We start from the raw sequence: 115,343 nt of genomic DNA, 5'->3' as shown, positions 1-115,343 counted from the left end.
TCAGTCGGGACCGCAGGCCGTCGTGATGGTCGAGCACGGCCTGCAGCGCCGCCGTCACGGCACCCACGTCGGCCCCGGTCGGGGTGTGCAGCAGCATGGCCTGGTTGAACCTGTCGGTGCCGCCGGACCACTCGGAGAGACGGTGCACCACGGGCAGCGGCACGACCTCGCCGACACCGTCGACCACGGGTGCGGCGTGATTCGCGGATTCGACCCCGTCCGAGTCGGTTTCACCGACGAGGCGAGCAATCGCCGCCGGTGTACGCAGCTCGAAGATCTGTCGCGGGGTCAGCGTGATGCCGTCCCGGCGCGCCAGGTTCACCAGCCGGATCGCCAGGATGCTGTCGCCACCGAGGGTGAAGAAGTCGTCGTCGATGCCGACCCGATCGAGTCCGAGGACCTCCGCGAACTGCGTCGCCAGCCGACCCTCGGCGCCCGTGCCCGCCGCCCGGTCCGACACCGCGGCCGCGAAGTCGGGTGCGGGCAGTGCCTTGCGGTCCAGCTTTCCGCTCGGGGTCAGCGGGAGGGCGTCGAGTTCGACGAACGCGCTCGGAACCATGTGCGCCGGCAGCGAGGCACGCAGTGCCTGTGAGTACTTCTGGTCCGCATGAGGCCCAGAAGTACTCACAGGCCCGGAGGGCACCAAGTAGGCGACGAGCTGCTGGCGGCCGGGGAGGTCCTCACGCACCACGACGGCGGCGCGCGCGACGGTCGGGTCGGCGAGCAGCGCGGTCTCGACCTCCCCGAGCTCGATCCGGAACCCGTGCAGCTTCACCTGGTCGTCGGCGCGGCCGACGTACTCCAGTTCGCTGTCCACGCAGCGGACCAGGTCGCCGGTGCGGTACATCCGTTCCCCCGCGACGAACGGGTCGGCGACGAAACGGTCCGCCGTCAGCGCGGCGCGGCCGAGGTAGCCGCGGGCCAACTGCGGCCCCGACAGGTACAGCTCGCCCTCCGACCCCGGCGGCACCAGGTTCAGGTACTGGTCGAGCACGTAGAGCCGGGTGGCCGCGACCGGCGACCCGATCGGCACGGTCGTCGCCTCCGGCAGCAACGCCTGGGCACCGAAGAAGTAGCTGACCTCGACTGCGGCCTCGGTCGGCCCGTACAGGTTGTCCAGCCGCACCCCGGGGAGCACCTCGGCGAACCGGCGGGCGGAGGTCACCGGAAGCGCCTCACCCGAGCAGGCGACCAGTTCGAGCGAACCGCACTGCGCGGCCGCAGGTTCGGCGAGGAACAGTTCGAGCATCGACGGCACGAAGTGCGCCCGGCTGATGCCGCGATCGGCGATCAACCGCGCGAGGTAGGCCGGATCGCGATGCCCACCCGGCTCGGCCAGCACCACCGTGGCGCCCGCGATCAGCGGACCGAAGAACTCCGGAACCGAGACGTCGAAGCTCGACGGCGTCTTCTGCAGCACCCGGTCGCCCTCCACGAGCGGGTTCTCCGACTGCATCCACAGCAGCCGGTTGACCACGCCGCGGTGCGGTACCAGCACGCCCTTCGGCCTGCCGGTGGAGCCGGAGGTGTAGATGAGATACACGGAGTTGGCCGCCACCGCGGCGACGCACGCCGACTGTGACCCCGAATCAGCCTGCGGCTCGGACAGATCCACCGTCAACTGCGGAACGGCGGTGTCGATGAGCGTCCCGTCCGTGAGCACACACACGGGTGCGGCGTCGGCGAGCATGTACGACAACCGCTCGGCCGGGTAGTCCAGGTCCAGCGGCAGGTAGGCCCCGCCCGCCTTGCCGACCGCCAGCAGCGCGACCATCAGCTCGAGCGACCGCCCGAGCGCGATGGCGACCACCGACTCGGGTCCGACGCCCCGCTCGACGAGGCTGCGCGCCAACCGGTTCGCCCGCGCGTGCATCTGCCGATAGGTCAGCGACCGGTCACCGAATTCCACCGCGACGGCGTCCGGCGTACGGACCGCCTGCTCGTCGAGCAGGTCGGTGAGCGTGCGCGATTCGACCGGACCCGCGGACGCCGCCCAGCCGGCCTCCAACTGCTCGCGCTCCAGGTCGGAGACCAGTGCCAGGCCGGAGATCGGCTTGTCGCCGCCCGCCAACAGCTCGCCGAGGAAGGCGGCCATGCCGGTCGCGAGGGAGGTCGCGGTCGCCGAATCGACCACGGACGTCTGGCACTTCACCTCGAGGCGCAGCTCGTCGCCCGGCGCGACGATCAGCGTGACGGGGTACGGGGGGTTCTCCTCGAAGGTGATTCCGGTGATCTCGAGCCGGCCGCTGGGATCCGCGACCGCACCCTCACCGATCGGATAGTTCTCGAACACGACGAGGGTGTCGAACAGTTCCTGCAGCCCGGTCAGGCGGCGCAACTCGCTCAGCCCGAGGTACTGGTGGTCCAGCAGCATCGACTGCTCGTCCTGCCAGCGCGCCAGCGCGGAGACCGCCGACTCCTCCGGCCGGAACCGCAGCCGCGCCGGGACCGTGTTGATGAACAGCCCGACCATCGACTCGATGCCCCGCAGGTCGCCGCCGCGACCGGACACGGTCGAACCGAAGAGCACGTCGCTGCGGCGGGTGAGGCGCCCCAGCAGCAGACCCCAGGTGCCGTGCACGATCGTGCTCAGAGTCAGGCCGTGCGATCGGCCGAACGCGGCCAGGGCCGCGGTCCGGTCGGCAGAGAGTGTGACGGTCACGTCGGCGACGGCGGCGGGGCCGACGGGCTCGCCGCTGCTCACCCCGGTCGGCTCGGCAACGTCGGCGAGTGCCGCCCGCCACACCTCGAGCGAGGCCTCGCGGTCGCGGGAACCCAACCAGCCCAGGTAGTTCCGGTACGGCTCCGGCGCCGGCAGCACGGGCGCGACCGCGGCGGGGGCGTACAACGCCATCAGCTCGCGCAGCATCACCGGCACCGACCATCCGTCGGCGACGATGTGGTGGATCGACTGGAGCAGCCGGTGCTCAGGAGGCACATCCCCCGTCGCTCCGCTCAGCGTGACCAGGACGTACCGCACCAGTGGCGCACGCTCCAGGTCGAATCCGCGGGCTCGCTCCTCGTCGAGGATTCGTCGGATACGGCCCTGAGCCTCGTCCGGGTCGAGTCCGCTCAGGTCGACGTGCCCCATCGGCACGGGCACCGAGTGGGCGACGGCCTGCACCACCCGACCGTCGGAGAGCGCGTGCAGTCCGGTGCGCAGCGCCGCGTGTCGATCGACCAGCGTCTGCAGCGCGCTCGCCAGCGCGGCCGGCTCGACCGGCCCGGTCAGCTCGATGATCTGCTGCACCACATACGGATCGGGCCGCTGGTCCTCGAACGCGCTGTGGAAGTAGATGCCCTCCTGCAGCGGCGTCATCGCGAGCACGTCCTCGAGGCCCGGCACCGCGACCTCGAGTTGGTCCACGTCGGCCTGTGACAGTCGCGCGGACGGGAAGTCGGACGGGGTGGCCCCGCCGAGGTGGGCGGTGGCGGCGAGTGCGGTCAGCGCCGCCGTCCACTCCCGCGAGAGCGCCTCGACGCGGTCGAGGTGCAGGACCCCGGGCGCCCAGCTGATGGTGGTGCGCAGTGTCGGTCCGTCCGGACCCTCCTCGGCGACGGCGTCGATCTCGATCGCATGCCGCATCGGGGCGTCGGGGTCCGCGGCACCGGCCATCGCCTCGGGCAGCCAGTCGGCGCCGCCCGCCGTGACGCGGCCCAGGTAGTTGAACAGGACCTGCGGATCGGCAGCCAGGGTCAGGTCTGCCCCGGAGTCGGTGAGGTATCGCAGGGCGCCGTAGCCGATCCCGTTGCCCGGCACGCCGCGCAGCTGTTCCTTGACGGCCTTGAGCGCGGCCGCGAGGGCTGCGGGATCCCGGTGGTCGGGGCGCCCGGCCTCGAGACGGACGGGGTAGAGGCTGGTGAACCAGCCGACGGTCCGACCGAGGTCCACCGGCCGTCCGGCCGAGTCTTCCTCGCGGCCGTGCCCCTCGAGATCGACGACCACCGCATCGAGGCCGTCCCACGCCGCCAGTGCGGCTGCGAGCGCGGTCAGCAGTACGTCGTTGACGTGGCCACCGAAGGCGGCGGGCACCGACGACAGCAGTGGCCCGGTCAGCTTCGGCGGGAGATCTACTGTCATCGACTCCGCCGCGCCGCACACGTCGAGCGCGGGATCGAGTGCGCGCGTGCCCAACTGCGCGACGTCTGGAAGCGCGACCGACCTCCAGTGGTCGAGCTCGTGGTCGAAGGCGCCCGCCCGGGCGCGCTCGACGAGCAGCTGCGACCACCGTCGCAGCGAGGTGCCCGTGGGTGCCAGGTCGACAGGAGTCCCTGCCATCGCGGCCGATCCCGCCCGCGCCAGGTCCTCGAGCAGGACCCGCCAGGACACCCCGTCGACGACGAGGTGGTTGACCACCAGCAGCAGCCGACCGGACCCGCGGTCACCGCCGTCGAACCAGACCGCCTGGAGCATCACACCGGCGTCCGGATCGAGCCGCGCTGCGGCGGACGATGTTTCGCGTGAAACCACCTCGTCGATCTCGCCGGCACCCGGAAGCGCGGTGGTACGCAACAGTTCCCCGGCGTCGGGCACGCCGGACTCGGTCACCTCGAGCAACCAGCGCTCACGTCGGTCCAACCGGGCGCGCAGCGCCGGGTGCCGATCGAGCAGGGCCGCCAACGCATCCCGGACCGCCGACTCGGTGAGCCCTGCCGGGGTGCGCACCAGCACCGACTGGTGGAACCGGGCGACCGCCTCGCCGGTCTCCTCGGCACGCGCGACGATCGGCGTCGCCGGGATCTCACCGAGCGGCTCGTCCGCGGCGTCCGGCAGGGCCGCCAGTTCGTCAGAGCCCCGGCTCTCCAGCTCGCGGGCGAGTGCGGCCACCGTGCGCAACGTGAACATGTCACGGGCACTGAGGCGCAGGCCGGCGGCCCGCGCGTGGTTGACCACCTGGATGGCCACGATGCTGTCGCCGCCGAGGGCGAAGAAGTCGTCGGTGACGCCGACCTCGCCGCAGCCGAGCACACCCGCCACGACGGTCGCCAGCGTGCGCTCCAGTTCGGTACGCGGCGCCAGCCCCGTGAGCCCGGCGCGCAGATCGGGTTCCGGCAGCGCGCGCCGGTCCAGCTTGCCGTTCGCGGTGAGTGGGAACTCGTCGAGAACCACCACCGCGGTCGGCACCATGTAGTCGGGCAGCTTGGTCGCGACCCAGTCGCGGACCGCTCCCCCGTCCAGTTCCTCGCCGTCGGACCGCACGTACGCGGCGAGGTACTTGGCGGCACCGTTCTCACGCACCAGCACCGCGCACTGCCGGACACCGGGATGCGTGGAGACCGCGGCCTCGACGTCCTCGAGCTCGAGCCGCATGCCCCGAATTTTCACCTGGTTGTCGGCACGGCCGACGAAGTCGAGGGTGCCGTCCTCCGACCAGCGTGCCAGGTCCCCGGTGCGGTAGAGGCGGGAACCATTGCTGCAGAACGGATTCGCAACGAAGCGGGAGGCGGTCAGCGCCGACGCGCCCACGTAGCCGCGGCCGAGCAGGTAGCCGCCGGCGTACAGTTCCCCGGCGATCCCGGGCGGCACCGGCCGCAGCAGCGAATCGAGTACGTACAGCTGGGTGTTCGGGTTCGGCCGGCCGATGGAGGTGGCGATCCGCTCCGCGTGCTCGCGGTAGATGACATGGGAGACACCGATGGTCGCCTCGGCGGGCCCGTAGCCGTGGTAGAGCGTGGTGCCGAGCCGGCTCCGGAACCTGTCGAACAGTTCCGGGGTGAGCACCTCGCCGCCGCACCAGACGTGCCGCAGCCCGGCCAGCGCGGCGGTGTCCTCGGCCAGGTCGAGCAGGACCGCGAGCATCGACGAGACCAGGTACACGAAGGTGACACGCTCGCGTTCGATCAGCTCGAGCAGGTAGTGCGGGTCGCGTTCACCACCGGCGTCCGCGACCACCAGTCGTCCGCCCGAAACCAGTGGCAGCAGAATCTCGTTCACGGAGATGTCGAACGACAGCGGCGCCTTGAACAGCGACGCGTCGTCCGCCCCGAAGCGCAGGACCTCCTCCACCTGCCAGAGCAGTCGCGCGCAGATCGCCTCGTGCCGGATCATCGCGCCCTTGGGCCTGCCGGTCGAACCGGAGGTGAAGATGACGTAGGCGAGTGACCTCCCGTCCAGCCGCGGGTCGACCGGGTCGCCGGACAGTGCGCCGTGCGCCCAGTCGCGGAGGTCGACGGACACCGCCGACTCCGGCCCGACCGGGACACCGCCCGGGCCGGTGAGCACCAGCCGGGCACCGGCGTCGGCGAGCACCTGCTCGCGGCGGTCGGTCGGCCAGGCCGGGTCCAGCGGCACGAAGGCCCCGCCCGCGGACATGATCGCCAACAGACCGACGACCATCTCCGCCGAGCGCGGCAACCCCACCGCGACAACCTCTTCCGGCTGCAGCCCGCATGCCGACAGGTGCCGGGCGAGCTGGTTGACCCGCAGGCCCAGTTCCCGGTACGTCAGCCGCGTGTCGCCGGCGACCAGCGCCTCCGCGTCCGGGGTGGCGGCGACCTGGGCGGCGAACAGTTCCGGCACGGTCCGTGAGGGCTGCGGGCCTGCGGTGTCGTTCCAGTCCACCAGCACCCGACGACGCTGCTCGGTGGACATCACGTCGAAACGCGAGAACGGCGCGTCCGGCTCGGCGGCGAGCTGTCCGAGGAACTCGGTGAGCTGCACTCGGTGCCGTTCGAGGTCGTCCTCGAGCCCCGCACCCACCCGCAGGTCGATCCGGATCGACTCGCCCTCCTGACCGCGCTGGACGGTGAAGTCGAGCTCGCCGATCGCGCCGGTGACCATGTCGCGAGCGAACGCAGGGCTGCCACCGAAGGTCATCGAGTGGTCGAACAGCACGATGTTGACGCCCGGGCCGAACACCCGCCTGGTCGGGTCCAACGCGCGCATCTCCCTGGCGAGATCCTCGCCCCGGTAGCGGCCGCGGCGGAGCAGGCCGATCAGTCCGCGGTCGATGTCCGCCGTCAGCGCGGCCAGCGTGCTGTCGCCGTCGACCTGCAGCCGCATCGGCAGGATCGTCGAGGCCATCGACGGCAGGTGCCGCAGCGCCCTGCCGGTGCGGCCGGTCAGCGGAACCGACAGCATGAGGTCGGACTGACCACTGACTCGGTGCAGGTAGCCGGCGATCATCGCGAACGGGATGCGGGTGCGCCGGATGCCCACGGCGTCGGCGAACCGGTACAGCCCGGCGACGGTCTCGGCGTCGAGTTCGACGCTCGCCTTGATCGGCGGCGCGACCGGATCCGGGGACGGCGACACCAGCACCGGAGGTTCGGGGGCGTCGGCCAGCCATTCCAACCAGTGGGCGCGATCGGCCTCGTAACGGCTCGAGGAGCGGTACGCGACGTCCGCGTCGATGGCGGTCTGCAGCGACCAGTCCCGCTCGTCGAACAGCAGGTCCGGATGTTCCTGCCTGCCGACGACCTCCTCGACCAGCAGCACGATCCCGTACCCGTCGATGACGCTGTGGTGGTATCGCTGGTGCCACCAGGTCAGTTCGTCGTCGATCCGCAGGATTGCCTGCGTGAACAGCGGCTCGTCGCTGTCGAGCTCGGCGACGGTCTGCATGTCCCGCTCGATCCAGGCCCGGGCCTCGGCCGCGGGATCGGGCCGGTCCCGCAGGTCGAGGACGTGCAGCGTCCATGCCTCGGGATCGAGCCGTTGCTGCCGGAGCACCTCGTCGGGCCCGACCGCGAACCGCACGTGCAACGCCTCGGCGCGGCGGATGGTCAAGTAGACGGACTCGACAGACCGGGCGATGTCGAGCGGGCCGTTCACCTCGACGGTCAGCGCGATGTTGTACGCGGGACTGTGCGGCGCCAACTGCTGGCCGACCCACACCTCGGACTGCGCGGCCGTGACGGGCAGCCAGCCGGCGAGGTCGCGCGAGGGTGCGGTCGAGTCGTGGAGGGATGCCATGCACGTCCGATCATCGTGCGCGGGGTGAGCCGCGCGCCGTCAGATTTCGGACCTTAGGATAGGCTATCCCCCGTTAGGGTAGGCAAACTAGCCCGCTGGTTCACTCCCCCTTGAGGAACGCCAGCACCGCCGAGTTCACCGCATCCGGGCGCTCGAGGTACCCGTAGTGACCGCAGTCGGGCAACTCGACGTACTGGGCACCCGGAATCGCCTTGGCCACCTCGGCCGCGAGATGCGCGGGCACCAGCCGGTCGTCGGCGAAGCCGACCGCCAGACACGGCACGGTGATCCTGCCGTACGCCGAGAGCCGGTCCCCGAAGTCGTCCAGGTTCTGCTGCGCCCGGATACCGGGCGAGGTCTCGGACTTCGAGAACGCGAAGATGTCGAGCCAGTCCTGCGCGGCCATCTGGTCGACCATCGAGGTGGGCGACAGGTTCAGCACCGCCGTGATCGCCGCGCGGTAGCTGCTCGGCAACGTGATGCCCTTGCGGTCGAGTTCACGCTCGCCCTCCGAGAGCGCCTTCTGCAATGCGTCACGCCTGCCGTGCGCCGCGAGGAATACCGCCTTGCGGACGAGTTCCGGTCGGGTCAGTGCCAATTCCTGCGCGATCCGGGCACCGAGCGAGGTGCCGACCACGTAGGCCGGACCGCCGCCGAGGTGCTCGATGAGCGCCGCGGTGTCTGCGACCATGTCTTCGATCACGATGCCGCCCGCGCACTCGTCGGTGGGGGCGATGCCGCGATTGTCGAAGGTGCAGACCCGGTAGCCGGCGTCGAGCAGTGCGGGCACCTGGTGCAGGTCCCAGACCCGCCCGGGGCTACCCGTCCCCATGATCAGCACAACCAGGTCACCTGAGCCCTTGACCTGGTAATTCAGCTGAATCCCATTGATCGTGGCGAGCGGCATCGACGAACCTTTCTGGCGAGGAACCGGGTACGGCCCACTACCCGAAAGATATGGTTAGCCTAAGCTAGCCCGCGTCGATCCCATCGACGGCACACAGACGCGCTCGTCCCAGGAGGAAACCCTTGAGAGTCGCCACGCTCGGATACCAGACCTGGGGTCACCGTACCCTGCAGTCCCTTCTCGGCTCCAAGCACGAGGTGGTGCTCGCCGTGACGCATCCCAAGAGCGACCACGCCTACGAGCGGATGTGGGCCGACTCGGTTGCCGATCTCGCCGCCGAACACGCCGTCCCCGTGCACATCGCGAACAAGCCCGACGAGGCGTTCAAAGCCGCGCTCGCCGAGGCCGATCCGGACATCATCGTGGCCAACAACTGGCGGACCTGGCTGCCCAAGGACGTCTTCGACCGTCCGCGCTACGGCACCCTCAACATCCACGACTCGCTGCTGCCGAAGTACACCGGCTTCTCGCCGCTGATCTGGGCGCTGATCAACGGCGAGACCGAAGTCGGCCTCACCGCGCACCTGATGGACGAAGAGCTCGACGCGGGCGCGATCGTGCTGCAGCGGTCGACGCCGGTGGGCCCGAAGGACACCGTCACCGACCTGTTCCACCGCACCGTCGACATGATCGGCCCGATCGCCGTCGACGCCCTCGACCTCATCGAGTCCGGGCGCACCGACTGGACCCCACAGGACCGCTCGCAGGCCACCTTCTTCCACAAGCGCGCCCCCGAGGACAGCCGCATCGACTGGACCTGGCCGGCCGAGGTCATCGAGCGTCTGGTGCGTGCCCAGTCCGACCCGTACCCCAACGCGTTCACCACCTTCAAGGGGCAGCGCCTCCGCGTCCTCGAGTCGTCGGTGTCGCAGGGTTGCTACGGCGGCACCCCCGGCCGGGTGTTCATCCACGAGGGTGACGGCATGGTCATCGTCGCGGGGCCCGACGCCTGGAGCGGTCGCAACCGGGGCCTCTCCATCGAGCGGATCCGACTCGACGACGGCACGGAGATGACCGGCAAGGAGTTCTTCCCGCACGGCGGCGGCTACCTCGGCACCTGATGCCGTCACGGGCCTTTCTGGTCGCGCGTCCAGAAAGGCCCCACGGTCGACCGGGCGGCCTGTAATCTCGCACGAGTTTGCGTCGGGCGCGTGCCTCCCGACCCGGGATTCGAGGAGAACGACGATGTCAGCACGCAGGTACTCCCGGCCGACGGGGCTCGTCCTCGCGGGCGTGATCGCGCTGGCTCCGGCCGTTGCGACCCCCGCACTGGCCTCCGCGGGTTCGAGCGACCTGAATTCCGGTTCGAGCCAGTTCGGTTCGTCCGGACAGGCGGCGCCGCTGCCCGAGTTGCCCGCACCCTCCCCGAACGCGGTCCGACTCGACGCCGCGAGGAACTTCCGCGACATCGGCGGCTACAGCACCGCCGACGGCAAGAAGGTCCGCACCGGAGTCGTCTACCGCTCCAACAAGATCAACTCCCTCACCGACTTGGATCTGGCGAAGCTGACCGCCGCGAACGTCACCCTCGACGTGGACCTGCGCAACGCCTCCGAGCGCCAGGAGGCGCCGGACCGGATTCCGTCCGGCGTGCGCTACCAGGTGGCCGACGTGGTGGGCATCGACAGCGGAGTCTGGTTCCACGAGTTCGTGCCGCTCACCCTCGGCCGGGCGATGATCGACGCCGCGGTCAGCGGATCCTCGAACATCGGGCAGTCGATCGGCTACCCGTTCATGGTCAGCTACCACGGCTCGGATGTCGCCTTCGGTGACCTGCTGAAGGCGATCGCGCACAACGACAGTGGCGCGACGATGTACCACTGCAGCTCCGGCAAGGACCGGACCGGCTGGAGCACCGCCGTGCTGCTGACCCTGCTCGGCGTCCCCCGCGACATGGTCAACGCCGACTTCATGGCCTCGAACACCTACCTCGGCCGTCCCGCCGCCGTCGAATTGTCGTGGCTCAATGCGGCATTCGACGAGATGAACCGGATCTACGGCAGCTTCGACAAGTACGTACGCGACGGCCTCGGACTCGACCAGACCACCGTCGACACGCTGCGGGCCAAGCTGCTGGTGTAGCCAGCCATGTTCGAGCTGATGTTCCACCACGACCTTCTCGACGGCGCCGGAGCAAACCTGCGCGCGACCACCGTGCCACTGTTCGAGTCGCTCGTAGCTCTGGTTGAGCAAGCCAGCGATCGGAGCGACGACTCTCGGATGCAGGCGCCGGCGATCCAGACCGGGCGCCACGGAATCGCGGTCCTTTCCTCGAACCGTGCGCTCGAGCTCGTCGGGAGCCGACGCGACATCCCCGTCCTCGTGGAGCGAGCAGTCTCGGCTCACCTGTAGCGCCTGCCTACCAAGGAGATTCGCTCAACATCCCTCGCGGCTGTGAAGGGCCAGGATTCCTACACGGGACAGCATCACACTGCCCCCGTTCGGCGGGTTCCTGCTTCAACGCCGATCGCCCCGGCAAGCCGAAGTCTGCCATTTGCTCAACAGGCGTTTTACGACTCGGCCAGCTATGCCTCGTCGGGGGCGGAGCCGGAAACAACACTGTTGCCGTCCACAATCGAAAGGTACGACTCGCGGATTCGGTACCACTCGCCGAATCGGTACGGAATCAGCGTTTCGTACGTATTCGGCGTGTCGTACCTTTTCGGCGGCGACTGCATTGATGGTTGTTGGGCTCGTCGGCCTTGAACCCGGCAATGACACCGCCCTCATGTCGGTCCCCACTCCTACGATTCCGACATGAGGTCAACGACGGCGACGTTCGGGCAGGTACGCACTGAACTGCGGGATCTTGTTTCGCGGGTGGCCTACGGGGGTGACCGGATCATGATCACGCGTAACGGATTGCCGGCAGCGGCCCTGGTCTCGTTGGAGGATCTCCGGCGGCTGGAAGAAGTCTCGGTCAGCCCTTGACCGCATAGCCCATGTAGGAGATCGCGGTGCTCCTCGTCCGCCCGAAGTCGAGTCGCCGGCTCGCCTCTCCCCAGGACAGGCGACCGCGTGACGCCCGCGCCATGTCGAGCACCCGCAGCGGATTCTTCGATCGCGGTCCGAGCCCGACGACCTCGCCGGTCCGCAGCCCGCGCCGGTCGAGAGCATCGACCAACTCGGCGGGCCTGATGCACATCGACCAGTCGTGCACGGCGGTGTCGAACAGGCGGGTCAGCCGCCACTCCTGCATGATCTTGATGGCCACGAGCCTGCTGACGCGGGTCCGATTGATGGTGTCGAACAGGTACAGCCCGCCGGGTTTCAACGCGCGGGCGGTCTCACGCATGACCGCGTCGAGATCGGACACGTGCTCGAGCACGTCGCAGCAGTACACGACGTCGTACTCGGAGTCCGCCACCGGCAGCCGCTCACCGGCCCCGACCCGGTAGTCGATGTCGAGATCGCCTGTCGCGGCGTGCCTGCGGGCGGCGGCGACCGACACCACCGACGGGTCGACTCCGACAACCCGAAACCCGATTCCGGCGAACTCCTCTGCCAGGAAGCCACCCCCGGAGCCGATGTCGAGCGCGCGCAGACCCGTGTAGTCGCGCCCCAACCGGTTCGCCAGGACTTCCCGGAAGTAGGCGAAGCGCCCCGGGGTCAGGCTCCCGTGCAGCATGTTGAGCGGGTTGTCCTCGTCCCACCAGGTCGCGCCGACGCGGTCGTACACGTCGTTGTCGATGGGCATCGTCGATCACCTGCGCATGCTCGGGAGACCTGCTCGCTCGGCCACCATCGCACGTTTGGCGACATCACGCCATCCCCCGGACCGTCGCGTCACCGGACGCCGCGGATCAGCGCCCCTCCCACGCCGCCCACAACTGTGCGTACCGACCGTGCGCGGCAACGAGTTCCGCGTGGGTTCCGACCTCGACGACCTCGCCGTGCTCGAGCACCAGCACCCGGTCGGCGGACGCCGCCTGGGTCAGCCGGTGCGCCACCACCAGCGCGGTGCGTCCGCGGGTCGCGGCGTCCGCGGCGACCTCCAGGTCGCGGGCACCGGCACTGCCCGCCTCCGCTGTCGCCTCGTCCAGTACGACCACCGGCGGATCGGCGAGCACCAGGCGCGCCAGCGCCAACTGCTGGGCCTGTGCCGCCGTGAGCGGGTGGCCACCCTCCCCCACCACCGTGTCGAGGCCGGCGTCCAGCGCACGCACCCAGTCCAGCGCGCCGACCGTCGCCAGTGCCGCCTCCACCGCCGGGACGGCCGCCGACGGCCACGCCAGGCGCAGGTCCTCGATCAGCGGCCCGGCGAACACGTGCACCTCCTGGCTGACGATCACCACCTGCTCGCGCAGACCGTCCCCGAAGGCGGCGAGCGGCACACCGCCGATCGTGACGACGCCCGCGGTCGGGACGATCGAACCCGCCGCGACGGCCGCCACGGTGGTCTTGCCCGCACCGGTCGAGCCGACCAGCGCCACTCGTTCACCGGGCGCCACGCGAACGTCGATGCCGCGCAGCACCTCCCGGTCGCCGTCGTAGCTGTGCCGCACGCCGGACAGTCGCAGCTCCGCGTTCGCGGGCACCGCGCCGGATGCCGGGGTCCGCGTCGACGGGATGTTCACCACGCCGACCAGTCGCGCCAGACTCGCACCGGCGGACTGGATCTCGCCGAAGGTGTACATCAGCATGCCGATCGGGTTGAACAGTCGGTGGAAGAGCAGCGCCGCGGCGGTCGTCTCACCGACGGTCACCAGGTCCCCCTTCACCAACACGAACCCGACCACCAGGATCGCCGACAGTCCGACGAACTCCGCCCGGTTGCCCCGGCCCGCGAATCGGGTGAACAGGGTGAACACCCCGGTCGCGATGTCGCGGACACGGCCGGAGGCCTGGTCGATCTCGGCCAGATGCTGATCCTCGAGCCCGTAGGCCCGGACCGTGCGAGCCCCGGTCATGCTGGCGATCAGCGACTGGGAACGTTCCCCCATCGCTACGCGCTCAGCCGCGAACATCGGACCCGACCGGGGCAGGTACCAGTGCAGGGCGAGCGCGTACATCGGCAGCGCGACCGCCCCGGCCAGTCCGAGCCGCCAGTCGATGCCGAGCATCGCGACCATGCTGAGCGCGACCAGCAGCACGGCGGAGACCAGGTTCGGCACCACCTCGGCCACCGCCTTGCCGATCACGGACACGTCGTCGCCGACACGGGAGAGCAAGTCGCCCTTGCCGACTCGCTCGACGGTCGAGACGGGCAGGGCCAGGGCCCGTTCCACCGTCCGCTCCCGCAACCGCGCGAGCATGCTCTCGCCGAGCCTGCTGATCAGCACCGAGGCCCAGCCCGCGAACGCGCCGCCCACGATCGCGGCGACGGCGATCACCGCGACCACACTGACGATCGCGGAAGGGGGCTCGTGTGCGCGCACCTGGTCCACCAGAATGCCGAAAACGTAGATCGGCACCAGCGACACCGCGGCACCGACCAGGCCCACCCCGACCGTCAACGCCGTCAGCCCCGGCGAGCGCCCGAACTCGGATCGCAGCCACGCCCAGCTCTCGCGGGCCGACGCGATCGGCAGGCGGACAACGGGATTCGCGGGAGCGCTCATCGCAGCACGACCTTCCGGTAGTTCTCGTCGGCCGCGGCGAGCTCGCCGTGCGTCCCCTGGCCCGCCACCCTGCCGTCCTCGAGCACCAGCACCCGGTCGGCGACGGACAGCAAGGCCGGACTGCTGGTGATCAGGACGGTGGTGTGTGCCCGAGGCTCGTCGGCGCCGTGCCGCAGTCGCGAGATGCCCTCCGCGATGGCGTGTTCGGTCACCGCATCGACGGCCGTGGTCGGGTCGTGCAACACCAGCACCGGCGCCTGCGCGAGCAGCGCGCGGGCCAGTGCGACCCGCTGCCGCTGCCCGCCGGACAGGCTGGCGCCGCGGTCGGTGACCGCCAGGTCGAGCCCGTGCGGGTGGGCGCCGACGACGTCCGCGGCGGCGGACGCTTCGAGCACCCGGCGCACGGCCTCCGGTTCGGCGTCGGGCCTGCCGGCGGCCACGTTCGAGCCGACGGTGCCGGCGAACAGGTCGGTGTGGTGCGGCTCGACCAGCAGGGCCCGGCGGGCCGCCGCGAGGTCGAGTTCGGCCAGGCCCGCGCCGCCGACGGTGACCGTCCCGCGGTAGTCCTCGGGCGGAACGTGCCCGGACAGCAACTGCGCCAGCGCCTCCGCGTCCTGCGGACCGTGTGCGAGCACACCGAGCAGTTCGCCTGGCTCCGCACGCAGGGACAGCCCGCGCAGCGAGCGGTAGCTGACGTCGACGAGTTCGAGGTCGGCGGTGGCGGGCAGTGGGTGCGAGCCCGCGGGCACCAGCGGCTCGGCGTCGAGCACCAGTGCGAGCCGGTCCGCGGAGGCGCGGGCGTTGGCGACGAACCCGGGTACCCGCGCGAGCATGCCGAGCGGTTCGATGACGAACTGCGAGAGTCCCACCACGGTGATCAGCTCGCCGACGGTGATCCGGCCGTCCAGCGCGAGGGCACCGGCGAAGCCGGCCACGCCGACCGCCAGCAGTGCACTGACCGTCACCGACACACCGAGGAAGGCGCCGGTGGTCCGGGCGGCTCGCAGGGTGGCGTCGAGGGCGCGTCCGCTCACCTCCCGATAGCGGCGGGCGGCCTCGCGCTCGGCGCCGAGCCCGCGTAGCGGGCGCAGCCCGGCGACCAGATCCGTCGCCATCCCGGACGCCCGGGCGGTCGCCTCCTGCTGCGCGGTGGCCCGGCGGGTGATCAGCGGGGCCACCAGTTGCATCAGACCGAGGATCACCGGGGTGCCCAGCAGGACCGCCAGGCCCAGCGGAACGTCGATCAGCAGCAGGGTGACCGCCGAGGCCACCACGCCCGTCAGCGCAGCGATGATCCGGGGCAGCACGTCGAGGATCCACGCCTCCCGCTCCGCGTCGGAGGTGGCGACCGTGAGCAGTTCGCCCGAACGGAGGTCGGTCCGGACACCGCGCGGATGCAGGATCCGGCCGGCCACCTCCACCCGCAGCAGGTGCGCCTCGCTCTGCATGGCGGCCACGATCAGCCGCGCACCGGTCCGCCACGCGGCAGTGAGCACCAGGAACAGTGCGCCCAGGCCCGCCACCGACCACAGCAGGGCGTCCGTCGCCCCGGTGGTGATCGCGCGGCCGACGATCACCCCGATGGCGATCGGCACCGCGGTCTCGGCGAGCTGGTGCACGACCAGCAGCGCAGTGCCGGCAGCGAGCTTGCCGCGGTGTCTGCCGAGCGTGCGGCGCAGGATTTCGCCGCCGCCGTTGCGGGTGGGTGTGCGCACCGTCCGACCCCCTCGTCTCTCGTTAAGTTAGCGAACCCTAACTGACGGGGAAGTAGCGCAGAACAGCCCGGTTCTCCTAGAGTCGCTGACACGAACGACCAGCTGCACATTTCGCAGCTCGCCTGGGAGGAACCAGCACCATGGCCACCGACACCACCACCGAGAACGACATCGCGGACGAGGAGCTCGAACCGGTCGCGGACGAGACCGCGCGCCAAGCACAACGCGTCGTCGCCGCGTATGCGGAAGACGCGGACGAATGCCGGATGCTGCTGTCTATGCTGGGCATTGGCCCCTCGGCCAAGATCGACTAGCTCGCCGCTTCCGTCAGCCCCGACAGCTCCGGGCTGACGGCTCCCGCGGCCACCCGACCTGAAGGAAGACAGTGGGCTCAGCCGCCTCGGAATTCGTCGTCGTCGCAAATCGGCTGCCCGTCGACCTGGAGAAACTCCCTGACGGCACCACGCGATGGAAGCGAAGCCCGGGTGGCCTGGTCACCGCACTCGAGCCAATCCTTCGCGGCAAGAGCGGTGCCTGGGTCGGCTGGCCCGGGGTGCCCGACACCGACCTGGGCCCCATCGTCGAGGACGGCATCGAGCTCCATCCGGTCCGGCTCAGCGCCCAGGAGGTCGCGGACTACTACGAGGGCTTCTCCAACGCCACCCTGTGGCCCCTCTACCACGACGTCATCGTCAAACCCGTCTACGACCGCACCTGGTGGAACGCCTACGTCAAGGTGAACCGGCGCTTCGCCGAGGCCACCTCGGAGGCGGCGGCCGAGGGCGCCACCGTCTGGATCCAGGACTACCAGCTGCAGCTGGTGCCGAAGATGCTGCGCATGCTGCGACCCGACCTGACGATCGGGTTCTTCCTGCACATCCCGTTCCCGCCGGTCGAGCTGTTCATGCAGATGCCGTGGCGGACCGAGATCGTCGAGGGCCTGCTCGGCGCCGACCTGATCGGATTCCACCTGCCCGGTGGCGCACAGAACTTCCTGTACCTCGCGCGGCGCCTCGCCGGGCAGCCGACCTCACGCGGCAATGTCGGTGTCCGGTCCAAGCTGGGCGTGGTCCAGGTCGGCTTCCGCAACGTGCGGGTAGGCGCCTTCCCGATCTCGATCGACTCCGGCAAGCTCGACGAGCTCTCGCGCACCAAGGCGATCCGCGACCGCGCCAAGCAGATCCGCAAGGAGCTCGGCAACCCGCGCAAGATCATGCTCGGGGTGGACCGGCTGGACTACACCAAGGGTATCGACGTGCGGCTCAACGCCATTCGCGAGCTGCTCGAGGAAGGCCGGATGGACCCGGCCGACAACGTGATGGTCCAGCTCGCCACACCCAGTCGCGAGCGGGTCGAGAGCTACATCCAGATGCGCGGCGACATCGAGCAGCAGGTCGGCCGGATCAACGGCGAGTTCGGTCAGGTGGGGCGTCCGGTGGTGCACTACCTCCACCGTCCGATCCCCAGGGAGGAACTGGTCGCATTCTTCGTCGCGTCCGACGTCATGTTGGTGACCCCGTTGCGCGACGGCATGAACCTGGTCGCCAAGGAGTACGTGGCGTGCCGCAGCGACCTCGGCGGCGCCCTGCTGCTGTCCGAGTTCACCGGTGCCGCAGCGGAACTACGTCAGGCCTACCTGACCAACCCACACGACCTGGACGACGTCAAGGACGCCATGGTCGAGGCGCTCGAGCAGGAAAAGGAGGACGGCCGACGCCGGATGCGCGGCCTGCGCCGCCAGGTCCTCGCGCACGACGTGGACCGCTGGGCCAAGTCGTTCCTGTCCGCACTGGCCCGCGACTCGGTCGCCGGCGCGGCACTGCTCGGCGACGAACTCAAGGCCTGAGGCACGCAGAAGGGCGCATCCCCCGAGGGAAGGCGCCCTTCTGCATGGGCCGTTACACCGCCGCGGGTGACATGGAGTCGGGTGATCGGCTCGAGGTTCTTTCGGGCGAACAGCGATTGATGTTCCCAAGTTCCATGGCGACCTCGTCATGGGGCCGCCCGCACCGACGGACATCGGACGAGGCTAACCGTCGTTCGCGCTCAGCTGCCTCAACCATTGGTCAACCACCTGTGCGGTCGTATGCGCCTCAGTGCTGCACAGTGCGACATGTTCCGTGTCCACGGTCTGGACAGTCTGTTCGGTTGACCAGCTTTCGATGGGCCACTCGTTGAGGTTGTGCGTTGGTGACGGTTTCGTGCATTTGATGACGAGCGCCTTGCATTCGACAGGCTGGTACTCGAGTTGCAGCAACAGATCGAGCCAGCACGCTAGAGCTGTCAACCGTTCGGTGGTGAAGCCGGCAAGGTCGGGGATCATTGCTTCCGTATCGACCACGGCGTCTCTCGCGGTTCCCATTTGGCGCTCGTTTGCCTCTCGAGCGATGAAGGAATCGAAGATGATCAATCCCTGCAGCTGGGCATTGCCCTGCTCCAGCAATCGAGCTGCAGCGGCGTGGGCGAGATTCCCTCCTCCCGACATGCCGGCCAGGACAAATTCGTCGTTCCCAACGGTGTCGAGGACGGTCTTGGTAATACTTTCGATGGCGGCGTCGAGCGACGCAGGTAAGGGCTCACCCGGCTCATATCCCGAGAGTGGGATGACCGAGAGACGGCGATGACCTCCCAAATGAGCGGCGAGCAGAATGTACTGGATATATCCGCCGAGGAATGCCGGGGTGCTGATCAATACAACGTGAGGCAGGGTATCTCCGCCAGTATTATGGGGCGTGCCACCACTGAGTCCGATGCCCCTCGGTATTCCTGCCCGATAGTGGTCGAACGCCGGGCGGAGTTTCGCAGCCGCAAGAAGGAACTCCAGGCCGTCGGCGAACTTGTCGTCTGCGACCGCCTGTCTGAACATGCGGACAATAGATGGGTCAGCGGATTTGGAGCTCACTGCAGGAGAATGCTCGACGGACTCGGCGACCACGGTGGCCCGGTCGGGGGTGTGTCCGATCCCGTTGCGCCGAGGTGCAAACAGGATGTCTCCGCGTATGGCGAGTTGAGGTTCGGCGCTGGCGACTGCGATTACGGTCATGTTCCGTACGGCCATGAGTCCGAACAAGTCCCCGAGGCCATTGTCGGAGGAGTCGGTGTCGACAAGAATGATCCGCCCCGGGTTCTCGTTTTGAGCCGACTTCACAAGCTCCCGTATCGCCGATCCTGCCGGGTGCACAACTTCGTCAGCCGATACCGAAATCGCGCCACGCGTGAGCACGAGGAAAGTACTGGAATCGAAGCGTCGTTGTCCGGACCAGGACCGCAAAGCGGCTGACACCTTCCGCGTCATGGTGTCCGTATCCGTTGGGAGCGCGCCGGATTCGCTTCTGCGACAGTCCAGAACTATGACCTGGGCTGTGTCGGTGTCGGGCCCGTTCAGTGCTTCTTCCCAGTCGCAGGGTGCGACCTCAGGCAATGATGTGGGAGCGGGAATCGTGGACCACTCGATGATGTGATGGTTATTCATGGATTCGTCTGATGTCTCGACAAGCTGGCCTTGTTCTGCGGTCATTGCTCAAAGCTCCCATGCAGTCGCCGATTTCGGCGGAATCGAGGTATTGGGATGATGAGATCCGCGCCCGTGTCGAGACCCGAATGCGGACAATTGCTACTTCGTGCTGGATTGCGGCTGCAGCCCCCCGGTGGTGTAGAACATGTTCTTTCGGCCGCCAAGGATGGACCTGCCGATGCTTCGCCGGCGGACGCAATGAACCGCGCCACCAGCACTTTTTGTTGTATCACGTCGTCGCCGGCATGTCATGGGAACTGGTGGCGTCCGGTCCCTTGACTAGAACGCGTTCTTGCGTGATGCTGATGCGGACTCTGTGAGTCGGTCCAATGGGGGTGGGGTAGATGACCTGGCGGCGCTCAATGCCGAGCAATGGCAATCGATTTTCCGCAGACGTCGGTGGCGCCTGGAGGCGTGCCCAGATGACGGCGCGGCCGGCACACCGATGCCGTTGAGCTCGAGCCGATCGCGCTGAGGTTCAGCTGCATCAGATGACGTTTCGGTCGCTATGATCGCCGAACTCGAGAGGATTCGTCGCCTCGTCAATTTCGGCCCTATCGGCATATCTCCAGTCGACGCAGATGATGAAGTCGCCGCCTTGTGAACGACGAGTTCGGTATGCCTGAGTCTTTGTCTGGATTGGGTTCTTGCTCTTTGGAATAGAGGTTCCGAAATGGTCGATCAGCAGAAGCTGCAACATCTCCTACGACGTGTCACAGCCGAGCTCCAGGAGAGCAGGGCCAAGCTGCGAGAGCTGACGCAGCAGGCCTCGGAGCCGGTGGCGATCGTGGGCATGGGGTGCCGCTTTCCGGGAGGCGTGGAATCGCCGGATGACCTGTGGCGCCTGGTTGCCGAGGGTCGTGATGCGGTGTCGGTGTGGCCCTCTGATCGTGGGTGGGATCAGTCGGGTTCGTTCTCCCCGGAGCCAGGTGCTGCGGGTAAGTCGTACACGAACAAGGGCGGATTCCTTTACGACGCAGCCGAGTTCGACGCCGGGTTCTTCGGGATCAGTCCGCGCGAGGCGATTGCGATGGATCCTCAGCAGAGGGTGCTGCTGGAGACGGCATGGGAGGCGTTGGAGCGGGCGGGCATCAAGCCGGATTCATTGCGAGGCAGTGACACTGGCGTGTTCGTCGGCGTCCTCGGACAGACTTATGGCGGGATACCCGGAGTCGGGGCTGATCATGGACTGGAGGGGTATCGATTGACCGGCTCTTCGCCCAGTGTGGTGTCGGGTCGGGTGTCATATGTGCTGGGGCTGGAAGGCCCTGCTGTGTCGGTGGACACGGCGTGTTCGTCTGGTCTTGTGGCGTTGCATCAGGCTGCGGCGGCGTTGCGGTCGCGGGAGTGTTCGCTGGCGCTGGCCGGTGGTGTGACGGTGATGGCGACCCCGGGATCGTTTGTGGAGTTTTCGCGGCAGCGGGGGTTGGCGCCAGATGGTCGGTGTAAGCCGTTCGCCGATGCTGCCGACGGGACCGCGTTCGGTGAGGGCTCGGGTGTGCTGGTGCTGGAGCGGTTGTCCGATGCGCAACGCAACGGGCATCAGGTGCTGGCGGTAGTGCGGGGTAGTGCGGTCAATCAGGATGGTGCGTCTAATGGTTTGACCGCGCCGAACGGGCCTTCGCAGCAGCGGGTGATTCGGCGGGCGCTGGCCAATGCCGGGGTGTCTGCGGCCGAGGTCGATGTGGTGGAGGCGCACGGCACCGGCACCACGTTGGGTGATCCGATCGAGGCCCAGGCGTTACTGGCCACCTACGGGCAGGACCGGCCGGAGGATCGGCCGGTATGGCTGGGTTCGGTCAAATCCAACATCGGGCACACCCAGGCGGCTGCCGGCGTGGCCGGGGTGATCAAGATGGTGCAGGCCCTGCGCCACGGGGTGCTGCCCGAGACGCTGCACGTGGATGAGCCGTCCACGCATGTGGATTGGACGTTGGGGCGTGCGGGGTTGTTGACTGCGGCGCGGGATTGGCCAGTTGTCGATCGGCCGCGCCGTGCTGCGGTGTCGGCGTTCGGTATCAGCGGTACCAATGCCCACGTGGTCCTCGAACAGGCACCGGAATCGGTGACCGACGCCGTGACCGACGCCGGCGCCGATGCTGGTGGGGACGAGTCGGTGGCGTGGGTGGTGTCGGGCCGGACGCCGGATGCGTTGGCGGGGCAGATGCGGCGTCTGCGGGATTTCGTGGCCGGTGACCCGTTGATGAACGTGCAGGACGTGGCGCGGTCGTTGGGGTCTCACCGATCGCGGTTCGACCACCGTGCGGTGGTGGTAGGTGCGGATCGCGACCAGTTGCTTGCGGGGCTGACTGCGCTGGTGGAGCAGACTCCGAGGCCTGGCGTGGTGACCGGCGCGGCTGCAGTGCCACGCAAAACGGTGCTGGTATTCCCTGGTCAGGGGGCTCAATGGCTGGGCATGGGAAGACAGCTACTGGACCGTTCGCCGGTGTTCGCTCGGAAGATGGCCGAGTGTGATGTCGCGTTCTCGCCGCTGGTGGATTGGTCGTTGTTCGACGTGCTCGCGGGTGCCGAAGGAGCGCCGCCGTTGGAGCGCGTCGACGTGGTTCAACCGGTGCTGTTCGCGGTGATGGTGTCGTTGGCCGAGCTGTGGCACTCGGTTGGTGTTGTTCCGGACGCGGTGGTGGGTCATTCCCAAGGCGAGATCGCCGCGGCGTGTGTGGCGGGGGCCTTGTCCCTCGAGGATGCCGCTCGGGTCGTGGTCCTGCGGTCGGCCGCCTTGACTGCTTTGACTGAGCGGGGCGGGATGGTGTCGGTGTCCTTGCCTGTCGACCAGGTCACCACGCTGCTGGCCGGATACGACGAATTGTCGGTCGCTGCGGTGAACGGCCCGCAGGCAACGGTGGTGTCCGGTGTGGCGGTGCAGCTCGAAGATTTCCTGGAAGCTTGTGCACGCCAAGACATTCAAGCACGCCGAATATCGGTGGACTACGGCTCCCATTCGCCACAGGTGGACGTGCTCCGTGAACCACTCGTGAAGATGCTGGCCGAACTCGCGCCCGGACCGTCACCGGTCGGGTTCTGGTCCAGCGTGACCGGTGGTGTGCTGGACGGCACCGAGTTGGATGCGGACTACTGGTTCCGGAATCTGCGGGAACCGGTGTGTTTCCAGCAAGCGGCTCAGGCTCTGCTGGAGGACGGGTACAACGTCTTCGTCGAGGTCAGTCCGCATCCTCTGCTCACGGTCGGTATCGAGCAACTATGTGACCTTCGACTGGGTGCCGATCCGGTGACCGTAGTGGGTTCGCTGCGACGTGATGAAGGGGGAATGGACGCCTTCCTGCTGTCGGCGGCGCAGTTGGAGGTGTCGGGTGTAGCAGTGGATTGGGCGGCGTTGCTGGGACCCGCGCGTGGGGGCGGAGTGTCATTGCCGACGTATGCGTTTCAGCGGCGCAGGTATTGGTTGGATGGCGGCTCGAGTGGAGGGGATGCGTCGTCGCTGGGGCTGTCGGCGGCCGGTCATCCGTTGCTGGGGGCAGTGGTGGTGTCCCCGGACGGGGACGGTGTCGTACTGACCGGCCGGGTCGGCCTGGCGACCCATCCGTGGCTGGCCGATCGTGCCGTGGGTGGGTTTGTGCTGTTCCCGGGTACCGCTTTCGTGGAACTGGTCTTGCGAGCGGCAGCGGAAGTGGGATGTGCGCTGGTGCAGGAGCTGACTGTGCTGACGCCTCTTGTGCTGCCCGACGAGGTCGGGATGCAGTTGCAGGTAGTGGTGGACGGTGCCGACGAGCTCGGCTGCCGGTCGGTGTCGGTGCATTCCCGTGCCGAGGCCGCCGACGGCATGTGGGTTCTGCACGCACAGGGTGTGCTGGGTATCGAGGGCGTGGCGGAACTGGACGCGGGGTTGGCAGTATGGCCACCCGATGGTGCGGTCGCCGTGCCTGTGAATGGTCTGTATGACCGGTTGGCTGTTGCCGGTGACGAGTGTGGACCGGCTTTCCAGGGGTTGCGATCGGTATGGCGGTGTGGCGCCGAACTATTTGTGGAGGTTGAGCTACCCGAATCGGTAACCGATGTGTCGCGGTTCGGGTTGCATCCGGCCTTGCTCGAGTCGGTGCTGCACGGACAGCTCGTCGATGTCGATCCCGATCCGGGGCTAGTGAAGTTGCCATTCCGCTGGCAGGGGTTGACCTTGCACGCGACCGGAGCGTCACTGCTACGGGCGCGCATCACTCCAGTACCTGGCGACATCGATGCAGTATCGATCCAGGTCGCCGATGCGGTCGGCCGGATGGTGCTCACGGCGCGGTCCGTGACTGTGCAGGAGGTATCTTCCGCACAGCTGGACGCCGTCTCTGTGCAGAACGGTTTGCATGGAGTGCAGTGGACACCCACAGCGGCGCAGGTCATCTCGCCTGTCGATGCCGAGACTGTCGTCGATGGCGAGGTTTTCCGCAGCTGGGTGCAGAACGAGGACGTGACCGTACCTGCGGTAGTCGTGTTCGACCGTGGCGTGATCGGTGCAGGCTCAGACGCGGATGTGCCGAGCCGCGTCCGCGAGGCGACGCATGAGATGTTGCGCGTGTTGCAGGCCTGGTTGGGTGGGTTGCGGTGTGCGGCGAGCACTCTGGTTGTGGTCACTCGTGGTGCGGTCGGCCTGGTTGGGCACGATGTCACCGATCTGGCGGGATCGGCGGTCTGGGGTCTGGTGCGTTCGGCTCAGTCGGAGGCTCCGAGCCGAATCGTCCTGGTCGACACCGACACTGACGAGCTGACCGCCGAAGGGCTGGCGGCGGTGATCGTTTCGGGCGAGCCCCAGGTCGTGATCCGTGCCGGTGTCGTGCATGTAGCCCGATTGACCCGGCTACCCGTTCCGGCCGCGCCGGGTTCGGGCGCGGGTGGCGTGGTGTCGGCTGGGACGGTGCTGGTAACCGGCGGTACGGGTGGTTTGGGTGCGGCGTTGGCGCGGCATCTGGTGACAAACCATGGGGTGCGGTCGCTTGTGTTGGCGAGTCGTCGTGGTGCGGTTGCGCCGGGAGCGGCGCTGTTGATGACGGAGCTGGGCGGGCTGGGCGCTCGGGTACGGATTGTGGCCTGTGATGTCGCGACTCGCGATGGGGTGGCCGAGTTGTTGGCGGCGGTGCCTGAGCAGTCCCCGTTGACGGGTGTGGTGCATGCGGCCGGCGTGCTCGACGACGGTGTGATCACGTCACTGACCCCGGACCGGATGGACGCGGTGCTGGCAGCAAAGGCTGATGCCGCCTGGTATCTGCACGAGGCTACGAGCCGTTTTGATTTGGCGATGTTCGTGCTCTACTCGTCGGCGGCGGGTGTGTTGGGCAATGCAGGGCAGGGCAACTACGCAGCCGCGAACGTGTTCCTGGATGGGTTGGCCGAGCATCGGCGTGCGGGTGGGCTGGCCGCGACTTCGATCGCGTGGGGGTTTTGGGCTTCCAATACCGGGATGACCGGGCATCTCGCTGGTACGGACACCGCTCGGTTGGGTCGTGTTGGGCTGTCACCTATCTCGACTGAGCAAGGTCTGGCAATGTTCGACACTGCGATCGTTGCTGACCGTGCCGCAGTGGTTGCGGCACCGCTGGATCAGGTGGCGCTGGATACGCAGATCACTGCGGGGACATTGATCCCGCTGCTGCGGGGATTGGTATCGAGTGCACGACGTCGTTCGATGCCGGAACTGTCGCGGAAGCGTGAGGCGGTTCTGCGAGAGCGGATTTCAGTGCTGGCGGATGCCGAGCGACTGCCAATGCTGCTGGGCGTGGTGCGAGACCAGATGGCGGTTGTGCTCGGCCATGACGGTCGCGACGCGATCGATCCAGCTCGCAACTTCCGGGAGTTGGGTTTTGATTCGCTCGCCGCGGTCGAGGCCCGTAACCGACTCAACACAATCACGGGACTGCGACTGCCCGCGACCCTGATCTTCGACCATCCCACACCGGCAACCCTCGCCCGACACATTCTGCACGAACTACTCGGATCCCATGGGCAGACCGTGGCAGCGCCGATGCGGCCGTCGGATACGGCTCGCGAATCCCCCGATCTTCCGGCGGCAGAACCTGCCCCTCCCGAAGAGACTTTGGTCGGTGTCATCCGGCAGGCGATCGCGGACAACAGGTTCACACAGGGTTTCGCGCTCTTGCGAGCAGCAGCGAAACTCCGTCCGCGGTTCGACCATTTCACCGGGGGAATGCCGACCGGCATCGAAATCAGTGGCGGTTCGCCCGACGATACTGGACGGGATGTATTGCCGCACTTGGTATTTGTCAATGCCCCGGAGTTCCTCGGCGGATCCATTCAGTACACGCAGCTTGCCGCCCATTTGGGCGGTCACCGCCGGGTCTCGGCTATCCCGCTGTCGGGATACGATCCGGATGAGCCGCTTCCTGCCTCACTCGATGCCGCCATCGGCAGCATTGTCGAGACGGTCCTCGATACGGTGGGCCAGGACGAATTCGTCCTGGCCGGTTATTCGGCAGGGGGAAACATCGCCCACGCGGCGGCGACTCGGCTAGTGGAACAAGGAAGTACCCGACTGCAGGGCCTGGTCATCCTCGACGGCTTCATCGACCGCGAGGCGAATGAATGCCAACTGAACGGCCGCGGGAACCACATGCTCGAGATGGACGCGACGATCCCCGATCTCGCCGGCCTCACCACATCGCGGTTGACCGCATTCGGTTGGTGGTTCGACCTGGTGATGCAGATCGAACACAAGCCTCTTGACTGTGCGACGCTTGTCGTCAAGTTCACGCGATCGTCGCCTTTGCATCAGCGCCTCAACGAGTGGCCGACAGAAGAATGGTCAACCGCGCAGACGGTCCAGACCGTGGATGCCGAGCACGTTGCGCTGTGCGGTGCCGAGGTCCGAGTAGCGGCGCAGCCGATAGACCATTGGCTCACACAGCTGAGCGCCGGCATCCGACCCATTCAGTGAGGGAGACGTAATGAGCACTATGACTTCGCAACCAGATCACGAGATCGTGGTGATCGGGGCGGGTCCCGGCGGTATCGCGGCGGGTGCACTGCTCAAACGCGCGGGGATCGAAGAGTTCACCATCCTGGAACGCGCGGGAGAGGTCGGCGGCAGTTGGCGCGACAATTCCTACCCGGGGATCAGCGTGGACGTACCCGCGCTCGTTTACCAGTATTCGTTCGCTCGCAAGGCCGACTGGCCAACGGCGTTTCCGACAGGTGCCGAGGTTCAGGCATATCACCAGGACGTCGCCCGCCGCTACGGTCTCTATCGGCATCTACAGTTCCACACCGAGATCGTCCGCGAAGTCTGGGACGAGACACACCGCCGATGGGCGTTGCACACCGCGGACAACGAGATCATCACGGCCAGGTTCGTGATCAGCGCGGTCGGTGCCTTTCTGCGGCCCAAAGTCGACAGTGGCATAAAGGGTCTCGATGACTTCACAGGTAGGGTGCAAAGCCCGGCCACCTGGGACCATGCATTCGATATGGCGGGTAAGCGCGTGGCTGTGGTCGGTACCGGCGCGAGTTCCGTGCAGATCACGCCCATGATCGCGCCCGAGGTAGGTCACCTCGATGTCTACCAGCGGACGCCTGTGTGGTGTGTACCCAAACCCAACTACCGAGTCCCGCGCTGGCTTCAAGCCGCCTTGCGGGTGCCAGGCGTGGCGGCGGCCCAGTCCGGGATGATATTGCTGGGGTTGGAACCCATCGCCAGACTGGCTACGTATTTGCCCTTGACTGTGGCGAAACCGTTGATGGCAGCATTCGATGCCTTCACCAAGCGGGTTTACCGAGCGTATCTCCGACGGGTCATCGATGACCCCGAAACGGCCGCCGCACTGACACCCGGCTATGGACCCATGGCGAAGCGACTCACCCTGTCGACCGGATATCCGGCGGTGTTCAATCGCGACAATGTCCGCCTGCTCACCGACGACATCGAGCGGTTCACCGAGCACGGCATCCGGACCAGCGACGGCACCGAGCATGAATATGACGTCATCGTGCTGGCAACCGGCTACGAGATGCACACCGAGCCGGAGAGTTACACCGAAGGCACCATTGTCGGGCGGGACGGATTCGATCTCGGTCAGTTCTTCCACGCCAATGGAGTACAGGCCTATGAGGGCGTGGCCATAGCCGGCCTGCCGAACCGCTGGATGCTGGTCGGACCGTATTCGTTGTCCGATATCGGATGGCACGGAATGGTGGAAACCACCGCATCACACGCTATTCGAGCGATAACGGAGGCTCGGCGCCGCCAGGCGTCGACTGTCGAGGTGAGCGAACAGGCGCACGCCGCCTACCATGCCGAGATCCGCAGGCGTGGTCAGGTCCTTCGGCACTACATCGAGACGCAGGGTGTTCCAACCTACTACCGCAACTCGCACGGTGACACGCCGTACTTCCGACCCGCCGGCGCCCTCGAAACACGTTGGCGTGGACGCCATTACCCGTTCACCGACTATCACTTCGACGCAGAGCATCAGGTTCCGGGTCGCCGTGTGGACACACCCGGTCTCCCGTGATCAGTATCTGAGGCGTACCGAGTAGTCGTCGTTGGGTCCCCCACCGGGATCGTGCCGGAGGTCCGCGGCACGATCCCGGCGTGGGCCAGTCGGCCTCATCGGCTGGCTCGGGGTACGACCTTCAGCTGATACGGCGAAAATGGGGCCGAGCGATGCGGACAGGGCCGTTTCATTCCGAATAGGGCGATAACGATCGATATGGGTGATATCACCCAAGAGGGGCACGCGCCCAGGGGGGTGTGGAAGGTCTCGACGAATCAGGAGAGATGTCATGTGCTCATCCTTCGGGACTGAATGTGTGAAATCGCCTGAACATCAACGGCGTTCGCGAAGCTACGAGATACCGAATTCGTCCTCCAACAGGTCAAGCAACGTTTGATCACTCATGGCCATGACGTCTTCCGACTGGGCTGAATCCCGAGAATCAGTCGCCCGACTGGCGATTCGCGTCAAGTTCAACAACTTCGAGTAGAACTCACTGGTCATTCTGTTGCCGTCGACCATATCCATTACTTCTCTTTCCAGGAGCGAAAGAGGTTCGGAGACATCGGTGTCGGTGAGTTGGGTGAGGATGTGCGCGGTCACCGCGTCCGGTGTCGGATAGTCGAAGACAAGCGTCGCGGGCAACCGAAGCCCGGTGACGGTGTTCAACCGGTTGCGTGCCTCGACCGCGGTCAGTGAGTCGAAGCCCAGATCCCGGAAGCTACGGCCGGCATCGATGGCCGCGCCGCTGTCGTGGCCCAACACTGCGGCGACCTGACCGCGAACAGCGTCCAGCACCAGCGTCTTTCGCTCAGCCCCGGTCAGTCCCGCCAACTGCTGCCGCAGACCCGTTACAACTCCGGTGACGCGACGGATCCCCGGTAGCAAGCCCTCGAGCAACGGAGCCAGTGTGCCCGCGCGCGCACCGGAAGCCAGCGAGGCGGTGTCCACGCGGGCAGCGACCACACCCGCGCGATGTTGCGCCACAGCGGCGTCGAACAACGCCAAACCCTGCTCGTCCGACATCGCCACCACTCCACCCCGACCAAGACGTGTGGTGTCGGCCTCGCCGAGGTGCCCGGTCATCTCGGTGCCCGCGGCCCACAAACCCCACGCGATCGACACCGCCGTCCGACCTTCACCACGGCGATACTCGGCCAACCCGTCGAGGAACGCGTTCGCGGCGGCATAGTTGCCCTGCCCCGCGGTGCCCAACACACCCGCGACCGAGGAATACAACACAAACAACGCCAGATCCAACTCACGGGTCAACTCATGCAGATGCCACGCCGCATCCGCCTTGGCCGCCAAGACTGCATCCATCCGATCCGGGCTCAACGACACCACGACACCGTCGTCGAGCACACCCGCGGTATGGACCAGGCCGGTCAACGGCGCGTCGTGAGGCACCGCGGCCAACAACTCCACGACCTCACCGCGATCGGACACATCACACGCCACGATCCGTACCCGGGCACCCAACCCGGTCAACTCCGTGACCAAGTCCTCTGCCCCCGACGCCGCCAGGCCGCGGCGACTGGCCAACACCAACGACCGCACCCCGTAATCGGTCACCAGATGCCGCGCCAGCATCGACCCCAACCCACCGGTACCACCGGTGATCAACACCGTGCCCGCCGACACCGCCGACACCACATCCGAATCCGCACAGGCCTCCCCCGCCGGGATGGACAGGGCGATCTTTCCGATATGACGCGCCTGACTGAAGTATCGGAACGCATCGCGCGCACGCCGAATGTCATATGTCTTGACGGGCAGCGGAACGATCACTTTCCTGTCGAACATCGCCCTGAGATCGACCAGCATCTCTGCGATCCGATCCGGCCCGGCATCCCACAGGTCGAATGCACGATAGTGCACTCCCGGATAGCGAGCGGCGATCTCTCCGCCATCGCGTATGTCGGTTTTGCCCATCTCCAAGAAGCGGCCGCCGCGCGGCAACAGCCGCAAGGACGTATCGACGAATTCCCCAGCCAGCGAGTCCAGAACGATGTCCACACCACGACCGCGAGTGGCCGTCATGAACTGTTCCCCGAAACGAAGTGAGCGCGAATCCCCGATGTGCTGCTCATCGAACCCCATGGAAGCCAAGGTGTCCCACTTACCCTGGCTAGCGGTCCCGTACACCTCGATTCCCCAGTATCGGGCCAGCTGGGTAGCCGCCATACCCACCCCGCCGGCAGCCGCGTGCACCAGCAGAGTCTCTCCCTGCCGGGCCCCAGCCAAATCCCGGAGACCGTAATAGGCGGTGAGGAAAACAATCGGAACCGTGGCCGCATCGGTGAACGACCATCCCTCGGGCAGGTGGACGATCAGTCTCTGATCCGTCACCACGAAAGGACCCAGACCATCTTCGATCAGCCCCATCACCCGGTCTCCGAGGACAAAGCCCTCCACCCCCGGGCCGACCTCGACGACCACCCCGGCAACTTCCATGCCCATCGCGGTGTTCCCCACGTCCACCGCACCCAGACAGATGAGAACGTCTCTGAAGTTCAGGCCACCGGCCCGCACCGCAAGACGCACCTGCCCCTGCCCCAATGGTTGATCCGCGGCACCGCACGGGTTCAGCCTGAGCCCGTCGACAGTCTCGTCGCCGGCTTCCAGCCGCCACGACATCGACTCCGGTACAACCAGACCCAGCGAATCGGTCAGCCGGGTCAGTCGGGCCAGGTGCAGCACCCCCCCGCGGACCATCACCTGGGGTTCACCACAAGCCAACACCTCCGCCAACGCGACCCCCGGCAGGTCGACAGAGTGATCGGTGTCCAGGAGTACGAACCTGTCCGGGTCCTCCGACTGCGCCGAACGCACCAAACCCCACACCGCGGAACCGGCCAGATCAACGATCTCCTCACCGTCGCGTGCGACAGCCCCGCAGGTCGACACCACCAGCATGCTCCCGGCGAACCGCGACTCACCCAGCCAAGCCTGCAAGCCGACCAGCACGTCAGCGGTCGCCCGATGCACCCGCCGCGGCACATCCTCGGCGGTGCAGCCGATCTCGCGCCGGTCCAGCACCACCACCGGCGGCACCGACGCAGTATCGTCGCGCGTCCACGCCAAGAATCCCTCGACCGTGGTGAACACCCGAGACTCCGGTACCGACCCCGAACTCGGGATCGGAGTCGGCGCTGGCGTCCACTGGACCGCGCACAACCGCTCACGCGTGCGCGTGGCACCCAATTGTCCCGGTGACACCGGCCGCAAGGTCAACGACCCAGCCGTCAACACCGGACGCCCGGCCGTATCGGCAACCTCGATCGCCACCGCGCCGGGACCGGAATCGGTCGGCCTGATCCGGGCCCGCACCACCGACGCGCCGACCGCGTGCAGCGACACCTCCGACCACGCGAACGGCAACATCACCTCGCCACCGGATTCGGTATCCATCACCTTGGCGTGCAGCACCGAATCCAACAACGCCGGATGCAGCCCGAACCCCGACGCATCACTCACCGAATCCGGCAACGAAGCCTCGACGAACAACTCCTCACCACGACGCCACAGCGACCGCAGCCCCTGGAAGGTCGGACCATAGTCATAGCCGAGGTCCGCCAACACCGCATACAGATCCGCCACCGCCACCGCTACCGCATCACGCGGCGGCCACACCGCCAACCCCTCCGACACCGCGTCGGCGGCAACCGAATTCGCGGAATCGACACCCTTTCCCGCAAGCATTCCCTCGGCATGAGTGACCCACCCCGCCTGCGGTTCCCCGGCAGCACGGGAATACACCATCACCCGCCGAACACCCTGTTCCTGCCCATCGTGCCCATCGACCACGACCTGCAGCTGCACCCCGGCCTCGGCGGTCAACACCAACGGGGTCGTCAATGTCAGGTCCCGCAACACCGGGCAGCCGACCTCCTCCCCTGCCCGCATCGCCAACTCCACGAACCCGGTACCGGGGAACAACACCACCCCACCGACCGCGTGGTCGACCAGCCACGGCTGCGACGCCAAGGACAACCGACCCGTCAACACCACCGCACCCGTGTCCGCGGACGCCATAACCGCACCCAACAGCGGATGCCCGGCCCCGGCCAACCCCAGCGACACCGCGTCACCGGTCGCGGTCGACGTCAACCAATAGCGGCGACGCTGGAACGCATACGCGGGCAACTCGATTCGACGACCACGGCCCTGACTCGCCGCATCCCACACCACATCGACACCCGACACATCCAACCGGGCCATCGAACGCGTGAACGCGATCGCGCTGTCCTCGCCGCGCACCAGCGAACCCACGATCACCGGGTCATCGCTGTTCGGAGGATTGCTGCTGCCGGGATCTGCTGCCTCGCAGATCTGTTCGATGTCGACGGTCAGCAGCGGGTGTGGGCTCGCCTCGACGAACACGCCGTATCCGTCGCGATGCAATGCCCGCACGGTCTGCTCGAAACGCACCGTTTCCCGCAGATTGCGGAACCAGTACGCGGCATCCAATTCGGTCGGGTCCAGGATCGTGCCGGTGACGGTGGAATAGAACACCACCCCCGACGAACCCTTCGGACCGATGGAATCTTGTGAACGCGGCTGGATTTCGGTCAGTACGTCGAGCAGGTGATCGCGTAGTTGTTCGACCTGGGGAGAATGCGAGGCGTAATCCACTGCGATCCGACGGGCGCGAACATCGAGTCGCTCACACTCGGTCAGGAACAACCCCACCTGCCCGATGTCACCGGACACCACTGTCGACCCCGGGCCGTTGACCACAGCCACCGCCAACCCGTCGAACCTCTCGAGCAGCCGCTCGACCTGCTCGACCGGGAGCCCGACCGCCACCATCGCACCCTGACCGGCCAACGCCGTCAACGCCGCCGCCCGCAGAATCACGATCCGGGCGGCATCCGCGAGCGACAACGCACCGGCCACATAGGCTGCGGCGATCTCACCTTGAGAATGACCCACCACGGCATCGGGTTCCACACCGACCGAACGCCACAACTGTGCCAGCGACACCATCACCGCGAACAACACCGGCTGCACAACCTCGACACGCTCCAGCGAGGGCGCACCTTCGCCGCCGTCGAGCACCTCGAGCAGCGACCAGTCCACCAACGTGGAGAACACCCGATCACACTCGGTCATGGCTTCTGCGAACACCGGCGAGGAAGCCAGCAACTCCCGCCCCATCCCCAGCCACTGCGCACCCTGACCCGGGAACACCAACACCGTCTTACCGTGTCTACCGACAACCCCCGACACCACCGCACCAACATCGGCGGCGCCGGCGGGTAGCCCCCGCGCCACCGTGTCGAGCCCGCCCAGCAACTGCGCCCGATCCCCGCCGACGATCACCGCACGATGCTCGAATCGCGAACGTCCGGACAATGTCGCGGCCACATCCATCGCATCCGCATCCGGACGCTGCCCCAGATAGGTCGACAACCGAGCCGCCTGCTCCGCCAACCCATCCCGGGTTCGCGCCGACACCACCCACGCTACCGGCGCCGACCCATCTATCGGTGTCCGTCGTTGCGGTGCCGGCTCGCTCACCGGTGCCTGTTCGAGGATCACGTGGGCATTGGTGCCGCTGATACCGAACGCCGATACCGCGGCCCGTCGCGGACGATCGGCCTCCGGCCAGTCCCGTGCCCGACTCAGCAGCTGAGCGTGTCCTGCGGTCCAATCCACATGCGAGGACGGTGCGTCCACGTGCAGCGTCTCGGGCAGCACCCCGTGGCGCAGGGCCTGCACCATCTTGATCACCCCGGCCACGCCGGCAGCCGCCTGGGTGTGCCCGATATTGGACTTGACCGAACCCAACCACACCGGTTCCGAATCACGATCTCGCTGACCATAAGTCGCCAGCAACGCCTGGGCCTCGATCGGATCACCCAACGTGGTGCCAGTGCCGTGCGCCTCCACCACATCGACCTCGGCCGCAGACACCCCTGCATTGGCCAGCGCACGCCGAATCACCCTCTGCTGCGAAGGCCCGTTCGGCGCCGTCAATCCATTCGACGCACCATCCTGATTCACCGCCGAACCACGCACCACCGCCAGCACCTGATGCCCGTTGCGTTGCGCATCGGACAACCGCTCCAGCACCAGCACACCCGAGCCCTCACCCCACGCTGTCCCGTCAGCCGCCTCCGCGAACGGCTTACACCGACCATCCGGCGCCAACCCCCGCTGCCGCGAAAACTCGACGAACATTCCCGCGGTCGCCATCACCGTCACACCACCCGCCAACGCCAGCGAGCACTCTCCCGACCGCAACGCCGCCGCAGCCTGATGCACGGCCACCAAACCCGCCGAACACGCCGTATCCACCGATACCGCAGGGCCTTCCAACCCCAATACGTACGACACCCGACCCGACACCACACTCGCTGTCACACCGGTGAACCCGCCATCCGCGACCCCGTCGCCATCACCGGCGCCGACACCGTAGGACTGGTCGATCACACCGACGTACACGCCGGTGTCGCTGCCTCGCAGCGTCGCAGGCCGGATTCCGGCGTGTTCGAGTGCCTCCCACGCCGTTTCCAGCAGGATCCGCTGCTGGGGGTCCATCCCGATCGCCTCACGCGGACTGATCCCGAAGAACCCGGCATCGAACTCGGCTGCGTCATAAAGGAATCCGCCCGCCTTCGTGTACGACTTGCCCGTCACACCCGGCGCCGGATCGAACACCCCGTCCCAGCCGCGGTCGGCCGGGAAATCCGAGATCACATCACATCCGTCAACCAGCAACTGCCACAACTCTTCCGCGGAAGACACCCCACCCGGAAACCGACACCCCACGCCCACGATCGCCACCGGCTCCGACGACGACACCACCGGCACCGATTCCCATGCCGTAGCGGCATCGGTGTCGGTGAGCCGAGCGAGGATGTGCTCGGTCACGGCGTCCGGTGTCGGATAGTCGAAAACCAGGGACGCAGGCAACCGCAAGCCCGTGACGGTGTTCAGCCGGTTGCGTGCCTCGACCGCGGTGAGCGAGTCGAAGCCCAGATCCCGGAAATTACGGCCGGCATCGATGACCGCACCGCTGTCGTGGCCCAGCACGGCGGCAACCTGACCGCGAACAGTGTCCAGCACCAGCGCCTTCCGCTCGGCGTCGGTCAGTCCCGCCAACCGCTGCCGCAGACCCGCCACAACTCCCGGCGCGCCACGGACCTCCGGATGGGCGGCCTCTGACAACCCGGACGACTCCGCATCGCCTACCCCCGACGAACTCAACCAATACCGGCGACGCTGGAACGCGTAACCCGGCAGCTCCACACGCCGACCACGCCCCCCCGACACCGCATCCCACACGACGTCCACACCCGCCACATCCAAACGAGCCATCGAGCGGGTGAACGCGAGAACAGTGTCCTGGTCGCGCTGCAACGAACCCACGATGACCGGGTCCCGGCCATCGTCGGAAGCCGAAGCCTCACAGATCTGTTCGATGTCGACACCCAGCAACGGGTGCGGGCTCGCCTCGACGAACACGGTGTACCCGTCCCTACGCAACGCCTGCACAGCCTGCTCGAAGCACACCGTGTCCCGCAGATTCCGGTACCAATAGTCCGCATCCAACCCGGCCGAATCCAGGACCGTGCCGGTGACAGTCGAATAGAACGCCGCCCGCGACGATCCGGTCTCGAGTGATGGTGTCCGGTCTGTGGTCAGTGCCTGCATCAGGTGATCACGGAGCTGGTCGACCTGGGGCGAATGCGAGGCGTAGTCCACCGCCACCCGCCGCGCACGAACACCACGACGCTCACACTCACCCAACAGCGACTCCAACGGCCCGCTCGCGCCGGAAACCACCGTCGACCCAGGGCCATTGACCACGGCCACCGTCAACCCTTCTAACCCCTCGAGCAGCTCCTCGACCCGCTCCCGCGACGCGAATACCGACGCCATCGCGCCCTGACCCGCCAACGCTGCCAACGCCGCCGACCGCCGGATCACGATCCGGGCGGCATCCTCGAGCGACAACCCGCCCGCGACATGAGCCGCGGCGATCTCACCCTGGGAATGACCCACCACCGCATCGGGTATGACGCCGACCGAACGCCACAACTCCGCCAGCGACACCATCACCGCGAACAGCACCGGCTGCACGATCTCGACGTGTTCGAGCCACCCCGCATCATCGGTGGCAAGCACATCCAGCAACGACCACTCCGCCAAAGGAGCGAACGCCCGATCGCACTCGGCCATCTTCTGCGCGAACACCGGAAACCGAGCCGACAATCCCCGGCCCATCCCCAGCCACTGTGCACCCTGACCCGGAAACACCAATACCGTCTTGCCATGCGCACGTGCGGTTCCCGACACCACACCATCACCAGGCACCCCTTGGGCCACCGCCGCCAAAGCGCCCAACAGCGCCGTTCGGTCCCCGCCCACGACCACCGCACGCTGCTCGAACCGCGACCGGCCCGCCAAGGTCACCGCCACATCCACCGGATCCACATCCGAACGCTCGAGCAGATAACGCGACAACCGACTCGCCTGCCCCGCCAACGCTTCCGGCGTCCGACCCGACACCACCCACGCGACCGATCCGTCCACACCGGTCACCGGATCGGTCACCGGATCGGTCACCGACTCCGGCGCCTGCTCGAGGATGACGTGGGCATTGGTGCCACTGACACCGAACGACGACACCGCGGCACGACGCGGCCGATCGACCATCGGCCAGTCGCGTTGCTCGGTGAGCAGCTCCACCCGCCCAGCATTCCAATCCACCTGTGTGGACGGCGTATCCACGTGCAGCGTCTTGGGCAAGATTCCTCGGTGGAGCGCCTGAACCATCTTGATCACCCCGGCCACACCGGCAGCCGCCTGGGTATGCCCGATGTTGGATTTGACCGACCCCAGCCACACCGGCCGATCCTCCGGCCGGTCCTGCCCATAGGTGGCCAGCAACGCCCGCGCCTCGATCGGATCACCCAACCTGGTCCCCGTGCCGTGGGCCTCCACCACATCGACCTCGGCCGCAGACACCCCTGCATTGGCCAACGCACGCCGAATCACCCGCTGCTGGGAGCGACCGTTCGGTGCGGTCAAGCCATTCGACGCACCATCCTGATTGACCGCACTACCCCGCACCACTGCCAATACCTGATGCCCGTTGCGTCGGGCATCGGACAACCGCTCCAGCACCAGCACACCCGAGCCCTCCCCCCACGCCGTGCCGTCGGCGGCGTCGGCGAATGGCTTACACCGACCATCGACAGCGAGCCCCCGCTGCCGGGAGAACTCGACGAACGTCGCGGGTGTGGACATCACCGTCACACCACCGGCCAGCGCCAGCGAACACTCTCCCGACCGCAACGCCTGAACAGCCAGATGCAGCGCCACCAACGACGACGAGGCCGAGGTGTCCACCGAAACTGCCGGGCCCTCCAACCCCAACACGTACGACACCCGGCCCGACACCACGCTGGATGAACTGCCGGTCAATCGATAGCCCTCGACGTCGACCGGAACCTGCCGGCCGGCGCCGACCCCGTAGTCGTTGTGCATCACCCCGCAGAACACTCCGGTGTCGCTTCCGCGTAGCGCCGATGGGTCGATGCCCGCTGATTCCAGCGCCTCCCATGCGGTTTCCAGCATCACTCGCTGCTGTGGGTCCATCGCCAACGCCTCGCGCGGACTGATCCCGAAGAACTCGGCGTCGAACTCGGATGATTGTTGGAGGAATCCGCCCACGCGTACGTAGGACTTGCCCGGCACACCCGGCTCCGGGTCGTACAGGTGTTCCAGGTCCCAGCCGCGGTCCGCCGGGAAGTCTGATAGACCATCACGACCGTCAACTACCAACTGCCACAGGTCATCTGAAGACTCCACACCGCCGGGAAACCGGCAGCCCGTACCCACAATCGCGATCGGCTGCGTCCGCTCAGGCTCATCATCGAGAACCTCAGCGCGCCCTGGATTTACCCGAGTCATACCAATTCCCCATCCAAGTCAAATGAAGTTGGGTTGCGATGTGTTGTCGTAGGTATCCGTCGAGATCAACCACGAAATGGTCGAGAAGGGAATCGGCCACGTTGACGATCTGGTGTGTTCCGGGCTGGACCAATCCAGGGTCAAACCGAACCCTGAATTTCTAGGTGTCCACCGCGGTGCAGGCCGCTGCGATGGTCATCGGAAGGTCGACACTGCATTCGCAATAATGGGCGAAGGCATCCAGTATCCGAAATGCCGCGATCGCCGACATATGACTCCTCATGCCTGAATTCCCACCCCTCAGATCCGGCTGAACTGGCGAGCAGAAACCCGAAAGCCAGAACGGATGTGCTCGCGCAGGAACGGTCGATCCCCCGAAGCCTCGCCCGCGCCCGCAGGATCGTTGGGCCGGCCACAGACCACTTCATCAAGTTAGAACACGTTCCTGCCCGATGCAAGCATTCGACCCGAAGTGCCTGACGGACACCAGACTTCGTGAACTCGGCGACCACTCGCCACCCGAGAATGGTCGGCTTGCCGCGATCCCCGGACAGGAAGCTCCCGCCCCGAACTGTCGCTCGCAAGCGTCTGCGAATGACCCGACGACGGCGCGAAAGGACTGCTAGCATCGGCGCCCGGCCCCGCATATCGGCTGGGGTCCATCGCCTGAGGGGGGCAAACCCATGACAGTTATGGAATTTCGTGACTCCGAGAGCTCGAGCCGACGGATTATGCGGTGGACTCGCGAATGGGGGTGGTTCGCGTCCTTGGTCTTCGTGCCCGCGATTCCTGATCGATTCAGTCGGGTGTATGACGATATTCTCACTGCATCCAACTGGCTAGGTGAGGAATCGCTGTTTTTCAATCTGGGCTATTGGAAAGACAGTCCCCAAACCTTCGATCAAGCGGGCGCGGCGCTGGCTCGGCTGGTAGCGACCGAAGCGCGCCTCGGGTCCGATGATGTGGTGGTCGACGTCGGCTGCGGATTCGGCGATCAAGATTTTCTCTGGGCGGATGAATTCGGACCGAAACGAATTACAGGCGTGAATATATCCGCGAAACAGATCGAGATCGCGACCGCGCGGGCCGCTGAACTAGGTCTCAGCGACATCGTCGAGTATACGCACGGGTCCGCAAGCGATCTGCCCCAAACCGATGCGTCCGCGACGAAGGTGACCGCGCTCGAATCAGCGCTTCACTTTCCGTCGCGGTCACGATTTTTCGAGGAAGCATTCCGAGTCTTGGCACCTGGCGGTCGGTTGGTGACCGCCGACGTTGTGCCGCTCGCAAATGAGTATGTTACAAGCAAGACCAGCCGGTTACGCCCCCTGGGAAAAGTGGTGCACGGCATATTCACGACTTCCCGTCAGAATCACACCAATGCGGAGGAATACCGCCAAGCGCTCATCGCAGCCGGCTTCAAAGATGTGAGAGTCTACTCCATCCGCGATCACGTCTACCCTCAGTATGCGGAATATGTCAGCGTTAAGCTCAGGCAGCCGGAGATGAGGAGAATGAATCCGTTGATTCGGAGCTTTTTCGGCCCAAGAGGAGTGTCGTTCTGGGCCCCTTGGCTGGACTATATCGTTGCTGTTGCGGACAAGCCGGCCGCGGGAGATGGTATTTAGCCTCAAGCTTTCTCATTGATCCCGCGCCAGCTTAGCCGGCGCGGGATCAATGGTTTCTGGTCGTGGGCATGGGCCACACCTGCCTCGAGGATCTGCCGCATCAACGTCGTCACGCCCCGCTCCCCTAATGTGTACCGGTTGAACACGGTTCTCTCGTCCCCGAACATCGCCGCGAAGCAAAATGGCAGGTCCCCGATAGACGGGGACCTGCCACCACCACGACCGTGCGGGTGCCGTCGAGGCCAATAGGGACCGCAATGAAGTCGGAAGAGCCTTTACACCGGGGTAAGCCGGGCGGTGAGCCAGCGATCGCCGTCCTTGTGCATCTCCATCCGCACCCGGCTACCGGTGGTCGCGGCGTCCGGCGCGTCGGCGCTGGTGGTGATCTGGTTCAGGTACAGCAGCACCACCGCGTCGTCCGGCGTCGCCGAGACGGGCGCACCCGCCTGCACGGTGACCTGGACGGTGAGCTTCTTCTCCTTGGCGCCCGGCGCGATGGTCTCCTGCACGAGCTTGGTGTAGTCGTCCCGGAACGAACCGGTGAGACCGTCTGCGGCAGCGGCGAGTTGGTCGTCGACCTTGTTGTAGTCGTACGAGAGCATCGCCTTCGCCTGCTCACCGGCGGCCTGCACCGCGTCGACGCGGGCCTGCTCGGTCGCGACGTCCTGCCTGTGGCCCCAGTACAGCCAGCCGACGCCGCCGGCGAGCGCAAGCACGAGCACGGTCCCGATCGCCGCCAGTGCAATCCTCAGCGGGTTGCGTTTACCCGACGCGGTGTCCAGCTCCGCCTCGGGCGCAGCCTCCTCGGCTGCCATATCCTCGAGCGTGGCGTCGTCTGCTGCCGTCTTGACGTCGGTGCCGGGCTCGGCGGCCGACTGGTCCACGCCGAGATCCTCGGTGCTCGTCTCGGCCGCAACCGAATCCACGTCAGTGGGCTCGGTCGGCGTCACCGACTTGTCGTCTTCGCTCATGGCACAAACTCCACCTTCGACGCCGTCATGGTTCCGTCGGCGTCCGTCACCGTCACCCGCATCCGGAAGTCACGCGGGCCGTTCTGGCTGTTGTCGGGGGTACTGACATCGGCACGGGCGGCGACGAGAACCCTTGCGGTGTCGCCGTCCTCGCTCTGGACCCCTGACTCGATGATCTTGCCGACGGTGGTGACTCCGGCCTCCTTCACGACGCTGACGAAGGGGTCCTGACGACCGTCGAACTCGGACTTGAACTCGCCGCTCGCGCCCGCGAGGATGCGGTCGACGTCCTCCTTGGCGGTGTCCGGCTTGATGGTGGTCAGATTGAGCACCGTCTGCCGGGCGACCTGGTCGAACTGACCGCGCCTGGCGTCACGCTCGTTGGCGGAGTTCCGGTCGAACAGCAGGACGATTCCGGCGGCCACCAACGCGACCACCAGCACCGCGACGACGCCGATCAGGGACAGCCGGCGCCAGTTGCGCGGGGGCTTCGGCGTGTCCGTCTCGGCCGCGGGCTCCGACTCGTCGCTATCGGTGTCGGAGTCCGGCTCACCCTTGGACAGGTCAACCTTCGCCGCCGCCGGAGCGGTCGAGGCGCCATCCGTGTCCGCATCGACCTTCGTCGACTTCGCGGTCACCGCTCCGGCTGGCGTTGCCGCCGTCTCCGGCGACGCCGTCGGCTTCTGCTCGACGGTCTCCACCGCCGGCCCGTCCTTGGCCGGTCCGGCGCTGCGGCTCGCGCGTCTGCGCGTGGCCGCACCGCTCTTCGCGGGCGTCAGCCCTGCTGACGTGTCATCATCGTCTGCCACGTCGAATCCTCTCTCGGCTTACCCCCCGATGCCAGCGCGGGCTGGGAGTACAGGCGACCGTCGGTCCCCGTGTATTTGCCCGTGGTCGGGTCATACGGTCGTGCCGTGGCGGGCACGGCGGACGTTCCCTGATACGAGCTGGGAACGGTCGTGTACGAGGGTACAGACGGATCCTTGACGGGGCCGTTGGGCGGGTTGTTGCCCAGCGGCACGTAGCCTTCCGGACTCTTGCACTCCTCGACCGTCGCCGCACGCTTGCCGGGGAACTCCATGCACGGCGAGTTCCGGGCACCACGCACGGTCGTCGGGTCGTTCTGCGCAACCCTGCAGAACATGCCGGGAGGCGTATCCGGCGTGTCCACGGCGCTGCCCGGACGCCACTGATCCGCAGGAAGGAAGCCGGTGGTGCACGGCGGCGGGTCGTTCACCTCCGCGGCGAAGTTCACCATGCCCCCCTCGTCGCGAGGTCCCTTCAATGCCATGGTCATCAGCGCCGCGGTGATCGGCGGGTACAGCACCAGCACCTGCTCGATGCTCTTGTTGTAGATCACGCCCACCTGGCCGACGCTGACCAGGTTGGTCAGCAGCAGCGGCAGCGTCGGCTGCAGCCCCTGGAAGAGCTCGTTCGCCTGCTCGGCGGCCGCCGGCCCCTTCTCGAGCACGTCGCGGATCTGAGGATCGCTGGCGCGCAACTGATTCGAGAAGGTCACCAGATCCCGGGTCCAGGACCGGATCGCGTCGCTGCTGACCACCTGGGTGTCGAGCAGCGGACCGGCCTGGTCGATCAGTGTCTTGGTGGCGTCGACGTTCTTGTTCGCCTCCTGGATGAACAAGCGCGCCGAGTCGATCAGCCGCTGCAGGTCGGGTCCGGCACCGTTGAACGCCTTGAAGGACTCGTCGACCACGGTCCGCAGTCGCGTGTTCGAGATGCTCTTCACCAGGGTGTCGGCCTGGTCCAGCATGGAACCGACATCGGTCGGAACCGCCGACCTGTCGAGCGGAATCACGTCGCCGTCCGACAGATACGGCTCGCTGTCGGTGCGGGGAATCAGATCCACGTACTGCTCACCAATCGCCGAGACACTCTTGACTGTCGCGTCCACGTCGGCCGGGATGTCGTAACTGCTGTCGATGGACAGCTTGGCGTCGACGCCGGTGTCGGTGAGCACGACCTCGTTGACGGTTCCGATATTCGTGCCCCGGTACGCCACGTTCGCGTGCGGATACAGGCCACCGGTCGACGGCAGTTGCACCGTGACGTCGTAGCGCCCGATCCCGAAGAGCGCAGGTAGCCGGACGTACTGGGTGGACATCACCACCAGGCCGATCACGGTCAGGATCGAGAAGATGATCAACTGAGCACGGACGAACTTCGTGAGCATCATGGCTTGGGCGCTCCTAGCTGCGGCAATCCCGGGATCTGCGGGAGCTGCGGAAGACCCGGAATTGCCGGCGCGGCGGCCGGTTTCGGCTGAGCCGGCGCGGGCTTCGGGGCGGGACTCTGCAACGGGTTCGAGGCCTGTCCGGCAATTCCCGCCGTCCTGCCCAGCGCGCCCTCGACTCCGCCGAGAGTGCCGCCGAGTCCGGTTCCGGTCAGGAAGTTCGTGTCCAGCCGCTTGTTGGTCAGGTCGACCGTCATCATGAGGTTCGCGTAGTCACCGCGTACCACCTGGTCCAGATTCTTCATCGGGAACGGGTAGGTGAGCATGATCGTCAGTGAGTTCGTGAGCGCGCTGCCGGTGCCCGCCAGCTGGTTCAACAGCGGAGTCAACGACTTCAGGTTCGCCTTGAGATCGTCGCCGCTCTTGTTGATCACCCGCGTCGCGACATCACTGAAGTTTCCAAGCGCGACAAGTGCATTGGTGATGTTCTGCCGCTGTCCCGTGAGCACCTCCAAGGCCGGCGGAATGCCCTCGAGGGCCGCGGTCAGGGTGGCGCTCTGTTGGTTCACGGTGCCCGCAAGCCGATCGATGCCCTCCATCGCGGAGACGATCTCCCCACGCTGCCGATCCAGGCTGCCGACCAGGTTGTCGAGTTGCGGCAGCAGGTCGCGCACCGACTCTGCACGACCGTCGAGGGCCGAGTTCAGTTCGGTGGTGATGTCGTTGAGCTGGGCGAGCCCGCCGCCGTTGAGCACCACCGACAGGGAGGACAGCGTCTGCTCGGTGGTCGGGTATGCCCCGGCACGCTCGAGCGGAATGACGTCCCCCTCCTTCAGCGTGCCCTGGGGCGCGATCCCGAGCGGAGGCGCCAGTTCGAGGTGTTGCGAGCCGAGCAGGCTGGTCTGACCGATCTTCGCGGTGGCGTTCGCGGGCAACTTGACGTCCGGATTCAGCGACACCGTCACCAGCGCGTGCCAGTCCTGCACCTCGATCCCGGACACAGTCCCGACCGTCACGTCGTTGACACGCACCGGCGAATTCTGCGACAGGGTAGTCACATTGGGCATCTGGATCTTGACGGTGTACGAGCCGTCCTCACTGCCCTGTGTCCCGGGCAGCGGAATCGAGTTGAGCCCGTTCCACTCGCATCCCGTGAGGGTGAGAGTGAGGCCGAGGGCGACCGCCACGACCGCACCGCGGCGGCGAATCGACCTGGTGTTCCTGGATCTGGGGGTCATCGACCGCCTCCCGGCTTGAGCAGTGCCCCGAGGTCCTTGGGCACGGTGACGGTGGGCATCGCCGCGAGCGGTCCCGAGTACGACTTCGACGCGGCGGCGGGCACCCGGTTCGCCAGGCTCGGCGGGGTGTACGCGATCTGGCCGGGCAACGCGTCCACGCCGACCGCCGGATTGGTCATGAAGCCGGGGTAGTTCACGGCCACCGAGTTCAGCACGGGACCGAGGTACTCCTTGCACAGGTCCGCCGACTTGCCGGAGTCGTTGCTCTCGAGGCCCTGGATCATGCCGCAGATGGCGTTGATCGGATTGCCGGTGTTGCTCAGCGCGATGGCGCCCGCCACGGAACCCGACGCCGGCCGATAGATGTTGTTGAAGTTCGCGAGCGCGTTGGGCGCAATGTGCAGGACCTGCTCGAGCTCCGGACGCTTGCGTGCCAGCACTTCGGTCGCGTCGGCGAGCCGACCGACCTGCTCCGTCAGCGCGTCCCGGTTCTCGCTGACGAACCGCTGCACGTCACCCATTGCCAAGTCCAGATCGCCCAGGGCCTTGCCCAGCTCGTCCGAGTTGTCCGCCAGAAGGGACGACACCGAAGCGAGACGCCCGCCGAACTGCACGATCTGCTGATTGCTCGCGGACAGTGCGGTCACGAACGTCTGCAGGTTCCGAATCGTCCCGAACAGGTCGGTGCGTCCGTCCGAGAGCGTCTTCATCGTGTCGGAGAGCTCACGCAGGGTCGCGCGCAGCGCGTCACCGTTGCCGTCGAGGTTGGCCGCCGCGGTGTCGATGAAGGTGCCGAGCGAGCCCTGGTCGGCCGCGCCCTGCGGGCCCAACGCGTCGGACAGCTTCGTCAGCTCGGTCTTGATCTCGTCCCATTCGACCGGAACCGCGGTGCGCTCCACCGGAATCGAGGCACCGTCACTCATCGCGTCGCCACCGGAGTAGACCGGCGTCAGCTGAATGAAGCGAGCCGCGACGAGGCTGGGCGCCACGATGATCGCCTTCGCATCGGCCGGAATCTCCACGGAGCGGTCGACATTCATGACCACCTTGGCATTGTCGCCGGAAGGGTCGATGCTCTCGATCTTGCCGACCTTCACGCCGAGCACCCGCACGTCGTCGCCCGCATACAGACCCGTCGTGGACGGGAAATATGCGGTGACTGTGGTCTTGCCCAGCCCGGGGAACAGGAAGAAGGCCCCCGCTACCAGGGCTGCGACCAGCACGGCGGCAATGCCACCGCGTAGTAGCCATTTGTTTCGGTTCGTCATCTGGGCGCTCATCGGTTCGGATCCACCAGCTCGGCTTTCAGGGGCGGGAAGTTGGCCAGGTCCTTCGGCACGTGCTCGGGCCAGGTCAACGAGTCCGTGAACGTCTGGGTCAGCTGGCCGATGCTGAAGTTCGCCACGTACGCCATGAAGAACGGCCCGCTACCGACGGTTTCGCCGAGTGCTGTCGCGTACGGCCCGAGGCCGTCGAGCGCCTTGCCGATGTTGTCCTTGTTCTTCTGCAGGATGCCGATCACCGAATTGAGCTTGTCCAGGGTGGGTTTCATCTGCTGCTCGTTGTCCTGGACGAGGCCGGTCAGCTGCCGCGACACATACGAGATGTTGGTGATCAGCTGACTGATGGCAGCGCGCCTACGGTCGAGTTCGCCGAGCAGCTTATTGCCGTCCACGATCAGCGAGTTGATCTGGCCGCTGCGGTCCGCGAGGATCTTCGTCACGCTCTCGGCCCTCGAGAGCAGGTCCCGCACGCTCTGGTCGCGGCTGTTGATGCTCTGCGAGAGTCGGCTGATGCCGTCGAGAGCGGTTCGCAGCTCCGGCGGCGTGTTCGCCAGCGCACCCGACATCGCGTTGAGCGAATCGTTCAACTGCTTCGTGTTCAGTTCGGAGACGGAATTCGTCAGATCTCCGAGCGCATCGTTGAGCGAGTACGGAGAGTTGGTGCGGTCCAACGGGATCACGCCACCGGCCCGCATCGCACCGGCACCCTCCGGGGTTACCTGCAGCGACTTGCGGCCGAGGATCGTATTGGTCTTGATGTCCGCCCGCGTGCTGTCGCCGAGACCGATGCCCTCGTTCATGGAGAAGGTGACGAGCACCTTCTGGTCGTCGAGGTCGACCTTGTCCACCTTGCCGACATTGACGCCGGCAACGGTGACGTAATCACCGGTGAGCAGGCCGCCCGCGTCCTCGAAGTAGGCCTGGTACCGGGCGCCGCCCGAGAGGAACGGCAGCCGATCGTACTGCAGGCCGGCAAGCACCAGGGAGGCCGCGACGACGATCCCGATGATGCCGATCTGTACTGGATTTCTTGCCTCGCGATGGCTCATGGCAGCGGTGCACACCTCCCGGTGGTCTGGGGCGGGGTCGTCGGCAGCGCCACCTTGAGGTCCTTGCCGTCCGGTCCGGTGAACTTCATCGTGACCGAGCACGTGTAGAACTGGAAGACGCTGCCGTAGGTGCCGACGCGAATCAGCTGCTTGTAGGTCTTGGGCAGCCGTTCGAGCACCCAGTTGATGGTGTCCTGGCCCTCGTCGAGCTGGTTCGCCACGCGGCCGGCCTCGGCGATGGTGGACTGCAGGTCGGGCCGGGCACCCTCGAGCAGCTGCGCCAGATCACCTGTCGCGGTGGCGATCTTGGGGATCGCGTTGCCGATCGGATCGCTGTCCTTGGCCAATCCGCTCACCAACTGCTGGAGCTGGTCGATGGTGGTCGAGAACTGGTCGCCCTTGTCGTTGATCGTCTTGAGCGTCGTGTTGAGGTTGGTGATCACGTCGCCGATCAGCTTGTCCCGGTCGGCGAGGGTCGAGGTGAACGAGCTGGTGCTGCCGAGCAACGAGACCAGCGTGCCGCCCTGACCCTGGAACACCTGCACCAGCGCGCCGGTGAGGTCGTTGACCTGCTTGGGATCGAGGCCCCGCAGCAGTGGCTTGAACCCGCCGAGCAGCAGGTCCAGGTCCAGCGCCGGCGAGGTCTGCGACTGCGGGATGGTGCCGCCGCTGCCGAGGGTCTCGGCCGAGCCCGCACCCTCGAGCAGTTCGAGGTAGCGGTCTCCGACCAGGTTCTCGTAGCGGACCGTCGCCTTCGTGCTCTGCAGAAGCGAGTACTTGGTGTCGACGCTGAAGTCGACCTCCGCGAGGTTGTCTGAGCCGACCGTGACGCGCTTGACCGAGCCGACGGGGACGCCCGCGATGCGGACCTTCTCGCCGGCCTTGAGCCCGGAGGCGCTGGTGAACTCGGCGTGGTAGCCGTCGGAGCTGCTGAACCGGAACTGGCTGAACACGACGGCCAGTCCGGCGAAGATCAGCACCATCACGGTGGTGAATGCGAGCAGCTTGATCGTGGTCGGCCGCATCACTTCTGTCCTCCCTGCGGCGCCACGCCCGCGTACAGCCACTGGAACATCTTGGGCACGTTCACCGCGGTCTTCGTCGACGGGACGTACGGCACCGTTCCGGTGTCGGCGACGACGAACTTGGCATTCCCGTCCCGCCTCGGATCGAAGTCCGGCAGGCCCCAGCAGTTGGGACCACCGGAGGCGTTCACCTTCGGCAGGTCCTTCGGGTAGGTGTACGGAGCCGATCCGGGTACGAAACTCGTGCTCAGTGCGACACCGGGCTGCAGACCACCGAAGATGTCGTTCGCCGCGGGGAGCGTCTTGTCCAGGCCGGTCAGCAGACAGGCAATGCTCGGCGAGTACTCGGCGAGCAACGCCGTCGTCGGCTTCAGCAGCGACAGCGACTGCGTCAGGTTCGCCTCGTTCGTGGTGAGCACGTCGTTGGCGGTGTTCGCCAGCCCGGTCACGTTCATCAGCAACAGGTTCAGGTTCGCCTGCTCCTCGACGATGGAACCGCTGGTCGCGGTGGCGTTGTCGAGCAGCTTCATCAGGTTCGGCGTGACGTCCGCGTAGGTGTTGGTCACCCTGGCAGCGGCGCTGAGGTCCTTCTGCAGTTGCGGCAGAGTCGGGTTCATCGTCTTCAGGTACGAGTCACTGTCCTGGAGCAGCTGTCCGAGCTCTTCGCCACGGCCGTGGAGGGCCGACGAGATCGCGCCGAGCGTGGCATTGAGCTTCTCCGGCTCGATCTGCTGCAGCAGGGTCGACAGGTGCTGGAACAGGGTGTTGAACTCCACCGTCACCGCAGACGCCTCGATGTTCGAGCCCGGGGTGAGCGACGTCGACGACGGCTGGTCGGGCACGACGAAGTTGACGTACTTCGCGCCGAACACAGTGGTGGACTTGATCTCTACCTTCGCGTTCGACGGGATCAGGTGCAGCATCGAAGGATCCATGGCCAGATCCAGTCGTGCCTGACCGTTCTCTTCCTCAATCGACGCGACCTTGCCGACCTGGACGCCGCGCAGCTTCACCTTGGCGTCGCGGTCCATCACCAGTCCGGCCCGCTGCGCGGTCACCGTCACCGGTTCTGAGCTGGTGAAGCCGCCGGCGAACATCGTCAGTGCGACCACGACGATGCCGACGAGGCTGCCGACCAGGACGAGCGCGGCGATCTTCTTCTTCCACGTGGATTCCGTCATGGCGCTATCCCGAGAGGTTGAAGTTGCCGGACCCGCCGTAGATGGCGAGTGAGAGGAGCAGGGTCACCGTGACCACGGCGATCAGCGAGGCGCGCACGGCGTTACCGACGGCCACGCCCACGCCGACCGGGCCGCCGCTGGCGTGGAAGCCGTAGTAGGTGTGGATCAGCATGACCGCCAACGCCATCAGGATCGCCTGCGCGAACGACCACAGGATGTCCGTGGGAATCAGGAAGGTCGAGAAGTAGTGGTCGTAGACGCCGGAAGACTGCCCGTACAGCACGACGGTGGCGAAGCGGCTGGCGACGAACGACGCGACGACGGCGAGCGAGTACAGCGGGACGATCGCGATCATGCCGGCCATGACACGGGTGCTGACCAGATAGGGAATCGACGGGATCGCCATCACCTCGAGCGCGTCGATCTCCTCGGAGACCCGCATGGCACCGAGCTGCGCGGTCGAGCCTGCACCGATGGTCGCGGCGAGACCGATGCCCGCGATGACCGGGGCGGCGATACGCACGTTGATGAATGCCGCGAAGAAGCCGGTGAGGGCCTCGACGCCGATGTTGCCGAGCGAGCTGTAGCCCTGGACCGCGATCACGCCGCCGGCGGCCAGGGTGAGGAAGCCGACGATGACAACGGTGCCGCCGATGACGGCGAGCGCGCCGGTGCCCATGCTGATCTCGGCGATCAGCCGGATCGTTTCCTTGCGGTAGTGGACGACGGCCCTGGGCGCTGCCGCGAGGGCGCGCCCGTAGAACAGCGCGTGGTCGCCGATCTTGTCGATCGACTGGGAGATCTTGCCGATACTGCGTCGGGTGCCACGGAATCGTCCGGTCAGTGCGAGTGCCATCCCGTCACCCCGCCGTCAGCTTGATGCCGATGGCGGTGACCAGGACATTGACGACGAACAGTGCCATGAAGGCGAACACGACTGTCTGATTGACCGCGTCACCCACGCTCTTGGCTCCACCCTTCACATTGAGACCGAGGTAGCAGGCCACGAGACCCGCGATCATGCCGAACAGGCCGGCCTTGAGCTGCGAGAGCATGAGCTCCCCGAAGCCGGTCAGCAGCGTGATGCCGTTGACGAAGGCTCCCGGGTTGACGCCCTGCAGAAATACCGAGAACACGAACCCACCGGCGATGCCGATGGTGCACACCAGACCGTTGAGCAGGAGCGCGACCACCGTCGACGCGAGCACTCGGGGCACCACGAGGCGTTGGATGGGATCGATGCCGAGCACCTTCATCGCATCGATCTCCTCGCGAATGGTGCGCGCGGAGAGGTCGGCGCAGATGGCGGTCGCGCCCGCGCCCGCCACGATGAGCACGGTGACCATCGGCCCGATCTGGGTGACCGCGCCGAGCGCCGCACCGGCGCCACTGAGGTCGGCCGCGCCGATCTCGCGAAGCAGGATGTTGAGCGTGAAGCTCACCAGCACGGTGAAGGGCACCGCAACCAGGACGGTCGGTAGCATCGACACCCGCGCCACGAACCACGCCTGGTCGACGAATTCACGATGCTGGAAGGGCGGCCGCGCCATTGCGCGGAATGTCTCCCCGGTCATGGAGAAGAAGCCGCCGACCGCGCGCATCGGCACGGCAAGGAGGTCGTTCACCTTTCCTCCTCGTCAGAGTTCGCGCGCATGGCTCGGGGAGGAACGCTACGATCCCCCCCGGAGTCTGTGATCCAGGTCATACTAACTAGAACGTGTTCACCTGTCAAAGCCGTTCATCCTCCGAGCCGTTCGTGCGCGTCAAGGCAAGAATTGGCGACATCGACCCGCGGTCGAGCTCGCGCTCGTTCAGCAGTTCCACCGAGGTCGCGCCGGGCCGGCCGTCGGGATCCGAGAGCCCGAGCACCGCTCCGATGTAGGACATGGACCTGCGCACCTTCGCACGACCATTCACGTTGCCTGCCTACGCCTTTCGCCAGTACGGAACACCAGGGAGGTTGCGCCGCCGCGACGCGAACCGACAAGGAGGCAAGGCGGGGCGAGAACGGCGAATCACACCGCTCCCGCACCGCAATGCTCCCGGCCGGCAACCAACTGGACACACTCCCCCGAGCCCCGTTGCGCCGGGTATTTCTAGAACACGTATCTACGGAATGACCCCAGGTAGTGCCCACTCCGGACACCATCTTGGCCCAGCCAAACTGCCCTGCGTGCCGGATTCAGGGTTTTCTTACCGCAACAAAAGTTTGCGGTCAGCCCAGCGACTTCACGGCCGCCGTCGCGGCGAACATCTGCGCCGGATCGCGGCCGTCGAAGTACCCACCGAGCGCGTCGGCGAGACCGGCCGGGCTCCACGCCGAATCCGGAGCGTCGAAACGCTGCTCGACGACCGGCGCCGCCATCAGCGCGACCATCGGGCCGTACACGATGAAGACTTGACCGTTGATCGCGTCCGCGGCGGGCGAGGCCAGGTAGGACACCAGGTTCACGACATGCTCGGGCGAGAGCGGATCCGTGCCGTCCTCGGGAGCCTCACCGAAAACGTTCTCGGTCATCGCGGTGCGCGCACGCGGGCAGATCGCATTGGCGCGGACGCCGTAGCGCTCGAGGCCACGCGCGGCGGACAGCGTCAGCGCGGTGATACCGGCCTTGGCCGCACCGTAGTTCGGCTGCCCCGCGGGGCCGAGCAGTCCGGCCTCGGAGGAGGTGTTGATGAGACGGCCGTAGACGGGTGCGCCAGCGGCCTTGGACTCGGCCCGCCAGTGCACAGCGGCGTTGCGGCAGAGCAGGAAGTGGCCACGCAGGTGCACCTTGAGCACCAGGTCCCATTCCTCGTCGGACATGCTGAACAGCATCTTGTCGCGCACGATGCCCGCGTTGTTGACCACGATGTCGACGCCACCGAGCTGCTGGGCGGCCTCCATCAGCGCATCCGCCGTGGAGCGCTCGCCGATGTCGCCTGCGACGTACACCGCCTTGCCACCGAGGGCCTGGACCTCGTCGAGCACGGCGTCCGCCTGCTCGCCCGCGACGAGATCGTTGATCACCACGTTCGCGCCGGCAGCCACGAGACCGAGCGCCTCGGCCTTACCGAGGCCGGACGCCCCACCGGTGACGATCGCAACCTTGCCGTCCAGACTTACCTCGCGACTAGCCAATCTCACCACTGCCTTCGTGAATTGATGCGGTTGCGGCGGGCACCCCTTGGGACATGAGCCCGGGAGCACCCGCCGCCTTCGTGACGCCAGTCACTTTAGAACGTGTTCTCGTTTGCGGCAAGGACGGCCGCAGCTCAGCGCTCCAGCCGCAGCGCGGCACGCGGGCACTGCGCGACGGCCTCCTCCATCAACGCAACCGCCTCCGGCGAATCGTCGGGCTGCGTCACGAGCAGGTTGTCGTCGTCGTCGAGATCGAAGACGTCAGGCGCGATACCCACACACACGCCGTTGGCCTCACATCGATCAAAATCGACCTTGACCTCCATTGATGAACCTCATTTCTCGCTTGGAATCGTCGTCTGCGCTCGCGGTCTACGGGCTGGATCCACGGGCAGATCCACCATTAGACTAGAACCCGTTCCACTCCTGTGCAATGATGCGAAAAACCCGCACTGACGGGCCGAAAGCGGGCTCCGGATGAGCGCCGGACCGTAACAACATTGCCGCACCGGACACAGGGTAGAACCTGTGTCAGAGACCGGAGAGGGATCGATGCACATCACCTACACCGCGGAGCAGCAGGCGCTGCGGGAGGAGCTCCGCGCGTACTTCGCCAAGCTCATCACTCCCGAACGGCGCGAAGCGCTCAGCGCCCAAACCGGCGAGTACGGCTCCGGCACCGTCTATCGGGATGTCGTGCGCGAGATGGGCCGGGACGGTTGGCTGGCCCTCGGCTGGCCCAAGGAGTACGGCGGGCAGGAACGCTCGGCGCTCGACCAGCTGATCTTCACCGACGAGGCCGCCATCGCCGGCGCGCCGGTCCCGTTCCTCACGATCAACTCGGTCGCGCCGACGATCATGCACTACGGGTCGGAGGAGCAGAAGAAGTTCTTCCTGCCCAAGATCGCGGCCGGTGAACTGCACTTCTCCATCGGCTACTCCGAGCCCGGTGCCGGCACCGACCTGGCGAGCCTGCGCACCACTGCGGTCAAGGACGGTGACGACTACATCGTCAACGGCCAGAAGATGTGGACGAGCCTCATCGCGTACGCCGACTACATCTGGCTGGCGGTGCGCACCGATCCGGGCGCCAAGAAGCACAAGGGCATCAGCATGCTCATCGTCCCGACCACCGCGGAGGGCTTCTCGTACACCCCGGTACACACGATGGCAGGCCCGGACACCAGTGCCACGTACTACCAGGACGTCCGGGTCCCCTCGTCCGCGCTGGTCGGCGAAGAGAACGGCGGCTGGTCGCTGATGACCAACCAGCTCAACCACGAGCGGGTCGCGCTGGTCTCCGCCGCGCCGATCCAGGGTGCGCTACGCGACACGATCGAGTGGGCGCAGAACACCAAGATGGCCGACGGACGTCGCGTCATCGACCAGGAGTGGGTCCAGATCAACCTCGCCCGGGTGCACGCCAAGGTCGAGTACCTCAAGCTGCTGAACTGGGAGGTCGCTTCCGCGCACGCCCCGAGCAAGGGCGACGCGTCCGCGTGCAAGGTGTTCGGCACCGAGTTCGCGACCGAGGCGTACCGACTGCTGATGGAGGTCCTCGGCCCCCTCGCCTACCTGCGCCAGGACTCCCCGGGCGTAGTGCTACGCGGACGGGTCGAGCGGATGCACCGCTCCTCGCTGATCCTGACCTTCGGCGGCGGCACCAATGAGGTGCAGCGCGACATCCTCGCCATGACCGCGCTGGGCCAGCCGCCCGCGAAGCGATAGCGCCCACCTCCCGACTCTCCTCGTACACAAGGACTTTCGATGGACTTCACACTCACCGAGGCCCAACAGGACCTCGAACAGCTCACTCGGAGCATCGCCGAGAAGCTGACCACCAACGACCGACTGCGCGAACTGGACGCCGCACAGGACCGCTTCGACGACAAGCTCTGGCAGGCGCTCACCGACGCGGGCGTGCTCGCTGCGGCGCTCCCGGAATCGGTCGGCGGCGGCGACTTCGGCATCCTCGAGCAGTGCTCCGTGCTGCGCGAGCTCGGCCGGACGATCTCCCCCGTGCCGTACCTGAGCTCGATCGTGCTGGCGGCGTCCGCTCTGGCCGAGTTCGGCGACGAGTCGCAGCGCGATCTTGCCCGCCTCGCCGGCGCCGGCGAGGTCGTCCTCACCGTTGCCCTCGCCGAGGAGCTCAACCTCGATCCGGCTCAGCCGGTCACCCGCGCCGAGCGCACCACCGACGGCTGGACCGTCACCGGCACCAAGATCACCGTGCCCGCGGCTGCTTTCGCGGACGCGATCCTGGTGCCTGCCACGACCGCCGAGGGTGTGTCGGTGTTCGTGGTCGAGCCGTCGGCCGCCGGCGTACGCGTCGACCGCCAGTTGACGACCGACTACAGCGCCGAGGCCGTCGTCGACCTCAGCGCCGCCGTCGCCACGGTGATTCCGGGCGGCGCAGAGGTACTGGACTCGATCCTGGCGCGTGCAGCTGTGGGCCTGAGTGCCCTTCAGCTCGGAACCTTGGAGCGGGCCCTCGAACTGGTCGCCGAGTACGCCCGCGAGCGGGTGCAGTTCGACCGCCCGATCGGCAGCTTCCAGGCCGTCGCCCAGCGCCTCGCCGACGCCTTCATCGACGTCAAGGGTGTCCGGTCCACGCTCTGGCAGGCTGCCTGGCGACTGAGCGAGAACCTGCCCGCCGAGGAGGAGATCCGCACCGCCAAGTTCTGGGCGGCCGATGCGGGCCATCGCGTCGCGCACACGGTGATCCATGTCCACGGTGGTGTCGGCCTCGACCGCGACCATCCGGTGCACCGCTACTTCCTGGCGGCCAAGCACAACGAGTTCGCGCTCGGCTCGGCCACCGAGCAGTTGCGGAGACTGGGACAGACGCTGGCCGACATCCCGGCCTGATCCCTACACTGCGCGCTATGACCCCTGCCACACCCACCGTCACCGACCTGCTGCTGGCTCTGCGTGACGACAGCGACCACGGAATCCTCTTCGAGGAGCAGAGGATTCCGTGGTCGGAGCACGTCGGAACGTGCTTCGACCTCGCCGCCGCCCTCGCGGCACTGCTGGATCCGGCGGCACCCCCGCACGTGGGGGTGCTGCTGGACAACGTCCCCGAGTTCGCCCTCGCCCTGGGAGCCAGCGCGGTGGGTGGCACGGTCCTGGCCGGTCTGAACCCGACCCGGCGGGGAGCGGCACTTGCCGGCGACATCGCCCGATCCGACTGCCAGATCGTGATCACCGACTCCGAGAAGGCGCACCTTCTCGACGGACTCGACCTCGGCGACGTCCGACTGCTGCGTATCGACACCCCCGAGTGGGACGACCTGCTCGACGCCCACCGCGGCAGTCCCGCGCCGGACACGAGTCCCGAGCCCGACGACCTGTTCATGCTGATCTTCACGTCCGGGACGAGCGGCGACCCGAAGGCCGTGCGTGTGACCCACAAGATGGTCTCCGGACCCGGCATCATGCTCGCCGAACGGTTCGGCCTGAACGCCACCGACACCACCTACGCGTCGATGCCGCTGTTCCACTCCGGCGCGGTCATGGCCTGCTGGTCCATCGCGCTGGCCGCCGGTGCGAACTTCGCCCTGCGGCGGAAGTTCTCGGCGTCCGGGTTCCTCCCGGACGTGCGCCGCTTCGGTGCCACCTTCGCGCACTACGTCGGCAAGCCGCTCGCCTACGTGCTCGCCACCCCGGAACACGGCGACGACGCCGACAACCCGTTGAAGATCGTCTACGGCAACGAGGGCTCCCCGTCGGCGCTCGTCGAGTTCGCGCGCCGGTTCGACGTCCGGGTCGTCGACGGCTTCGGTTCCACCGAGGGGGGTGTGCTGATCTCCCGGCTGCCCGGCACCCCGCCCGGCGCCCTCGGCCCGTTGCCCCAGGGCGTCGCCGTGCTCGATCCCGAGACCGGACTCCCCTGCCCGGTGGCCGAATTCGACGACTCGGGACACATCACCAACGCCGACAAGGCGACCGGCGAGCTGGTGAACACCGCGGGCACCGGCAGCTTCTCCGGCTACTACAAGAACCCCGAGGCCGAGGCCGAGAGGGTCCGGAACGGTCAGTACTGGAGCGGGGACCTCGGCTACGTCGACGCCGACGGCTACCTCTACTTCGCCGGACGCAGCTCCGGCTGGATGCGGGTCGACGGCGAGAACCTCGGCACCGCACCGATCGAGAACATCCTCGCCCGACATCCGAAGGTGCTCGAGGTCGCCGCCTACGCCGTCCCCGACCCGCAGGTCGGCGACCGGGTGGCCGTCGCCCTCGTCGCCTCCGACGGGTTCGACTTCGCCGAGTTCGCCGAGTTCCTCTCCGAGCAGAGCGATCTCGGCCCCAAGCAGATGCCGAGTTTCGTCCGGGTCACCAGCGACCTGCCCAAGACCGCGACTTACAAGGTGCTCGGCCGGTCCCTGAGCGCGCAGCGCTGGAACTCCCCCGATCCCACCTGGTTCCGCGCCCCGGGCAGCGCGTCCTTCGAGCCGGTCACCGAGGAACTGCAGCACAAGCTCGACGCGGAACTCGATCGCTGATCCCTCGCTCCCTTCTCCCTCCCCGTTTCGGTGGGCGTGAACGGACCGTTCAGGTCCGCTGAGAGCCTGAACGGTCCGTTCACACCGTCCGGACACAGCACGAGGCCGGGTACGAAATTCGTACCCGGCCTCGTGCATGGCCTGAATTGCGCCCGGAGGCGACGGTCCTACTTGAGCTTCTCCAGTCGCGCGACGGTCGCCTCGAACTCGGCGACAAGGTCTGCCATCGAGTCGGCGACCGGACGGATCTCGTTCATCCGCCCCACGATCTGGCCCGCGGGCATCGCCACGACCTCCGGGTCCTCCGACGCGACGATCCGCTGATGTGCCTCGCTGACCAGCAGATTCTGCAGCGGCATCGGCAGTGCCTCGGGTGCGCCCGGCTTGGACCAGGCATCGGTCCACTTGGTCTTGAGCAGCCGGGCCGGCTTGCCGGAGTAGATGCGCGAGCGCACGGTGTCGGAGGACGTCGCACCGAGCAGCGCGCGCTGGATCGCCGACGGGCCCTCACCCGACGCGCTGCCGAGCTTGTACTCCTCGGCGGTGAGCCAGTACGAACCCATCCAGACGCCGGATGCACCGAGGCTCATCGCCGCGGCGATCTGACGACCGCTTCCGATCCCACCCGCTGCCAGCACGGTCGCGGAATCGCCTACCGCATCGACGATCTCGGGAACGAGGACCATCGAAGCGATCTCGCCGGTGTGGCCACCCGCCTCGTAGCCCTGGGCGATGACGATGTCGACTCCGTTGGCCACGTGACTGAGCGCATGCCCAACGGCGCCGGCGAGGGCCGCGACCGGAACCCCGTGCGCGTGTGCCTCGTCGATGATGTCCTTCGGCGGCGATCCGAGCGCATTCGCGATCAGCGCCGGGCGGTGGCGAAGCGCCACGTCCACCTGCGCTCGCGCAACAGAGTGCAGCCAGCCCAGCACGCCGGTGGCGTGCTCGACGTCGTCGGACAACGGCGGGACACCGAGCTCGTCGAGCGTGCGGTTGACGAACGCGCGGTGCTCGGCGGGAATGAGCTTGTCGAGGTCGACGGCCGCACCCTCGGTGGGCACCTTGGCCGGCATCACGATGTCGACGCCGTACGGCTTGCCGTCGGTGTTCTCGTCCATCCAGGCGAGGGTGGCCTCGAGCTCGTCCGGGTCGTTGAAGCGCACGCATCCCAGCACACCGAGTCCGCCGGCCCGCGACACCGCGGCCGCGACGTGCTCGGACGGCGTGAACGCGAAGATCGGGTACTGGATGCCGAACTTGTCGGCAAGAGCGTTGTGCATCAGGAGTTTCCGTTGCCGTTCGTGAAGTGGTCGTCCGCGTCCCGCGCCTCGGTCTGCTGCTTGGCCCACTTGTAGTCGGGCTTACCGGCGGGTGAACGCTTGATCTCGTCGACGAACCACACGCTGCGCGGCACCTTGTAGCCGGCAATCTCCTTGCGCGCCGCGGCCACGATGTCGTTCATGCTGGGGCGTGCGCCGTCGCGGGTAGCGACTACCGCCGAGACCCGCTGGCCGAACCGCTCGTCCGGCACGCCGACGACCAGCACGTCGAAGACATCGGGATGAGTCTTGACTGCTCCCTCGACCTCCTCCGGGTAGATCTTCTCGCCACCACTGTTGATCGAGACGGAGCCACGGCCGAGCATCGTGACGGTGCCGTCCTCCTCGACGGTCGCGTAGTCACCGGGAATCGAGTAGCGAACACCGTTGTAGACCTTGAAGGTCTCTGCGGTCTTCTTCTCGTCCTTGTAGTAGCCGAGCGGGATGTGACCGTGCCGGGCGAGCACGCCGACCTTGCCCGATCCCGCCTCGATGACGTTGCCGTCGTCGTCGAGCACGACGGTCGCAGCGTCGATCTTCACCCGGGGACCGCCGGTGTGGGTGGCGCCCTTGGTGACGGCGGCCAAGCCGCCGAAACCGGTCTCCGACGAACCGATGGAGTCCGTGATGTAGCGGTTCGGCAGCAGGTCGAGGAACTCGTCCTTGAGCGCCGGTGAGAACAGGGCCGCACTGGAGGCCATCACGTACAGGCTCGACAGGTCGTACGGCTCACCGGTTTCCGGGTTGCCGGCCTTCAGCGCGTCGAGCATCGGGCGGGCCATCGCGTCGCCGGTGATGAAGATGAGGTTGACCTTGTGGCGATCGATGACCTGCCAGACCGCGTGCCCGTCGAACTCGGGGTGCATGACGAGCGTTCCGCCACCGAAGAGGCTGTGGAACACCGCGGACTGCGAACCGCCGTGGATCATCGGCGGGATCGGGAAGCGCACCATCGCGGGACTCGCGGCGCCGACCTTCGCGAGTTCCCACTCGTCCTCGACGCGCTCACCGGTGACGAAGTTGACGCCTCCGCCGAGAACGCGCCACCAGTCCTCGTGCCGCCACATGACGCCCTTCGGCATGCCGGTGGTGCCGCCGGTGTACAGCATGAAGATGTCGTCGGGGCTGCGTTCACCGAAGTCACGTTCGGGCGAGCTCTCGGACAGCGCGTGCTCGTACTCCACGCCGCCGAACGACGCGTAGTCCAGATCGGTGCCGTCCTCGACAACGACGACCGCCTTCAGCAGCGGCGTGTTCGGCAGCACGTTCGCCACCTTGTCGGCGTAGCGACGCTCCACGACGAGCGCAACCATGTCCGAGTTCTCGAAGATGTACTGCAACTCGTTCTCGACATAGCGGTAATTGACGTTCACCATGACCGCACGGGCCTTGAAGACCGCCACCATGGCCTCGATGGCCTCGATGGTGTTGCGGGAGTAGATGCCGACCTTGTCACCCGGCTTGACGCCACGACTCTGCAGGTGGTGGGCCAAACGGTTGGTCCGCTCCTCCAACTGCGCGTAGGTGAACTCGCGGTCGCTGTCAAGCAGCGCCACACGCTCGGGGTTCAAGTCGATGGAGTGCTCGACGAAGTCTGCGATATTTAGGGCCACATCGAACAAAGTAGAACGTGTTACCGTTTCATGCAAGAGTCAATTTGAGACCCACCTCACACGCGATCGGGAGCGAATAAGTGTCCTCCACCACAGCCGAAGTTTCCGACATTTCAGAGAAGTCGCCGCACTGCCTTGTCGAGAAGCGCGGGCACGTACTCGTCATCACGATGAACCGCCCCGAGGCTCGCAATGCTCTCTCCGGCGAGATGATGGCGATCATGGTCGACGCTTGGGATCAGGTCGACAACGACCCCGACATCCGCGTCGCCATCCTCACCGGCGCCGGGGGCACGTTCTGCGCCGGCATGGACCTCAAGGCGATGAACAAGAACGCCCCCGGCGACGCGTTCTCCAAGGGCAGCCTCGATCCGACCAGGCTGCCCGCACTGCTCAAGGGTCGCCGCCTGACCAAGCCGCTGATCGCCGCGGTCGAGGGTGCGGCCATCGCCGGCGGCACCGAGATCCTCCAGGGCACCGACATCCGAGTAGCCGGGGAGAGTGCGAAGTTCGGTGTCTCCGAGGCGCGGCTGGGCCTGTTCCCGCTCGGCGGCTCCGCGGTGCGTCTCGTCCGACAGATCCCGTACACCGTCGCCGCCGAGATCCTGCTCACCGGCCGGAACGTCCCGGCACCCGAGGCCAAGGAACTCGGCTTGATCGGCCACGTCGTCCCTGACGGCGAGGCGCTGACCAAGGCGCTCGAGATCGCCGACAGGATCGCCGCCAACGGCCCGGTCGCGGTCCAGGCCATCCTCAAGACGATCCGCGTCACCGAGGGCATGCACGAGGAAGAGGCCTTCAAGATCGAGGCCAAGATCGGCGCCGAGGTGTTCAAGAGCGACGACGCCAAGGAGGGCCCGCGCTCGTTCGCCGAGAAGCGCGCCCCGAAGTTCCAGGGCAAGTAGCCCCCCACCCACCGGATCGTCACGGCCCGCCGTCGCAGTCGCGACGGCGGGCCGTGTGCGTCGAATCGATTGGTACGTCGGAACAACCGCGGCCGTACATGGGTTGTCGCCCACATGAGCACCGACGCCGATCCCCGGCTTCTCGACCTAGTCGCGTCCCACACCCGCGGTGTGCTGGCCACCATCAAGCGCGACGGCAGGCCCCAGTTGTCGAATGTCATCTACACCTGGGACGAGGACAGCCGGACCGCCCGGATGTCCGTCACCGCGGACCGCGCGAAGACCCGCAACGCCATCCGCGACCCCCGCGTCTCCCTGCATGTCAGCGCCACCGACTTCTGGTCCTACGCCGTGATCGAGGGTGACGCGGACCTGAGCTCGATCGCCACAGACCCACACGATGCCGCCGTCGACGAGCTCGTCGACGTCTACCGCCGGGCACTCGGCACCGAGCACCCGGACTGGGATGCCTTCCGCCGCGCGATGGTCACCGAGCGCCGTCGGGTCCTCCGCATCCACGCCCGCCGCGTGTACGGCATGGCCGAACTTCCCCCGCCCTCAGCCTGACCACGCGGTCCGCCCGCCCCGGCCGGGGGAACTCGCTACACCATCCTCACTGTCAGGCGGGGTTGACGGCGTCCGAGAGCTGACGCATGTGCTCGACGTCGCGACAGGTCACCAGCAGCATGGTGACGCCCGAGTCCTCCCACACCTTGACCTGATCGCGCACCTCGTCGAGGTTGCCGATGATCATGGTGTCGGTGACCATCTCGTCCGGCACCGTCGCAATGGCCTCTTCCTTCTTGCCCGACAGGAAGAGTCGCTGGATCTCCTTGACCTCGTCGCCGTAACCCATCCGGGTGTACACCTGGGCGTGGAAGTTCAGCTCGGCGGCGCCCATGCCCCCGACGTACAGGGCGGTGTACGGCTTGAGCCGGGCGATCTCGGCGGCACGGTCGTCGGTGACGACGACCTGACACGTCGCGGCGACCTCGAAGTCCTCGCGGCCGCGGCGGGCACCCTTGCGCGCGAAACCCTCGTCGAGCCACTCGTTGTACATCGGAGCGAGTCTCGGCGTGTAGTAGATCGCCAGCCAGCCGTCGGCGATCTCGGCCGTCAGCGCGACGTTCTTCGGCCCCTCGGCACCGAGCCAGATCGGCAGATCGGCCCGCAGCGGGTGGGTGATCGGCTTGAGCGGCTTGCCCAGCCCCATTCCGTCCTCGCCGCGGTACGGCAGCGGGTAGTGCGGCCCGGCGTTGGTCACCGGAGCCTCACGAGCGAGGACCTGCCGGATGATCGAGACGTACTCACGGGTCCGCGCAAGAGGTTTCGGGAACGGCTGCCCGTACCAGCCCTCGACGACCTGCGGCCCGGACACTCCGAGACCGAGGATGGCTCGACCTCCCGACAGGTGGTCGAGGGTCAGCGCGTGCATCGCGGCGTTGGTCGGCGTCCGACCGGACAGCTGCGCGACAGACGTCCCGAGCCGAACGCGCTGCGTGCTCGACCCCCACCACGCCAACGGCGTGAAGGCGTCGTTGCCCCAGGACTCGGCGGAAAAGACGGCGTCGAACCCGAAGCGGTCGGCTTCTGCAACGAGTTCAGCAGCGTTCGCCGGCGGCTGTGCGCCCCAGTACCCGAGTTGCAACCCAAGCTTCATCTACGTGCCTCCGTGTTTTCCCATTTCCGCGGCCCTGCGACAGTGACTCTTGCCACAGTAATAAGAACCTGTTCTACTCGATCGTGTGACCCCTGAAAAGAGCGCGGTGGCCGAGCAGCCACTGAGAGCGCCGCTAAATCTCAAATTCGACTACACCCGATCCGTGGGACCCACGATCGGCGCGTTCGTCACCGGCCTGCGAGACCGAAAGGTCGTCGGCGCGCGTGGATCCGACGGCCGTGTCCACGTGCCGCCGACGGAGTTCGATCCCACCACCCACGAGCCGATGACCGACTTCGTCGACGTCTCTGACACCGGGACCGTCGTCAGCTGGACGTGGATGCCCGATCCCATCGAGGGTCAGCCGCTGAGCCACCCCTTCGCGTGGGCGCTGGTCAAGCTGGACGGCGCGGACACGTCGATCCTGCACGCCGTCGACGCGGGCTCCGCCGACGCGATGAGCACCGGGATGCGGGTGCGGGTCCGCTGGGCCGACGAGCGCACCGGGCACATCCGCGACATCGCGTGCTTCGAACCCGGCGAGAGCGAGTCCACGTCGGCGCCGGCAGGCGGCGACCCGGTCACCGACATCGTCACCCCGATCGACCTGCACTACACGCACACGGCCTCGTTCGAGGAGACCTACTACCTCCTCGGTCTGATGGAGGGCAAGATCATCGGTGGCCGCACCGACGCGAACGGCAAGGTGTACGTCCCGCCGCGCGGTGCGAACCCCACCGACGGTGTCCCCACCAAGGAACAGGTCGAGGTGTCCGACAAGGGCACTATCACCACCTTCTGCATCGTCAACGTCCCGTTCCTGGGCCAGCAGATCAAGCCGCCCTACGTCGCGGCCTACGTCCTGCTCGACGGCGCGGACATCCCGTTCCTGCACCTCATTCTCGAGGTCGATCCCGCCGAGGTCCGGATGGGCATGCGGGTCGAGGCCGTCTGGCGACCGAAGGAGGAGTGGGTGTACTCACTCCGGAACGTCTCCCATTTCCGCCCGAGCGGTGAGCCGGACGCGGACTACGACACCTACAAGCACCACCTCTAGGAGCCGAAAAGACCATGACAGACATTGCAGTCGTCGGCTTCGCACAGGCCCCCCATGTGCGCGAGACAACCGGCACCACCAATGGTGTCGAGATGCTCGTCCCCTGCTTCCAGGAGCTGTACGCGGAGCTCGGAATCACCAAGTCCGACATCGGTTTCTGGTGCTCCGGATCGTCCGACTACCTGGCCGGCCGATCGTTCTCGTTCATCTCCGCGATCGACTCGATCGGCGCCGTGCCGCCGATCAACGAGTCGCACGTCGAGATGGACGCCGCCTGGGCCCTGTACGAGGCCTGGGTCAAGATCATGACCGGCGAGGTCGACACCGCGCTCGTGTACGGCTTCGGCAAGTCTTCCGCAGGCAACCTCCGCCAGATCCTCGCGATGCAGACCGACCCGTACCTGGTTGCCCCGCTGTGGCCGGACTCCGTCTCGATGGCAGGCCTGCAGGCCCGGCTCGGGCTCGAATCGGGCAAGTGGACCGCCGAGGAAATGGCTCAGATCGCGCAGCGCAGCCGTGCCGCCGCGAAGAGCAACCCCAACGCGCAGATCTTCGGCGACGTCGACATCGAGGCGCTGCTGGCGTCCGAGTACGTCGCGGATCCGTTGCGGGCGCACGACTGTGCACCGATCACCGACGGCGCGGCCGCAATCATCCTGGCCCGCGGCGACCGCGCCCGCGAACTGTGCGAGCGTCCGGCGTGGATCACCGGCATCGAGCACCGCATTGACTCCCCTGTGATCGGGTCGCGGGACCTGACGGTCTCACCGTCGACCGCCGCAGCCGCCCGCGCCGCGACCGGTGGTGACGTCTCGAACATCGACGTCGCCGAGCTGCACGCGCCGTTCACGCATCAGGAGATCATCCTGCGCGAGGCGATCGGCCTGACCGACGCCACGACAATCAACCCGTCGGGCGGTCCGCTGACCGGCAACCCGATGTTCTCCGGCGGCCTCGAGCGCATCGGCCACGCCGCACGGAAGATCATGAGCGGTGACGCGCAGCGCACCCTCGCCCACGCCACCAGTGGCCCTGTGCTGCAGCAGAACCTGGTCGCAGTCATGGAAGGACGCAACAACTGATGGCGAAGCAACTTGCCGCAGTCCTCGGCACAGGCCAGACCTACTACGTCGCCAAGCGCCACGACGTCACGATGGCAGGCATGATCCGCGAGGCGGTCGACCGCGCGATGGCCGATGCCCACGTCGGCTGGGACGACATCGACGCCATCGTGATCGGCAAGGCACCCGACCTGTTCGAGGGCTCGATGATGCCGGAACTTGCGATGTCTGATGCGCTGGGCGCCAACGGAAAGCCGCTGCTGCGCGTGCATACCGCCGGCTCGGTCGGCGCCTCGACGGGCAACGTCGCGACCAGCCTGGTGCAGTCCGGCGTCCACAAGCGTGTGATCGCGGTGTCGTGGGAGAAGCAGTCCGAGTCCAACGCAATGTGGGCGCTGTCCACGCCGGTTCCGTTCACGATGCCCGTCGGCGCGGGTGCGGGCGGGTTCTTCGCACCGCATGTGCGTTCGTACATTCGGCGATCGGGCGCCCCCGACCACATCGGTGCGATGGTGGCGGTCAAGGACCGCCGCAACGGCGCGCTCAACCCGTACGCGCACCTCAAGCAGCCCGACATCTCGGTCGAGTCCGTCATGGCGTCCCAGATGTTGTGGGATCCCATTCGTTTCGACGAGACCTGCCCATCGTCGGACGGTGCCTGCGCGATCGTCATCGGCAACGAGGACGCCGCGAAGGTCGTCGAGGGCGACGGCCGCAAGGTGGCGTGGATCCACGCGACCGCGATGCGCACCGAGCCGCTGTCGTATGCCGGCCGCAACGTCGCCAACCCGCAGGCGGGCCGCGACGCGTCCGCAGCCCTGTGGAAGGCAGCGGGCATCACCGATCCGCTCACCGAGATCGACGAGGCCGAGATCTACGTGCCGTTCTCGTGGTTCGAGCCGATGTGGCTGGAGAACCTCGGTTTCGTGCCGGAGGGGCAGGGCTGGAAGTTCACCGAGGCCGGCGAGACCGCGATCGGCGGACAGTTGCCGGTCAACGCGTCGGGCGGTGTGCTCTCGTCCAACCCGATCGGCGCGTCCGGCATGATCCGGTACGCCGAATCGGCAATGCAGGTGATGGAACGGGCCGGCGGCCACCAGGTCGACGGCGTACGCAAGGCCTTCGGTCATGCGTACGGCGGTGGCTCGCAGTACTTCGCGATGTGGGTGGTCGGCACCGACCGCCCGACCAACTAGAAGGGACGCGCATGAAGTTCACCGTCGGCGTCGCGATGAGCCCACTCGATCAATTGATCCCGTTGGCCCAGACCGCGGAGGAGTGCGGGTTCGCAAACATCGGCCTGCCCGACTCGTTGTTCTACATGGAGACCGCAGCAGCGGACTACCCGTACACCCCCGACGGCTCGCGGATGTGGAATGCCGAGACACCGTGGGTGGACCCGCTCATCGCCGCGGCGGCGATGGGCGCGGCCACCTCGACGATCGGCTTCTACACGAACGTGCTCAAGCTGGGGTCGCGTAACCCGCTGCTGCTCGCTCGGCAGGTCGGTTCGGTCGCGAACCTGACGGGGAACCGTTTCGGCTTCGGCGTCGGGATCGGCTGGGCGCCTGAGGAGTTCGAGTGGTGTGGCGTGCCGTTCAAGAAGCGGGGCGCACGCGTCGACGAGATGATCGAGGTCATCAAGCTGGTGCTTGCCGGCGGCATGGTCGAGTTCCACGGCGAGTTCTTCGACTTCGACAAGTTGCAGATGAGCCCCGCCCCCAGCAAGCCGGTGCCGTTCTATGTCGGTGGACATACCGACGTGGCGCTGCGCCGGGCTGCTCGGGTCGGCGACGGCTGGACGTCGGCGATGATGAAGTTCAACGACATCGTCGAAACCAAGAAGAAGCTGGACGACCTCCGCGCCGAATACGGCAGGGCGGACGAGCCATTCGAGATCCAGGTGGTCTGCATCGACCGCTTCGGCAAGGACGGCTACGCCGAACTCGCCGAGGCCGGGGTCACCGACTCCATCGTGGTGCCGTGGATCTTCGACGGGGTCGGGTTCGACGGGTCGCTCGAGGCCAAGCAGGACTCGATGCGCAAGTTCGCCGCCTCCTACATCAACTGAACGGGACGCCCATGACCGCCGAGACAACCACTGAACACCCCGTCCGCATCGCGTCCCGAGCTTCCCAGTCGGCCGCGAGCGGCAAGCGCAAGGAGGAGTGGCTTGCGCTCTTCGCCGAGGACGGCTGGGTCGAGGATCCCGTCGGCCCTTCGGGTTTCGACCCCGAGGGCAAGGGGCACCACGGACGCGACGCCATCGCGCGCTTCTACGACATGACGATCGCCACCACCGACTCGCTCGTGTTCACCGTTCGCGACACCGTGCAGTGTGGTGACGAGATGGTCTACATCGGCAGCATCCGGTCCGTGGTGGCAGGCAACCAGATCGATGCCGAGGGCGTGTTCGTGTATCGCGTGAACGACGAGGGCAAGCTTCAGTCGATCCGGGCCTTCTGGGAGGTCGACCGGGCGATGAAGACGCTCGTCAAGCTCTGACCCGAGCACAACGAGAATGGGCCGCACAGGTATTCCTGTGCGGCCCATTCTCGTATCGACCCCAGGCAGGAAGTCCTGCCGAGAAACAGCAGCGCCGGCGCGGTGACCGCGCCGGCGCTGCTGGATGAGCTTCTCGATCGACCGCGCTAGTGCGCGACCGGGCAGCCCTGGGTCTTGTAGTCGACCTGGTACTCCTTGATGCCGTTGAGCCAGCCGGACCGCAGCCGGCGGGTCTCGCCGACCTCGGTGATGTCCGGGAGGAAGTCCGCGATCGCGTTGAAGATCAGGTCGATCTCCATGCGGGCCAGGTTGGCGCCGAGGCAGTAGTGGGCGCCGGTGCCACCGAACGACAGGTGCGGGTTCGGGTCGCGCAGGATGTCGAACTTGTGCGGCTCGTCGAAGACTTCCTCGTCGAAGTTCGCGGACACGTAGTTCATCACCACGCGCTGGCCCTTCTTGATGGCCACGCCGCCGATCTCGGTGTCCGCGAGAGCGGTGCGCTGGAACGCGGCGACCGGGGTGGCCCAGCGGATGATCTCGTCGGCCGTGGTCTTCGGGCGCTCCTTCTTGAAGAGTTCCCACTGCTCGGGGTTGTCGATGAAGGCCTTCATGCCGTGCGTGGTGGCGTTACGGGTGGTCTCGTTGCCGGCCACCGCGAGCACGATCACGAAGAAGCCGAACTCCTCGGGGCTGAGCACGTCGCCGTCGACGTCCGCCTCGATCAGAGTCGTGACGAGGTCGTCGCCCGGGTTCTCCTTACGCGCCTCGGCGAGCTGGTACGCGTACCCGAGGATCTCCATCGACGCCGCCGCGGGATCGATGTCGGCGAACTCCGGGTCGTCGTAGGAGGTCATCTGGTTGGACCACTCGAAGACCTTGCCGCGGTCCTCCTGCGGCACGCCGATGAGCTCGGCGATGGCCTGCAGCGGCAGCTCCGCCGCGACCTGGGTGACGAAGTCGCCGCTGCCCTCAGCCGCCGCGGCCTTGACGATGGCCTCCGCGCGGTCGCGCAGTTCTTCCTTGATCCCGTTGATCGCACGGGGGGTGAAGCCGCGCGAGACCAGCTTGCGCAGCTTGGTGTGCTCCGGCGCGTCCTTGTTCAGGAGCACGAAGCGCTGCAGTTCGATCTGCTCGCGCTGCATGTCGTCGGCGAAGCGCGGAATGGCGGTGTTCTCCCAAGTGGAGAACACGTCGCTGCGCATCGACACGTCCCGGATATCCTCGTGCCGGGTAACGAGCCAGTAGCCACCGTCGTTGAATCCGCCGACGCCGTCGGGCTGCTCGACCCAGTACACCGGCTCGGCCTTGCGGACCTCTGCCAGTTCTTCCACCGGCAGCCGGTGCGCGTAGATGTCGGGGTCCGTAAAGTCGAATCCCGCGGGAATGTTGGGCTGTGCCACTGCTGTCTCCTGCCCCCGCGATCGATGTCGCAAGTGATCTGTAACACGTTCTATAAACATTGAATCACAGGCCCTCCGTATAGGGAAGATCCCTTGGCATAGTCCTTGCTCAGGGGATGAACCTGTTCTACTTTTCAAGGTACAAACGAAAGGAGCCCGTCGTGGGCACACCAGTAATCGTCGAGGCAGTGCGGACCCCGATCGGCAAGCGGGGCGGTTGGCTGTCCGGCCTGCACGCGACGGAGACCCTCGGCGCTGCTCAGGTCGGGCTGCTGCAGCGGGCGGGCGTCGATCCCCTCCTCGTCGAGCAGGTCATCGGCGGCTGCGTCACCCAGGCCGGCGCGCAGTCCAACAACGTCACCCGCACCGCCTGGCTCGCCGCCGGACTGCCGTGGCAGACCGGTGCCACCACCATCGACTGCCAGTGCGGCTCCGCGCAGCAGGCCAACCACCTCATCGCCGGCCTGATCGCCACCGGCGCCATCGACATCGGCATCGCCTGCGGCGTCGAGCAGATGAGCCAGGTTCCCCTCGGCGCCAACGTCGGCACCGAGGCCGGTCCCCGTCGCCCCGCGTCGTGGGACATCGACATGCCCGCCCAGTTCGAGGCCGCCGAGCGGATCGCCAAGCGGCGCGGCCTCACCCGCGACGACATCGAGGCCTTGGGCGTGCGCTCGCAGGCACTGGCCAAGCAGGCCTGGGCCGAGGGGCGTTTCGACCGCGAGGTGCTGCCGGTGACCGCGCCCGTGATCGGCGAGGACAAGCTGCCGACCGACGAGACCACCGTGATCTCGCGGGATCAGGGCCTGCGCGACACCACCCTGGAATCGCTTGCCAAGCTCAAGCCGGTCATCGAGGGCGGGATCCACACCGCGGGCACCTCCTCTCAGATCTCCGACGGCGCCGCCGCGGTGCTGCTGATGGACTCCGACCGCGCCCTGGCCCTCGGCCTCAAGCCGCGCGCCCGGATCGTCTCGCAGGTGCTCGTCGGCGCCGAGCCGGAGTTCCACCTCGACGGACCCGTCCAGGCGACCGCCAAGGTCCTCGAGAAGGCGGGCATGAAGATCGGCGACCTCGACCTGTTCGAGGTCAACGAGGCCTTCGCGTCGGTCGCGCTGTCCTGGGCGCAGGTGCACGGCCCGGACATGGACAAGGTCAACGTGAACGGCGGCGCGCTCGCGCTCGGCCATCCCGTCGGCAGCACGGGGTCCCGACTGATCACCACCGCCCTCCACGAGCTCGAGCGCCGCGACGGCTCCACCGCCCTGATCTCGATGTGCGCGGGCGGCGCGCTGGCCACCGGCACCATCATCGAGAGGATCTGACCCACCCATGAACCGCCCGCCGTTGCTCGATACGCAGTTCACCCGCTTCCTGATCAAGTGGATGTCGAAGACGAACGTCGTCGCGTACCGCGTGACGGGTGGGCGCATCGGTGGCAAATGGCGGGTCGGCAGTGCCGCAAAGACGGGGCTGCCGATCTGCCTGCTCACCACCACCGGCCGCAAGAGCGGCGAGCCGCGGGTGAGTCCGCTGCTGTTCCTCGAGGACGACGACCGGGTGGTTCTCGTCGCCTCGCAGGGAGGGCAGCCCAAGAACCCGCTGTGGTACCTGAATCTGAAGGCCGACCCGAACGTGACGGTCCAGATCCGCTCGCAGGTACGCGCACTGGTTGCCCGCGTCGCCGACGACGCCGAGCACGCCGAGCTGTGGCCGCGACTGGTCGCGATGTATCCGGAGTTCGACGACTACCAGTCCTGGACGGACCGGAAGATTCCCGTCGTCGTGTGCTCATAGCAATTGACCGTCGGTTGACAGACAATGCGTGGAGAGTGTGCACCGTTGCCCACCCGGTAGGCGCGCGCTCCGCTGTTGCACACTCAACGGATAGGGAGATTCGTCATGACGGCCGGCCCCCAAGACCAGATCCTCGACCGGCGCGAGCTCGCCGCGGCCCTGCTGAAAGCGCTCGACATGCGGCACGAGGTGCTCGACGCCATCGTCGACAGTGACGACCACGACGCCGCGGTGCGCACCGTCAGCGGACTGCTCGAGACCACGCCGCCGAATGCGGAGGTCGTGCTCAGCCTGCAACTCGGTCGCCTGACTCGGCTCGAGCGTGACCGTCTGAGCGACGAGGTGACGAACCTGGACGCGACGCTCAAGTGGCTGCCCGAGCAGCGCCCGTTCGCGACCGGCACCGGGGTCAGGCTGCGCCCCTTCAGCCCCAGCGAATCCGATGCTGAGCTGTTCCGGCAGCGTTCGGCCGAGCAGGTCGACGACTCCGGCAGCCCGTGGTCCGAGGACCGTGTCGAGAACGAACGTCGGGCCGGCCTGAAGCGGGTCGACGACGAGACCGCGGCCTGGTTCGTCGCTGAGAACACCGCGGGCGACCAGCCCGAGCGCGTCGGACTGGTGTTCGGCGAATTGTCGGGCAGCGAGGTCGATCTCGCGGTGTGGGTGGCCCCGACCGTCCGCAAGCAGGGCTATGGCACTGCCGTGATCAAGCTGTCGCGGCCGGAACTCGCCGCCTACTTCCCGGGGACCGTCGTCGTCGTCCGCTCCCCCGCATAGGCACCGGACGCCCGTGAGTCCTTCCGGTCCACCTACGGGCCGGAAGGACTCACGGGCAGCGGAGCTGCCTACGCCCCGTAGACCGGGGTCGGCGTCTCCGCCTTCTCGAGCAGACCCGCGACGACGGGACCGAGCTCCTTCGGATCCCAGCGGTCACCCTTGTCCTGGGACGGTCCGTGGCGCCAGCCCTCGGCGACCGTGATCTTGCCGCCCTCGACCTCGAACACCCGGCCGCTGACGGCCTTCGACTCGGTCGAGCCCAGCCACACGACGAGCGGGGAGATGTTCTCCGGCGCCATCGCGTCGAAGCCCTCCTCCGGCGCGGCCATCGACTCGGCCATCGCACCGCCGGCGCCCACGGTCATGCGGGTGCGAGCCGCGGGGGCGATCGCGTTCACCGAGACGCCGTAGTTCTTCAGTTCGGCGGCGGCCTGGATGGTCATCTCCGCGATGCCGGCCTTGGCCGCCGCGTAGTTGCCCTGGCCGATGGAGCCCTGCAGGCCCGCGCCCGAACTGGTGTTGATGATGCGGGCGTCCACCGGACGTCCGGCCTTGGACTCGGCGCGCCAGTAGGCGGCGGCGTGCCGCAGCGGCGCGAAGTGACCCTTGAGGTGCACGCGGATCACCGCGTCCCACTCCTCCTCTGCCATCCCGACGAGCATGCGGTCGCGCAGGAAGCCCGCGTTGTTGACCAGCACGTCGAGGCCGCCGAAGTTGTCGATGGCCGTCTTGATCAGGTTCTGCGCGCCGTCCCAGTCGGCGACGTCGTCGCCGTTCACGACCGCCTGGCCACCGGCGGCGATGATCTCCGCCACGACCTGCTCGCCGGGGCTCTCACCGGTCGCCGAGCCGTCTCCGCCGACGCCGATGTCGTTGACGACGACCTTCGCGCCCTCGGCCGCGAAAGCCAGCGCGTGCGCCCGCCCGATGCCGCGGCCCGCGCCCGTCACGATGACGACGCGACCGTCTACCAGTCCGCTCACTTGTTCTCCTTAACTTGCTGCATTGTTCGAAGTTTCCGCGTCCGCCGCAGCCAGGAAGGCCGGGCGTTCACCGCCACCGTGCACGGTCAGGGTCGAACCGCTGACATACGACGCCAGTGGGGATGCCAGGAAGATCGCACTGTTGCCGATGTCCTCGGGCCGCGCCATCCTGCCCAGCGGGACCGTCTCGCCGACCGCCGCGACACCCTCGGGCCCGCCGTAGTGCAGGCCCGACTGCTCGGTCTCGACGAGGCCGACGACGATCGAGTTGACCCGGACCTTCGGCGCCCACTCCACCGCGAGGCTCGTCGACAGGCTGTCGATGCCTGCCTTCGCCGCACCGTACGCCGCGGTGCCCGGCGAGGGCCTGCCGCCGCTGACGCTCGAGACCATCACGATCGAGCCGCCGCCGTCCTGCTTCTGCATGACGGCATTCCCGACCTGCGAGATGAGCAGCGGCGCGAGCAGATTCAGCTCCACGATCTTCGAGTGGAAGCGCGGGCTCGCGTCGGCGGCGAGTGCGTAGGGTGCGCCACCGGCATTGTTGACGACGGTGTCGAGCCGGCCGTGCCGTTCGACGATCTGGTCGACCATCGCCTGCACCTGCTCGGGATCGCGGACGTCGCATGCAATGAACTCGACGCCGCGTCCGTCCACCTCGATCGGCTCGTCGGCGGGCCGCCGTGCGCAGGTCACCACCGTGGCGCCGGCGCGCAGGAAGGCACGGCTGATGCCGGCACCGACCCCTCGCACGCCGCCGGTGACGAGCACGACGTTGCCGCCCAGACCTAGATCCACCAGTACCTCCGCTGCCTGAAGATTCCCCGCGGGTCAGGGATTCTCTGCGGTCGAGGGCGCTGCCCGTCCACACGTGAACGAACTCCAGCTCGACCCGCAGGTGTGCTAACTTACCAAGCAATCGCTTGGTTTGGCGACCTACCTAAGGAAACACGATGGGAATCACCTCCAAATCCGACGGGTCCGGCATCACCACGGTCACCGTCGACTACCCGCCTGTGAACGCCATCCCCTCGAAGGGGTGGTTCGAACTGGCTGATGCCATCCGCGAGGCCGGCAAGGACCAGAGCACCCACGTGGTGATCCTGCGAGCCGAGGGCCGCGGCTTCAACGCCGGCGTCGACATCAAGGAAATGCAGGCCACCGAGGGTCACGGCGCGCTGATCGAGGCCAACCGCGGCTGCGCTGCGGCCTTCTCCGCGGTGTACGACTGCGAGGTTCCCGTCGTGGTCGCCGTCAACGGCTTCTGCGTCGGCGGCGGCATCGGCCTGGTCGGCAATGCGGACGTCATCGTCGCGTCCGACGACGCGATCTTCGGCCTGCCCGAGGTCGACCGCGGCGCCCTCGGTGCGGCCACGCACCTCGCGCGCCTGGTCCCCCAGCACATGATGCGGACGCTGTACTACACGGCGAAGAACGTCGACGCCCAGACCCTCAAGCACTTCGGTTCCGTGTACGACGTGGTCCCGCGCGCCGAACTCGACGCCTGCGCACTGAAGATCGCCGGCGAGATCGCCGCCAAGGACACCCGGGTCATCCGGCGCGCCAAGGAAGCCATCAACCGCATCGACGTGATGGACGTGCACACCAGCTACCGGATCGAGCAGGGCTTCACGTTCGAACTGAACCTCGCCGGCGTCGCCGACGAGCACCGCGACGAGTTCGTCGCCACCGGCAAGCCGCGCGCGAACAAGTAGGGAGTGAACTGAGAATGGCTGACAAGAGGAAGTCGCTCGACGAGGTCGTCGGCGAACTGCGCAGCGGCATGACCATCGGCCTCGGCGGCTGGGGCTCGCGCCGCAAGCCGATGGCGTTCGTCCGCGCGATCCTGCGCTCGGACGTCAAGGACCTGACCGTCGTCACCTACGGCGGACCCGACCTGGGCCTGCTGTGCTCGGCGGGCAAGGTCAAGAAGGCCTACTACGGCTTCGTCTCGCTCGACTCGGCGCCGTTCTACGACCCGTGGTTCGCGAAGGCCCGCACGGCCGGCGAGATCGAGGTCCGCGAGATGGACGAGGGCATGGTCAAGTGCGGCCTCGAGGCCGCCGCCGCGCGCCTGCCGTTCCTGCCGATCCGCGCCGGCCTCGGCTCGGACGTGCAGAACTTCTGGGGCGACGAGCTCAAGACCGTCACCTCCCCGTACGCCGACGAGTCCGGCAAGCCCGAGACCCTGATCGCGATGCCGGCGCTCAACCTGGACGCGGCGTTCGTGCACCTGAACATCGGCGACGCCCGCGGCAATGCCGGCTACCAGGGCGTGGACCCCTACTTCGACGACCTGTACCTGATGGCCGCCGAGAAGCGCTACCTCTCGGTCGAGCAGGTCGTCGAGACCGAGCAGCTGGTCAAGGAGGTGCCGCTGCAGCAGCTGATCGTCAACCGCATGATGGTCGACGCCGTGGTCGAGGCCCCGAACGGCGCGCACTTCACCCTCGCCGGCGAGTCCTACGGCCGGGACGAGAAGTTCCAGCGGCACTACGCCGAGGCCGCCAAGACCCCCGAGTCCTGGCAGGCCTTCGTGGACCGCTTCCTGTCCGGTTCCGAGGACGACTACCAGGCCGCCGTCAAGAAGTTCGCAGAGGAGCAGGCATGACCTCCACCGAGACCGTCACCCGCGCAGAGTACTGCGCGATCGCGTGCGCCGACCTCTTCGCCGGCGCGGGCGAGATCATGGCCAGCCCGATGTCGACGATGTCGCAGATCGGTGCCCGCCTGGCCCGGCTCACCACCGAGCCGGACCTGCTCATCACCGACGGCGAGGCGCTGATCTTCGCCGACACCCCCGCCGTCGGCGCCAAGGGCGCGATCGAGGGCTGGATGCCGTTCCGCAAGGTGTTCGACGTCGTCGCCTCCGGTCGCCGCCACGTCGTCATGGGCGCCAACCAGATCGACAAGCACGGCAACCAGAACCTGTCCGCCTTCGGCCCGCTGCAGCAGCCGAAGCGCCAGATGTTCGGTGTCCGTGGCGCCCCGGGCAACACGATCAACCACGCCACCAGCTACTGGGTCGGCAAGCACACCTCGCGCGTCTTCTGCGACCAGGTCGACGTCGTCTCCGGCGTCGGCTACGACAAGGTCGATCCGGAGAACCCGGCGTACAAGTACCTCGGTGTGTACCGCGTCGTCACCAACCTCGGCGTCTTCGACTTCGGTGGGCCGGGCCGCACCTTCCGCGCGCTGACCCTGCACCCGGGCGTCACCGCCGACGAGGTCGCCGAGAACACCTCCTTCGAGGTCGCCGGCCTCGCCGAGGCGGGTGTCACTCGCGAGCCGACCGCCGAGGAGCTGCGCATCATCCGCGAGGTGCTCGACCCGAAGAGCTTCCGCGACCGCGAGGTCTCGGCGTGAGCGCGCAGGTCCTCCGCACCCCGCTGACCGAACTGGTCGGCATCGATCACCCGATCGTGCAGACCGGCATGGGCTGGGTCTCGGGTCCGCGCCTGACCGCGGCCACCTGCAACGCCGGCGGTCTGGGCATCCTCGCGTCGGCGACGATGACCTACGACGAGCTCGAGGTCGCGATCAAGAAGACCAAGCAGCTCACCGACAAGCCGTTCGGCGTCAACATGCGCGCCGACGCATCGGACGCCGGGCAGCGGTGCGACCTGCTGATTCGCGAGGGTGTCAAGGTCGCCTCCTTCGCGTTGGCGCCGAAAAAGGACCTGATCGCCAAGCTCAAGGACAACGGCATCGTCGTGGTCCCGTCGATCGGTGCCGCCAAGCATGCGGTCAAGGTCGCGTCCTGGGGCGCGGACGCGGTCGTCGTGCAGGGCGGCGAGGGCGGCGGGCACACCGGTGGCGTCGCGACGACGCTGCTGCTGCCCTCGGTGCTGGACGCGGTCGACATCCCGGTGATCGCCGGCGGTGGCTTCTTCGACGGTCGCGGCCTGGCCGCAGCGCTGTCGTACGGCGCCGCGGGCGTGGCGATGGGCACCCGCTTCCTGCTCACGAGCGATTCCGCGGTGCCGGACTCGGTCAAGCAGGAGTACCTCAAGCGCGGCCTGACGGACACCACCGTCTCGCGCAAGGTCGACGGCATGCCGCATCGGGTGCTCAACACCGACCTGGTGAACAGCCTGGAGAAGTCCAGCTATGCCAGGGGACTGCTCGCGGCGACGAAGAACGCGATGAAGTTCAAGGCGATGACCGGTATGAAGTGGTCAACGCTCGCCAAGGACGGCCTGGCGATGAAGCGCTCCGGCGACCGCACCGTGCAGCAGATCATCATGGCCGCCAACACCCCGATGCTGCTCAAGGCCGGCCTGGTCGAGGGCAACACCGAGGCGGGCGTGCTGGCGTCCGGTCAGGTGGTCGGCATGATCGACGACCTGCCCAGCTGCCAGGAGCTGATCGACCGGATCATGGCCGACGCCGTGAAGCGGATCGACGCGCTCGGAGCCTTCAAGGCCTGACGCGCACATTCCCACACGTGGTGAGGGGAACCTTCAATCGGCCTGACCGGTTGAAGGTTCCCCTCACCCGTTTGCAGCGGCGGAGATGCGGGCGCGGACCTCGGGTCTGCGCAGCGGCGGCACCGTCTGCGGCGGCTGCCGGCGAGGTGGTAGCGCCGCCAGCAGCTCGGCGGTGGTTGCCGTGACCTCCTCGACCGCCTTCTCGAATGCCTCCCGGTTGGCGTCGGAGAGCTTCTGGATCCCGCTCACCTTCCGGACGTACTGACGGGCAGCGGCCTCGATCTCCTCCGCCGTGGCGGCCGGCTCGAGTCCGCGCAGCTCGGTGATGTTTCGGCACATGCCCCGACACTAGCCCCGAATCGCCGGGGCCTGCGAGCCCTGTTCGATGCCCAGATCGACGTACGGCGCCAGGGCTCCCGCCAGGGTGCGCAAGCACAGCTCACGCAGCGCCTCCGCCGGCACCGCAGGATGATCGAGCCAGTCCAGGCAGGTGGCACGCACGAAGGCGAGCCAGCCGTGCACCGCCATGGCGGCGACCTCGACTTCCGACGGGTCGAGGTCGATCGCGTCGAGGATCCGGCGCTGCTGGGCGTCGATCTCGCGCTCCACGATGGCCCGGATGCCGGCGTCCGCCGACAGGGCACCCTGGTTGACCGCGCGGATTCCGTGTCCGTTCGCCGCGAAGTGGTCGAGATAGGCATCCAGGCCTGCCACCACCTGCTCGAGCACCGGCAGCGCGGGGTCCGGCGTCGTGGCCTCGACCAACCCGTCCGCCGCGCGCTGCACGATCGCCGCGAAGAAGTCACGTTTGTTCGGGAAGTAGTGGTACATCAGCCCGCGCGAGACCCCCGCAAGTTCTGCAACTTCCTCGATCCACACCTCGTCGTACGGGCGATCGGCGAACAGGCGGGCACCGATGTCGAGCAGCTGCGCCCGGCGCTGCTCGGGGGCCAGTCGACGACGTGATTCCGTCATGATTCCCCAGACTACTTGACACGGGTTCAGTAAGCGGTACGTTGCCTTACTAGACACGAGTTCAGTATGGGAGAGGCTGACATGAGCGTGGACCTGCTGTCGACCGGCCAGCTCGACATTCCGCATCCGCGCAGACGACTACCCGTCCTCGGTGACGTGATCGGCGTCAATCCGCGTACGCCCGTTCAGGATTCGATGCGCTACGCGGCCGAACTCGGGCCGATCTTCGAGAGGAAGGTCCTCGGCACGCGCTTCGTCCTCGTCTCGGACCCCGACATCGTCGCCGAACTCGGCGACGAGACACGATTCCGCAAGCACCTCGCCCCTGCGGTCGCCGCGCTCCGCGGCATCGCGGGCGACGGTCTGTTCACCGCGTACTCCGAGGAGCCGAACTGGCGGCGTGGACACGAATTGTTGATGCCCGCGTTCACCAAGAGTGCGATGCGCTCGTACCACGAGACGATGGTCGACGTCGCGGGCGAATTGACGCAGCACTGGGACCGCCGGCTCGAACCGACAGCGCGGGTGGACGTCTCGACCGACATGACCAAACTGACGCTCGAGACCATCGGCCGCGCCGGCTTCAGCTACTCGTTCGACTCGTTCGAGCGGGACCGGCCCCACCCGTTCGTCGAGGCCATGGTCCGCGCACTCTCCCACGCCCAGCTGATGGCCTCCCCGATCGGCCGACTCACCCTGGGCCGCCGGAGGTCTCAGCACGAGGCCGACGTCGCCTACCTCGCCGAGGTGGTCGACGAGGTGATCCGCTCACGCCGCGACAGCAGCGAGGCCCCGCCCGAGGACCTGCTCGAACTGATGCTCCGGGCCGAGCGGGAGAACGACCCGAACCGCATCGACGAACTCGCCATCCGCCACCAGGTCATCACCTTCCTGGTCGCGGGTCACGAAACCACTTCCGGTGCACTCTCGTTCGCGCTCTACTACCTGTCACGGCACCCCGAGGTACTCGCCGAGGCGCAGGCCGAAGTGGACGCCGTGTGGGGCACCGAACGCGATCACCGCCCCGCCTACGAGCAGGTCGCGAAGCTTCGGTACGTCCGGCGGATCCTCGACGAGTCACTCCGACTCTGGCCCACCGCTCCCGCCTACGCGCGAGAGGCCAGACGGGACACCACGCTGCTCGGCAGGCACCGGATGAGCGAGGGCGACTGGATGCTCGTGCTCATCCCGGCACTGCACCGAAATCCGGTGTGGGGCCCCGATCCGGACCGGTTCGACCCCGACCGCTTCCTGCCTGAACGGGTCCGGACCCGACCGGCCCACGTCTACAAGCCGTTCGGCACCGGCGAGCGCGCGTGCATCGGCCGCCAGTTCGCGTTGCACGAGGCGGTCCTCGTCCTCGGCACCGTTCTGCATCGCTACGACATCGCAGGCGACCCCGACTACCGACTGCGGGTCCAGGAGCGATTGACGCTCATGCCAACCCGGTTCGACGTGACACTCACCCGTAGACCGTGACGTAACAGGGAGATACCGGAGGTCGCGGACCCGCTTGGCCGGCACCTCGCCTGCGGTAGTGTCCGCCCCTGTGAAGGCGTCCCACGAGCACACCGTCGAGGCCAGCGGGCCCGGCCGTCCACGCGACCCACAAGTCGACCGGGCAGTCCTGGAGGCGACGGTGGACCTGCTCGTCGAGGCCGGCTACCAGAAGACCACCATTCAGGCGATCGCCCGCCGCGCGCAGGTCAGCGCGCCCGCGATCTACCGCCGCTGGGCCACCCGCGAGATGATCATCGAGGACGCGATCTTCGGCCTCCAACGGGGCGAGGTGCCCCTGCCGCCCGCGACCGACGACCTGCGCGCCGACCTGCTGGCGTGGATCCACAAGTTCCTCGACCGCACCGCCCACCCCGCCGCCCGCTCCGCGATCCCCGGTCTGCTGTCCGCCTACCACCATCACGACGGCGTGCACGAGCGCATCGTGCAGCGCGCCGAGATACCCGTCCGCGCAGCGCTGGTCGAGCGAATCCTGCAGGCGGTTCCTACCGCAGGCGCGAACGCCGAGACCACTGCGGAGACGGTTTTCGACATCCTGTTGTCCGCCACCATGATCCGGGGGCTCGCGCACGGCTACGAGGACGCCGACGCCTGGTGTGAGCGCCTCGCCGACGCACTCGACGCACTGATCGGCACCATCGCCTGACGTGAAGCACTTCGGCCCCGCACGTCCCGGAAGGGGATGTGCGGGGCCGAAATCGGTTGTGCTGGGTTCGACTAGCCGAGGCGCTCGATGATGGTGACGTTCGCGGTGCCGCCACCCTCGCAGATGGTCAGCAGACCGTAGCGGCCGCCGGTGCGCTCGAGCTCGTTGAGCAGGGTTGCCATCAGCTTGGTGCCGGTGGCGCCGAGCGGGTGGCCGAGCGCGATCGCGCCGCCGTTGACGTTGACCTTGGCCGGGTCGGCGCCGATCTCCTTGATCCAGGCGAGCACGACGGGCGCGAAGGCCTCGTTGATCTCGATCAGGTCGATGTCGTCGATGGTCAGTCCGGTCTTGGCCAGCGCGTGCTGGGTGGCCGGGATCGGCGCGCTGAGCATGAAGATCGGGTCGTCGCCGCGGGCGCTCATGTGGTGGATCCGGGCACGCGGCTTCAGGCCGTGCTTGGCGACGGCCTCCTCGGAGGCGAGCAGCAGTGCGCTGGCACCGTCCGAGATCTGGCTCGCGACGGCGGCGGTCATCTTGCCGCCCTCGACGAGCACGTTCAGCCCGGCCATCTTCTCCAGGCTGGTCTCGCGCGGACCCTCGTCGACGGTGGCGTCACCGAGCGGCACGATCTCGTTGTCGAAGCGGCCCGCGGCGATGGCGGCCTTCGCGCGCTCGTGGCTCTGCAGGGCCCACTTCTCGAGCTCTTCGCGGCTGATGTCCCACTTGTCGGCGATCATCTCGGCGCCCTTGAACTGGGACACCTCCTGGTCGCCGTAGCGCTCGGTCCAGCCCTTCGACTCGGCGGTCGGGGTGGAGAAGCCGTACTGCCCACCGACGATCATCGCCGCCGAGATCGGGATCTGGCTCATGTTCTGCACGCCGCCGGCAACGATCAGGTCCGCGGTGCCCGACAGGATCGCCTGGGCGCCGAACTGGATCGCCTGCTGGCTCGAGCCGCACTGCCGGTCGACGGTCACGCCGGGCACGTGCTGCGGCAGCCCGGCCGCGAGCCACGCCATGCGCGCGATGTTGCCGGCCTGGCCGCCGATCGCGTCGACGCAACCGAACACGACGTCGTCGACCTCGGACGGGTCGATGCCGGTGCGCTCGACGAGAGCCTTGACGATGTGAGCACCGAGGTCGATCGGGTGGACGCCGGAGAGGGCGCCGTTCTTCTTGCCGATCGGGGTGCGGATGGCGTCGACGATGTATGCCTCAGGCATGAACAGCTCCTAATTCTCGGATTACTTGCCGGACTCAGGGCTGGCGAGCCCGTCGAGCACGATGGCGAGGTATTGCTTGGCAACGGTTTCGGCGGTCATCGGTCCGCCGGGCCGATACCAACGGACCGCCACCCACACGGTGTCGCGCATGAAGCGGTAGACCAGTTCGACATCGATGTCGGGACGAAAACTGCCGTCCTCGATGCCGGATTCGAGCACCGAGACCCACAGTCCGCGGAACTCCCGATTACGCTCGGTGATGTACGCGAACCGCTCGGTTCCGACGAGGTGCTTGGCCTCGTCCTGGTAGATCGCCACCGCGGCGTGCGACTGGTCGATGGAGTCGAACGACGCGACGACCAGCGCCTCGAGGGTGGCGCGAGCACCGAGACCGGCGTCCACGATCGCGCGGTAGCGGCCGAACAGGTCGTCGAGGAAGCCCTTGAGGATCTCGTCGACCATCGACTCCTTCGAGTCGAAATGGTGGTAGAGACTGCCGGAGAGGATGCCCGCGGCGTCGGCGATGTCGCGGACGGTGGTCGCGCGCATCCCGCGTTCGGCGAACAGCGAGGCCGCCAACTCGAGCAGTTCGGCTCTGCGGCCGGACTTGTTGGTGGACTCTTCGGCGGCGCGTGGCGGAGGGGTCACACACACAGGATATCAACCAAGCGCTTGTTAGGGTATCTGTATGCCCCTCCAATCCCCCTGCGCAGTGGTCACCGGCGGTTCCGGCGGCATCGGCATCGAGGTTTCCCGACGTCTCGCCGCCGACGGACTTCCGGTCGCGATCACCTACCGATCCAACGCCGCACGCGCCGACGCCCTCGTCCAGGAGCTCACCGCGGCCGGTGGACGCGCCCGCGCGGACCAGGTCGACCTCGCCGACAACACGCAGGTCGCAGACTGGGCGCAGGACCTGACAACCGGGTTCGGCCAACCGGCGGTCCTGGTGCACGCGGCCGGACCGCACATCCCGATGGTGCACCTGTCGAAGGTCTCCCCCGACACCTTCTCCGCACACCTCGGCGCCGAGGCCGCCGCGTTCTTCTCGCTCGTGCACGGATTCCTGCCCGCACTGCGCGAGACCCGCGGTTCGGTGGTCGCGGTGACCACTGCCGCCACCGACCGCTACCCCGTCCGGGACGGACTGTCGGCGGGGACGAAGGGCGCGGTCGAGGCACTGGTCCGGGCCTTCGCCGCCGAGGAGGGCCGGTTCGGTGTGCGTTTCAACGCAGTCGGTCCGGGCATGCTCACCGACGGGATGGCCGAGCGCCTGATGGGCAATTCGGATCTCGACGAGCGCGCCCAGGCGGTCGCGATGAGCCGAATCCCCCTGCAGCGCTTCGGCTCCGCGGCAGACATCGCGGAGGCCGTCTGCTTCCTGGCCAGCGCGAAGGCCGGCTTCGTCACCGGCCAGAAGTTGAACGTCGACGGCGGCTACACCGTCTAGGCGGCTTCGCCGCCCGTGAGTCCTTCTGGCCCCCATGCGGACCAGAAGGACTCACAGGCGCGACATGGGTTTTCGTCGCGCCGCACCCAGCCCTCGCGGCGCAGGACCCGCTCGACCTCCTGCGCCACCACACACGCAGTCCCGACGGTCTCCTCGAAGCCGTAAACCAACCGCGGCCGGTCTGCCAGTTCGGCGGCGTTGTCGCGGCGCCGGTCGCGGAACCGCACCTCACGCATGAAGTGTGCCCACCGCCCGTCCAGGCGGACGATCAGGGGTACGCCGAATTCGGTGTAGTCACAGTCCTCCCACAGGGTCCTGCCGTCGACGATCACCGGCCCCTGCCGGTGCGCTCTGGGCAAGCCGTGCGCCTGCTCGACGTCGACCGCGAAGTGGTATTCGAGCATCGATTGCACACCCTCCGCTAGCAGACTGACTGCGCCCCCGAGCGCCTTGCGATACCGCCGTGGGGTGCGTTCCTGGATGCGCTGCCGAACGTCCGCCAACCGGATACGACGGTTCGTCACCGACGAGATCAGGCTGACGTAGGCGGCACGCGCGGTCGGCTCTGCCACCGCGAAGTCGATCGCCGTATCGGCCAACGAAGTCCGGGGCATTGCTGTATCGAGGCCGATGTGGCCGTGCGCACGCGAACGGTGCACGACGACCCCGGGATGCAGAACTGAACCGGCTGCGGGCATCGGAAACCCTGAGCTACCACCCGCGACGTGCGTGGCGGGCTGTCCCTTGGCCGAGCACCGGTACGGCACGGTGATGTGCACGGGCGACGAAGGATCGACGGGAACGATGCCCCATTCCTCCGCAGCAGTTCGATGGCTCAGCAGCGCCGGACCGCCGCCGTAGATCAGCGCGGCCATGAGCGTCATGTGTCGGTTGAGCGGGCCGGTGGTCACGCAGTAGACGCCGTGCAGTACCCGCTGCCAGCGCCCGGCATCGAGGCGATTGCGCACCCGCGTGCGCGGGAAGCCGAATGCGGCCAACTGCGCCTGGGTAACCAACCCGAGCTGCGCGTCGAGAAGAACTTGAAGCTCATGAGGCATCTGTTCCGGGTGCATGCACCGGATCGTGACCGCGGGGTCCGACACAACGCCCGACCCGGCGACGGCTATCCACAAGCCTGCCGAGCCCGTGAGTCCTTTCGGCCCACATGGGGACCAGAAGGACTCACGGGCGGCGGAGCCGCCTACGCGCGCTGGCTGGAGATGGAGACGATCTCGCCGGTGAGGTAGGTCGTGTAGTCGCTGGCGAGCATCGCGATGGTCGCGGCGATCTCCCACACCTCGGCCGCGCGACCGAACGCCTCGGCCCCGGCCAGCTGGTCGAGCAGTTCCTCGCTGGTGACCTTCGCCAGGAACGCGTGCCGCGCGATCGACGGCGCCACCGCGTTGATGCGGACGCCGTACTCGGCGGCCTCGATCGCCGAGCAGCGGGTGAGCGCCATGACGCCGGCCTTCGCCGCCGCGTAGTGCGCCTGCGAGTGCTGGGCGCGCCAGCCGAGCACCGACGCGTTGTTCACGAGGACGCCGTTGTGCTCGACGCTCTTGAAGTACCGCAGCGCGGCACGGGTGGCACGGAACGTGCTGGTCAGGGTGATGTCGAGGACGCGGTCCCACTGATCGTCGGTCATGTCGACGATCGGGGTCTCGCCGCCGAGCCCGGCGTTGTTGACCAGGACGTCGATACGGCCGAGCTTCTCTGCGGCGCCGGCGATCAGGGCGTCGACCTGCTCCGTGCTCGAGACGTCGCAGACGAACGACTCGACCTGCTGGCCGCCGAACTCGGCGGACAGCTTCTCGACCGTCTCGCCGAGGCGCCGCTCGTGGAAGTCGGAGACCAGGACGTCGCCGCCCTCGAGCAGTGCGCGACGGGCGGTGGCGAAGCCGATGCCGGTGCCCGCTGCGGCGGTCACGACGACCTTCTTGCCCTTGAGCAGGTTGTGGCCCTCGATCTCCGCGGGTGCGACGGCCAGGGGGGACTTGAGGGTTGCGGTCACGGTCGAGCCTCTCGGGGAAGGCCGAGCACTCGCTCGGCGATGATGTTGCGCTGGATCTCGTTGGATCCGCCGTAGATGGTGTCGGCCCGGCTGAACAGGAAGAGTCGCTGCTGGTCGCTCAGGTCGGCGTCGGCACCGAAGGCTCCGTCGCCGGCGAGCAGCGAGTCGGCTCCCGCGACCTCCATCGCGAGCTCGCCGAGGTGCCGGTGCCAGTTGGCCCACAACAGCTTCGCGACCGACGCCTCGCCGCCGTTGCCGGAGGCGTCCACCGACGACAGGGTGCGCATCGCATGCGCGCGCATCACCTGCAGGCCCAACCAGGCCCGGGTCAGCTTGTCCTTGATGACGGGATCGGTTGCCGCGCCGTTGCGTTCGGCCAGCTCGACGATCTCGGACAGTTCCTTCGCGAAGCCGACCTGCTGGCCGAGGGTGGAGATGCCGCGCTCGAAGGTGAGCGTGCCCATCGCCACGCCCCAGCCCTGCCCGACCTCTCCGACCACAAGGTCGGCGTCGGTGCGGGCGTCGTCGAAGAACACCTCGTTGAACTCGGACGTGCCGGTCAGCTGCAGGATGGGTCGGACCTCGATGCCCGGCTGGTCCATCGGGACCAGCAGGTACGACAGTCCCTTGTGCCGCTGCGAGCCGGGTTCGGTCCGCGCGACGACGAAGCACCACTGCGCGACGTGCGCGAGGGAGGTCCACACCTTCTGCCCGTTGATCCGCCACTGGTCGCCGTCCAGGCGCGCCGAGGTGGCGACGTTGGCAAGATCGGAACCTGCGTTGGGCTCGGAGTAGCCCTGGCACCACAGTTCGGAGACGTTGTTGATGCCGGGCAGGAAGCGACGCTTCTGCTCCTCGGTGCCGAAGGCGATCAGAGTGGGGCCGAGGAGTTCCTCGCCGAGGTGACTCACGCGGGCCGGCGCACCGGAGCGGGCGTACTCCTCGTGGAAGATCACCTGCTGACTGAGGGTGGCCTCCTTGCCGCCGTACTCCTTCGGCCAGCCCAGGCAGGTCCAGCCCGCGGCCGCGAGATGGCGGTCCCAGGCCAGGCGTTCCTCGAAGGCCTCGTGCTCGCGACCGGGACCACCCAGCCCACGCAGACCGGCGAATTCACCGCTGAGATTGTCGGCCAACCACTCTCGAACGGTGGCGGCGAACTGCTCGTCGTCTATTGCTGTACCCAGCCCCTGGCTTACATCCACAGCGGTAGGATAACCTACCAAGCACTTGCTTTGTAGAGGAGTCCAGTGACCACTGACGTCAATACCACCCCCGCGGCGCTCGCGCGGGCCGCACGCGAGTTCGGAAACGCCGAGGCCATCGCCGACGGCGACGTCCGGATCAGCTACGCGGACCTCCTCGACCGCGTCCGCACGACCGCTCGCGCGCTGATCGCCCGCGGGATCGAACCCGGCGACCGGATCGCGGTGTGGGCCCCGAACACCTACCACTGGGTGATCGCGGCGCTCGGCGCCCAGTACGCGGGCGCGGCGATCGTGCCGATCAACACCCGGTACACCGGCAGTGAGGCCCTCGACCTGGTGGTCCGCACGCAGGCCAAGGGCCTGTTCGTGGTCGGCCCGTTCCTCAAGTCCGACCGCTGGGCGGAGCTCACCCGTGCCGCCGCGCCCGGCGACCTCGACCACCTGCACACGGTGATCCGGATCCCGTTCGACGCGGCCGAGCCGGCCGAAGGCGTCCTCGACTGGGCCGACCTCGACGGCATCGCCGAGTCCGTGACCGTCGAACAGGCCGACGCCCGCGCGCAGGCCGTCGGACCCGACGACCTCGCCGACATCCTCTTCACCTCGGGGACTACCGGCAAGAGCAAGGGCGTGATGACCGCGCACCGGCAGACGATCCGCGTCGCCGAGGCCTGGGGCGACTGCGCGGAGGTCACCTCGGCCGACCGCTACCTGATCATCAACCCGTTCTTCCACACGTTCGGATACAAAGCGGGCTTCGTGGTCTGCATCCTCAACGGGGCGACCATCGTGCCGATGGCACTGTTCGACGTGCCGAAGGTGATGGAGAAGATCGCGACGGAGAAGATCAGCATCCTCCCCGGCGCCCCGACCATCCACCAGACGATCCTCGACTTCCCCACCCGCGACGACTACGACCTGTCCAGCCTGCGGGTCGCGATCACCGGTGCCGCGGCGGTCCCGGTCACCCTCGTCGAGCGACTGCAGTCCGAGCTCAGCTACAAGGCGGTGCTCACCGCGTACGGGCAGACCGAGGCGGTCGTGGTCACGATGTGCCGCACCGACGACGACCCGGTCACCGTCTCGACCACGTCCGGTCGCGCCGTGCCCGGCATGGAGGTGCGCATCGGCGAGCAGGGCGAGATCCTGGTGCGCGGTGATGCCATCATGCTCGGCTACCTCGACGATCCCGAGTCCACTGCCAAGACCATCGACGCGGACGGCTGGCTGCACACCGGCGACGTCGGCGTCATGGACGAACGCGGCTACATCGACATCACCGATCGCCTCAAGGACATGTACATCTCCGGCGGCTTCAACGTGTACCCCGCCGAGATCGAGAACACCCTGGCCCGGATCGACGCCGTCGCCGAGTCCGCGGTCATCGGCATCCCGGACGAGCGAATGGGCGAGGTGGGCCGCGCCTACGTCGTCGCCAAGCCGGGGCGCACCGTCACCGCGGACGAGGTGCTCGCGTTCTGCAAGGAGCACCTGGCGAACTTCAAGATCCCCCGCGAGGTCACCGTGCGGGACTCGCTGCCGCGCAACCCCTCCGGCAAGGTTCTCAAGAACGAACTGCGCGAGGACAAGTCGTGACCGCACTGCCGGGGACGACGGTTCCGTACGAGGGTGAGGTCGTCACCTACGAGGTGCGCGGGCGGATCGCGGTGGTGACCATGAACCGGCCCGACTACCGCAACGCGCAGAACTCCGTGATGACCTACGCCCTCGACGCGGCCTTCCAGCGCGCGGTGGAGGACCCGGACGTCGGCGCGATCGTGTTGGCAGGCAACGGCGAGCACTTCAGCGCCGGACACGACATCGGAACCGTCGGACGCGACCACCACGTGTCCTACGACAACAAGGCCGTCATGTGGTGGGACCACGTCGACCGCGAGGGCGGCGACCAGCGTTTCGCCCGCGAGATGGAGGTCTACCTCGGGATGTGCCGGCGGTGGCGCGAGCTGCCCAAGCCGACCATCGCGATGGTGCACGGCGCCTGCATCGCCGGCGGACTGATGCTGTCCTGGGTGTGCGACCTGATCGTTGCCTCTGATGACGCCTTCTTCGCCGATCCCGTTGTCCGGATGGGCATTCCGGGTGTCGAGTACTTCGCACACCCCTGGGTGCTCGGAGTCCGTGGGGCCAAGGAGATCCTGTTCACCGGCGACCGCTTCTCCGCGCAACGCGCCTACGAGTGGGGCATGGTCAGTCGCGTGGTCCCGCGCGAGCAGCTCGAGGCCACCGCGATGGACCTGGCCGACCGGATCGCGACCATGCCGCAGTTCGGGCTGGCGCTGACCAAGAAGGCCGTCAATCAGTGCGAGGACCTGATGGGCGTGCGGGCCGGGATGGACTCCGTGTTCGGACTGCACCACTTCGCGCACGCACACAACGCCGAAATGGGCTCCGGCCCCCTGGGCGGTCTGGACGCCAAATCAATGAAACAGCACGGCTCGACCGTGGTGAAGAAGGCTGGAGAGAACTAGTGGATCTCGAATTCGACGACGCCACAGTCGCATTCCGCGACGAAGTGCGTGCGTTCCTCAAGGCGAACGTCCCCGCCGAGCCGCTGCCGCACATGGACACGGCGGAGGGCTTCGAGGCTCACCGGCAGTGGGAGCGCACCCTCGCGGACGCACGCCTGTCGGTGGTGTCCTGGCCCGCCGAGTACGGCGGCCGCGACGCCACCCTCGAGCAGTGGGTCATCTTCGAGGAGGAGTACTACCGCTCGGGCGCGCCCGGCCGGGTCAGCCAGAACGGCATCTTCCTACTGGCACCCACGCTCTTCGAGCATGCCAAGCCCGAGCAGCTGGCACGGATCATGCCGCGCATGGCCCGTGCCGACGACATCTGGGCCCAGGCCTGGTCCGAGCCCGAGTCCGGCTCCGACCTGGCCAGCCTGCGCGCCACGGCGACCAAGGTCGACGGCGGCTGGCTGCTCAACGGCCAGAAGACCTGGAGCTCCCGCGCCGCGTTCGCGGACTGGGGATTCGGCCTGTTCCGCTCCGACCCGGAGGCCCAGCGCCACAAGGGCATCACGTACTACATGTTCGACCTGCGGTCGAAGGGCGTCACCGTCCGCCCGATCGACCAGCTCGACGGCCTGCCCGGCTTCGCCGAGGTGTTCCTCGAGGACGTCTTCGTGCCCGACGACCCGGCGAACCCCGCGGAGTCCGGCGTGATCGGCGCCGTCAACGAGGGCTGGCGGGTCGCGATGAGCACCGCGAGCAACGAGCGTGGCCTGTCGCTCCGTTCCCCCGGCCGCTTCCTCGCCGCCACAGACCGGCTCGTGCAGCTGTGGAAGGCGAACGGCGACGAGTCGGACACCGCGCTGCGCGACCGGGTCGTCGACGCGTGGATCGGGTCGCGCGCCTACGAGCTGAGCACCTGGGGCACCGTCACCCGACTCGCCGACGGCGGCCAGCTCGGCGCCGAGTCCTCGATCAACAAGGTGTTCTGGTCCGAGTGGGACGTGGCCACCCACGAGACCGCACTCGACCTGCTCGGCCCGGAGGCCGAGCTCGCGGACACTGCGTGGATGGACGGCTACCTGTTCTCCCTCTCCGGCCCGATCTACGCCGGCACCAACGAGATCCAGAAGAATGTCATCGCCGAGCGGCTGCTCGGCCTACCTAAGGCGGACCGATGAGATTCGCTCTCGACTCCTCGCACACCGATTTCGCGGACAGCATCGACTCGCTGCTCGCCAAGTCCGACATGCCCGCGGTGATCCGGGCATGGAACGCCGGTGACACCGCGCCCGGTCTCAAGGTGTGGCAGCGCCTTGCGGAGACCGGCGTCAACGGCCTGATCATCGACGAGGCGCACGACGGCCTCGGTGCCGACGCCATCGACCTGATCGTCGCGGTCGAGCAGCTGGGCCGGCACGCGGTGCCGGGTCCGGTCGCCGAGACCATCGCCGTCGCACCGGTACTGCTCGCGGACGCGGCGCCGGACCGGCTGTCCGCGCTCGCCGAGGGGGCGCTGGCCACCGTCGCCGCCCCGCCGCGGGTGCCGTTCGCCGTCGACGCGAACGCCGTCGAGCTGACCCTGCTCGTGCAGGGCGACTCGGTGTCCACCGCCACCGTCGGCGACCAGCACGGGTCCGTCGACCAGGCCCGGAAGCTGTTCTCCGTCACCGCCGCCGAGACGCTCGGCGACGCGGACATCGAGCGCGCCTTCGACCTGGGCGCGCTCGCCACCGCCGCCCAGCTGCTCGGCCTCGGCCGCACCATGCTCGAGATCAGCACCGAATACGCCAAGCAGCGCAAGCAGTTCGGCAAGGCCATCGGCAGCCAGCAGTCGATCAAGCACCACCTGGCGAACGTCGCCATCGGCCTCGAGATGGCCCGGCCGCTGCTACACGGCGCCGCGCTGTCGGTCCGCGACGGCTCCGCCGACGCCCGCCGCGACATCTCCGCGGCGAAGGTCGCGTGCGGCGACGCCGCGTACCGCGCGTCCCGGATCGCCCTCCAGGTGCACGGCGCGATCGGGTACACCCAGGAACACGACCTGTCCCTGTGGCTGACCAAGACCCGGGCCCTGCTGACCGCGTGGGGCACCCCGTCGGTGCACCGCGCCCGTGTGATGGAGGCGCTGTGAGTTCCGTCGCCGCCGTCGGCGCGTTCACCGACGAGCAGCTCGAGCTGCGAAAGACGGTTCGGGCCTTGCTGACCAAGCACGCGGCACCCGATGCGGTGCGCGCGGCCGCGGACTCCGCGGACGGCTACGACGCCGCGCTGTGGGAGATGCTGTGCCAGCAGGTCGGTGTCGCCGCACTGGCCATCCCCGAGGAGTTCGGTGGCATCGGCGCGAGCGCGGTCGAAACCCACCTGGTGCTCGAGGAGTTGGGCCGCACACTGGCCCCGACCCCGATGCTCGGCTCGGTCGTCCTCGGCGCGCAGGCGATCCTCGCCAGCGGGAACACCGAGGCCTGCGAGCGACTCCTGCCCGACATCGCGGAGGGCGCGACCATCGCGGCGCTGTGCTGGACCGGAAGCGACGGCTCCTGGGACACCGCGACGGCACCCGTCACCGCCACTGCGGCCGGTGACGGCCACTCCCTCACCGGCGCCAGCCATTTCGTGCTGGACGGTTCCTACTCCGACGTGCTGATCGTGGCCGCGGAACTGGACGGCGAGGTGGCGCTGTTCGAGGTCGATCCCGCGCAGGAGTCGGTCAGTCGCCGTCGCCTTCCGACGATGGATCCCACCCGCACCCTGGCCGTCGTGGAGTTCGCCGGAGCGACGGGTCGACTGCTCACCGCCGCCGGCAGTGCCGCCCTCGAGCGGGTCCGCGAGATCGCCTGCGTCGCATTGTCGGCCGAGCAGGTCGGCACCGCGGACCAGGCGCTGGCCAACACCGTCGAGTACAGCAAGTCGCGGGTGCAGTTCGGCCGTCCGATCGGCAGCTTCCAGGCCCTCAAGCACCGGATGGCGGACCTGTACTTCCTCGTGGAGACGGCCCGTTCGGCGTCCTACGCGGCGGTGGTCTCGCTGGTGGACGACGCACCCTCACGTGCCTCGGATGCCGGCGTCGCCAAGGTGTACTGCTCCGAGGCGTTGCAGTCGGTGACGGCGGACAGCATTCAGTTGCAGGGCGGCATCGCCATCACCTGGGAGCACGACGCACAGCTGTTCTTCAAGCGCGCGCACGGCAGCGCGCAGTTGTTCGGACAGCCGCGGGCATACCTGCATTGGATGGAGTCGGCGGCGGGTCTGCCCGCCTGATCGGCTTCTCGTCCAGCACGAAGGCCGGCCCGGGGACATCCGGGCCGGCCTTCGGCGTATCTGGACGTCGCCAACCATCCCGAGATCTGTGTCGACGGTTCCGCCGCCACACCTCCGACTACCAGCGGACCGGCATGGCCTCGAGGCCGGTGACGAAGTTCGCGGGGCGACGCGGTAGCGGGTCGCCCGAGGCCAGTTCCATGTTCGGGATCCGCTCCAGCAGCCGTTCGAACATCAACTTGCCCTCGATCCGGGCCAGCTGGTTGCCGAGGCAGAAGTGCGATCCGAAGCCGAACGCGATGTGTGGGTTCGGGTTTCGAGCGACGTCGAAGTCCTGAGCGTTCTCGAACACCGACTCGTCGAAGTTCGCCGCCTCGAACAGCAGCATCACCTTCTCGCCGGCACACAACTCGGCACCGTGAAACTCGGTGTCCCGAGTCACGGTGCGGCACATGTTCTTCACCGGAGAGGACCAGCGCAGCATTTCCTCGAGCGCCTGCGGGATCAGCGACCGGTCCGCGACCAGCTTGTCGCGCTGCTCCGGGTGCCGGATCAACTGCTCCATGCCGCCGCTGAGCACGTGCCTGGTCGTCTCGTCACCGCCGATCAGGATCAGCAGGGTCTCGGCGACGATGTCCTCGTCCGTGAGCCGTCGACCGTCGATCTCGGCGTGCACCAACACACTGGTCAGGTCCTCGGTCGGCTCGCGGCGGCGCTGCTCGATCGTGCGCATGGTGAAGTCCACGAAGGAGACGTACGCCGCCATCATCTTCGCGAGCATCTCCTCGGAGGCGTTGCTGCCCTGGGCCTTGACCAGGTCGTCGCTCCACTCCAGGAACATCTCCCGCTCCTGCGGTCGCACTCCGAGCATGTCGCCGATCACCGCCATCGGGAGTGGCGCCGCGAGATCGCGAACGAAGTCGCACTCGCCCGCGTCGATCACGGCGTCGATCAACTCGTCGCAGATCCGCTCGATGTCGGCGATCTTGGCCTCCACCCGCTTCCGGGTGAAGCCGGCGTTGACGAGCTTGCGACGGTGCAGGTGATCCGGGTCGTCCATGTCGATCATGTGCAGCAGTGGGCCGATCTCGGGGCGCACTCCCCCGGCATTCGAGAACAGCCTGGCGTCGCGCTCAGCGTCGATCGCCCCGGCGTAGCTCGCCACCCCCGCCATGCCGGTCCGGTCCCGGAAAACGGGCTCGTTCGCCCGCATCCAGGCGTACGCCTCCCTCGGGTCACCGAGCTCCCCCGCGTAGAACCGTCCGTCCACCAGCTCAATTTCGGGTCGCGTCATTTCGTCCCCTCGGTGCGCAGTTCTGGAACCTGTTCTCAACCGTCACGTCCGACCTTATTCCTGCTGAGAGCGTGGTGTATCCAAAACTGCAACGCGGTGGTAGAACAGGTTGCACACGGAGGGAGTGCGCGGTGGTCACAAACGGCACAGGTGCGTTGAAGGGCAAGTCCGTACTCGTGACAGGCGGAGGCAGCGGCATCGGACTCGGCGTGGCCGACCTCCTGGCGCAGTCCGGCGCACACGTCACGATCGGTGGGCGCACCGAGGACAAGCTCGTCGCGGCGGCAGCAACCGTCACCCCCGGGCACGGTGGCTCGATCTCCCACCACGCGGTCGACGTCACCGTCGAGGAGCAGGTCGTGCGCGCGGTCGCCGCCGCAACCGCCGTCACCGGTCGACTCGACGGAGTGGTCGCCTGCGCGGGTGGCAACGAGACCATCGCACCGGTCACCCAGATCGACGTCGACGCCTGGCGTCGCACCGTCGAGCTCAACGTCACCGGCACCATGCTGACCCTCAAACATGCCGCGCGCGAGCTCGTTCGGAGCGGCGGTGGATCATTCGTCGCGATCTCCTCCATCGCCAGCAGCAACACTCATCGTTGGTTCGGCGCGTACGGCGTCTCGAAGTCCGGGGTCGATCACCTGGTCCAACTCGGCGCGGACGAACTCGGCGCCAGCAACGTGCGTGTCAACTGCATCAGGCCCGGCCTGACCCGCACCGACCTGGTCGCCCTGATCACCGACGGCGGCCCGCTGCTCGAGGACTACCAGGCCTGCACTCCCCTACCACGGATCGGCGAGCCCGAGGACATCGCACAGCTCGCGCGATTCCTGCTGTCCGACGAATCCACCTGGATCACCGGCCAGATAATCAACGTCGACGGCGGCCAGATGCTGCGCCGCGGACCGGACTTCAGCTCGATGCTCGAGCAGGTCTACGGCGCGGAGGGCCTGCGCGGAGTGGTGGCGCAGTGACTCCGAACAGCCGGACCCCGAACAGCGGGAACTCCGACGGCCCGGCCGCCCACGACGTCCTCGGTCAGCGGGTCGAGATGCCCGTCGAGATCCGCAGGGCCTCCGCGTTCATGGCCATGTACTCCGTGCCTACCGCCGCGGCCCAGTCCCTGATCGACTACACCGGCCTCGAGGTGCTGCAGTTCCGACCCGGCCGCGGCCTGTGCGCTCTGGTCTTCGTCGACTACGTCGACGGAGATCTGGGCCCCTACAACGAATTCGGGGTCACCTTCATGGTCCGCAACCACCAAGTCACCGGCGGCGCATCGGTGACGGCCGACCTGCGGGCGCTCGCGACGGGCGGCGCCGGCGCTCTGATCCATCAACTACCCGTGGACGGCGAGTTCACCATGGCCGCAGGCCGCGGAATCTGGGGATTCCCCAAGGTGTTGGCCGATTTCGACGCCGACCACGCGAGCAAGGTCAAGCGCGCCTCCGTCAGCCAGGACGGGAAGCTGATCGTGTCCCTGTCGATCAAACCGGGCATCGCCCTGCCCGGATCGGGGACCGACAGCTCACTCGAGGCCTACTCGCATCTCGACGGAATCACCCGCCACACCGCCTGGGACATGAATCCGAGCGGTGTGCGGTCGCGGATCGGCGGCGCAGACCTGACACTGGGCTCGCACCCGATCGCGAACGAGTTGCGCGATCTCGGATTGCCGCGGCGAGCCCTGGTGACGACGTCGATTCCGGATCTGAAGATGACCTTCGGGGACGCGAAGCCGCTCTGAGGCCTCAGGACTCGAGGATCGTCTTGGCCTTCTCGAGGTTGCCCCGGACGTCGTGTGCATACAGGCGTTCCACGATCGGGTCGGCGAACTTGAACAGTCCCGTGCCTGCCTCGGTCTCCTGCAGGAACATCACGCGGGTGCCATCTCCGTCCGCGGCGAACTCGAACTCTCTGGTGTACCCGATCTTCGTTTCCTTCGACCGGAATCCCATTCGCTTGTTCGCCTCGTACTCGGTGAGTTCTTCCGTCCCCTCGACCCGCACGCCCGCGGCCTTGACCGCGAGGGACAGCACCGCCCCGACCTCGTCAGCCTTTCCCGACACCAACTTGTAGTCGATGACGTTGCTGCTCCAGTTGGTGACGTTGTCGGGGTTCGACAGGTACGCGAACACCTCGGCCACAGGTCGTTGGATGTTGATCGATTCTTCGGTCTTCAGTGTCTTGGACATGACGCAGGAATCCTTGCCTGGTGGGCGAACTACTCTGCTCCGACGGCCGCGCGGACGATGGCGCGCACGACCGACAACCGGGAACCTGCCAGACAATTCGACATGACGGAGTTCACCGAAAGAGTCGAACCGCAACCGCGCTCGATTCCGCGGGGTGGACGCTGGATGGTTCCCACCACGATGTCCATCGCCACGACCAATCCTAGGCCGATCAACTTCCCGACAGAAGTGCTCCAACCTCTTGCAAACCGCCGCGCGGTCGTGTGTGCTGTCATCTGGACACTTGACCAATTCGACTTCTTCCCATCTTGCAAAGGATTCCGTCGTGACGATCAGTCGACGCAGCGTGCTCGCCGGGGCCGCGGCCACCCCCGCGCTGGCCGCCCTCGGCGCGGGCCGCGCTACCGCTGCCGCGCCGCGCACCACCGGCCCCTCACGAACCGCGCCGGCCGAAGGCGGCTTCCGTGTCGGTGTCGGCCTGTCCGACATGACCGGACCGGTCGCCGAGAACGGCATGATGGGGTACTCGAGTTTCGAGCAGCGGGCAGAGGGACTGCACCAGCGCACCCGAGTGCGGGCCTACATCTTCGCCGGGGCCGACAACTCACGAGTTGTCTACGCCTGTGCCGACACCTGCATGGTCTTCCAGGCCGTGCACGACGCCGTCCTGGTCCGGCTCAGCCAGAAGTACGGCAACCTGTACACCGAACGCAACGTCATGCTCACCGCCGTGCACTCGCATGCCGCGTGCGGCGGGGCCTCGCAGGACTACGCGTACAGCCTGGCCACCCTCGGTTTCCAGCCGCTCACCTTCAACGCCGAGGTCGACGGCCTGGTCGAGGCGATCAGCGCCGCCCACGACAATCTGGCACCGGGCAGTGTCGCCATCGGCCGCAGCGAGCTCACCGATGCGAGCGTGAATCGCTCCAGGGTCGCCTTCGACCGGAATCCACAGAGCGACAAGGACTACTACCCGCTCGGTATCGACACCCACATGCGGGTGCTGCGCATCAGTCAGGGCGGCGACAACGTCGGCGCGATCGGCTGGTTCCCCACCCACGGTGCCTCACTCACCGAGGAGAACAAGCTCATCTCGGGCGACAACAAGGGCGCCGCCGCCTACTTCTGGGAGCACGACATCGCCGGGGTGCGCTACCTCGAAGGCAAGCCCAGCTTCGTCGCGTCGTTCCCGCAGACCAACACCGGCGACATGTCGCCGAATCTCGACCTCCAGCCCGGGAAGGGCCCGACCGACGACGAATTCGAGAACACCCGGCTCATCGGAGAGCGTCAAGTGGCGGCCGCCCGCGTCGCGTTCAAGTCGGCCGAACCGATCTCCTCGACAGTCGTCGACAGCCGAGTCATGTACCTCGACATGGCAAACCAGCTCGTCGACGGCCGCTTCACCACCGACGGTCAGCCGCGCCGCACCTCCCCCGCCTGTGTCGGCGCCGCGATGGCCGCGGGCAGCACCGAGGACGGGCCCGCGATCGAGGTCTTCAAGGAGGGAACCCGCAACCCGGTGATCGACGCCCTCGGCGGCATCGACGTCAAGACCCCGCAGTGGCTCGCCGACGCGCAGGCACCGAAGCTCGTCCTCGTCGCCGTCGGCCTGCTGCCTCCCGACGGCTGGGTGCCGCACGTCCTCAAGATCCAGCTCATCCGGATCGGCGACATCTACGTGGTCGGCGGACCCGCCGAGTTCACCATCGTCTCCGGACTGCGGATCCGCCGTACCGTCGCCGCGGAACTCGGTGTGCCACTCGAGAACGTCATCTTCCAGGGCTACGCCAACGCGTACTCGAGCTACTGCACCACACCCGAGGAGTACGACTCCCAGCAGTACGAGGGTGGCTCGACGCTGTTCGGCCGCAACACCCTTCCCGCGTACCAGCAGGGCTTCTCGCAGCTCGCGACCGCCATGCGCAACGGCGCCGAGGTGCCACGCGGACCGGCGCCGCGCGACCTGTCGGCGTTCCAGCCGAGCTTCGGTCCCGACGTCCCCGCGGACGCACCCACACCGGGACGCCAGTTCGGTGACGCACTGGTCCAGCCGGCCGGCGCCGCGGCGGCGGGAACGCAAGTGGCCGTGGAATTCTCCACCGGGCACCCGAAGAACAACCTGCACCGCCGCGGCACCTTCTTCGAGGTGCAGCGACTCGACGGCGGAAAGTGGGTGCGCCACGCAGACGACGGCGACTGGTCCACCAAGTACCACTGGCGCCGCGAGGGGTCGAACGCGTCGGTCGCGCGCATCACCTGGGACGTGCCGGAGGGCACCCCTTCCGGCCGCTACCGGATCCAACACTTCGGGGACCACAAGAATCCGGACGGCTCGATCGTGCCGTTCACCGGCACCTCCGCGGAGTTCACCGTCTCCTGACCTGATCCCAGGGTGATGGGAACCATCATTCGGCCCAACCGGTCGATGGTTCCCATCACCCATCCGGACGACATGCCCCGCGAAGCCGAGAAGGGCCCGTTCACGCAGTTCGCGTGAACGGGCCCTTCTGTTTTCGCCCCTCCGGGTATGTGCGGCCTTACAGCCAGGTGTCCTCAGTGGTCGCGGTGAGGAACGCCTCGAGGTCATCGCGCCAGGGCGCGGGGACCGTCTTGTCCGGCTCGATGCCGGTGTACTGCCCGCGGTAGAACAGCAGCGGACGTTCGGTCTTGATCTCACTCATCGAGTGCACCCGACCGAACACCACGAAGTGGTCACCGCCGTCGTGCACCGTCTCCACGGTGCAGTCGATGTGTGCCAACGACTTGTCGATGATCGGAGACCCGAGAGGCGAAGCCTCCCAGCCGATTCCACCGAACTTGTCCGGCTCGCGAGAACCGAACCGGGCACACACTGCCTGCTGCTCCTCCGCCAGCACGTTGACGCAGAACTTGCCGCTGCGCTCGATCGCCGCCCAGGACCGCGACGCCTTGGTCGGGCAGAACAGCACCAGCGGCGGATCCAGCGAAAGCGCCGCGAACGACTGGCATGCGAAGCCGACCGGCTCCCCGTCGTCGACCGTGGTGATGATCGTGACGCCGGTGCAGAACTGACCGAGCACGGTACGGAACTGACGCGGATCGATCTCCGCGCCAGTCGTCGACTCCTGAGGCGCCGTCACTACTTCATTCCCACCGTGAAGTCGTGACCCCACAGGCTCACTGCCGTGCTCTCCCGCGCAATCCAGGAATCGTCCTCGACTTCGAGTCCCTCACAACCGAATTCGATGTCGAATCCGCCCGGCGTCTTCATGTAGAAGGACAGCATCAGGTCGTTGACGTGCCGACCGAGGCTGGCAGACATCTTGACCTTCTTGCGCAGCGCGCGATCCAGGCAGAGGCCGACGTCGTCGGAGTTCTCCACCTCGATCATCAGGTGCACGATGCCGGTCGGGTTCGGCAGCGGCAGGAACGCGAGGCTGTGGTGCCGGGGGTTGCAGCCGAGGAAGCGCAGCCAGGCCGGCTCCCCGTCGGCAGGCCTGCCGACCATCTGCGGGGGCAGTCGCATCGAGTCGCGCAGCTTGAACCCGAGCACGTCACGGTAGAACCGCAGTGAGGCCTCGTCGTCGTTCGTGGTGAGCACCACGTGCCCGAGCCCCTGCTCGCCGGTGACGAACTTGTGGCCGTACGGGCTCACGATCCGACGGTGCTCGAGCGCGGCGCCGTGGAACACCTCGAGGGTGTTGCCGGAGGTGTCCTCGAACACGATCATCTCGACGACACGGCGGTCCTGCAGCTGGTCGGCGGTGCCCTCCTTGAACGGCACACCGGCCGCGGACAGGTTGTCCCGAACCTCTTGCAGTTCAGCGGCATTGGCCGTTTCCCAGCCGGACACCTGCAGGCGGTCCTTCTCACCCGGCACGATCACCAGGCGGGCGGGGAAGTCGTCCATCCGCAGGTACAGGGCGTCCGGGTTGGTGCCCTTGCCCTCGATCATGCCGAGGATCTTGAGTCCGTACTCGCGCCAGGCCGCCATGTCGGTGGCCTCGATGCGCATGTACGCGAGCGAACGTATACCCATCAGTTGCTCCCGTCCAGAAGGAAGTCGCCGGCCAGGCGGTTGAACTCGTCGAACTTCTCGAGCTGCGCCCAGTGGCCGCAGCCGCCGAAGACATGCAGCTGCACCCGCGGGATCATCTTGAGGGCGACCAGCGCCCCGTCGATCGGGTTGACCCGGTCCTCGCGGCCCCAGATCAGCAGCACGCGCTGGCGCAGCTTGTAGGCGTCGCGCCACAGCATGCCGAGTTCGAACTCCGGGCCGGAGAAGGACTTCCCCATCGCCTTGGCCGCCGCCAGCGACTCCGGGGTGCTGGCCGCCGCGAACCGGTCGTCGATCAGTTCCGGGGTGATGAGGGACTGATCGAACACCATGATCCGCAGGAACGCCTCGAGGTTCTCGCGCGTCGGCTGGTAGCTGAACTTGCCGAGATTCTTCACGCCCTCGGTCGGGTCCGGCGCGAACAGGTTGACACTCAGCCCACCGGGTCCCATCAGCACGAGCCGGCCGGCCTGATCCGGATAGTCGAGCGCGAAGCGTACCGCGGCGCCGCCACCGAGCGAATTGCCCAGCAGGTGAACTCGTTCGGTGATTCCGATGGTGTCGAGCAGGTCCTTGAGAGCCGAGGCACTGTGCCGGAAGTACTGCGGGTGCTCGGTCGGCTTGTCCGACTTGCCGTAGCCCGGCTGGTCTACCGCGAGCACGTGGAACTGCTGCGCCAGCACGGGGATGTTCTTGGCGAAGTTCGACCACGACGAGGCGCCGGGTCCGCCGCCGTGCAGCAGCACGATGGTCGGGCCGTTGCCGACGCCTGCCTCGTGGTAGTGCAGCTTCAGGTCGGGACGGACCTGGGCGAACTTCGAGGTCGACTCGTAGGTGATCTCGGCCTGTTCTGTCGTCGTCACGATGCCCTGCCTCAGACCATCGTGTCCGTGAGCGGCAGGCCGAACTCGGCGCCACCGAACATCACGTACGCGCGCTCGGCGTCGTTTGCGGCGTGCACCCGTCCGGCGTGCGCGTCGCGCCAGAAGCGCTGGATCGGGGTGCCGTTCGCCAGAGCCGTTGCACCGGAGTTCTCGAAGAGCAGGTCGATCGACGCGATCGCGCGGCCGGTGGCACGCACCTGGTCGCGGCGGGCCCGCAGGCGCAGCTCGATCGGCACCTGCTCACCGGCCTGCAGGAGCGCGTACTCGTCGGCCACGTTGCCGGAGAGCTGGCGCCACGCGGCATCGATGTCGCTGGAGGCCTCGGCGATCCGGACCTTGGCGAACGGGTCGTCCTTGGCCTTCTCGCCGGCGTAGGCGGCGCGCACCCGCTTGCCCTGGTGCTCGACGTGGGCGTCGTAGGCGCCGTAGGCCATGCCGACGATCGGGGTGGAGATGGTGGTGGGATGGATTGTGCCCCACGGCATCTTGTAGACCGGTGCGGTGTTCTGCGTGAGACCCGGGGCGGTGAGGTCGCTCATCGCCTTGAAGCTCAGGAAGCGGTGACGCGGCACGAACACGTCCTTGACCACGATGGTGTTGCTGCCCGTACCACGCAGCCCGACGACGTTCCACACGTCGTCGATCTGGTAGTCCTCGCGCGGGATCAGGAAGCTGCCGAAGTCGACCGGGCGACCGTCCTTGATCACCGGTCCGCCGACGACGACCCAGCTGGCGTGGTCACAGCCCGACGACCAGGCCCACGCGCCGTTGACCTTGTAACCTCCGTCGACGACCTCGCCCGCACCCATCGGCGCGTAGGACGAGGAGATCCGCACGTCGGTGTCCTGGCCCCACACGTCCTCCTGCGCCTGCTGATCGAACAGCGCCAGATGCCAGTTGTGGACGCCAATGATGCCCGAGACCCAGCCGGTGGATCCGCAGGCGCTCGCGATGTTGCGGACAGCGGTGTAGAAGGTGACGGGGTCGGCCTCGTAGCCACCCCACTGGGCGGGCTGCAGAAGCCGGAAGAAGCCGGCCTCCTGGAGGGCCTTGATCGAATCGTCGGGGATACGACGAAGATCCTCGGTCTCCTGTGCGCGCTCGCGCAGGGTCGGCAGAAGCTCGTTCAGCTTCTCGATCACCACGCGGCTGTCGTGCTCACCCACTGGTCACTCCCTCATGTGTCGTGCGTCTCGGAGGTTCACTTTCATCTGAGACTAGAACACGTTCCCATTCGTGTCGAGCAGATGGGGGTTCGGCGGGACGAAAGTCCCTGACTGCGACTACCGGCGTCAATATCTGGCAAAACTGTCACAAGTTCTATAACGTGTTCTAGTAACGGAGACGAAGGGATGTGGAGGGCACAGATGACGCAGACGAGCGGCGCACCCGCCAACCGCAAGGTTCGTGAGATCGACGTGGGAACGACGCCGACGCGGTTCGCCCGTGGTTGGCATTGCATCGGGCTCGAGAAGGAGTTCAACGACGGCAAGCCGCACTCGGTGGAGGCGTTCGGCACCAAGCTCGTCGTCTTCGCCGACAGCGAGGGCAAGCTGCAGGTGCTCGACGGGTACTGCCGGCACATGGGCGGCGACCTGAGCCAGGGCACCGTCAAGGGCGATTCCGTCGCCTGCCCGTTCCACGACTGGCGCTGGGGCGGCAACGGCAAGTGCACCGCCATCCCCTACGCCCGCCGGGTTCCGCCACTGGCCCGCACCCGCGCGTGGACCACCCTGCAGCGCAACGGGATGCTGTTCGTCTGGAACGATCCCGAGGGCAACCTGCCGCCGGACGACGTGACCATTCCCGAGATCCCCGGAGTCCTCACCGACGAGTGGACCGACTGGGAGTGGCACCGTCTCGAGGTCAAGGGCTCCAACTGCCGCGAGATCATCGACAACGTCGTGGACATGGCGCACTTCTTCTACGTTCACTTCGGATTCCCGAAGTACTTCAAGAACGTCTTCGAGGGCCACATCGCCACGCAGTACCTGCAGAACCACGGCCGACCCGATGTCGGGAGCATGGGCACGCAGTACGCCGAGTCCGTCCTCGACTCCGAGGCCTCCTACTTCGGCCCGTCCTACATGGTCAACTGGCTGCACAACGACTACAGCGGGTACAAGGTCGAGAGCGTCCTGATCAACTGCCACTACCCGATCGACCACGACTCCTTCATGCTGATGTACGGCGTCAGCGTCGAGAAGCCGAAGGGCCTGGACGAAGCCACCACCAACAAGCTCGCGCGCAAGTTCACCGCGGGTGTGACGATGGGCTTCGAGCAGGACGTGGAGATCTGGAAGAACAAGACCAAGATCGAGAATCCGCTGCTCTGCGAGGAGGACGGCCCGGTCTACCAGCTGCGCCGCTGGTACGAGCAGTTCTACGTCGACGTCGCCGATGTCGACGAAAAGATGACGCAGCGCTTCGAGTTCGAGATCGACACCACCAAGGCTGTGGAGGCCTGGCAGCGCGAGGTGGAAGAGAATCTCGCCCGCCAGGCGGAGGAGAAGGCCGCCGCCGAGGCCGCGAGTTCGACGGGAGTGTGACGATGACCTCGACCTGGTCCAAGGCCCCGGACTTCGCGAACAGCCCGGCCCGGGTCGAGGCCGTCCGCGCGCAGACCGCCGTCGACCTGCAGACCTATCTCGAGGACGGGCTGCAGGAGGTGGAGTGCCGGGCCTGCCACACCTGCGTGCTGGTCCGCAAGAACAGCTTCAACCACACCAGCATCCAGTGGCAGGCCGATCCGGCCGAGGTGTGCCCTGAGTTCGCAGGCGTCGGCGGGCGGACCGGGTCACGCCAGACCTGCCCGCGGTTGATCGCGAGCATCAACCATGCCGTGCTGGAAGGCATCGTCGAGGTGCGCGACACCGAGTCGTAGCAACAGCGAATGGAAGAAGGGGCGCGCATCCACGGATGCGCGCCCCTTCTTTCGTCGTGATCACCCCGCGCTCTCACCGGCTGCGGCCTCGCGCTGCAGCTCGAGCGCGATGTCGATCAGCTGATCCTCCTGCCCGCCGACCAGCTTGCGCTTGCCCGCGCGGACGAGCAGCTCCGCGGCGGATACTCCGTACCGCTCGGCTTGACGTTCCGCGTGCTTGAGGAAACTCGAGTACACGCCCGCGTAGCCCATCATCAGGGCCTGACGGTCGAGGAGGCACTCGGCCGGCATCGTCGGGCGGACGACGTCCTCCGCGGCGTCGGCGATCGAGAAGAAGTCGATGCCGGTCTTGACGCCGATCTTGTCGCACACTCCGACGAACGCCTCGACCGGCGCGTTACCCGCACCCGCACCGAATCGCCGGGTGCTGCCGTCGATCTGCTTGGCACCGGCCCGCACCGCCGCAACGGAATTCGCGACGCCGAGTCCGAGGTTCTCGTGGCCGTGGAAGCCCACCTGCGCGTCATTGCCGAGTTCGGACACCAACGCCTCGACGCGCTCGGACACCTGCTCGAGCACCAGGGCGCCCGCGGAGTCGACCACGTACACGCACTGGCAACCGGCGTCGGCCATGATCCGGGCCTGCTGCGCGAGCTTCTCCGGTGTCGTCGAGTGCGCCATCATCAGGAACCCGACGGTTTCCAGGCCACGCTCGCGGGCCAGACCGAAGTGTTGTATCGACACGTCGGCCTCGGTGCAGTGGGTCGCGATGCGGCAGATCGAGGCCCCGTTGCCCTGCGCCTCGACGATGTCCTCCTTGACGCCGAGGCCCGGCAGCATGAGGAAGGCGATCTTCGCCTGTTTCGCGGTGTCCACGGCGATCTTGATCAGTTGCTGCTCGGGAGTCTTTGAGAACCCGTAGTTGAACGAGGATCCGCCCAACCCGTCGCCGTGCGTGACCTCGATGACCGGGACGCCTGCGCCGTCGAGCGCTCCGACGATCGCGCGCACCTCGTCACCGGTGAACTGGTGTCGCTTGTGGTGCGAACCGTCCCGCAGCGAGGTGTCGGTGACTCGGACGTCCCATGAGCTTTCGAAATGAACCATGCCACTCACGCCTTCACGCTGAGAAGCTTCTGGGCGATCTCCTCGCCCACCCTGGTTGCCGCGGCGGTCATGATGTCGAGGTTGCCGGCGTACGGCGGCAGGAAGTCGCCCGCGCCCTCGACTTCGACGAAGGTCGTGACGGTCGCGTAGCCGCCCGAAACGACGCTCGGCGCGTTGAACTGGGGTTCGTTGAGCAGCCGGTAGCCGGGCACGTACTGCTGGATGTCCGCGACCACGCGGTGCACGGAATCGGTGATCGCGGCGTGGTCCGCGTCCTCGGGGATTGCGCAGAAGATGGTGTCGCGCATGATCATCGGCGGATCAGCCGGGTTCAGGATGATGATCGCCTTGCCCTTACCGGCGCCGCCGATCACCTCGATGCCACGGCTGGTGGTCTTGGTGAACTCGTCGATGTTCGCGCGGGTGCCCGGTCCCGCGGACAGCGACGCGACCGACGCGACGATCTCGGCGTACGCGACGTCGACGACCCGTGAGACCGCGTACACGATCGGGATGGTCGCCTGGCCGCCGCAGGTGATCATGTTGACGTTGGGGGCGTCGAGGTGCTCGTGCAGGTTCGCCGGCGGGACGACCGCCGGACCGACCGCCGCCGGGGTGAGGTCGACCGCGCGGATTCCCGCGGACCGGTACCGCGGCGCGGCGTCGCGATGCACATACGCCGAGGTCGCCTCGAACACCAGGTCCGGCTTCTCCCGCTGGTTCAGCAGCCAGTCGACGCCCTCGGCGGAGGTCTCGAGTCCCATCGCGCGCGCCCGCGCCAGACCCTCACTCCGTGGATCGATGCCGATCATCCACCGCGGTTCGAGCCACTCGGACCGCCGCAGCTTGTAGAGCAGGTCGGTGCTGATATTCCCCGAACCCACGATCGCAACGCTTGCCTTGGTCATCGGATGGTCAACTCCTAGACGAACTCGACGGATACCGTCCCGAGTCCGCTGAACTCGGCACGGACGTGGTCGCCCGGCCGAACGTCGACTGCCTTGGTGCACGAGCCCGGCAGGACGACGTCACCGGCACGCAGGCGTACACCGAAAGTGTCCACCGTCCGAGCCAGCCAGGCCACCGCTCGTGCCGGATGGCCGAGCACCGCGTCGCTGCGTCCCTCCGCGGCACGCTCGCCGTTGATCACGAGCGCGGCGTCAATGGCGGTGAGGTCGATGTCCTCGGGCCGCACCCGCGCGGCGCCGAGCGCGTGCCCCGCGTACGAGGCGTTGTCGGAGACCGTGTCGACCAGGCCGATCCGCCACTCCTTGATCCGGGTGTCGATCAACTCGATCGACGGCACGACGAACTCTGTGGCTGCCAGCACGTCGTCGACGGTGCAGTCCGCACCCGGCAGGTCGGCGCCGAGCACGAACGCGACCTCGATCTCCACCCGCGGCAGCAGGAAACGCGCGCACTGAACCGGCTCACCCTCGTGCAGCTCGGTGGTGTCGAACAGGTGCCCGTAGTCCGGTTCGGAGACGCCCAACATCTCCTGCATCGCCTTGGCGGTGAGCCCGACCTTGTGCCCGACCACCCGCTCCCCGGCCTCAACCCTGCGGCGGATGTTGAGCAACTGGATCTCGTACGCGTCGACCATGTCGATGCCCGGGTAGAGCGTCGCCAGCGGTTCGAGGGGCGCGAACCCCTTCTCGGCGGCATGCAGCAGGTCCGCGACCTCGATACGCGATTCCGTCGACAGCACTCGGGTTCCCTTCGGTCGCAGGCTATGCGGTCGAGGCGGACTCCGAACGCGCAACCCCGCGGCGAGCGGCGTGCGCTGCGGCGCGACGACCAGAGAACACACAGTCTGCGAGCGAAAGCCCACTCACGTAGGAGTTCGAGCAAATTCCGACGGCGGTCCGGCCGGCGGCGTATAAGCCGTCGATCGCGGCTCCGTCGGCGGTCTGCACCACACCGGACTCCTCGTCGACGACCAGCCCGCCCAGCGTCAGCATCGGGAGAGGATTGGTCAGGCTCTTCTTCAAGGAGACGTCGAACAGCGAGTACGGCCCGGCACCGACCGTGCGACGGAAGTCGTCGGGCTTGCCCATCGGGTCAGGGGTACCGGCGGCGATGGCCTCGTTGTGCGCGGCCACCGTCGCGACCAGACCCACGGGGTCGATGCCGACCTTGTCGGCAAGCTCCTCGAGCGTGGCACCGGTGGTGCGGTCGATCCGCATCATGGTCTCCGACTGGATGCGCTGGAACCAGTTGGTCTGGCTGCCGAGCTGCGCGCGGGCCTGCGCGACCAGGTCGGCGTCGGCGACGAGCCAGCCCTTGCCCTCGTGCTCGGCGATCATCGCGTGCCCCAGCGCCGCACCGTAGCGCGACTCGTCGACCATCCGGTCGCCCTTCCGGTTCACCAGCAGCGACCCGAGAAATGCGCTGGGCGGCACGATGAATCGCCACGCCGAGATGTTGGAGAGCTTGTCGGTCGCCGCTCCGACGTCGGTGCCCATGAAGATGCCGCTGCCGTCGTCGCCCGCGGTGCCCAGTGCGAGTCCGCCGCGGTATCGGGGACCGTGCTGGGCCACCATGTCGCGGTTGGCGATGAAACCGCCCGCACTCAGGATCACCCCGGAGCGCGCCTGGATGCGGATCGGCCGCGCGTAGGTCGCCTCCAGCCGTTCGACCTGCTTCTGCAGGACCTTCCGCATCGGGGGGTAGTAGATCCCCGGCTTCGCGGACAGCGCCGACAGCCGGGCGTGCCGGGCACGCACCCGCTTGGGCGCAGCCCGCAGGCTCATGCACTCGACGCCGATCACCGCGCCGTCGTCGTCGGTGAGCAGTCGGACCGCACGCGTCTGCTGTTCGAGCCGCAACCCGTTGGCCAGGGCGGAGTCGATCAGGGGGCGGTACAGCTTCTTCCCGGAGGTGCCCTTGCCCTTGGCCCGATGCCCGCGGGGGGCCGGGGCCGCCACGTCGCGAAAACCGCCCGCGGCTTCACTACCCGAGAAGTACAGGTAGTGACGGTCGGTCGGGTAGGACGTCTTGTACGGGCACAGCGAGCCCTCGAACGGCACACCGTGCCCGGCGAGCCACTCGATCATCGCGGGACTCTCGTCGCAGAACCTGCGCAGTGTGGCGGGGCGGACGGCGTCCCCCACCTCCCGACTGAGGTAGGCATACATCGCGTCCGGAGTGTCCTCGATGCCGGCGTCGCGCTGGATCCGCGTGCCGCCGCCCGCGTAGACGATGCCGCCGGAGATCGTGCTGGCGCCACCGCCGGCGAACCGGTCGAGTGCGATGACGTCCGCGCCGGCGGCCAGTGCCTCCAGTGCCGCGGACGCCCCCGCGACGCCCACTCCAACCACCACGACGTCCGCGGAAAGATCCCAGCCCACAGCACTCCGCCCTTCTTCAAGCTGCAACGTGTTTCGTTTGCGTCCCGACCTCACGGCCGAACCCGGCAATACTTCCTGGCAGAAAGCATGGACTGATGCCCACATCATTCTATAACGTGTTCTACATGAGCAAGCAGGAATACGACGTCGTCGTTGTCGGAAGTGGTGCCGCGGGCATGACCGCGGCCTTGACCGCCGCCCATCAGGGGTTGAGTGTGGTCATCGTCGAGAAGGCCGCCCACTACGGCGGATCCACCGCACGGTCCGGTGGCGGCGTCTGGATCCCCAACAACGAAGTCCTCCAGGGTGACGGCGTCACCGACACCCCCGAAGCCGCCCGCGAGTACCTGCACAGCATCATCGGCGACGTGGTTGCTCCCGAGCGGATCGACACCTATCTCGACCGCGGCCCCGAGATGCTCTCGTTCGTGATGAAGAACAGTGCACTGAAGCTGCAGTGGGTGCCCGGCTACTCGGACTACTACCCGGAGGCACCCGGCGGCCGACTCGGCGGCCGCTCGGTCGAGCCCACCCCGTTCGACGGCAACAAGCTCGGCGACGACCGCAAGAACCTCGAGCCGGACTACGTGAAGGCGCCGAAGAACTTCGTCATCACCCAGGCCGACTACAAGTGGCTCAACCTCCTGATGCGCAACCGTCGCGGTCCCGTGCGCGCAATGAAGGTCGGCATGCGCTTCCTGGCCGCCAAGGCGTCGGGCAAGGACTTGCTCGTGCGCGGCCAGGCCCTGGTCGCGGGCATGCGCATCGGCCTCCGCGACGCGAAGGTTCCGATCTTGCTCGACACGCCGTTGACCGAACTGTTCACGGAGGACGGCGCCGTACGCGGTGTGAAGGTCCTCATCGACGGCGAGGAGCAGATCATCCGGGCCCGCCACGGTGTGGTGCTCGGCTCCGGCGGCTTCGAGCACAACGACGAGATGCGCAAGAAGTACCAGCGCGCCCCGATCGGCACGGAGTGGACCGTGGGCGCCAAGGCCAACACCGGCGACGGCATCGTGGCCGGCCAGAAGCTCGGCGCTGCAGTCGATTTCATGGACGACGCCTGGTGGGGCCCGTCCATTCCGCTGACCGGCGGACCGTGGTTCGCCCTCTCCGAGCGCACCCTTCCGGGCTCGCTGATGGTGAATACCGACGGCAAGCGCTTCGGCAACGAAGCGGCGCCCTACGTCGAGGCGACCCACGCGATGTACGGCGGCAAGTACGGCCAGGGCGAGGGTCCCGGCGACAACATCCCGACCTGGATGATCCTCGACCAGCGCTACCGCAACCGCTACACCTTTGCGGGCATCACGCCGCGCTCGCCGTTCCCCGGCCGCTGGCTCAAGGCCGGCATCGTCGTCAAGGCGGGCACCATCACCGAACTCGCCGAGAAGACCGGGCTTCCGGTCGATGCGCTGACCGCGACCGTGGAGCGCTTCAACGGCTTCGCGCGCAACGGCAAGGACGAGGACTTCGGGCGCGGCGACAGTGGATACGACCACTACTACGGCGACCCGCGCCTGAAGAACCCGAGCCTGGCCGAGGTGAACAAGGCCCCGTTCTACGCGATCAAGATGGTCCCGGGCGACCTCGGCACCAAGGGCGGCATCTGCACCGACGTCGACGGCCGCGCCCTGCGCGAGGACGGCACCGTGATCGAGGGCCTCTACGCGGCGGGCAACGCCAGCGCACCGGTGATGGGCCACACGTACGCCGGCCCCGGCGCGACCATCGGACCCGCGATGACGTTCGCCTACCTCGCCGTGCTGGACATCGCCAAGCGGGCGAAGGGCACTGCGGACCCCGAATCCAGCTCTGCCGCAGCCACTTCGAACTGAACAGGACACCACGTGCCCATCAATCCCGACATCGCGATCGGTGCCGAGCTGCCCACCCAAGAGTTCTCCTGGGCCAGCTCGGACGTGCAGCTCTACCAACTCGGCATCGGTGCGGGCGCGCGCCCGCTCGACTCGCGCGAGCTGCGCTACCTCGAGGACGGCAAGCCGCAGGTGTTGCCGACCTTTGCCACCGTGGTCGCGAACATCCACGCAACCGAGGCCCCGAAGGTGTCCTTCCCCGGCGTGGAGATCGATCTCGCGAAGGTGGTGCACGGCAGCCAGGAGGTGACCGTGCACCAGCCGATTCCCGCGGAGGGCAGCGGCCGCACCACCACCCGCATCGCCGAGGTGTGGGACAAGGGCAAGGCCGCGGTGATCGTGCAGGAATCGGTCACCACCGACCTCGACGGGAATCCGCTCTGGACCGCCCGTTCGTCGATCTTCGCTCGCGGCGAGGGTGGCTTCGGCGGCGAGCGTGGACCGTCGGAGTCGGTCGAACTGCCCGACCGCGCACCGGACTTCGAGACCGTGGTGTCGACTCTTCCGCAGCAGGCACTGCTCTACCGGATGTGCGGAGACCGGAATCCGCTGCACTCGGATCCCGAATTCGCCACCGCGGCAGGCTTTCCTGCGCCTATTCTCCATGGACTGTGCACGTACGGAATCGTGTGCAAGGCGGCGGTCGACGTGGCTCTCGATGCCGACGCGTCGAAGGTGAAGGGGTACCGCGCCCGGTTCGCCGGGGTCGTGTATCCGGGCGAGTCCCTCGCGGTTCGAATCTGGAAGGACTCGAGTCGCCTGCTGATCACCGCGTCCGTGCCGGATCGGGACAACTCGCCGGCACTGGCAGACGTAATCCTGACCCTCGCTTAACATTCTGGACGCCCGACCGACTTAGTTCGACCGCTGTACCTCCCTCTCTCATCACGACTGGAGTAAACGCATGCCGAAAACGGACGACACGACCACCGGATTATCCCGGCGCGGCTTCCTGACCGCCGCGGGCGCCGGTGCGCTCGCGGTGGGCGCGGTGGGCGCCTGGACGCCCGTCTATGCCCTCCCCCTCGACACCGGGTCCCTGGGGTCGTCGGGCTCCGCGGGTGGCGGCGCCACTCTCCCCGCACCGCCGAACTTCCCGAGCGGGATCGACCTGGCCCAGCAGGCGTACGAGAACTGGTCCAAGGAGATCGTGCTCGACGCCGTCTGGACGTGCTCGCCGAAGACCCCCGGTGACGTTGTGCGCCTCGCGAACTGGGCACACGCCAACGGATACACCCTGCGCCCGCGCGGCGCTCAGCACGGCTGGACCCCGTTGACGGTCGTCAAGGGTGCATCGGTGGACAAGGTCATCCTCGTCGACACGATCAAGCACCTCAACGGTGTCTCGGTGAACAAGGGCGGATCGCCCGCGACCGTCACCGCCGGCCCCGGCGCGACCCTCGACGACATCACCACGGCACTGCAGGCACAGGGCCTCGGCTGGGCGAACCTGCCCGCCCCCGGCGTCCTCACCATCGGCGGCACCCTCGCCGTCGACGCCCACGGCGCGGCTCTGCCCGGACCCGGCCAGAGCACCGCTCCGGGTCACACCTACGGCTCGCTGTCCAACCTGGTCACCTCGCTGACCGCGGTGGTCTGGAACGGCACCGAGTACGCGGAGAAGACGTACCTCCGCAGCGATCCCCAGATCAAGCCGCTGCTCACCGCTCTGGGTCGTACGTTCATCACCTCGGTCACCATGCAGGCGGGTCCGAACTTCCGGATGCGGTGCCAGAGCTACACCGGCATCGACTGGAAGGAGATGTTCGGACCGAAGGGCGCCTCCGGGAAGACCTTCGAGAGCTACGTCGCGCAGAACGGCGGCGTCGAGGCCATCTGGTACCCCTTCACCACCAAGCCGTGGCTCAAGGTGTGGTCGGTGGCGCCCAGCAAGCCGGCCGAGTCCCGGGAGGTGACCGGGCCCTACAACTACACGTTCTCGGACAACCTCCCCGTGGCCGTCACTGATCTGCTCGGGAAGATGAACTCCGGTGCCCCGGGCATCGCTCCGCTCTTCGGCCAGACGATGTACGCCACCACGGTCGCCGGACTTGCAGTAACCAATTCGTCCGACATCTGGGGCTGGTCGAAGGACGTCCAGTTCTACATCAAGCCGACCACGCTGCGCCTGACCGAGGGCGGCGGCGCCGTCATCACCAAGCGCGAGAACATCGGCCAGGTCATCCACGACTTCACCACCTGGTTCAACGACCGAATCGAGTTCTACAAGGCGAAGGGGCAGTACCCGCTCAACGGTCCCGTCGAGATCCGTTGCTGCGGCCTCGACCAGGGCGCGGACGTGTTGGTCCCCTCGGCCGGCGCCCCGACCATCTCCGCGATGCGTCCGCGTCCCGACCATCCCGAATGGGACACCGCCATCTGGCTGAACGTCCTCGGCGTTCCGGGCACCCCCGGCATGTTCGAGTTCTACCAGGAGATGGAGCAGTGGATGCGCTCGCACTACTCCGGTAACGACTACACCTTCCGCCCGGAATGGTCGAAGGGCTGGGCGTTCGGCCCGAACCCGTACACCAACGGCGGGATCATCACCGGCGCCCTCCCGCAGAGCTACCGCGACGGCCTGCCCACCAACGACAACTGGGACACCGCTCACGCCGCGTACAACGAGCTCGACCCGCACCACATCTACAGCAACAGCTTCATGGATCAGCTTCTGCCGTAGAAACTCCCGCGGCGGGGTCGCACCAGCCGCCCCGCCGCACTGAGTCACCCGCGTGAATGATCCGGCGCCCGAGCGAAATCGGGCGCCGGATCTTTCACGTTCGGGCGGGCAGGGGCAGCAGTGCCACCGCAACGGCCGCGACCGCCGCCGCGGCACCGATCCAGTACATGGTGGTGAACGCCGAGAGGGTCGGGACGGTGACACCGACGACGGTCAACGTCGAACTGGCGAGCACCGCCGCACCGACCGCGCTCGCCGTGGACGTACCGACCGACCGGAGCAGGCTGTTCACGCCGTTTGCCGTCGCCGTCTGGTCGATGGGGACCGCCTCCGTGATGAGGACCGGCATTGCCGCCAGCGCGAGTGCCACGCCGCCCGAGATCATGGCGGCGCTGGTGGTCACGTTCACAACCGACGGTCCGAGAACCGCGCGGAGCACGTACCCGGCCGCGATCACGATCGCGCCGATGACCAACGTGACCCGGGCACCGCGCCGTCGCGTCATCCGCGCCGACAGCGGCGCCAGAACGACCATCAACAGACCGCCCGGCATCATCGCCATTCCGGCGGCCGCCTCCGAAAGCCCAGGGCCATAGCCGGACTCGACCGGCGCCTGCAGCTCCTGTGTCGCGGTGTACGCACTGAGGAACATCGCGAACCCGAGCAACGCCGCGCAGACGTTGGAGATCAGCACCGGCCGCAGGACCGAAGTCCTCAGGTCGACGAGCGGGTCCGGGATGCGCAGTTCCATCGGAACCCACACCGCCAGTGTGGCCGCACCCACCGCGACGCAGCCCAGCGTCGCCGGACTCCCCCAGCCCCACTGGCCACCCTTCGAGATGGCCAGCAGCAAGGTGGTGAGGGCGATCGTGAGCATCACCGCGCCGACATGGTCGAAGCGACCGCGTGCCCGCACCGAGGATTCCGGCACCGCGACAACCAGCAGGATCGCGAGCGCGAGTCCGACCCCACCGGTCACCCAGAACAGCGCGTGCCAGCCGAGGTGCGCGTAGATGACCCCTGCCATCGGCATGCCGAACATGCTGCCGATGCCCATCGTGCCGCTCATCAACGCCACCGCGCCGCCGAGTCGCGCGGGCTCGAGCAGGTCGCGGAGGAGACTGATGCCGACCGGGAGCAGTGCGATCGCGAATCCCTGCATGACCCGTCCGGTCACCACGACCGGAAACGTCTGGCCCAGCGCAGCAATGGTCGAGCCGGCGACCATCACCGCCAGGCACAGCAGCATCATCGCCCGTTTGCCGGTCAGGTCTGCCAGCCGGCCGATCAGCGGAGTTGCCACCGCACCCGTGAGCAGCGTGGCAGTCACCAGCCAGGACGTCGTCGTGGGGGAAACCCCGAGCGCGACACTGAAATCCGGCAGGATCGGCACTACCAGCGTCTGCTGGAGCGCGACCACCACACCGGTCACACTCAGGGTCGCGACGATCAGCCGCTGGCTTCCGGGGCTCCGGACGACGGCCTTCGCCGCCGCGGCCGAAGCACCGGAATCGGTGACCTCGGCGCGACTCACCCCGTCACACGTGCGGCGTTGCCTGCGTCGATCGGGAGAACGGTGCCGCTGATGTGCGCGCTCGCCTCGGCCGCGAAGAACAGCACCGCGCGGGTGATCTCCTCCGGCTCGAGCCACGGCACGGGCTGCGCGTGCAGGGACTCGAACACCGGCGCCACGTCGTCGCGCGTCGGCGCCTCGAGATCGGGACGCATCATCGAGTACAGCGCGTCGTTGTGGATCATCGGCGTCGAGATATTGCCGGGGGCAATGACATTCGCGGTGATGCCGAACTGAGCGAGATCGAGGGCCGAACTCTTCGTCAACCCGATCACACCCCACTTGGAGGCGCTGTACGCGGCCATGTTGGTGCTTCCGGCGCGACCGAGCATCGAGGAGATCGTGACGATCCGGCCGTAGCGCCGCTCGATCATGCCGGGCGCCACCGCCCCGATGGTGTTGAAGACGCCGGTCAGATTCGAGTTGATGGCCTCGGTCCACTGCGCGGTCGTCATCGACTGCACCGGCGACGCGACCGAGACACCCGCGTTCGCGACCGCGATGTCCACGCGCCCGAACTCGGACTCGGCGCGGGCGACCAGGGCATCCATCGCCGGACGGTCGGCGGTGTCAGCCTTGACCGCGATGCAGCGCCGGCCGGCGGCCTCGACCAGCCGTGCGGTCTCGGCGAGGTCTTCCTCGGTGGCGAGCGGGTAGAACACCGAGGCACTGTCCTCACTCCGGTCGCAGATCACCACGTCGGCGCCACGTTCGGCGAAAGCCACCGCGTGCGACCGACCCTGCCCCCGGGCGCCGCCGGTGATCAGTGCAACCTTGCCGTCGAAATCGTCCATAGTGTGCGCTCCTCGAATCGGTTCTTTCAGTCCATCACTACCCGGTCACGGTGTCGCGAAGGCCGCAAGGTCCCGATCAGCGGTATCGCACCGGGCGGCGGTGCTCAGTTGGCGAGCATCGACAACCTGCTGCGAGTCCTCGCGAGATCGTGCACACGCTCGACCGGAAGCGCGTCACCCTCGCACCAGTCTGCACCGACGACGGTGAGCGGGACGTCCCGGTCGTGCAGCACGTCGACGAGGGTGCAGAAGCGCTGCACACCGTCGGGCGTCGCCTCCAGGATCGGCGGGACACCGCTCACCACCCAGTGGCCGTGGTCGGCGGCGAGCCGCAGGTAGTCGCGCACAGACGTAGGCCGCTCGCACAGTTCCACGAAGTCGAACCAGACCAGATCCCCGCGCACCGCCCGCGCGACGATCGGGCGACCGAACGGGCTCAGCACTGCCCTCTCGCCGTCCACCGGCCATCCCGACAGCGCGGCCAGTCGCCGGCCGGACGCGAAACCGGACGTCGTCGGCCCGCGGCCGCTCCGGTAGTCGCGGTCGCCGACCAGTTCGATCACCTCGAGCCGCTCCCTCAGCACCGCGATGGTCGGCAGGAAGTTGTCGTGGAACAGGGGGTTCGGCATCAGCCCGTCCGGCGGGTAGTTGGAGGTCACCACCAGCGCCGTCCCACGCTCGTCGAGTGCCCGCAGCAACCGCGACAGCAGCGCACCGTCGCCGACGTCGTGCACGTGGAACTCGTCGAAGAACAGTACCTGGCACCCGTCCAGCAGCAGGTCCATCGCCGCGTCGATCCCGTGCTCGGGGACGAGGGAGTGCAGACGTCGGAAGAAGTCGTGGAAGTGAACCCGACTCGTCCGGCGTCCCTTCAGGGCCGCACGGTAGGCGTCGATCAGCCAGGTCTTGCCACGGCCGACCGGACCCCACAGGTAGACGCCGCGCCCGGGGCGCAGCTCGACCCGCGAGAGCTGCTCTGCAACCGCGCGCTGGCCGAGGTCGAGCCGGAACCCGTCGGCTCCAGCGGCACGCTCGAAGGTGTCAACGGTGATGGATCGTCGGGCCAGCCTCATGCCTCGACTCTACGAATGTAGAGTCGAGGTGACAATGTGACGAAGGCAGCAGAGCGAGTGGGGGCACCGTCGATGACGAGCAGCACCGACCCGCGCGAACGTACTTCGGACGCCGCACTCGACATCGTCGCCGCGCTCGACGCCATGCGCGACAGCCGCGCCCGCGACCTACGCGTCCGCTATGCGCTGGCACTGGAGATGGTGCACGACAAGCAGATCCAGCAGGCGCTGTCGACGAGCATCTTCTCGCGACCTATCCGCGCGGTGTGACAGCGCGCCCCTGAACCACCGGCGACGGATCCGTGCGACGGCGGTCAGCGCAGAAGGTCCACCGCCACGCCGAATCCCGCTACGCCCGTCAACACCAGCACGAGCACGACCAGCACCGCATTCGACAGGACGTCCGGCGCCAACCGGCCGACCGCCACGCCGGCACTGACCCGCCCGAGCCTGCGCGCGGACGAAGCGAGCACCCCGACGGCGACGACGAGGGCAGATCCGCCTGCCACCGCCGTCGCGATCGAGTGTCCCGGTGCGAACCGCAAGTAGATGACGGCGATTGCTGCCGTACTCGATGCCGTTCGCACCCATGCCAACTCGGTCCGTTCCGGCTGCAGCCCCTCGTCCAGACGCACCGGGCTCGCGTCGGTCATCGCACCGTCAGCGCGACGAGGAACACCACCGCGACAGCGAACACGAGCACCGCGAGCAATGCGCCGAGAGCCGGAACCGGAAGGCTCCGGCCCTGTCGGAGCGCCACCTCGACGCCGATCCATCGCAGGAAGGCGAAGCCCGCGAGCAGCGCAGCCCCCACGAGCAATCCGATCACCAAAGTGAAATGTGCTGCGGGACCGACGAGATCGGAACCGAATGCCTCGAAGCCCACCGCCGCGGCGACGAGACCCATCGCGGTGCGGATCCACGCCAGGAACGTTCGCTCGTTGGCGAGGGTGAAGCGCGGGTCCGGGTCGCTCCCCACCCGCAGCGACCGCGGGCGCCAGTCCACCGACCTCAACTCGGGTTTCCGCTCCGCTGCGCGGCCGCCGAGTCACCGATGCACATCAGCGCGGCACGTCGCCCAGAATCGCCACCCGCTCCATGACTCGCCGGTG

General features: G+C 67.4%; 92 protein-coding genes (2 of these 92 cut by a window edge). 43 read left to right on the top strand and 49 right to left on the bottom strand.

What is annotated here, in order from left to right; genetic code table 11:
* Together FK531_RS03820 and FK531_RS03815 are read right to left on the bottom strand one after the other, a co-directional pair.
* Positions 1–7,915 carry the start of a non-ribosomal peptide synthetase gene (locus tag FK531_RS03820; RefSeq protein WP_142095265.1) on the bottom strand. Its footprint begins 8,897 nt before the window's first position, so 7,915 of the gene's 16,812 nt are visible here — the first part of the coding sequence; the start codon lies at positions 7,913–7,915; the stop codon falls past the left edge of the window.
* Between the two features lie 100 nt (positions 7,916–8,015).
* Positions 8,016–8,822 carry an alpha/beta fold hydrolase gene (locus tag FK531_RS03815; RefSeq protein ID WP_142095264.1) on the bottom strand — a complete coding sequence of 269 codons (807 nt, stop codon included), beginning with the start codon at positions 8,820–8,822 and terminating at the stop codon, positions 8,016–8,018.
* 122 nt (positions 8,823–8,944) lie between these two features.
* On the opposite strand from FK531_RS03815, the gene FK531_RS03810 reads away from it, so the two are divergent.
* The 4 genes from FK531_RS03810 to FK531_RS03795 all read left to right on the top strand — a co-directional run bounded on the left by FK531_RS03810 (position 8,945) and on the right by FK531_RS03795 (position 11,753).
* On the top strand, positions 8,945–9,883 hold the full coding sequence (locus tag FK531_RS03810) for a methionyl-tRNA formyltransferase (RefSeq protein ID WP_142095263.1): 939 nt from the start codon (positions 8,945–8,947) through the stop codon (positions 9,881–9,883).
* Between the two features lie 124 nt (positions 9,884–10,007).
* Positions 10,008–10,904 (top strand): tyrosine-protein phosphatase, encoded by an 897-nt coding sequence (locus FK531_RS03805; protein ID WP_142095262.1) that lies wholly within the window; start codon positions 10,008–10,010, stop codon positions 10,902–10,904.
* A 6-nt stretch (positions 10,905–10,910) separates the two neighbouring features.
* Positions 10,911–11,174 carry a hypothetical protein gene (locus FK531_RS03800; protein WP_142095261.1) on the top strand — a complete coding sequence of 88 codons (264 nt, stop codon included), beginning with the start codon at positions 10,911–10,913 and terminating at the stop codon, positions 11,172–11,174.
* A 405-nt stretch (positions 11,175–11,579) separates the two neighbouring features.
* Positions 11,580–11,753, top strand: a complete 174-nt coding sequence (locus FK531_RS03795) for a type II toxin-antitoxin system Phd/YefM family antitoxin (protein ID WP_142095260.1) — start codon at positions 11,580–11,582, stop codon at positions 11,751–11,753.
* Here FK531_RS03795 and ubiG read toward each other — a convergent pair.
* From ubiG to FK531_RS03780, 3 genes are all read right to left on the bottom strand, one after another.
* Entirely contained in the window at positions 11,743–12,519 is a 777-nt protein-coding gene (ubiG, locus tag FK531_RS03790; RefSeq protein WP_142095259.1) for a bifunctional 2-polyprenyl-6-hydroxyphenol methylase/3-demethylubiquinol 3-O-methyltransferase UbiG, read from the bottom strand. The genes FK531_RS03795 and ubiG overlap by 11 nt on opposite strands.
* A gap of 106 nt (positions 12,520–12,625) precedes the next feature.
* Positions 12,626–14,383 (bottom strand): ABC transporter ATP-binding protein, encoded by a 1,758-nt coding sequence (locus tag FK531_RS03785; protein ID WP_142095258.1) that lies wholly within the window; start codon positions 14,381–14,383, stop codon positions 12,626–12,628.
* Positions 14,380–16,098, bottom strand: coding sequence for an ABC transporter ATP-binding protein (locus FK531_RS03780; protein ID WP_246097809.1), 1,719 nt, complete (start codon positions 16,096–16,098; stop codon positions 14,380–14,382). The genes FK531_RS03785 and FK531_RS03780 overlap by 4 nt, the downstream gene beginning before the upstream one ends.
* A gap of 140 nt (positions 16,099–16,238) precedes the next feature.
* Between FK531_RS03780 and FK531_RS22235 the strand changes: the two genes are divergently transcribed.
* Together FK531_RS22235 and FK531_RS03775 are read left to right on the top strand one after the other, a co-directional pair.
* A complete protein-coding gene (locus tag FK531_RS22235) occupies positions 16,239–16,412 on the top strand; it encodes a hypothetical protein (protein WP_181762798.1) in 174 nt (57 codons plus the stop codon).
* Between the two features lie 71 nt (positions 16,413–16,483).
* Entirely contained in the window at positions 16,484–17,944 is a 1,461-nt protein-coding gene (locus FK531_RS03775; protein ID WP_142095257.1) for an alpha,alpha-trehalose-phosphate synthase (UDP-forming), read from the top strand.
* 183 nt (positions 17,945–18,127) lie between these two features.
* Here the strand turns inward: FK531_RS03775 and FK531_RS03770 are convergent, their stop codons facing one another.
* Complete coding sequence (locus FK531_RS03770; RefSeq protein WP_142095256.1) at positions 18,128–19,615, bottom strand: SpnB-like Rossmann fold domain-containing protein; 1,488 nt, start codon at positions 19,613–19,615, stop codon at positions 18,128–18,130.
* Between the two features lie 670 nt (positions 19,616–20,285).
* Between FK531_RS03770 and FK531_RS03765 the strand changes: the two genes are divergently transcribed.
* Entirely contained in the window at positions 20,286–26,525 is a 6,240-nt protein-coding gene (locus tag FK531_RS03765) for a type I polyketide synthase (RefSeq protein WP_142095255.1), read from the top strand.
* Positions 26,526–26,535: 10 nt separating this feature from the next.
* Positions 26,536–28,098: a flavin-containing monooxygenase gene (locus tag FK531_RS03760; protein ID WP_246097807.1), complete on the top strand. Its 1,563-nt coding sequence runs from the start codon at positions 26,536–26,538 to the stop codon at positions 28,096–28,098.
* 333 nt (positions 28,099–28,431) lie between these two features.
* On the opposite strand, the gene FK531_RS03755 is transcribed toward FK531_RS03760, so the two are convergent.
* A complete protein-coding gene (locus FK531_RS03755) occupies positions 28,432–38,010 on the bottom strand; it encodes a type I polyketide synthase (protein WP_142095254.1) in 9,579 nt (3,192 codons plus the stop codon).
* A gap of 776 nt (positions 38,011–38,786) precedes the next feature.
* Here FK531_RS03755 and FK531_RS03750 point away from each other — a divergent pair.
* Positions 38,787–39,638 carry an SAM-dependent methyltransferase gene (locus FK531_RS03750; RefSeq protein ID WP_246097848.1) on the top strand — a complete coding sequence of 284 codons (852 nt, stop codon included), beginning with the start codon at positions 38,787–38,789 and terminating at the stop codon, positions 39,636–39,638.
* A gap of 275 nt (positions 39,639–39,913) precedes the next feature.
* Here the strand turns inward: FK531_RS03750 and FK531_RS03745 are convergent, their stop codons facing one another.
* The 13 genes from FK531_RS03745 to FK531_RS03690 all read right to left on the bottom strand — a co-directional run bounded on the left by FK531_RS03745 (position 39,914) and on the right by FK531_RS03690 (position 52,023).
* Positions 39,914–40,609 (bottom strand): Rv1363c family protein, encoded by a 696-nt coding sequence (locus FK531_RS03745; protein ID WP_246097805.1) that lies wholly within the window; start codon positions 40,607–40,609, stop codon positions 39,914–39,916.
* Positions 40,606–41,418, bottom strand: coding sequence for an Rv1363c family protein (locus FK531_RS22230; RefSeq protein ID WP_181762797.1), 813 nt, complete (start codon positions 41,416–41,418; stop codon positions 40,606–40,608). Before FK531_RS22230 ends, FK531_RS03745 begins: the two co-directional genes overlap by 4 nt.
* Complete coding sequence (locus tag FK531_RS03735; RefSeq protein ID WP_142095252.1) at positions 41,385–42,803, bottom strand: MCE family protein; 1,419 nt, start codon at positions 42,801–42,803, stop codon at positions 41,385–41,387. Before FK531_RS03735 ends, FK531_RS22230 begins: the two co-directional genes overlap by 34 nt.
* Entirely contained in the window at positions 42,800–44,038 is a 1,239-nt protein-coding gene (locus tag FK531_RS03730) for an MCE family protein (protein ID WP_142095251.1), read from the bottom strand. The genes FK531_RS03735 and FK531_RS03730 overlap by 4 nt, the downstream gene beginning before the upstream one ends.
* Entirely contained in the window at positions 44,035–45,306 is a 1,272-nt protein-coding gene (locus FK531_RS03725; RefSeq protein WP_435531005.1) for an MCE family protein, read from the bottom strand. The genes FK531_RS03730 and FK531_RS03725 overlap by 4 nt, the downstream gene beginning before the upstream one ends.
* A gap of 8 nt (positions 45,307–45,314) precedes the next feature.
* Positions 45,315–46,370: an MCE family protein gene (locus tag FK531_RS03720; protein ID WP_142095249.1), complete on the bottom strand. Its 1,056-nt coding sequence runs from the start codon at positions 46,368–46,370 to the stop codon at positions 45,315–45,317.
* Entirely contained in the window at positions 46,367–47,395 is a 1,029-nt protein-coding gene (locus FK531_RS03715) for an MCE family protein (protein ID WP_142095248.1), read from the bottom strand. The genes FK531_RS03720 and FK531_RS03715 overlap by 4 nt, the downstream gene beginning before the upstream one ends.
* A complete protein-coding gene (locus FK531_RS03710) occupies positions 47,395–48,576 on the bottom strand; it encodes an MCE family protein (protein WP_142095247.1) in 1,182 nt (393 codons plus the stop codon). Before FK531_RS03710 ends, FK531_RS03715 begins: the two co-directional genes overlap by 1 nt.
* Positions 48,577–48,580: 4 nt before the next feature.
* Positions 48,581–49,432: an MlaE family ABC transporter permease gene (locus FK531_RS03705; protein WP_142095246.1), complete on the bottom strand. Its 852-nt coding sequence runs from the start codon at positions 49,430–49,432 to the stop codon at positions 48,581–48,583.
* A gap of 4 nt (positions 49,433–49,436) precedes the next feature.
* Positions 49,437–50,201: an MlaE family ABC transporter permease gene (locus FK531_RS03700; protein WP_142095245.1), complete on the bottom strand. Its 765-nt coding sequence runs from the start codon at positions 50,199–50,201 to the stop codon at positions 49,437–49,439.
* A 103-nt stretch (positions 50,202–50,304) separates the two neighbouring features.
* Positions 50,305–50,463: a hypothetical protein gene (locus FK531_RS22225; RefSeq protein WP_181762796.1), complete on the bottom strand. Its 159-nt coding sequence runs from the start codon at positions 50,461–50,463 to the stop codon at positions 50,305–50,307.
* A 328-nt stretch (positions 50,464–50,791) separates the two neighbouring features.
* Entirely contained in the window at positions 50,792–51,697 is a 906-nt protein-coding gene (locus tag FK531_RS03695; protein ID WP_435531011.1) for a 3-oxoacyl-ACP reductase, read from the bottom strand.
* Between the two features lie 134 nt (positions 51,698–51,831).
* Positions 51,832–52,023, bottom strand: coding sequence for a ferredoxin (locus tag FK531_RS03690; protein ID WP_142095243.1), 192 nt, complete (start codon positions 52,021–52,023; stop codon positions 51,832–51,834).
* A 226-nt stretch (positions 52,024–52,249) separates the two neighbouring features.
* Here FK531_RS03690 and FK531_RS03685 point away from each other — a divergent pair, with 226 nt between their 5' ends.
* Genes FK531_RS03685 through FK531_RS03675 form a run of 3 tightly spaced genes read left to right on the top strand, consistent with a single transcriptional unit; the run spans position 52,250 to position 56,205 of the window.
* Positions 52,250–53,425: an acyl-CoA dehydrogenase family protein gene (locus FK531_RS03685; RefSeq protein ID WP_142095360.1), complete on the top strand. Its 1,176-nt coding sequence runs from the start codon at positions 52,250–52,252 to the stop codon at positions 53,423–53,425.
* Between the two features lie 39 nt (positions 53,426–53,464).
* Complete coding sequence (locus tag FK531_RS03680) at positions 53,465–54,565, top strand: acyl-CoA dehydrogenase family protein (RefSeq protein ID WP_142095242.1); 1,101 nt, start codon at positions 53,465–53,467, stop codon at positions 54,563–54,565.
* 17 nt (positions 54,566–54,582) lie between these two features.
* A complete protein-coding gene (locus tag FK531_RS03675; RefSeq protein WP_142095241.1) occupies positions 54,583–56,205 on the top strand; it encodes a long-chain-fatty-acid--CoA ligase in 1,623 nt (540 codons plus the stop codon).
* A gap of 167 nt (positions 56,206–56,372) precedes the next feature.
* Here FK531_RS03675 and FK531_RS03670 read toward each other — a convergent pair whose 3' ends face one another.
* Both FK531_RS03670 and FK531_RS03665 read right to left on the bottom strand, forming a co-directional pair.
* Complete coding sequence (locus tag FK531_RS03670; protein WP_142095240.1) at positions 56,373–57,488, bottom strand: NAD(P)H-dependent flavin oxidoreductase; 1,116 nt, start codon at positions 57,486–57,488, stop codon at positions 56,373–56,375.
* The gene (locus FK531_RS03665; RefSeq protein ID WP_142095239.1) at positions 57,488–59,140 is read right to left on the bottom strand and encodes an acyl-CoA synthetase; all 1,653 of its coding nucleotides are present in this window, start codon (positions 59,138–59,140) and stop codon (positions 57,488–57,490) included. The genes FK531_RS03670 and FK531_RS03665 overlap by 1 nt, the downstream gene beginning before the upstream one ends.
* A gap of 80 nt (positions 59,141–59,220) precedes the next feature.
* On the opposite strand from FK531_RS03665, the gene FK531_RS03660 reads away from it, so the two are divergent.
* A complete protein-coding gene (locus tag FK531_RS03660; protein ID WP_142095238.1) occupies positions 59,221–60,045 on the top strand; it encodes a crotonase/enoyl-CoA hydratase family protein in 825 nt (274 codons plus the stop codon).
* Positions 60,046–60,159: 114 nt separating this feature from the next.
* The gene (locus FK531_RS03655) at positions 60,160–60,612 is read left to right on the top strand and encodes a PPOX class F420-dependent oxidoreductase (RefSeq protein ID WP_142095237.1); all 453 of its coding nucleotides are present in this window, start codon (positions 60,160–60,162) and stop codon (positions 60,610–60,612) included.
* Positions 60,613–60,664: 52 nt separating this feature from the next.
* Here FK531_RS03655 and FK531_RS03650 read toward each other — a convergent pair whose 3' ends face one another.
* A complete protein-coding gene (locus FK531_RS03650; protein ID WP_142095236.1) occupies positions 60,665–61,705 on the bottom strand; it encodes an LLM class F420-dependent oxidoreductase in 1,041 nt (346 codons plus the stop codon).
* Positions 61,706–61,790: 85 nt separating this feature from the next.
* Here FK531_RS03650 and FK531_RS03645 point away from each other — a divergent pair, with 85 nt between their 5' ends.
* From FK531_RS03645 to FK531_RS03625, 5 genes are read left to right on the top strand one after another with little or no spacing between them, the layout of a single operon-like run.
* The gene (locus FK531_RS03645) at positions 61,791–62,762 is read left to right on the top strand and encodes a Zn-ribbon domain-containing OB-fold protein (protein ID WP_142095235.1); all 972 of its coding nucleotides are present in this window, start codon (positions 61,791–61,793) and stop codon (positions 62,760–62,762) included.
* A gap of 14 nt (positions 62,763–62,776) precedes the next feature.
* Positions 62,777–63,844 carry a thiolase family protein gene (locus tag FK531_RS03640; protein ID WP_142095234.1) on the top strand — a complete coding sequence of 356 codons (1,068 nt, stop codon included), beginning with the start codon at positions 62,777–62,779 and terminating at the stop codon, positions 63,842–63,844.
* The gene (locus tag FK531_RS03635) at positions 63,844–65,019 is read left to right on the top strand and encodes a thiolase family protein (RefSeq protein ID WP_142095233.1); all 1,176 of its coding nucleotides are present in this window, start codon (positions 63,844–63,846) and stop codon (positions 65,017–65,019) included. The genes FK531_RS03640 and FK531_RS03635 overlap by 1 nt, the downstream gene beginning before the upstream one ends.
* 11 nt (positions 65,020–65,030) lie before the next feature.
* Positions 65,031–65,894: a TIGR03619 family F420-dependent LLM class oxidoreductase gene (locus FK531_RS03630; protein ID WP_142095232.1), complete on the top strand. Its 864-nt coding sequence runs from the start codon at positions 65,031–65,033 to the stop codon at positions 65,892–65,894.
* Between the two features lie 11 nt (positions 65,895–65,905).
* Positions 65,906–66,328: a nuclear transport factor 2 family protein gene (locus tag FK531_RS03625; RefSeq protein WP_142095231.1), complete on the top strand. Its 423-nt coding sequence runs from the start codon at positions 65,906–65,908 to the stop codon at positions 66,326–66,328.
* Between the two features lie 146 nt (positions 66,329–66,474).
* On the opposite strand, the gene FK531_RS03620 is transcribed toward FK531_RS03625, so the two are convergent.
* Positions 66,475–67,728 carry a cytochrome P450 gene (locus FK531_RS03620; RefSeq protein WP_142095230.1) on the bottom strand — a complete coding sequence of 418 codons (1,254 nt, stop codon included), beginning with the start codon at positions 67,726–67,728 and terminating at the stop codon, positions 66,475–66,477.
* Positions 67,729–67,889: 161 nt separating this feature from the next.
* On the opposite strand from FK531_RS03620, the gene FK531_RS03615 reads away from it, so the two are divergent.
* The 3 genes from FK531_RS03615 to FK531_RS03605 all read left to right on the top strand — a co-directional run bounded on the left by FK531_RS03615 (position 67,890) and on the right by FK531_RS03605 (position 70,302).
* Complete coding sequence (locus FK531_RS03615; RefSeq protein ID WP_142095229.1) at positions 67,890–69,053, top strand: steroid 3-ketoacyl-CoA thiolase; 1,164 nt, start codon at positions 67,890–67,892, stop codon at positions 69,051–69,053.
* A gap of 7 nt (positions 69,054–69,060) precedes the next feature.
* On the top strand, positions 69,061–69,525 hold the full coding sequence (locus FK531_RS03610) for a nitroreductase family deazaflavin-dependent oxidoreductase (RefSeq protein ID WP_142095228.1): 465 nt from the start codon (positions 69,061–69,063) through the stop codon (positions 69,523–69,525).
* A gap of 105 nt (positions 69,526–69,630) precedes the next feature.
* Positions 69,631–70,302, top strand: coding sequence for a GNAT family N-acetyltransferase (locus FK531_RS03605; RefSeq protein WP_142095227.1), 672 nt, complete (start codon positions 69,631–69,633; stop codon positions 70,300–70,302).
* A gap of 68 nt (positions 70,303–70,370) precedes the next feature.
* On the opposite strand, the gene FK531_RS03600 is transcribed toward FK531_RS03605, so the two are convergent.
* Together FK531_RS03600 and FK531_RS03595 are read right to left on the bottom strand one after the other, a co-directional pair.
* On the bottom strand, positions 70,371–71,285 hold the full coding sequence (locus tag FK531_RS03600) for an SDR family oxidoreductase (RefSeq protein ID WP_142095226.1): 915 nt from the start codon (positions 71,283–71,285) through the stop codon (positions 70,371–70,373).
* Between the two features lie 9 nt (positions 71,286–71,294).
* The gene (locus FK531_RS03595) at positions 71,295–72,083 is read right to left on the bottom strand and encodes an SDR family oxidoreductase (protein WP_142095225.1); all 789 of its coding nucleotides are present in this window, start codon (positions 72,081–72,083) and stop codon (positions 71,295–71,297) included.
* Positions 72,084–72,238: 155 nt separating this feature from the next.
* On the opposite strand from FK531_RS03595, the gene echA20 reads away from it, so the two are divergent.
* From echA20 to FK531_RS03575, 4 genes are read left to right on the top strand one after another with little or no spacing between them, the layout of a single operon-like run.
* Entirely contained in the window at positions 72,239–73,000 is a 762-nt protein-coding gene (echA20, locus tag FK531_RS03590) for a (7aS)-7a-methyl-1,5-dioxo-2,3,5,6,7,7a-hexahydro-1H-indene-carboxyl-CoA hydrolase (RefSeq protein ID WP_142095224.1), read from the top strand.
* Between the two features lie 14 nt (positions 73,001–73,014).
* Positions 73,015–73,896: a cholesterol ring-cleaving hydrolase subunit IpdA gene (ipdA, locus tag FK531_RS03585; RefSeq protein WP_142095223.1), complete on the top strand. Its 882-nt coding sequence runs from the start codon at positions 73,015–73,017 to the stop codon at positions 73,894–73,896.
* Complete coding sequence (gene ipdB / locus FK531_RS03580) at positions 73,893–74,651, top strand: cholesterol ring-cleaving hydrolase subunit IpdB (RefSeq protein ID WP_142095222.1); 759 nt, start codon at positions 73,893–73,895, stop codon at positions 74,649–74,651. Before ipdA ends, ipdB begins: the two co-directional genes overlap by 4 nt.
* Complete coding sequence (locus FK531_RS03575; protein ID WP_142095221.1) at positions 74,648–75,715, top strand: NAD(P)H-dependent flavin oxidoreductase; 1,068 nt, start codon at positions 74,648–74,650, stop codon at positions 75,713–75,715. Before ipdB ends, FK531_RS03575 begins: the two co-directional genes overlap by 4 nt.
* 63 nt (positions 75,716–75,778) lie before the next feature.
* Here the strand turns inward: FK531_RS03575 and FK531_RS03570 are convergent, their stop codons facing one another.
* Together FK531_RS03570 and FK531_RS03565 are read right to left on the bottom strand one after the other, a co-directional pair.
* Entirely contained in the window at positions 75,779–76,054 is a 276-nt protein-coding gene (locus FK531_RS03570; RefSeq protein ID WP_142095220.1) for a DUF2277 domain-containing protein, read from the bottom strand.
* A gap of 9 nt (positions 76,055–76,063) precedes the next feature.
* Positions 76,064–76,690: a TetR/AcrR family transcriptional regulator gene (locus FK531_RS03565; RefSeq protein WP_142095219.1), complete on the bottom strand. Its 627-nt coding sequence runs from the start codon at positions 76,688–76,690 to the stop codon at positions 76,064–76,066.
* Between the two features lie 81 nt (positions 76,691–76,771).
* Here FK531_RS03565 and FK531_RS03560 point away from each other — a divergent pair, with 81 nt between their 5' ends.
* Positions 76,772–78,169, top strand: coding sequence for a cytochrome P450 (locus FK531_RS03560; protein ID WP_142095218.1), 1,398 nt, complete (start codon positions 76,772–76,774; stop codon positions 78,167–78,169).
* Between the two features lie 70 nt (positions 78,170–78,239).
* Complete coding sequence (locus FK531_RS03555; protein ID WP_142095217.1) at positions 78,240–78,854, top strand: TetR/AcrR family transcriptional regulator; 615 nt, start codon at positions 78,240–78,242, stop codon at positions 78,852–78,854.
* Between the two features lie 71 nt (positions 78,855–78,925).
* Here FK531_RS03555 and FK531_RS03550 read toward each other — a convergent pair whose 3' ends face one another.
* Positions 78,926–80,077, bottom strand: coding sequence for an acetyl-CoA C-acetyltransferase (locus FK531_RS03550; RefSeq protein WP_142095216.1), 1,152 nt, complete (start codon positions 80,075–80,077; stop codon positions 78,926–78,928).
* A gap of 21 nt (positions 80,078–80,098) precedes the next feature.
* Positions 80,099–80,725: a TetR/AcrR family transcriptional regulator gene (locus FK531_RS03545; RefSeq protein WP_142095215.1), complete on the bottom strand. Its 627-nt coding sequence runs from the start codon at positions 80,723–80,725 to the stop codon at positions 80,099–80,101.
* Between the two features lie 40 nt (positions 80,726–80,765).
* Here FK531_RS03545 and FK531_RS03540 point away from each other — a divergent pair, with 40 nt between their 5' ends.
* Positions 80,766–81,527 (top strand): SDR family NAD(P)-dependent oxidoreductase, encoded by a 762-nt coding sequence (locus FK531_RS03540; RefSeq protein ID WP_142095214.1) that lies wholly within the window; start codon positions 80,766–80,768, stop codon positions 81,525–81,527.
* Here FK531_RS03540 and FK531_RS03535 read toward each other — a convergent pair.
* The 3 genes from FK531_RS03535 to FK531_RS03525 form a co-directional block, all read right to left on the bottom strand.
* Positions 81,524–82,600 carry a type IV toxin-antitoxin system AbiEi family antitoxin domain-containing protein gene (locus tag FK531_RS03535; protein WP_142095213.1) on the bottom strand — a complete coding sequence of 359 codons (1,077 nt, stop codon included), beginning with the start codon at positions 82,598–82,600 and terminating at the stop codon, positions 81,524–81,526. The genes FK531_RS03540 and FK531_RS03535 overlap by 4 nt on opposite strands.
* Before the next feature lie 128 nt (positions 82,601–82,728).
* Positions 82,729–83,538 carry an SDR family oxidoreductase gene (locus FK531_RS03530; protein ID WP_142095212.1) on the bottom strand — a complete coding sequence of 270 codons (810 nt, stop codon included), beginning with the start codon at positions 83,536–83,538 and terminating at the stop codon, positions 82,729–82,731.
* Positions 83,535–84,740 (bottom strand): acyl-CoA dehydrogenase family protein, encoded by a 1,206-nt coding sequence (locus FK531_RS03525; RefSeq protein WP_142095211.1) that lies wholly within the window; start codon positions 84,738–84,740, stop codon positions 83,535–83,537. The genes FK531_RS03530 and FK531_RS03525 overlap by 4 nt, the downstream gene beginning before the upstream one ends.
* A gap of 45 nt (positions 84,741–84,785) precedes the next feature.
* On the opposite strand from FK531_RS03525, the gene FK531_RS03520 reads away from it, so the two are divergent.
* Genes FK531_RS03520 through FK531_RS03500 form a run of 5 tightly spaced genes read left to right on the top strand, consistent with a single transcriptional unit; the run spans position 84,786 to position 90,475 of the window.
* A complete protein-coding gene (locus FK531_RS03520; RefSeq protein WP_142095210.1) occupies positions 84,786–86,339 on the top strand; it encodes a FadD3 family acyl-CoA ligase in 1,554 nt (517 codons plus the stop codon).
* Positions 86,336–87,232 carry an enoyl-CoA hydratase gene (locus tag FK531_RS03515; protein WP_290367594.1) on the top strand — a complete coding sequence of 299 codons (897 nt, stop codon included), beginning with the start codon at positions 86,336–86,338 and terminating at the stop codon, positions 87,230–87,232. Before FK531_RS03520 ends, FK531_RS03515 begins: the two co-directional genes overlap by 4 nt.
* A complete protein-coding gene (locus tag FK531_RS03510) occupies positions 87,232–88,395 on the top strand; it encodes an acyl-CoA dehydrogenase family protein (protein ID WP_142095209.1) in 1,164 nt (387 codons plus the stop codon). Before FK531_RS03515 ends, FK531_RS03510 begins: the two co-directional genes overlap by 1 nt.
* Positions 88,392–89,348, top strand: a complete 957-nt coding sequence (locus FK531_RS03505; RefSeq protein ID WP_142095208.1) for an acyl-CoA dehydrogenase family protein — start codon at positions 88,392–88,394, stop codon at positions 89,346–89,348. The genes FK531_RS03510 and FK531_RS03505 overlap by 4 nt, the downstream gene beginning before the upstream one ends.
* A complete protein-coding gene (locus FK531_RS03500) occupies positions 89,345–90,475 on the top strand; it encodes an acyl-CoA dehydrogenase family protein (RefSeq protein WP_142095207.1) in 1,131 nt (376 codons plus the stop codon). The genes FK531_RS03505 and FK531_RS03500 overlap by 4 nt, the downstream gene beginning before the upstream one ends.
* A gap of 118 nt (positions 90,476–90,593) precedes the next feature.
* Here the strand turns inward: FK531_RS03500 and FK531_RS03495 are convergent, their stop codons facing one another.
* Positions 90,594–91,769 (bottom strand): cytochrome P450, encoded by a 1,176-nt coding sequence (locus FK531_RS03495; protein ID WP_142095206.1) that lies wholly within the window; start codon positions 91,767–91,769, stop codon positions 90,594–90,596.
* Positions 91,770–91,900: 131 nt separating this feature from the next.
* Here FK531_RS03495 and FK531_RS03490 point away from each other — a divergent pair, with 131 nt between their 5' ends.
* Entirely contained in the window at positions 91,901–92,746 is an 846-nt protein-coding gene (locus FK531_RS03490) for an SDR family oxidoreductase (protein WP_142095205.1), read from the top strand.
* A 77-nt stretch (positions 92,747–92,823) separates the two neighbouring features.
* Entirely contained in the window at positions 92,824–93,519 is a 696-nt protein-coding gene (locus tag FK531_RS03485) for an acetoacetate decarboxylase family protein (RefSeq protein WP_142095358.1), read from the top strand.
* A gap of 4 nt (positions 93,520–93,523) precedes the next feature.
* Here the strand turns inward: FK531_RS03485 and FK531_RS03480 are convergent, their stop codons facing one another.
* On the bottom strand, positions 93,524–93,967 hold the full coding sequence (locus FK531_RS03480) for an SRPBCC family protein (RefSeq protein ID WP_142095204.1): 444 nt from the start codon (positions 93,965–93,967) through the stop codon (positions 93,524–93,526).
* A 325-nt stretch (positions 93,968–94,292) separates the two neighbouring features.
* Here FK531_RS03480 and FK531_RS03475 point away from each other — a divergent pair, with 325 nt between their 5' ends.
* On the top strand, positions 94,293–96,350 hold the full coding sequence (locus FK531_RS03475; RefSeq protein WP_142095203.1) for a neutral/alkaline ceramidase: 2,058 nt from the start codon (positions 94,293–94,295) through the stop codon (positions 96,348–96,350).
* Between the two features lie 157 nt (positions 96,351–96,507).
* On the opposite strand, the gene hsaB is transcribed toward FK531_RS03475, so the two are convergent.
* Genes hsaB through hsaA form a run of 4 tightly spaced genes read right to left on the bottom strand, consistent with a single transcriptional unit; the run spans position 96,508 to position 100,056 of the window.
* Positions 96,508–97,089, bottom strand: a complete 582-nt coding sequence (gene hsaB, locus FK531_RS03470; protein ID WP_142095202.1) for a 3-hydroxy-9,10-secoandrosta-1,3,5(10)-triene-9,17-dione monooxygenase reductase subunit — start codon at positions 97,087–97,089, stop codon at positions 96,508–96,510.
* A complete protein-coding gene (hsaC, locus tag FK531_RS03465; RefSeq protein ID WP_142095201.1) occupies positions 97,089–97,988 on the bottom strand; it encodes an iron-dependent extradiol dioxygenase HsaC in 900 nt (299 codons plus the stop codon). The genes hsaB and hsaC overlap by 1 nt, the downstream gene beginning before the upstream one ends.
* Positions 97,988–98,869 carry a 4,5:9,10-diseco-3-hydroxy-5,9,17-trioxoandrosta-1(10),2-diene-4-oate hydrolase gene (hsaD, locus tag FK531_RS03460; protein WP_142095200.1) on the bottom strand — a complete coding sequence of 294 codons (882 nt, stop codon included), beginning with the start codon at positions 98,867–98,869 and terminating at the stop codon, positions 97,988–97,990. Before hsaD ends, hsaC begins: the two co-directional genes overlap by 1 nt.
* Before the next feature lie 11 nt (positions 98,870–98,880).
* Positions 98,881–100,056 (bottom strand): 3-hydroxy-9,10-secoandrosta-1,3,5(10)-triene-9,17-dione monooxygenase oxygenase subunit, encoded by a 1,176-nt coding sequence (gene hsaA, locus FK531_RS03455; protein ID WP_142095199.1) that lies wholly within the window; start codon positions 100,054–100,056, stop codon positions 98,881–98,883.
* 201 nt (positions 100,057–100,257) lie between these two features.
* Between hsaA and FK531_RS03450 the strand changes: the two genes are divergently transcribed.
* A complete protein-coding gene (locus FK531_RS03450; RefSeq protein WP_142095198.1) occupies positions 100,258–101,439 on the top strand; it encodes a 3-ketosteroid-9-alpha-monooxygenase, oxygenase component in 1,182 nt (393 codons plus the stop codon).
* Positions 101,436–101,774, top strand: coding sequence for a hypothetical protein (locus FK531_RS03445; RefSeq protein WP_142095197.1), 339 nt, complete (start codon positions 101,436–101,438; stop codon positions 101,772–101,774). The genes FK531_RS03450 and FK531_RS03445 overlap by 4 nt, the downstream gene beginning before the upstream one ends.
* A 60-nt stretch (positions 101,775–101,834) precedes the next feature.
* Here the strand turns inward: FK531_RS03445 and dmpG are convergent, their stop codons facing one another.
* From dmpG to FK531_RS03425, 4 genes are read right to left on the bottom strand one after another with little or no spacing between them, the layout of a single operon-like run.
* Positions 101,835–102,881 carry a 4-hydroxy-2-oxovalerate aldolase gene (dmpG, locus tag FK531_RS03440; protein ID WP_142095196.1) on the bottom strand — a complete coding sequence of 349 codons (1,047 nt, stop codon included), beginning with the start codon at positions 102,879–102,881 and terminating at the stop codon, positions 101,835–101,837.
* Positions 102,882–102,886: 5 nt separating this feature from the next.
* Positions 102,887–103,789: an acetaldehyde dehydrogenase (acetylating) gene (locus FK531_RS03435; protein WP_142095195.1), complete on the bottom strand. Its 903-nt coding sequence runs from the start codon at positions 103,787–103,789 to the stop codon at positions 102,887–102,889.
* A 14-nt stretch (positions 103,790–103,803) separates the two neighbouring features.
* On the bottom strand, positions 103,804–104,589 hold the full coding sequence (locus FK531_RS03430) for a 2-keto-4-pentenoate hydratase (RefSeq protein ID WP_142095194.1): 786 nt from the start codon (positions 104,587–104,589) through the stop codon (positions 103,804–103,806).
* Between the two features lie 22 nt (positions 104,590–104,611).
* Positions 104,612–106,231, bottom strand: coding sequence for an FAD-binding protein (locus tag FK531_RS03425; protein WP_246097803.1), 1,620 nt, complete (start codon positions 106,229–106,231; stop codon positions 104,612–104,614).
* Positions 106,232–106,356: 125 nt separating this feature from the next.
* Here FK531_RS03425 and kstD point away from each other — a divergent pair, with 125 nt between their 5' ends.
* The 3 genes from kstD (at position 106,357) to FK531_RS03410 (ending at position 110,791) form a co-directional block, all read left to right on the top strand.
* Entirely contained in the window at positions 106,357–108,069 is a 1,713-nt protein-coding gene (gene kstD / locus FK531_RS03420; protein ID WP_181762795.1) for a 3-oxosteroid 1-dehydrogenase, read from the top strand.
* Positions 108,070–108,081: 12 nt separating this feature from the next.
* Positions 108,082–108,942, top strand: a complete 861-nt coding sequence (locus FK531_RS03415; RefSeq protein WP_142095192.1) for a MaoC/PaaZ C-terminal domain-containing protein — start codon at positions 108,082–108,084, stop codon at positions 108,940–108,942.
* Positions 108,943–109,012: 70 nt separating this feature from the next.
* Positions 109,013–110,791 (top strand): cholesterol oxidase substrate-binding domain-containing protein, encoded by a 1,779-nt coding sequence (locus tag FK531_RS03410; protein WP_142095191.1) that lies wholly within the window; start codon positions 109,013–109,015, stop codon positions 110,789–110,791.
* A 94-nt stretch (positions 110,792–110,885) separates the two neighbouring features.
* Here FK531_RS03410 and FK531_RS03405 read toward each other — a convergent pair whose 3' ends face one another.
* The 3 genes from FK531_RS03405 to zapE form a co-directional block, all read right to left on the bottom strand.
* Positions 110,886–112,325, bottom strand: a complete 1,440-nt coding sequence (locus FK531_RS03405) for an MFS transporter (protein ID WP_246097801.1) — start codon at positions 112,323–112,325, stop codon at positions 110,886–110,888.
* Positions 112,322–113,158 carry a mycofactocin-coupled SDR family oxidoreductase gene (locus FK531_RS03400; RefSeq protein ID WP_142095190.1) on the bottom strand — a complete coding sequence of 279 codons (837 nt, stop codon included), beginning with the start codon at positions 113,156–113,158 and terminating at the stop codon, positions 112,322–112,324. Before FK531_RS03400 ends, FK531_RS03405 begins: the two co-directional genes overlap by 4 nt.
* Before the next feature lie 104 nt (positions 113,159–113,262).
* On the bottom strand, positions 113,263–114,231 hold the full coding sequence (gene zapE / locus FK531_RS03395) for a cell division protein ZapE (RefSeq protein ID WP_142095189.1): 969 nt from the start codon (positions 114,229–114,231) through the stop codon (positions 113,263–113,265).
* Positions 114,232–114,267: 36 nt separating this feature from the next.
* Here zapE and FK531_RS03390 point away from each other — a divergent pair, with 36 nt between their 5' ends.
* Positions 114,268–114,501 (top strand): hypothetical protein, encoded by a 234-nt coding sequence (locus FK531_RS03390; RefSeq protein ID WP_142095188.1) that lies wholly within the window; start codon positions 114,268–114,270, stop codon positions 114,499–114,501.
* 44 nt (positions 114,502–114,545) lie between these two features.
* Here the strand turns inward: FK531_RS03390 and FK531_RS03385 are convergent, their stop codons facing one another.
* The 3 genes in view from FK531_RS03385 to FK531_RS03375 are tightly spaced (at most 55 nt apart) and all read right to left on the bottom strand, a layout consistent with a single transcriptional unit that may run on beyond the window.
* The gene (locus tag FK531_RS03385; RefSeq protein ID WP_181762794.1) at positions 114,546–114,884 is read right to left on the bottom strand and encodes a DUF202 domain-containing protein; all 339 of its coding nucleotides are present in this window, start codon (positions 114,882–114,884) and stop codon (positions 114,546–114,548) included.
* Complete coding sequence (locus tag FK531_RS03380) at positions 114,881–115,237, bottom strand: YidH family protein (protein ID WP_435531004.1); 357 nt, start codon at positions 115,235–115,237, stop codon at positions 114,881–114,883. Before FK531_RS03380 ends, FK531_RS03385 begins: the two co-directional genes overlap by 4 nt.
* A 55-nt stretch (positions 115,238–115,292) precedes the next feature.
* Positions 115,293–115,343 carry the final stretch of a TauD/TfdA dioxygenase family protein gene (locus tag FK531_RS03375; protein WP_142095186.1) on the bottom strand. Its footprint extends 867 nt past the window's final position, so 51 of the gene's 918 nt are visible here — the last part of the coding sequence; the start codon falls outside the window, past its right edge; the stop codon is at positions 115,293–115,295.

It is taken from the genome of Rhodococcus spelaei (assembly GCF_006704125.1).
Classification (GTDB): Bacteria; Actinomycetota; Actinomycetes; order Mycobacteriales; family Mycobacteriaceae; genus Rhodococcus_G; species Rhodococcus_G spelaei.
Note: the sequence above shows the minus strand (reverse complement) of the source record. Positions and strands in the feature narration are given on the sequence as shown.

Coding starts and splice junctions, on each gene's coding strand:
- FK531_RS03815 (WP_142095264.1), bottom strand. CDS start 8,822: ATGCCGCTCGCCACGATCAATGGGATTCAGCTGAATTACCAGGTCAAG.
- FK531_RS03805 (WP_142095262.1), top strand. CDS start 10,008: ATGTCAGCACGCAGGTACTCCCGGCCGACGGGGCTCGTCCTCGCGGGC.
- FK531_RS03800 (WP_142095261.1), top strand. CDS start 10,911: ATGTTCGAGCTGATGTTCCACCACGACCTTCTCGACGGCGCCGGAGCA.
- FK531_RS03795 (WP_142095260.1), top strand. CDS start 11,580: ATGAGGTCAACGACGGCGACGTTCGGGCAGGTACGCACTGAACTGCGG.
- ubiG (WP_142095259.1), bottom strand. CDS start 12,519: ATGCCCATCGACAACGACGTGTACGACCGCGTCGGCGCGACCTGGTGG.
- FK531_RS03785 (WP_142095258.1), bottom strand. CDS start 14,383: ATGAGCGCTCCCGCGAATCCCGTTGTCCGCCTGCCGATCGCGTCGGCC.
- FK531_RS22235 (WP_181762798.1), top strand. CDS start 16,239: ATGGCCACCGACACCACCACCGAGAACGACATCGCGGACGAGGAGCTC.
- FK531_RS03770 (WP_142095256.1), bottom strand. CDS start 19,615: ATGACCGCAGAACAAGGCCAGCTTGTCGAGACATCAGACGAATCCATG.
- FK531_RS03765 (WP_142095255.1), top strand. CDS start 20,286: ATGGTCGATCAGCAGAAGCTGCAACATCTCCTACGACGTGTCACAGCC.
- FK531_RS03760 (WP_246097807.1), top strand. CDS start 26,536: ATGAGCACTATGACTTCGCAACCAGATCACGAGATCGTGGTGATCGGG.
- FK531_RS03755 (WP_142095254.1), bottom strand. CDS start 38,010: ATGACTCGGGTAAATCCAGGGCGCGCTGAGGTTCTCGATGATGAGCCT.
- FK531_RS03745 (WP_246097805.1), bottom strand. CDS start 40,609: ATGAGCGAAGACGACAAGTCGGTGACGCCGACCGAGCCCACTGACGTG.
- FK531_RS03735 (WP_142095252.1), bottom strand. CDS start 42,803: ATGATGCTCACGAAGTTCGTCCGTGCTCAGTTGATCATCTTCTCGATC.
- FK531_RS03730 (WP_142095251.1), bottom strand. CDS start 44,038: ATGACCCCCAGATCCAGGAACACCAGGTCGATTCGCCGCCGCGGTGCG.
- FK531_RS03725 (WP_435531005.1), bottom strand. CDS start 45,306: ATGACGAACCGAAACAAATGGCTACTACGCGGTGGCATTGCCGCCGTG.
- FK531_RS03720 (WP_142095249.1), bottom strand. CDS start 46,370: ATGAGCCATCGCGAGGCAAGAAATCCAGTACAGATCGGCATCATCGGG.
- FK531_RS03715 (WP_142095248.1), bottom strand. CDS start 47,395: ATGCGGCCGACCACGATCAAGCTGCTCGCATTCACCACCGTGATGGTG.
- FK531_RS03710 (WP_142095247.1), bottom strand. CDS start 48,576: ATGACGGAATCCACGTGGAAGAAGAAGATCGCCGCGCTCGTCCTGGTC.
- FK531_RS03705 (WP_142095246.1), bottom strand. CDS start 49,432: ATGGCACTCGCACTGACCGGACGATTCCGTGGCACCCGACGCAGTATC.
- FK531_RS22225 (WP_181762796.1), bottom strand. CDS start 50,463: ATGTCCTACATCGGAGCGGTGCTCGGGCTCTCGGATCCCGACGGCCGG.
- FK531_RS03690 (WP_142095243.1), bottom strand. CDS start 52,023: ATGGAGGTCAAGGTCGATTTTGATCGATGTGAGGCCAACGGCGTGTGT.
- FK531_RS03685 (WP_142095360.1), top strand. CDS start 52,250: ATGCACATCACCTACACCGCGGAGCAGCAGGCGCTGCGGGAGGAGCTC.
- FK531_RS03680 (WP_142095242.1), top strand. CDS start 53,465: ATGGACTTCACACTCACCGAGGCCCAACAGGACCTCGAACAGCTCACT.
- FK531_RS03675 (WP_142095241.1), top strand. CDS start 54,583: ATGACCCCTGCCACACCCACCGTCACCGACCTGCTGCTGGCTCTGCGT.
- FK531_RS03670 (WP_142095240.1), bottom strand. CDS start 57,488: ATGCACAACGCTCTTGCCGACAAGTTCGGCATCCAGTACCCGATCTTC.
- FK531_RS03655 (WP_142095237.1), top strand. CDS start 60,160: ATGAGCACCGACGCCGATCCCCGGCTTCTCGACCTAGTCGCGTCCCAC.
- FK531_RS03650 (WP_142095236.1), bottom strand. CDS start 61,705: ATGAAGCTTGGGTTGCAACTCGGGTACTGGGGCGCACAGCCGCCGGCG.
- FK531_RS03640 (WP_142095234.1), top strand. CDS start 62,777: ATGACAGACATTGCAGTCGTCGGCTTCGCACAGGCCCCCCATGTGCGC.
- FK531_RS03635 (WP_142095233.1), top strand. CDS start 63,844: ATGGCGAAGCAACTTGCCGCAGTCCTCGGCACAGGCCAGACCTACTAC.
- FK531_RS03630 (WP_142095232.1), top strand. CDS start 65,031: ATGAAGTTCACCGTCGGCGTCGCGATGAGCCCACTCGATCAATTGATC.
- FK531_RS03625 (WP_142095231.1), top strand. CDS start 65,906: ATGACCGCCGAGACAACCACTGAACACCCCGTCCGCATCGCGTCCCGA.
- FK531_RS03610 (WP_142095228.1), top strand. CDS start 69,061: ATGAACCGCCCGCCGTTGCTCGATACGCAGTTCACCCGCTTCCTGATC.
- FK531_RS03605 (WP_142095227.1), top strand. CDS start 69,631: ATGACGGCCGGCCCCCAAGACCAGATCCTCGACCGGCGCGAGCTCGCC.
- echA20 (WP_142095224.1), top strand. CDS start 72,239: ATGGGAATCACCTCCAAATCCGACGGGTCCGGCATCACCACGGTCACC.
- ipdA (WP_142095223.1), top strand. CDS start 73,015: ATGGCTGACAAGAGGAAGTCGCTCGACGAGGTCGTCGGCGAACTGCGC.
- ipdB (WP_142095222.1), top strand. CDS start 73,893: ATGACCTCCACCGAGACCGTCACCCGCGCAGAGTACTGCGCGATCGCG.
- FK531_RS03570 (WP_142095220.1), bottom strand. CDS start 76,054: ATGTGCCGAAACATCACCGAGCTGCGCGGACTCGAGCCGGCCGCCACG.
- FK531_RS03565 (WP_142095219.1), bottom strand. CDS start 76,690: ATGACGGAATCACGTCGTCGACTGGCCCCCGAGCAGCGCCGGGCGCAG.
- FK531_RS03560 (WP_142095218.1), top strand. CDS start 76,772: ATGAGCGTGGACCTGCTGTCGACCGGCCAGCTCGACATTCCGCATCCG.
- FK531_RS03550 (WP_142095216.1), bottom strand. CDS start 80,077: ATGCCTGAGGCATACATCGTCGACGCCATCCGCACCCCGATCGGCAAG.
- FK531_RS03540 (WP_142095214.1), top strand. CDS start 80,766: ATGCCCCTCCAATCCCCCTGCGCAGTGGTCACCGGCGGTTCCGGCGGC.
- FK531_RS03535 (WP_142095213.1), bottom strand. CDS start 82,600: ATGCACCCGGAACAGATGCCTCATGAGCTTCAAGTTCTTCTCGACGCG.
- FK531_RS03505 (WP_142095208.1), top strand. CDS start 88,392: ATGAGATTCGCTCTCGACTCCTCGCACACCGATTTCGCGGACAGCATC.
- FK531_RS03495 (WP_142095206.1), bottom strand. CDS start 91,769: ATGACGCGACCCGAAATTGAGCTGGTGGACGGACGGTTCTACGCGGGG.
- FK531_RS03485 (WP_142095358.1), top strand. CDS start 92,824: ATGCCCGTCGAGATCCGCAGGGCCTCCGCGTTCATGGCCATGTACTCC.
- FK531_RS03480 (WP_142095204.1), bottom strand. CDS start 93,967: ATGTCCAAGACACTGAAGACCGAAGAATCGATCAACATCCAACGACCT.
- hsaC (WP_142095201.1), bottom strand. CDS start 97,988: ATGGGTATACGTTCGCTCGCGTACATGCGCATCGAGGCCACCGACATG.
- FK531_RS03450 (WP_142095198.1), top strand. CDS start 100,258: ATGACGCAGACGAGCGGCGCACCCGCCAACCGCAAGGTTCGTGAGATC.
- dmpG (WP_142095196.1), bottom strand. CDS start 102,881: ATGGTTCATTTCGAAAGCTCATGGGACGTCCGAGTCACCGACACCTCG.
- FK531_RS03435 (WP_142095195.1), bottom strand. CDS start 103,789: ATGACCAAGGCAAGCGTTGCGATCGTGGGTTCGGGGAATATCAGCACC.
- kstD (WP_181762795.1), top strand. CDS start 106,357: ATGAGCAAGCAGGAATACGACGTCGTCGTTGTCGGAAGTGGTGCCGCG.
- FK531_RS03410 (WP_142095191.1), top strand. CDS start 109,013: ATGCCGAAAACGGACGACACGACCACCGGATTATCCCGGCGCGGCTTC.
- FK531_RS03400 (WP_142095190.1), bottom strand. CDS start 113,158: ATGGACGATTTCGACGGCAAGGTTGCACTGATCACCGGCGGCGCCCGG.
- zapE (WP_142095189.1), bottom strand. CDS start 114,231: ATGAGGCTGGCCCGACGATCCATCACCGTTGACACCTTCGAGCGTGCC.
- FK531_RS03385 (WP_181762794.1), bottom strand. CDS start 114,884: ATGACCGACGCGAGCCCGGTGCGTCTGGACGAGGGGCTGCAGCCGGAA.